104 protein-coding genes, 2 tRNA genes and 2 pseudogenes (1 of these 108 running past the window's edge) are annotated in these 114,566 nt (G+C 58.5%); 71 read left to right on the forward strand and 37 right to left on the reverse strand.

Annotated features, from left to right (window positions below; genetic code table 11):
• Positions 1 to 429: 429 nt before the first annotated feature.
• From ACFOTD_RS23510 to ACFOTD_RS23575, 14 genes and pseudogenes are all read left to right on the forward strand, one after another.
• A complete protein-coding gene (locus ACFOTD_RS23510) occupies positions 430 to 777 on the forward strand; it encodes a hypothetical protein (RefSeq protein ID WP_378122377.1) in 348 nt (115 codons plus the stop codon).
• An 11-nt stretch (positions 778 to 788) separates the two neighbouring features.
• Positions 789 to 971 (forward strand): hypothetical protein, encoded by a 183-nt coding sequence (locus ACFOTD_RS23515; RefSeq protein ID WP_378122494.1) that lies wholly within the window; start codon positions 789 to 791, stop codon positions 969 to 971.
• Positions 972 to 991: 20 nt separating this feature from the next.
• Positions 992 to 1,147 carry a small acid-soluble spore protein P gene (locus ACFOTD_RS23520; protein WP_378122378.1) on the forward strand — a complete coding sequence of 52 codons (156 nt, stop codon included), beginning with the start codon at positions 992 to 994 and terminating at the stop codon, positions 1,145 to 1,147.
• 243 nt (positions 1,148 to 1,390) lie between these two features.
• A complete protein-coding gene (locus tag ACFOTD_RS23525; protein ID WP_378122379.1) occupies positions 1,391 to 2,329 on the forward strand; it encodes a YitT family protein in 939 nt (312 codons plus the stop codon).
• A gap of 137 nt (positions 2,330 to 2,466) precedes the next feature.
• Positions 2,467 to 3,546 carry a hypothetical protein gene (locus tag ACFOTD_RS23530; RefSeq protein ID WP_378122380.1) on the forward strand — a complete coding sequence of 360 codons (1,080 nt, stop codon included), beginning with the start codon at positions 2,467 to 2,469 and terminating at the stop codon, positions 3,544 to 3,546.
• A gap of 104 nt (positions 3,547 to 3,650) precedes the next feature.
• Entirely contained in the window at positions 3,651 to 4,262 is a 612-nt protein-coding gene (locus tag ACFOTD_RS23535) for an MFS transporter (protein ID WP_378122381.1), read from the forward strand.
• A gap of 72 nt (positions 4,263 to 4,334) precedes the next feature.
• Positions 4,335 to 5,858, forward strand: coding sequence for a WG repeat-containing protein (locus ACFOTD_RS23540; protein ID WP_378122382.1), 1,524 nt, complete (start codon positions 4,335 to 4,337; stop codon positions 5,856 to 5,858).
• Positions 5,859 to 6,236: 378 nt separating this feature from the next.
• The gene (locus ACFOTD_RS23545) at positions 6,237 to 7,388 is read left to right on the forward strand and encodes an amidohydrolase/deacetylase family metallohydrolase (RefSeq protein ID WP_378122383.1); all 1,152 of its coding nucleotides are present in this window, start codon (positions 6,237 to 6,239) and stop codon (positions 7,386 to 7,388) included.
• Positions 7,354 to 8,457: a DgaE family pyridoxal phosphate-dependent ammonia lyase gene (locus tag ACFOTD_RS23550; protein WP_378122384.1), complete on the forward strand. Its 1,104-nt coding sequence runs from the start codon at positions 7,354 to 7,356 to the stop codon at positions 8,455 to 8,457. Before ACFOTD_RS23545 ends, ACFOTD_RS23550 begins: the two co-directional genes overlap by 35 nt.
• Before the next feature lies 1 nt (position 8,458).
• Entirely contained in the window at positions 8,459 to 9,217 is a 759-nt protein-coding gene (dagF, locus tag ACFOTD_RS23555) for a 2-dehydro-3-deoxy-phosphogluconate aldolase (protein WP_378122385.1), read from the forward strand.
• Positions 9,210 to 10,226, forward strand: coding sequence for a sugar kinase (locus ACFOTD_RS23560; protein WP_378122386.1), 1,017 nt, complete (start codon positions 9,210 to 9,212; stop codon positions 10,224 to 10,226). The genes dagF and ACFOTD_RS23560 overlap by 8 nt, the downstream gene beginning before the upstream one ends.
• A gap of 44 nt (positions 10,227 to 10,270) precedes the next feature.
• Positions 10,271 to 10,951: a GntR family transcriptional regulator gene (locus ACFOTD_RS23565; protein ID WP_378122492.1), complete on the forward strand. Its 681-nt coding sequence runs from the start codon at positions 10,271 to 10,273 to the stop codon at positions 10,949 to 10,951.
• 702 nt (positions 10,952 to 11,653) lie between these two features.
• Positions 11,654 to 12,495: pseudogene (locus ACFOTD_RS23570) on the forward strand (Rpn family recombination-promoting nuclease/putative transposase).
• A gap of 12 nt (positions 12,496 to 12,507) precedes the next feature.
• Positions 12,508 to 12,777 (forward strand): hypothetical protein, encoded by a 270-nt coding sequence (locus ACFOTD_RS23575; RefSeq protein ID WP_378122387.1) that lies wholly within the window; start codon positions 12,508 to 12,510, stop codon positions 12,775 to 12,777.
• A gap of 52 nt (positions 12,778 to 12,829) precedes the next feature.
• Here ACFOTD_RS23575 and ACFOTD_RS23580 read toward each other — a convergent pair whose 3' ends face one another.
• From ACFOTD_RS23580 to ACFOTD_RS23605, 6 genes are all read right to left on the reverse strand, one after another.
• Positions 12,830 to 13,888 (reverse strand): hypothetical protein, encoded by a 1,059-nt coding sequence (locus tag ACFOTD_RS23580; RefSeq protein WP_378122388.1) that lies wholly within the window; start codon positions 13,886 to 13,888, stop codon positions 12,830 to 12,832.
• Positions 13,885 to 15,669 (reverse strand): HSP90 family protein, encoded by a 1,785-nt coding sequence (locus ACFOTD_RS23585; protein ID WP_378122389.1) that lies wholly within the window; start codon positions 15,667 to 15,669, stop codon positions 13,885 to 13,887. The genes ACFOTD_RS23580 and ACFOTD_RS23585 overlap by 4 nt, the downstream gene beginning before the upstream one ends.
• Before the next feature lie 236 nt (positions 15,670 to 15,905).
• Positions 15,906 to 18,989 (reverse strand): efflux RND transporter permease subunit, encoded by a 3,084-nt coding sequence (locus ACFOTD_RS23590; protein ID WP_378122390.1) that lies wholly within the window; start codon positions 18,987 to 18,989, stop codon positions 15,906 to 15,908.
• 69 nt (positions 18,990 to 19,058) lie between these two features.
• Complete coding sequence (locus ACFOTD_RS23595) at positions 19,059 to 20,423, reverse strand: sensor histidine kinase (protein WP_378122391.1); 1,365 nt, start codon at positions 20,421 to 20,423, stop codon at positions 19,059 to 19,061.
• Positions 20,416 to 21,099 carry a response regulator transcription factor gene (locus ACFOTD_RS23600; RefSeq protein ID WP_378122392.1) on the reverse strand — a complete coding sequence of 228 codons (684 nt, stop codon included), beginning with the start codon at positions 21,097 to 21,099 and terminating at the stop codon, positions 20,416 to 20,418. Before ACFOTD_RS23600 ends, ACFOTD_RS23595 begins: the two co-directional genes overlap by 8 nt.
• A gap of 145 nt (positions 21,100 to 21,244) precedes the next feature.
• Positions 21,245 to 21,321, reverse strand: a tRNA-Pro gene (locus ACFOTD_RS23605).
• Positions 21,322 to 21,472: 151 nt separating this feature from the next.
• Here ACFOTD_RS23605 and ACFOTD_RS23610 point away from each other — a divergent pair.
• Together ACFOTD_RS23610 and ACFOTD_RS23615 are read left to right on the forward strand one after the other, a co-directional pair.
• The gene (locus ACFOTD_RS23610; protein WP_378122393.1) at positions 21,473 to 21,871 is read left to right on the forward strand and encodes a GntR family transcriptional regulator; all 399 of its coding nucleotides are present in this window, start codon (positions 21,473 to 21,475) and stop codon (positions 21,869 to 21,871) included.
• Complete coding sequence (locus ACFOTD_RS23615; RefSeq protein ID WP_378122394.1) at positions 21,868 to 22,974, forward strand: DUF1648 domain-containing protein; 1,107 nt, start codon at positions 21,868 to 21,870, stop codon at positions 22,972 to 22,974. The genes ACFOTD_RS23610 and ACFOTD_RS23615 overlap by 4 nt, the downstream gene beginning before the upstream one ends.
• 34 nt (positions 22,975 to 23,008) lie before the next feature.
• On the opposite strand, the gene ACFOTD_RS23620 is transcribed toward ACFOTD_RS23615, so the two are convergent.
• The 5 genes from ACFOTD_RS23620 to ACFOTD_RS23640 form a co-directional block, all read right to left on the reverse strand.
• A complete protein-coding gene (locus ACFOTD_RS23620) occupies positions 23,009 to 23,740 on the reverse strand; it encodes a L,D-transpeptidase family protein (protein ID WP_378122395.1) in 732 nt (243 codons plus the stop codon).
• A gap of 385 nt (positions 23,741 to 24,125) precedes the next feature.
• On the reverse strand, positions 24,126 to 24,461 hold the full coding sequence (locus ACFOTD_RS23625) for a hypothetical protein (RefSeq protein WP_378122396.1): 336 nt from the start codon (positions 24,459 to 24,461) through the stop codon (positions 24,126 to 24,128).
• A 106-nt stretch (positions 24,462 to 24,567) separates the two neighbouring features.
• Positions 24,568 to 25,320 (reverse strand): cupin domain-containing protein, encoded by a 753-nt coding sequence (locus ACFOTD_RS23630; protein ID WP_378122397.1) that lies wholly within the window; start codon positions 25,318 to 25,320, stop codon positions 24,568 to 24,570.
• 83 nt (positions 25,321 to 25,403) lie between these two features.
• Positions 25,404 to 26,186 (reverse strand): APH(3') family aminoglycoside O-phosphotransferase, encoded by a 783-nt coding sequence (locus ACFOTD_RS23635; protein WP_378122398.1) that lies wholly within the window; start codon positions 26,184 to 26,186, stop codon positions 25,404 to 25,406.
• Complete coding sequence (locus ACFOTD_RS23640; RefSeq protein WP_378122399.1) at positions 26,183 to 27,001, reverse strand: inositol monophosphatase family protein; 819 nt, start codon at positions 26,999 to 27,001, stop codon at positions 26,183 to 26,185. Before ACFOTD_RS23640 ends, ACFOTD_RS23635 begins: the two co-directional genes overlap by 4 nt.
• A 100-nt stretch (positions 27,002 to 27,101) precedes the next feature.
• Between ACFOTD_RS23640 and ACFOTD_RS23645 the strand changes: the two genes are divergently transcribed.
• Positions 27,102 to 27,584, forward strand: a complete 483-nt coding sequence (locus ACFOTD_RS23645) for a DinB family protein (protein ID WP_378122400.1) — start codon at positions 27,102 to 27,104, stop codon at positions 27,582 to 27,584.
• Positions 27,585 to 27,975: 391 nt separating this feature from the next.
• On the opposite strand, the gene lepB is transcribed toward ACFOTD_RS23645, so the two are convergent.
• Entirely contained in the window at positions 27,976 to 28,449 is a 474-nt protein-coding gene (lepB, locus tag ACFOTD_RS23650) for a signal peptidase I (RefSeq protein ID WP_378122401.1), read from the reverse strand.
• A 21-nt stretch (positions 28,450 to 28,470) separates the two neighbouring features.
• Positions 28,471 to 28,680, reverse strand: a complete 210-nt coding sequence (locus ACFOTD_RS23655) for a hypothetical protein (protein ID WP_378122402.1) — start codon at positions 28,678 to 28,680, stop codon at positions 28,471 to 28,473.
• Between the two features lie 518 nt (positions 28,681 to 29,198).
• Between ACFOTD_RS23655 and ACFOTD_RS23660 the strand changes: the two genes are divergently transcribed.
• The 5 genes from ACFOTD_RS23660 (at position 29,199) to ACFOTD_RS23680 (ending at position 35,375) form a co-directional block, all read left to right on the forward strand.
• Positions 29,199 to 31,871 carry an NPCBM/NEW2 domain-containing protein gene (locus tag ACFOTD_RS23660; protein WP_378122403.1) on the forward strand — a complete coding sequence of 891 codons (2,673 nt, stop codon included), beginning with the start codon at positions 29,199 to 29,201 and terminating at the stop codon, positions 31,869 to 31,871.
• A 194-nt stretch (positions 31,872 to 32,065) separates the two neighbouring features.
• On the forward strand, positions 32,066 to 33,346 hold the full coding sequence (locus ACFOTD_RS23665; RefSeq protein ID WP_378122405.1) for an ArsB/NhaD family transporter: 1,281 nt from the start codon (positions 32,066 to 32,068) through the stop codon (positions 33,344 to 33,346).
• Between the two features lie 18 nt (positions 33,347 to 33,364).
• Entirely contained in the window at positions 33,365 to 33,652 is a 288-nt protein-coding gene (locus ACFOTD_RS23670) for a hypothetical protein (RefSeq protein WP_378122406.1), read from the forward strand.
• 40 nt (positions 33,653 to 33,692) lie between these two features.
• A complete protein-coding gene (locus ACFOTD_RS23675; RefSeq protein WP_378122407.1) occupies positions 33,693 to 34,973 on the forward strand; it encodes an ArsB/NhaD family transporter in 1,281 nt (426 codons plus the stop codon).
• Positions 34,974 to 34,991: 18 nt separating this feature from the next.
• Positions 34,992 to 35,375, forward strand: a complete 384-nt coding sequence (locus ACFOTD_RS23680; protein ID WP_378122408.1) for a hypothetical protein — start codon at positions 34,992 to 34,994, stop codon at positions 35,373 to 35,375.
• Positions 35,376 to 35,405: 30 nt separating this feature from the next.
• On the opposite strand, the gene ACFOTD_RS23685 is transcribed toward ACFOTD_RS23680, so the two are convergent.
• The 5 genes from ACFOTD_RS23685 to ACFOTD_RS23705 all read right to left on the reverse strand — a co-directional run bounded on the left by ACFOTD_RS23685 (position 35,406) and on the right by ACFOTD_RS23705 (position 37,730).
• Positions 35,406 to 35,972, reverse strand: coding sequence for a histidine phosphatase family protein (locus ACFOTD_RS23685; protein ID WP_378122409.1), 567 nt, complete (start codon positions 35,970 to 35,972; stop codon positions 35,406 to 35,408).
• 30 nt (positions 35,973 to 36,002) lie between these two features.
• Positions 36,003 to 36,425: a hypothetical protein gene (locus ACFOTD_RS23690; RefSeq protein WP_378122410.1), complete on the reverse strand. Its 423-nt coding sequence runs from the start codon at positions 36,423 to 36,425 to the stop codon at positions 36,003 to 36,005.
• Between the two features lie 42 nt (positions 36,426 to 36,467).
• Entirely contained in the window at positions 36,468 to 36,716 is a 249-nt protein-coding gene (locus tag ACFOTD_RS23695; RefSeq protein WP_378122411.1) for a hypothetical protein, read from the reverse strand.
• Positions 36,713 to 37,522 carry a phosphotransferase family protein gene (locus ACFOTD_RS23700; RefSeq protein WP_378122412.1) on the reverse strand — a complete coding sequence of 270 codons (810 nt, stop codon included), beginning with the start codon at positions 37,520 to 37,522 and terminating at the stop codon, positions 36,713 to 36,715. Before ACFOTD_RS23700 ends, ACFOTD_RS23695 begins: the two co-directional genes overlap by 4 nt.
• A 132-nt stretch (positions 37,523 to 37,654) precedes the next feature.
• Positions 37,655 to 37,730: transfer RNA gene (locus tag ACFOTD_RS23705), tRNA-Arg, on the reverse strand.
• 164 nt (positions 37,731 to 37,894) lie between these two features.
• Between ACFOTD_RS23705 and ACFOTD_RS23710 the strand changes: the two genes are divergently transcribed.
• The 10 genes from ACFOTD_RS23710 to ACFOTD_RS23755 all read left to right on the forward strand — a co-directional run bounded on the left by ACFOTD_RS23710 (position 37,895) and on the right by ACFOTD_RS23755 (position 49,749).
• Positions 37,895 to 38,746 carry a helix-turn-helix domain-containing protein gene (locus ACFOTD_RS23710; protein WP_378122413.1) on the forward strand — a complete coding sequence of 284 codons (852 nt, stop codon included), beginning with the start codon at positions 37,895 to 37,897 and terminating at the stop codon, positions 38,744 to 38,746.
• Between the two features lie 98 nt (positions 38,747 to 38,844).
• Positions 38,845 to 39,831: an N-acetylglucosamine kinase gene (locus ACFOTD_RS23715; protein ID WP_378122414.1), complete on the forward strand. Its 987-nt coding sequence runs from the start codon at positions 38,845 to 38,847 to the stop codon at positions 39,829 to 39,831.
• A gap of 44 nt (positions 39,832 to 39,875) precedes the next feature.
• On the forward strand, positions 39,876 to 41,180 hold the full coding sequence (locus ACFOTD_RS23720) for a family 4 glycosyl hydrolase (protein ID WP_378122415.1): 1,305 nt from the start codon (positions 39,876 to 39,878) through the stop codon (positions 41,178 to 41,180).
• Positions 41,181 to 41,193: 13 nt separating this feature from the next.
• Positions 41,194 to 41,928 carry a 6-phosphogluconolactonase gene (locus ACFOTD_RS23725; protein ID WP_378122416.1) on the forward strand — a complete coding sequence of 245 codons (735 nt, stop codon included), beginning with the start codon at positions 41,194 to 41,196 and terminating at the stop codon, positions 41,926 to 41,928.
• 108 nt (positions 41,929 to 42,036) lie between these two features.
• Positions 42,037 to 43,908 carry a sensor histidine kinase gene (locus tag ACFOTD_RS23730; RefSeq protein WP_378122417.1) on the forward strand — a complete coding sequence of 624 codons (1,872 nt, stop codon included), beginning with the start codon at positions 42,037 to 42,039 and terminating at the stop codon, positions 43,906 to 43,908.
• The gene (locus ACFOTD_RS23735; RefSeq protein ID WP_378122418.1) at positions 43,905 to 44,999 is read left to right on the forward strand and encodes a response regulator transcription factor; all 1,095 of its coding nucleotides are present in this window, start codon (positions 43,905 to 43,907) and stop codon (positions 44,997 to 44,999) included. Before ACFOTD_RS23730 ends, ACFOTD_RS23735 begins: the two co-directional genes overlap by 4 nt.
• Before the next feature lie 107 nt (positions 45,000 to 45,106).
• Positions 45,107 to 46,399, forward strand: a complete 1,293-nt coding sequence (locus ACFOTD_RS23740; RefSeq protein ID WP_378122419.1) for an ABC transporter substrate-binding protein — start codon at positions 45,107 to 45,109, stop codon at positions 46,397 to 46,399.
• A 66-nt stretch (positions 46,400 to 46,465) separates the two neighbouring features.
• Positions 46,466 to 47,344, forward strand: coding sequence for a carbohydrate ABC transporter permease (locus ACFOTD_RS23745; RefSeq protein WP_378122420.1), 879 nt, complete (start codon positions 46,466 to 46,468; stop codon positions 47,342 to 47,344).
• Positions 47,341 to 48,174, forward strand: coding sequence for a carbohydrate ABC transporter permease (locus ACFOTD_RS23750; protein WP_378122421.1), 834 nt, complete (start codon positions 47,341 to 47,343; stop codon positions 48,172 to 48,174). Before ACFOTD_RS23745 ends, ACFOTD_RS23750 begins: the two co-directional genes overlap by 4 nt.
• Positions 48,175 to 48,735: 561 nt before the next feature.
• The gene (locus ACFOTD_RS23755) at positions 48,736 to 49,749 is read left to right on the forward strand and encodes a LacI family DNA-binding transcriptional regulator (RefSeq protein ID WP_378122422.1); all 1,014 of its coding nucleotides are present in this window, start codon (positions 48,736 to 48,738) and stop codon (positions 49,747 to 49,749) included.
• A gap of 276 nt (positions 49,750 to 50,025) precedes the next feature.
• On the opposite strand, the gene ACFOTD_RS23760 is transcribed toward ACFOTD_RS23755, so the two are convergent.
• Complete coding sequence (locus ACFOTD_RS23760; RefSeq protein ID WP_378122423.1) at positions 50,026 to 51,201, reverse strand: helix-turn-helix domain-containing protein; 1,176 nt, start codon at positions 51,199 to 51,201, stop codon at positions 50,026 to 50,028.
• 143 nt (positions 51,202 to 51,344) lie between these two features.
• On the opposite strand from ACFOTD_RS23760, the gene ACFOTD_RS23765 reads away from it, so the two are divergent.
• The 9 genes from ACFOTD_RS23765 to ACFOTD_RS23805 all read left to right on the forward strand — a co-directional run bounded on the left by ACFOTD_RS23765 (position 51,345) and on the right by ACFOTD_RS23805 (position 66,067).
• Positions 51,345 to 52,115: a phytanoyl-CoA dioxygenase family protein gene (locus tag ACFOTD_RS23765; RefSeq protein WP_378122424.1), complete on the forward strand. Its 771-nt coding sequence runs from the start codon at positions 51,345 to 51,347 to the stop codon at positions 52,113 to 52,115.
• Positions 52,116 to 52,210: 95 nt separating this feature from the next.
• Positions 52,211 to 53,128 carry a response regulator transcription factor gene (locus ACFOTD_RS23770; RefSeq protein ID WP_378122425.1) on the forward strand — a complete coding sequence of 306 codons (918 nt, stop codon included), beginning with the start codon at positions 52,211 to 52,213 and terminating at the stop codon, positions 53,126 to 53,128.
• Positions 53,129 to 53,133: 5 nt separating this feature from the next.
• Positions 53,134 to 54,945, forward strand: a complete 1,812-nt coding sequence (locus ACFOTD_RS23775; protein WP_378122426.1) for a cache domain-containing sensor histidine kinase — start codon at positions 53,134 to 53,136, stop codon at positions 54,943 to 54,945.
• A 94-nt stretch (positions 54,946 to 55,039) separates the two neighbouring features.
• Positions 55,040 to 55,951, forward strand: coding sequence for an ABC transporter permease (locus tag ACFOTD_RS23780; protein WP_378122427.1), 912 nt, complete (start codon positions 55,040 to 55,042; stop codon positions 55,949 to 55,951).
• Between the two features lie 19 nt (positions 55,952 to 55,970).
• Complete coding sequence (locus tag ACFOTD_RS23785) at positions 55,971 to 56,843, forward strand: carbohydrate ABC transporter permease (protein WP_378122428.1); 873 nt, start codon at positions 55,971 to 55,973, stop codon at positions 56,841 to 56,843.
• Between the two features lie 33 nt (positions 56,844 to 56,876).
• Positions 56,877 to 58,439 carry an extracellular solute-binding protein gene (locus ACFOTD_RS23790; RefSeq protein WP_378122429.1) on the forward strand — a complete coding sequence of 521 codons (1,563 nt, stop codon included), beginning with the start codon at positions 56,877 to 56,879 and terminating at the stop codon, positions 58,437 to 58,439.
• Between the two features lie 680 nt (positions 58,440 to 59,119).
• A complete protein-coding gene (locus tag ACFOTD_RS23795) occupies positions 59,120 to 63,946 on the forward strand; it encodes a golvesin C-terminal-like domain-containing protein (RefSeq protein ID WP_378122430.1) in 4,827 nt (1,608 codons plus the stop codon).
• 153 nt (positions 63,947 to 64,099) lie between these two features.
• On the forward strand, positions 64,100 to 65,110 hold the full coding sequence (locus ACFOTD_RS23800; protein ID WP_378122431.1) for a zinc-dependent alcohol dehydrogenase: 1,011 nt from the start codon (positions 64,100 to 64,102) through the stop codon (positions 65,108 to 65,110).
• A gap of 42 nt (positions 65,111 to 65,152) precedes the next feature.
• On the forward strand, positions 65,153 to 66,067 hold the full coding sequence (locus tag ACFOTD_RS23805) for an AraC family transcriptional regulator (protein WP_378122432.1): 915 nt from the start codon (positions 65,153 to 65,155) through the stop codon (positions 66,065 to 66,067).
• A 95-nt stretch (positions 66,068 to 66,162) separates the two neighbouring features.
• Here the strand turns inward: ACFOTD_RS23805 and ACFOTD_RS23810 are convergent, their stop codons facing one another.
• From ACFOTD_RS23810 to ACFOTD_RS23825, 4 genes are all read right to left on the reverse strand, one after another.
• Complete coding sequence (locus tag ACFOTD_RS23810) at positions 66,163 to 68,736, reverse strand: ABC transporter permease (protein ID WP_378122433.1); 2,574 nt, start codon at positions 68,734 to 68,736, stop codon at positions 66,163 to 66,165.
• Positions 68,733 to 69,422, reverse strand: a complete 690-nt coding sequence (locus ACFOTD_RS23815) for an ABC transporter ATP-binding protein (protein ID WP_378122434.1) — start codon at positions 69,420 to 69,422, stop codon at positions 68,733 to 68,735. Before ACFOTD_RS23815 ends, ACFOTD_RS23810 begins: the two co-directional genes overlap by 4 nt.
• A gap of 109 nt (positions 69,423 to 69,531) precedes the next feature.
• The gene (locus ACFOTD_RS23820) at positions 69,532 to 70,944 is read right to left on the reverse strand and encodes a sensor histidine kinase (RefSeq protein ID WP_378122435.1); all 1,413 of its coding nucleotides are present in this window, start codon (positions 70,942 to 70,944) and stop codon (positions 69,532 to 69,534) included.
• Entirely contained in the window at positions 70,932 to 71,636 is a 705-nt protein-coding gene (locus ACFOTD_RS23825; RefSeq protein WP_378122436.1) for a response regulator transcription factor, read from the reverse strand. Before ACFOTD_RS23825 ends, ACFOTD_RS23820 begins: the two co-directional genes overlap by 13 nt.
• Before the next feature lie 204 nt (positions 71,637 to 71,840).
• Here ACFOTD_RS23825 and ACFOTD_RS23830 point away from each other — a divergent pair, with 204 nt between their 5' ends.
• On the forward strand, positions 71,841 to 72,059 hold the full coding sequence (locus tag ACFOTD_RS23830) for a Spo0E family sporulation regulatory protein-aspartic acid phosphatase (protein ID WP_378122437.1): 219 nt from the start codon (positions 71,841 to 71,843) through the stop codon (positions 72,057 to 72,059).
• On the opposite strand, the gene tadA is transcribed toward ACFOTD_RS23830, so the two are convergent.
• Positions 72,048 to 72,506, reverse strand: a complete 459-nt coding sequence (tadA, locus tag ACFOTD_RS23835) for a tRNA adenosine(34) deaminase TadA (RefSeq protein ID WP_378122438.1) — start codon at positions 72,504 to 72,506, stop codon at positions 72,048 to 72,050. The genes ACFOTD_RS23830 and tadA overlap by 12 nt on opposite strands.
• A gap of 242 nt (positions 72,507 to 72,748) precedes the next feature.
• Here tadA and ACFOTD_RS23840 point away from each other — a divergent pair, with 242 nt between their 5' ends.
• Entirely contained in the window at positions 72,749 to 73,591 is an 843-nt protein-coding gene (locus ACFOTD_RS23840; protein WP_378122439.1) for a hypothetical protein, read from the forward strand.
• A gap of 660 nt (positions 73,592 to 74,251) precedes the next feature.
• On the opposite strand, the gene ACFOTD_RS23845 is transcribed toward ACFOTD_RS23840, so the two are convergent.
• Both ACFOTD_RS23845 and motA read right to left on the reverse strand, forming a co-directional pair.
• On the reverse strand, positions 74,252 to 75,112 hold the full coding sequence (locus ACFOTD_RS23845) for a flagellar motor protein MotB (protein WP_378122440.1): 861 nt from the start codon (positions 75,110 to 75,112) through the stop codon (positions 74,252 to 74,254).
• Complete coding sequence (gene motA, locus ACFOTD_RS23850; protein ID WP_378122442.1) at positions 75,090 to 75,899, reverse strand: flagellar motor stator protein MotA; 810 nt, start codon at positions 75,897 to 75,899, stop codon at positions 75,090 to 75,092. Before motA ends, ACFOTD_RS23845 begins: the two co-directional genes overlap by 23 nt.
• 212 nt (positions 75,900 to 76,111) lie before the next feature.
• Between motA and ACFOTD_RS23855 the strand changes: the two genes are divergently transcribed.
• Positions 76,112 to 76,447, forward strand: a complete 336-nt coding sequence (locus tag ACFOTD_RS23855; protein WP_378122443.1) for a TFIIB-type zinc ribbon-containing protein — start codon at positions 76,112 to 76,114, stop codon at positions 76,445 to 76,447.
• A 53-nt stretch (positions 76,448 to 76,500) separates the two neighbouring features.
• Here the strand turns inward: ACFOTD_RS23855 and ACFOTD_RS23860 are convergent, their stop codons facing one another.
• Positions 76,501 to 76,980 (reverse strand): GNAT family N-acetyltransferase, encoded by a 480-nt coding sequence (locus ACFOTD_RS23860; RefSeq protein ID WP_378122444.1) that lies wholly within the window; start codon positions 76,978 to 76,980, stop codon positions 76,501 to 76,503.
• A gap of 226 nt (positions 76,981 to 77,206) precedes the next feature.
• Between ACFOTD_RS23860 and ACFOTD_RS23865 the strand changes: the two genes are divergently transcribed.
• The 15 genes from ACFOTD_RS23865 to ACFOTD_RS23935 all read left to right on the forward strand — a co-directional run bounded on the left by ACFOTD_RS23865 (position 77,207) and on the right by ACFOTD_RS23935 (position 91,279).
• On the forward strand, positions 77,207 to 78,421 hold the full coding sequence (locus tag ACFOTD_RS23865; protein WP_378122445.1) for an MFS transporter: 1,215 nt from the start codon (positions 77,207 to 77,209) through the stop codon (positions 78,419 to 78,421).
• Positions 78,422 to 78,603: 182 nt separating this feature from the next.
• The gene (locus ACFOTD_RS23870) at positions 78,604 to 79,455 is read left to right on the forward strand and encodes a sulfurtransferase (protein WP_378122446.1); all 852 of its coding nucleotides are present in this window, start codon (positions 78,604 to 78,606) and stop codon (positions 79,453 to 79,455) included.
• 132 nt (positions 79,456 to 79,587) lie between these two features.
• Positions 79,588 to 80,373: an ankyrin repeat domain-containing protein gene (locus ACFOTD_RS23875; protein WP_378122447.1), complete on the forward strand. Its 786-nt coding sequence runs from the start codon at positions 79,588 to 79,590 to the stop codon at positions 80,371 to 80,373.
• A gap of 165 nt (positions 80,374 to 80,538) precedes the next feature.
• Positions 80,539 to 81,609, forward strand: a complete 1,071-nt coding sequence (locus ACFOTD_RS23880) for a BMP family lipoprotein (protein ID WP_378122448.1) — start codon at positions 80,539 to 80,541, stop codon at positions 81,607 to 81,609.
• 87 nt (positions 81,610 to 81,696) lie between these two features.
• Positions 81,697 to 83,196, forward strand: coding sequence for an ABC transporter ATP-binding protein (locus tag ACFOTD_RS23885; RefSeq protein ID WP_378122449.1), 1,500 nt, complete (start codon positions 81,697 to 81,699; stop codon positions 83,194 to 83,196).
• Complete coding sequence (locus ACFOTD_RS23890) at positions 83,189 to 84,256, forward strand: ABC transporter permease (protein WP_378122450.1); 1,068 nt, start codon at positions 83,189 to 83,191, stop codon at positions 84,254 to 84,256. Before ACFOTD_RS23885 ends, ACFOTD_RS23890 begins: the two co-directional genes overlap by 8 nt.
• Positions 84,240 to 85,163: an ABC transporter permease gene (locus ACFOTD_RS23895; RefSeq protein WP_378122451.1), complete on the forward strand. Its 924-nt coding sequence runs from the start codon at positions 84,240 to 84,242 to the stop codon at positions 85,161 to 85,163. Before ACFOTD_RS23890 ends, ACFOTD_RS23895 begins: the two co-directional genes overlap by 17 nt.
• 29 nt (positions 85,164 to 85,192) lie before the next feature.
• Entirely contained in the window at positions 85,193 to 85,870 is a 678-nt protein-coding gene (locus tag ACFOTD_RS23900) for a sulfite oxidase-like oxidoreductase (RefSeq protein ID WP_378122453.1), read from the forward strand.
• Positions 85,871 to 85,872: 2 nt separating this feature from the next.
• Positions 85,873 to 86,610, forward strand: coding sequence for a nucleoside phosphorylase (locus ACFOTD_RS23905; RefSeq protein ID WP_378122454.1), 738 nt, complete (start codon positions 85,873 to 85,875; stop codon positions 86,608 to 86,610).
• 546 nt (positions 86,611 to 87,156) lie between these two features.
• A complete protein-coding gene (locus ACFOTD_RS23910) occupies positions 87,157 to 88,473 on the forward strand; it encodes a TcaA NTF2-like domain-containing protein (protein WP_378122455.1) in 1,317 nt (438 codons plus the stop codon).
• 242 nt (positions 88,474 to 88,715) lie between these two features.
• Positions 88,716 to 89,024 (forward strand): PadR family transcriptional regulator, encoded by a 309-nt coding sequence (locus ACFOTD_RS23915; protein WP_378122493.1) that lies wholly within the window; start codon positions 88,716 to 88,718, stop codon positions 89,022 to 89,024.
• Positions 89,021 to 89,368 (forward strand): DUF1048 domain-containing protein, encoded by a 348-nt coding sequence (locus ACFOTD_RS23920; RefSeq protein WP_378122456.1) that lies wholly within the window; start codon positions 89,021 to 89,023, stop codon positions 89,366 to 89,368. Before ACFOTD_RS23915 ends, ACFOTD_RS23920 begins: the two co-directional genes overlap by 4 nt.
• Before the next feature lie 12 nt (positions 89,369 to 89,380).
• Positions 89,381 to 89,728, forward strand: a complete 348-nt coding sequence (locus ACFOTD_RS23925; RefSeq protein ID WP_378122457.1) for a DUF1048 domain-containing protein — start codon at positions 89,381 to 89,383, stop codon at positions 89,726 to 89,728.
• 18 nt (positions 89,729 to 89,746) lie between these two features.
• Entirely contained in the window at positions 89,747 to 90,505 is a 759-nt protein-coding gene (locus ACFOTD_RS23930; protein WP_378122458.1) for an ABC transporter ATP-binding protein, read from the forward strand.
• Positions 90,506 to 91,279, forward strand: coding sequence for an ABC transporter permease (locus tag ACFOTD_RS23935; protein WP_378122459.1), 774 nt, complete (start codon positions 90,506 to 90,508; stop codon positions 91,277 to 91,279).
• Between the two features lie 43 nt (positions 91,280 to 91,322).
• Here ACFOTD_RS23935 and ACFOTD_RS23940 read toward each other — a convergent pair whose 3' ends face one another.
• Positions 91,323 to 93,053 carry a GGDEF domain-containing protein gene (locus ACFOTD_RS23940; RefSeq protein ID WP_378122461.1) on the reverse strand — a complete coding sequence of 577 codons (1,731 nt, stop codon included), beginning with the start codon at positions 93,051 to 93,053 and terminating at the stop codon, positions 91,323 to 91,325.
• 160 nt (positions 93,054 to 93,213) lie between these two features.
• Here ACFOTD_RS23940 and ACFOTD_RS23945 point away from each other — a divergent pair, with 160 nt between their 5' ends.
• The 3 genes from ACFOTD_RS23945 (at position 93,214) to ACFOTD_RS23955 (ending at position 102,194) form a co-directional block, all read left to right on the forward strand.
• Positions 93,214 to 94,020, forward strand: coding sequence for a TIM barrel protein (locus ACFOTD_RS23945; protein WP_378122462.1), 807 nt, complete (start codon positions 93,214 to 93,216; stop codon positions 94,018 to 94,020).
• 189 nt (positions 94,021 to 94,209) lie between these two features.
• Positions 94,210 to 100,743: an S-layer homology domain-containing protein gene (locus ACFOTD_RS23950; protein ID WP_378122463.1), complete on the forward strand. Its 6,534-nt coding sequence runs from the start codon at positions 94,210 to 94,212 to the stop codon at positions 100,741 to 100,743.
• Between the two features lie 179 nt (positions 100,744 to 100,922).
• Positions 100,923 to 102,194: a mechanosensitive ion channel family protein gene (locus ACFOTD_RS23955; protein WP_378122464.1), complete on the forward strand. Its 1,272-nt coding sequence runs from the start codon at positions 100,923 to 100,925 to the stop codon at positions 102,192 to 102,194.
• 53 nt (positions 102,195 to 102,247) lie between these two features.
• On the opposite strand, the gene ACFOTD_RS23960 is transcribed toward ACFOTD_RS23955, so the two are convergent.
• Positions 102,248 to 102,607 (reverse strand): MerR family transcriptional regulator, encoded by a 360-nt coding sequence (locus ACFOTD_RS23960; protein ID WP_378122465.1) that lies wholly within the window; start codon positions 102,605 to 102,607, stop codon positions 102,248 to 102,250.
• 103 nt (positions 102,608 to 102,710) lie between these two features.
• On the opposite strand from ACFOTD_RS23960, the gene ACFOTD_RS23965 reads away from it, so the two are divergent.
• Positions 102,711 to 103,421: an SDR family NAD(P)-dependent oxidoreductase gene (locus ACFOTD_RS23965; protein WP_378122466.1), complete on the forward strand. Its 711-nt coding sequence runs from the start codon at positions 102,711 to 102,713 to the stop codon at positions 103,419 to 103,421.
• Positions 103,422 to 104,345: 924 nt separating this feature from the next.
• Here ACFOTD_RS23965 and ACFOTD_RS23970 read toward each other — a convergent pair.
• The 3 genes from ACFOTD_RS23970 to ACFOTD_RS23980 all read right to left on the reverse strand — a co-directional run bounded on the left by ACFOTD_RS23970 (position 104,346) and on the right by ACFOTD_RS23980 (position 106,666).
• The gene (locus ACFOTD_RS23970; protein WP_378122467.1) at positions 104,346 to 104,930 is read right to left on the reverse strand and encodes an RDD family protein; all 585 of its coding nucleotides are present in this window, start codon (positions 104,928 to 104,930) and stop codon (positions 104,346 to 104,348) included.
• Positions 104,931 to 104,976: 46 nt separating this feature from the next.
• Complete coding sequence (locus tag ACFOTD_RS23975; protein WP_378122468.1) at positions 104,977 to 105,495, reverse strand: hypothetical protein; 519 nt, start codon at positions 105,493 to 105,495, stop codon at positions 104,977 to 104,979.
• 331 nt (positions 105,496 to 105,826) lie between these two features.
• Complete coding sequence (locus ACFOTD_RS23980; protein WP_378122469.1) at positions 105,827 to 106,666, reverse strand: helix-turn-helix transcriptional regulator; 840 nt, start codon at positions 106,664 to 106,666, stop codon at positions 105,827 to 105,829.
• Between the two features lie 268 nt (positions 106,667 to 106,934).
• Between ACFOTD_RS23980 and ACFOTD_RS23985 the strand changes: the two are divergent.
• The 3 genes and pseudogenes from ACFOTD_RS23985 to ACFOTD_RS23995 form a co-directional block, all read left to right on the forward strand.
• Positions 106,935 to 107,027: pseudogene (locus tag ACFOTD_RS23985) on the forward strand (hypothetical protein); the annotation flags it as partial.
• A 23-nt stretch (positions 107,028 to 107,050) separates the two neighbouring features.
• The gene (locus tag ACFOTD_RS23990; RefSeq protein ID WP_378122470.1) at positions 107,051 to 107,854 is read left to right on the forward strand and encodes an SDR family oxidoreductase; all 804 of its coding nucleotides are present in this window, start codon (positions 107,051 to 107,053) and stop codon (positions 107,852 to 107,854) included.
• 15 nt (positions 107,855 to 107,869) lie between these two features.
• Positions 107,870 to 108,568 (forward strand): nuclear transport factor 2 family protein, encoded by a 699-nt coding sequence (locus tag ACFOTD_RS23995; protein WP_378122471.1) that lies wholly within the window; start codon positions 107,870 to 107,872, stop codon positions 108,566 to 108,568.
• A 363-nt stretch (positions 108,569 to 108,931) separates the two neighbouring features.
• Here ACFOTD_RS23995 and ACFOTD_RS24000 read toward each other — a convergent pair whose 3' ends face one another.
• Positions 108,932 to 109,078, reverse strand: coding sequence for a hypothetical protein (locus ACFOTD_RS24000; RefSeq protein ID WP_378122472.1), 147 nt, complete (start codon positions 109,076 to 109,078; stop codon positions 108,932 to 108,934).
• Between the two features lie 142 nt (positions 109,079 to 109,220).
• Between ACFOTD_RS24000 and ACFOTD_RS24005 the strand changes: the two genes are divergently transcribed.
• Entirely contained in the window at positions 109,221 to 109,448 is a 228-nt protein-coding gene (locus ACFOTD_RS24005) for a helix-turn-helix domain-containing protein (protein WP_378122473.1), read from the forward strand.
• 77 nt (positions 109,449 to 109,525) lie between these two features.
• On the opposite strand, the gene ACFOTD_RS24010 is transcribed toward ACFOTD_RS24005, so the two are convergent.
• Positions 109,526 to 110,332, reverse strand: a complete 807-nt coding sequence (locus ACFOTD_RS24010) for a helix-turn-helix domain-containing protein (protein ID WP_378122474.1) — start codon at positions 110,330 to 110,332, stop codon at positions 109,526 to 109,528.
• Positions 110,333 to 110,459: 127 nt separating this feature from the next.
• Between ACFOTD_RS24010 and ACFOTD_RS24015 the strand changes: the two genes are divergently transcribed.
• Positions 110,460 to 111,281 (forward strand): phytanoyl-CoA dioxygenase family protein, encoded by an 822-nt coding sequence (locus ACFOTD_RS24015; protein ID WP_378122475.1) that lies wholly within the window; start codon positions 110,460 to 110,462, stop codon positions 111,279 to 111,281.
• 26 nt (positions 111,282 to 111,307) lie between these two features.
• The gene (locus tag ACFOTD_RS24020) at positions 111,308 to 111,826 is read left to right on the forward strand and encodes a GrpB family protein (protein ID WP_378122476.1); all 519 of its coding nucleotides are present in this window, start codon (positions 111,308 to 111,310) and stop codon (positions 111,824 to 111,826) included.
• Between the two features lie 67 nt (positions 111,827 to 111,893).
• Here the strand turns inward: ACFOTD_RS24020 and ACFOTD_RS24025 are convergent, their stop codons facing one another.
• Positions 111,894 to 112,730, reverse strand: coding sequence for a helix-turn-helix transcriptional regulator (locus tag ACFOTD_RS24025; protein WP_378122477.1), 837 nt, complete (start codon positions 112,728 to 112,730; stop codon positions 111,894 to 111,896).
• A 116-nt stretch (positions 112,731 to 112,846) separates the two neighbouring features.
• On the opposite strand from ACFOTD_RS24025, the gene ACFOTD_RS24030 reads away from it, so the two are divergent.
• Positions 112,847 to 113,689, forward strand: a complete 843-nt coding sequence (locus tag ACFOTD_RS24030; protein ID WP_378122478.1) for an NAD-dependent epimerase/dehydratase family protein — start codon at positions 112,847 to 112,849, stop codon at positions 113,687 to 113,689.
• Positions 113,690 to 113,835: 146 nt separating this feature from the next.
• Here the strand turns inward: ACFOTD_RS24030 and ACFOTD_RS24035 are convergent, their stop codons facing one another.
• Positions 113,836 to 113,973: a hypothetical protein gene (locus tag ACFOTD_RS24035; protein WP_378122479.1), complete on the reverse strand. Its 138-nt coding sequence runs from the start codon at positions 113,971 to 113,973 to the stop codon at positions 113,836 to 113,838.
• Positions 113,974 to 114,086: 113 nt separating this feature from the next.
• On the opposite strand from ACFOTD_RS24035, the gene ACFOTD_RS24040 reads away from it, so the two are divergent.
• Positions 114,087 to 114,332, forward strand: a complete 246-nt coding sequence (locus ACFOTD_RS24040) for a hypothetical protein (RefSeq protein WP_378122480.1) — start codon at positions 114,087 to 114,089, stop codon at positions 114,330 to 114,332.
• Positions 114,333 to 114,342: 10 nt separating this feature from the next.
• On the opposite strand, the gene ACFOTD_RS24045 is transcribed toward ACFOTD_RS24040, so the two are convergent.
• Positions 114,343 to 114,566, reverse strand: the 3' portion of a protein-coding gene (locus tag ACFOTD_RS24045) for a winged helix-turn-helix transcriptional regulator (RefSeq protein WP_378122481.1). 121 nt of this gene lie beyond the right edge of the window; 224 of the gene's 345 nt are visible here — the last part of the coding sequence; its start codon lies beyond the right edge, outside the window; it ends in the stop codon at positions 114,343 to 114,345.

Raw genomic sequence — 114,566 nt, forward strand, 5'->3', positions numbered from 1 at the left:
AGGTTTTCGGGTATAGTACTCATCGAGTAGGGTTCCTCCTTGGTGATATCGCAGTCCCGAGGATACCCTACTTTTTTGTTGCCTGACTAGGCTCCAAAACATGGTACACAAACTACTATACGTCATCCCAAGAGGGTCGAGAACACCAAAATTAGATGTAAATTTGCAGGCTTTGCGGCGAAGGAACGATTATGAGCGACGACCGTCCGCGCCCCATCTGAACGATTGGCGGATGAGCCATCGTTAGGCGTTCGCACCCATCAAGTTTCGGATATCCGCAAAAGTGAAACCGTCAGGGCGATCCTCCCTGACGTTTCCTTCTTGCACAGCGTGCCCATTTTCACCCGATGCCCAGACATATCCGCCCTCCCTTTCTTGCATGAACTTTGCCGTCCCAGGCCAATCTAACGGGGCGGAGGTGCAATAGCCATGTCAACCGAAGATAAACTGACGATTCCTCAATCCGAGCTTGTGCAAAGATGGCAGAGCGAGCTCCAGCAGCATCTGCACGGCGGCGACCAGGCCGAGGTGCGCGCGGACGAAGCGAACCCGGACGGACTGCTGGTTCAGATCCGCAGCGCCGGGCGGCAGAATCTTGAATTCGACTTCTCCGTTCGATACGTGGACAGCCGCGAGATCGAGGTCGGCCTCTCCGACGTCGAACGCGACGGACAAGCCGTGGACGAGCGCAGCGACGTGCTGCAAGAGCTGATCGTAGACTACCGCAGGCATCTGCATGAATGCGCGCAGACGCTGCAGCCATACACGCATGCTTAGGGGTGAACGAAGTGGCCAATGACAACGGAATGGCGGACAAAAACCTGAGCAACGTCGCGGAAGACCTCGCCGAGATAAAAGTAAACGCGCACCACGCCCAGCAGCTTAATCAGCAGCATAACGACCGTCGCCATCAGGATTCGATGAATCACGACGAGCCGGTCAACGACAAAACGCTGAAGCACCACGACTAACGAGCGGAGGGATCGTCCCCATGAGCAAGCCCAAGTCGCAGCCGGTGCCTGAAGCAAATCCGCAACAAGAGCGGGACGAGCGCAGTCCGGGACACCGCGGGGGCCAGGAGCCGTTGTCCGGCTCCAAAAAGGTCAAAAACCGCAATCATGTAAGCCACCATAATCCCCAAGGCTGAGAGATTCTGTGACGGCCGGAGACGGGGGCAAAATGGAGACTTCATTCCCCTGTACGCGGTCGTAAAGGCTCCTCTTGCGCACATTGAGCGATTTAAGCCGCCGTCAGGCGGCCTGAATCGCTTATTTGCGTCGAATTCGGCTGTTTTCGCTGAAAAATGCCCAAATTCTTTAATACTGTGTCTTTTCTCCGCATACTTTAAACTGTTATAATATAATCAGAAACTGCCTATCAGGAGGTGCTTATGACCAGTTCGAAGAAATCCAATTCCAAGTCTCCCCATGCTCAAGGCCAAGCGGCGGTCCAAGCGCCCATCAAGAAAACGCAGCATAGCGGCCTATCGTTGTTCGAGGTTGCCAAGCGCGTCATTGCCATTATCGTCGGCGCAGTGCTCGTCGGCGCAGCGCTTGAAGTATTCCTGGTTCCGAACTCCATCATCGACGGCGGCATCACCGGCATATCCATCATGGTGGCCTATCTAACGCATTGGCCGATCGGTATTTTCCTGTTCCTCTTCAACCTGCCTTTCCTCATCATCGGTTACAAGCAAATCGGCAAAACCTTTGCGCTGTCTACCTTGCTCGGCGTCGTTACGCTGGCCATCACGACGCAGGCGCTTCATCACGTAGAACCCTTTACAGATCAAACTCTGCTGGCCGCCATCTTCGGAGGCATCTTCCTCGGCGTCGGCGTCGGCATCGTCATCCGCTTCGGCGGCACGACGGACGGGACGGAGATCGTCGCGATCCTGTTCAGCAAGCGCAGTCCTTTTTCAGTCGGCCAAATGGTCATGTTCATCAACGTATTTATCTTAGGAAGCGCAGGCCTGGTATTCGGTTGGGACAACGCCATGTTCTCACTGATCGCCTATTATATAGCGTTCAAGGTCATCGATCTGACGATCGAAGGCTTCGACGAGTCCAAGTCCGTGTGGATCATCAGCGACAACTATCGCGATATCGGCGATGCCATCGTGAGCCGTCTCGGCCGGGGCGTCACGTATCTCAACGGAGAAGGCGGCTATTCGGGCAATGCCAAGCAAGTCATCTTCTGCGTCATCTCCCGTCTGGAGGAAGCGAAGCTCAAACTCATCGTCAACGAGCTCGACCCCGTCGCCTTCCTCGCCGTCGGCAATATTCATGACGTCAAGGGCGGTCGTTTCCGCAAAAAGGACATCCATTAAAAGGGAACCGGTTACAATCCGGCTTAATCGACTCTTTAACAAAAAGAGCTTCCATCTTGGTCCCTTATGGACTAAAATGGAGGCTGCTTCTATTTCTAGAAGCTATCATCCAGAATTTGAAGGGGGATTTCGTTATTTTGCTTAACCAAAAGAGAGTACTGGCCGCCATCGCAGCGCTCCTCGTGCTCATCCTGTTAGCAGGCTGCACAGGCTCCAAGTCGGCGCAAGAGACACTTCAAGACGCTCTGAAGAAATCATCTCAAATCACTTCCTATAGCATGAAAGGGAGCCTCCAGATCTCCGATCTGAAGCTGCCCGAATCCGCAGATGACGAGGACGGGTACGCTAGTATGGCGAGCGGCTTCCTGAGCAATGCCGAGCTGTCCTGGACAGGCGGCTATCGCAAGGATCCGATGCTCGCAGAGATCAATCTGCAGATCAATATTAAAGGCGACCTCGCGATGACCATCACTGTGCCGATCCTCATGAACAAGGAAAAGTTATGGGTCAAGGTGCCGAACATCCCGATGCTGGGCCTGCCCGCAGAGATCGTCGGCAAGTATATCGAAGTCGACCTGAAGAAGCTGGCCGAGCAGGAGGGCCAAGATATCCAGTCGCTCGACATCGGCACGACGCAAAAGCTCTTGAACGACGTGTCCGCAATCGTATTCAAGCATATCGACGAGGATACCTACCTGAAGGATGTCTCCGCCAAGGATGCGGGCATTACGACGGACGGCATAGATAAGGTCGTGCAGACGCACGTTACGAAGGACCAGGTAGAGCCGCTCATCCAGACGATCACGAACGATATCGGGCCGGAAGTCATTGACCTGCTCTCCAAGAACGAAGAGTATCGCAAGATGCTGAAGCTCGAACAATCCGACCTGGACGAAGCCAAGAAGAGCCTGGCCGAATCCAAGGACAACGATATTTCGAAGGACCTTGAGGAATTCAAAAAGAGCGTGCAGACGCTCGATATCCTCTCGAACATCGGTATCGACGGCAAGGGCTATGCCAGCTATACCGATGCCAAGATCGCGTTCGCGGGCACGGAGGAAGGCCAGTCCGCCAGCGGCACGATCAAGATCGTCCAGGAGCTGACCGACATCAACGGCGACGTGAAGCTGTCGGGCGAGCCGAAGGCCGAAGACGTGCTGACCGACGATCAACTGAGCCAGCTGGGTCTCCCGGGACTTGGCGGCGGCAGCCTCTAATCGGATACGAGCAAACGGATAAGTAATCATGCAGGCGGCCCTCGGGCCGCCTTTTGCGTTGCTTCGGCGCGTTTATTTGTGCAAGGACGATTGAATCGGCAGCGATGGCGGTCAGCATCGTCCGGCAGGTACGGGCGCTTGCGCAGCCGAAGCTGCTGTTGCTCCTGCTCACCGGCGCGCTTGGGTGCAGCAGCTTGTTCGGCGTGTTCACCTACATTGCGCCGCTGCTCCAGGATGTGACCGGAATTCCCGAGGCGAGCGTGCCGTGGGTGCTCGTCCTGTTCGGCTTTGGCGTAACGGCCGGCAACATCCTCGGCGGCAAGCTCGCCGATTGGAAGCTTATGCCCACGATGATCGGCAGCTTTCTGGTGCTGGCGCTTATCCTCGCGCTGCTGGCGGCCGACCTTCGTTTCCCCGTCGCGGTCGTTATCACCGTATTCCTCTGGGGCATCGCCTCCTTCGGCCTGCTGCCGGGGCTGCAGATCCGCATCATGACGCTGGCCAAGGACGCGCCGGCGCTTGCCTCGACCTCGAACCACTCGGCGCTTAACCTTGGCAATGCGGGAGGCGCATGGCTCGGCGGCTTGGTCATCACGCATATCGGGCTCGCGCATCTGCCCTGGTTTGGCGTCGTCATGTCGCTGATCGGGCTCGGCCTGACATTAATCTTGTATGCGTGGGATCGCCGCTCGCCAGGGGCATCGGTTACGTCTTAGCAACTTTTTCGCAGGATTATCGTCCTATTATAGGAAATATTTACTTAGTGTCCTATAAAGGAGATGCGAGCCATGAAGCTGCATTATATCCGTATCGCCAGGCAGGCCGCAACGGTCGCGTTGCTCTCCTCCCTGCTGGCGGGAGCCGCCTGGACGGCCGGACCTGTGGCCCGCGCAAGCGCGGCGAACTGGGAAATCTATGATCAAGGCCAGCATCTGCTGCTGCCCGAGGGACCGATCAACGAGAACGGCGTACTGATGGTCCCGCTGCGTCCGATCGCGGAGCGGTTCGGCTATACGATCGCCAAGTCGACGGCGTCCGAGGTCGTGTTGAAGGGCGGCGTCATCGGGCAGGTCAGTCTGAAGCCAGGCAGCACAAAGGCCGTGCTGAACGGTACCGTCGCGAGGACAATCGAACCCGCGCCGCGTGTGGTGAACGGGACGCTGTTCATTCCCTTAAGCTTCGCGGGCGAGCTCTCAGATATCGGTTATAGCGTCGTGCCGGGCACAAACCTGATTCAGCTGCGTCCGGCGGAGGTCCTGGCGGGCGGCAGCACCACGGAAAGCCTACTTGAAGCGCAATACTGGCATGCGTTTAATACATCGGATGGGACGGTCTACGTCGACAATCAAGGCAAGGAACGGCTCCGCAAGCCGGGCCTCTTCGGCATGGGCTTCGGCTACGAGGACGTGGCGCCGGTGAAGGGTACTTACGGCGGGTATGGGCTCATCGACCGTTCAGGCAAGACGGTTATGAAAGTGAACGCCAAGTATTACAGCATCGACTCCTTCAGTGAAGGGCTTGCGACCTTCAAGACGCTGACCGAAGGCAGCGTAGTCAAGATGGGCGCGCTGAACCGCCAAGGACGCGAGGTGCTGCCTGCGGTGTATGACAGGCTTTACGCTTTCTCCGAAGGTCTGGCCAAAGTGGTGAAGGACGACAAAACCTACTATATCGACCATTCGGGCCGCACCGTCATCCCGCCGATCGCGGGCACGCTTCATACGGGTTCGTTCTCGGAGGGGCTGGCACCGGTCAGCAAGCTGGTCAAGGTCGGAGGCAAGAACGTTGAGCGGACGGGGTATATCGACCGCAAGGGCAAGTTCGCGATCGCGCCGCAGTTCGAGACGGCTACGGCCTTTTCCGAAGGGCTCGCGATCGCCGTTCAAAACGGCAAGACCGGCTATATCGACCGCCAGGGCGAGTGGGTCATCAAGCCGGCTTACGCGCCAGGCTGGACGGGCGACTTCCACGAGGGATACGCGCGCGCGATGGTGCAGGAGAACGGCGGCTACCGGAGCTTTTTGATCGACAAGACCGGCAAGGCCGTCAGCCTGGGCGCAGTGCGGGATATCGGCGACGTTGGGGACGGATTGGTTTCTTTTTACGCAGGCGAGCTCGTCGGCTTCAAGAACCTCAAGGGAGAGACGGTTATCGCGCCGCAATTCACGTCGGCTTGGACGTTCGCACACGGCGTCGCGAATTTCTCCAATTGGAAGGGCGGCAACGACTACGTCTACGGACTCGTCGATCGCACCGGCAAGGTGCTGTGGTCCAGCGATAAGGCTTCGAAGAGTAAGGCTTCGGAGAGTTGAAGGGCGGCAGATGGATTCGGCCCAAAGGCTGCTAATACACGGAACGGGATGAAGCGGAGGCAACACTCTCCTTCATCCTATTTGCGTTGGACTATTGCGAGGCCGCGCTGCCGCCGATCGAGGCTATGAGGTTCCAAGTGGAGCTACTTGGCGGGTCTGTGGTAACAACTGAGGCATTGAAGCTCTACATAGAGCCACATCGCGAGACTGCGAAACTCAACTTCAATACCGCTAAGGCAAATCAACCTTCTATAAACTTTCGATTTTCAATTTCCTCCTTAAACATTATAACGATATATTGTATTTATCGTTTTCTATGCTATCTTAAAGAGTAGAGGTTAGAAAAAAATCGTAATTCCACAATAAGCGGGTGAAAGTATGGACAATCGCTTCTTGCTGCGCAATCTGAAGCTGTTGGATGGACGGCCGGTGAACATTGAGATCGCATCGGGCCGCATCGTTAGCGTGGACGAGGCGGAAGCTGGTATGACATCGGGTACGCCGGCTAGCGTCCCCGTTTCAGACGCGGACATTCGCACAATCGAATGCGGCGGAGCTTATGTATCGAGCGGCTGGATCGACATGCACGTGCATGCCTTCCCGGCATTCGACCCCTATGGGGACGAGATCGACGAGATCGGCGTAAAACAGGGCGTGGCGACGATCGTCGACGCGGGCAGCTGCGGGGCGGACCGGATCGGGGAGCTGGCGGCGAGCGGCGGGAGCGCGAAGACGAACCTGCTGGCGTTTCTGAACATCTCGCGCATCGGATTGAGCCGGGTCGACGAGCTGTCGCAGCTCGCATGGCTCGACGGGGAGCGGGTAGGCGATGCCGTTGCCCGTTATCCCGACTTGATCGTCGGACTCAAGGCGCGCATCAGCCGCAGCGTCGTCGGCGACAGCGGCATTGCGCCGCTGCGCATCGCCCGGGAATTGTCGTCCGCGACCGGATTGCCGCTCATGGTCCATATCGGCTCCGCGCCGCCGGCGATCGAGGAGGTGCTCTCCCACCTGAGGGAAGGGGATATCGTCACGCACTATCTCAACGGCAAGCCCAACAATCTGTTTGACGCTGAGGGCCGGCCGATCCTTGCGCTGTTGGAAGCGCTCGAGCGCGGCGTGCGGTTGGATGTCGGGCATGGTACGGCCAGCTTCTCGTTTAGGGTCGCCGAGGCGGCGAAGGCGCATGGCATCGGGCTGCATACGATCAGCTCCGACATCTATCGGGGCAATCGCCTGAACGGTCCGGTGTACAGCCTGGCGAACGTAATGAGCAAGTTCCTTTATCTAGGCTATCCCTTGGAGGAGGTCGTCGCGGCGGTCACTTCCAGTGCGGCGCAGTGGCTCAAACGGCCCGAGCTCGGACGCATACAAGTCGGGGACCGCGCGCATCTGACAATATTTAACGTCCTGGAAGAACCGGTGTCGCTCTTGGATTCCGAGGGGATCGAACGCAAGGCCAATCAACGAATCATACCGAGAGGAGTCTTGGCGAATGGCGAGTTCATGGAATGCGAAGTACGGGCTTAAGCGCGTCATCAATGCAAGCGGAAGGATGAGCATCCTCGGCGTGTCCGCGCCGACGGACACCGTCATGGAAGCGATGAAGCAGGGCGGGCAGCAGTATGTAGAGATCGCGGATCTCGTTGACAAGGCGGGCGACCGGATCGCGGGCATTTTGGGTTCGGAGGCGGCAGTCGTGGTCAACTCCGCGTCGAGCGGTATCGCGCTGTCGGTGGCTGCCATCGTCACGAGGGGCAACCGGCGTCTCAGCGAGCGTCTGCATCAGGAGCCTATCGTGCGGAACGAGATCATCATGCTGAAAGGACATAACGTGCAGTACGGCGCGCCCGTGGAGACGATGGTATATCTGGGGGGCGGCAAGGTCGTGGAGGCCGGCTATGCCAACGAGGGCAAGGCGGCGCATATCGAGGACGCGATCGGCGAGCGGACCGCAGCCATTTTGTACGTAAAGTCGCACCATGCCGTTCAGAAAAACATGATCTCCGTCGAGGAAGCGTGGGAAATCGCGCAGCGGCGCGGGGTTCCGCTCATCGTTGACGCCGCGGCCGAAGAGGATATCCGGAAGTACGTGAAATGCGCGGACCTGGCGATCTACAGCGGCTCCAAAGCAATCGAAGGCCCCACTTCGGGCATCGTCGGCGGCAAGCGGGCGTATGTCGAATGGCTGAAGGTGCAGCTGCACGGCATCGGGCGCAGCATGAAGGTGGGCAAGGAGACGACGTTCGGCTTGCTTCAGGCGCTTGATGAGTATATGGTCAAGGAAGATACGAGCGAACGGGAAAAGGAAGCGCTGCAGGCGCTCGCGCCCCTGAACGATCTGGCGGGCGTGCAGGTGGCGATCGTGCAGGACGAAGCGGGCCGTGCCATTTACCGCGGACGCATTAAGATCGATCCCGAGCTGACGAAGACGACGGCCGTGCGCCTCGCGAAGGAGCTGCAGGAGGGCGATATCGCCATCTACACCCGGGATTACGGCGTCCGCCAAGGCTACTTCGATATCGACCCGCGCCCTCTACAGGGCGACGACATTCACATGATCGCATCGCGAATTCGCGAGCTGGCAGGAGGACAATGAGATGACGAGCGGTGTGACGAAGAGACTGTACAAAGAGCGGGCAGCGTTAAACGTCCTGGCGAACAGCGTGGAGAACGCGAAGGAAGTATTCGATGCGGCCGAAGGGCATGTGCTGGTGGGCGTGCTGTCCAAGGATTACCCGACCGTCCCGGCCGCGGTGGAGGCGATGAAGGAATACGGGCGCGCGATCGACGACGCGGTATCGATCGGGCTCGGCGCCGGCGACAATCGGCAGGCGGCCGTCGTGGCGCAGATCGTCAGGCATTATCCCGGCAGCCATATCAATCAGGTGTTCCCGGCAGTCGGCGCGACGCGCGCGAGCCTCGGCGGACAGGACAGCTGGATCAACAGCTTGGTCTCCCCGACAGGCCGGATCGGCTATGTCAACGTGTCGACGGGACCGGTCAGCGCGGCCGCGGCCGAGCACGCGATCCTGCCCGTCCGCGCAGCCATCGCGCTCGTGCGCGACATGGGCGGCAACGCGCTGAAGTATTTTCCGATGAACGGGCTGAGCCGCGAAGACGAGTACAAGGCGGTCGTGGAGGCTTGCGCAGCGGAAGGCTTCGCGCTCGAGCCGACGGGGGGCATCGACCTGGACAACTTCGAACCGATCGTCCGAATGGCGCTCGAAGCGGGCGTACCGCAGGTGATTCCGCATGTCTACTCCTCGATCGTCGATAAAGCTACGGGCAAGACGAAGACCGACGACGTGCGCCGCCTGCTGGCAACGATGAAGGAACTGGTCGACCGGTATGCCTAAAAAAATTGCCGCCTTCGGCGAAGTTATGATGCGTCTGCAGGTGCCGGGCTACGAGTTGCTCACCCAGGCGGATACGCTCAAATACTCTTTTTCCGGCACCGGGGTTAACATCGTATCGGCGCTCGCGCGGTTCGGTCATGCCGGCTATCTCGTCACGACGCTGCCGGTGAGCCCGCTCGGCGACGCCGCCGTCGCATATCTGCGCAGGCTGGGCGTAGCGCAGGACTTCGTCCGGCGGGACGGGAAGTATGTCGGTCTCTACTTCCTCGAGAACGGCTTTGGCGCGAGGCCGAGCCGCGTTACGTACACGAACCGGCTGGAGAGCAGCTTCAACACGGCGCCTGCGGGCGCCTATGATTGGGAAGCGATCGCGGAGGAGCTGGACGCCGTGCACTTCTGCGGCATTACGCTCGCCATGAACGATACGGTGCGCGGCCACATGGCGGAGCTGGCGCGTGCGGTCAAACGCAAGGGCGGGCTCGTTGTTTTCGACTGCAATTACCGTCCGACGCTCTGGGGCGAAGACGGCTACGCGAAGGCGAAACCGCACTATATCGAGATGTTGAGCCTTGCGGACCTCGTGCTGATGAACGAGAAGGACGCCATTCACATCCTCGGTATGGAGACGGACCGGACGGGAAGCAGGGACCAGCTGGTCGAGCTGATTCCGGGCGTGGCCGATACCTACGGCATCGCCGCAATCGCGGGTACCCATCGTGCCATCATCGGAGACGGGACGCACACCCTGCAAGGTTTTTTATACAAAAACCGGAAAATTTCTTTTTCTAAAACGCTAACGTTCGCTGTCTATGATAGAATTGGAGCAGGAGACGCGTACGCGAGCGGTATCCTGCACGGCGCGCTGACGGGAATGCCGTCCGGGCGAACCGTCGAGTTCGCGGCTGCCGCGGCGATGCTGGCCCATACGGTACAGGGCGACACGCCGATGTCGTCGGAGGCGGAGATCGTCCGCGCCATGACGGAGGCGGCAGGCGACATAGAAAGGTAGAGATCGAGACCGTGAATCTGTCCCGCAACAAGCGGCCGTTATATATGCAGATTAAAAATATATTGAAGGACCGGATTCTGCACGGGCAGTATCCGCTCGACACCAATATTCCTCCCGAGCCGCGGCTCGAGGAGGAGTTTGGCGTGAGCAAGATCACGATTCGGGGCGCCATTAAGGAGCTCGTGCAAGAGGGCTACCTGGAGCCGAGCAGCGGCCGGGGGACGCGGGTTATCCGCAACACGAAGGCGGCTAAGCGATCGACGTGGAAGAGCTTCACCGAGCTGCTCGTCGAGGAAGGCCATGCGATGCAAAAACGGCTGCTGGGTGCCGCAACCGTCCGGCACGAGACGGGGTCCGAGCAGCACCGTCTGTTGGGGGACGGGGGCCTGCGGATCGAACGGCTCTACCTGTTGGACGGGGCGCCTTATATCCATTATGCGCACTATCTGCCGGAGAGGCTGGAAAAGGCGGACTTGTCGGGGCTGGCGGAGCAGTCGTTGTACGGATTTCTGGAGGAGAACGGCATCGTGCTGGCGCGGTTCCGGGATGCGTTCGCAGTGACGTCGGCGCCTGCCGGCATCGCCGAGCAGTTGAACCTTGCGGCAGGCGCGCCGCTGCTCAAGCGGCAGCGCTACGCCTATGACGAGGCGGGCGGCGTGGTCGAGTACAGCGAGGGATACTATAATACGGCGCTGCAGCATTATGTGGTGAATTACGACGTGTGAGCGCGGGCGACTGGGCGTTGTCTTGAAGCGTGGTGATAGGAGAAAATCGCCGCTGCATGCAAGCAACGTTACAGGTGAAGCGGGACTTCGCTGTATGCGAAATGAAAGGACCGTCAGGGCGAGCTACCCCGACTAAATTCGGCGGCGATTCGTGACAGGTAAGCGCGCTTTCGGCTTGCCGGCGCTTTACGATGTTATGCGGGTCGAAAACCTGCATATATACAGGCATTTTTTGTCGGCCAACGACACTTGATAAAAAACCTGCAAATGTGCAGGTAAATTCGAAGCACGAGTCGAAAATGGGACGGGTGGAGGAAAATACCTGCACATTTGCAGTTATCCTGTTCAAAAGGGCCGAAATCGGCGGAAAAAGATGTATATTTGTAGGCATTACGACGAAAGAACAGCGTGACGACGAAAGAACAGCGTGACGACGAAAGACCAGCGTGACGACGAAAGACCAGCGTGACGACGAAACATCTGCGCGGGCGACGATCACCAACCTGTCGGAACGATAGGCGGATGAGCCACCGACAGGCGTTTCGCAACCGATCAACTTTCGGGCATCCGTCAACGTTTAAAAGAGACCGTCAGGGCGAATTTTCCTGGCGGTTTCTTATTGTTCTGACGCGATTCCCGCTTTTTTGACGAGCGTGGGTTAATCGCCGCTTCTAACGAGGAATCGACGGAAATTTTGGTATAATGAGACTAACAAACCGAGTTGGAGTTGGTCGAGTGGAACTGCTTGATCCCCGGGTGGATTTTGTATTCAAGCGCATTTTCGGCAGCGAGAATAACAAGGATGTGCTGCTGGCGTTCCTGAACCAGATATTTACTGAAGCAGGAGAGCCGCCATTGACGGAGATTATCCTGATGAATCCTTATACCGACAAGGACGATCCGCTCGACAAGCAGTCGATCTTCGACGTTTACGCCAGGACGACGGAGGGCAAGCTGATTGACATTGAAATGCAGCTTTTTAACAAATACGATATTGAAAAGCGAACGTTGTTCTATTGGAGCAAGCGATATGCCGGCCAGCTTAAGGAAGGCAAGCGGTATCAAAAGCTGAAAAAGTGCGTCACCATTAATATATTGAACTATGCCTTTTTGCCGAATGGCGAATACCATAATGTATTTCATTTACGTGAAGATAGGACGTTAATTCCGCTAAGCGACGATATTGAAGTTCATTTTCTGGAATTGACCAAGCTGGAAGACGTGATACCGACGCAAGGCGGCTTGGAAACTGGCTGCTCTTTCTGAAAGGCGTGGACACAACCTACTGGGAGGCGCTGAAGATGAATGAACCGGGATTAGAAAAAGCGATGGACACGCTGCAATACTTGAGTCAAGACTCGGAGGCCCGCCGTTTGTATGAAGCTCGCCAGAAGTATCTGCATGATGAAGCGTCGATGATCGAAGGCGCGAAGCAGGCAGGCATCAAGGAGGTCGCTAAGAACATGCTGCGATTAAACGTAGATATCTCGATCATCGCTCAAGCGACGGGATTGTCAGAGCAGGAGATTCTTGCGTTGAAATAAGAGGTGCTGAAGATGAACGAACCAGACTCGGAGGCCCGCCGTTTGTATGAAGCCCGTCAGAAGTACCTGCATGATGAAGCGTCGATGATTGAAGGCGTTAAGCAGGCAGGCATGGAGGCAGGTATGAAGGCAGGTATGGAGGCAGGCATGCAGGCAGGCATGGAAGCAGGCATGAAGGAAGCCGCCAGGAACATGCTGCGATTGAACCTGGATATCCCCACCATTGCCCAAGCAACCGGATTGTCGGAGCAAGATATACTTGCGCTGAAGAAAACCCAATGACCTAAACGACAAAAAAGCGGCCCGCGAGCCGCTTTTTTCTTACATACAAGCGCTACTGCGCCGCCGCATATTCGCGAAGCAGCTTGCCCGCCATCATGTCGTTCTCCGCGACGATATGGTCCGCATAGTCGTTGCCGTTTCTGCGATTGAAGGCTGCGGTTAACGAGGCGATCTCGTCGTCCAGCCAATCGGGCGTCACGACTTCGGAGGCGGCCAGCTTTTTTCTGCGCCGTTTCCGGTGCCACTCGCGCAGGAACTGCCGGACCGCCATCCAATAATGGAGCCGATGCCAACCATTCCTGCTCTCCAGGGCGAGATGCACCGTACGATTGTACAGCTTCTCCGCCTTGGCCAGATCCGTCACCGTGTAAAAGGCCAGGAACTGGCCGAACTCCTCCAGATACATCGGCCCGTCCAACAGGTGAACGGACTTTTTTGCGGCAGCAATCGCCTGCTCGTATTCTTTGACCTTCAAGAGCGGCAAAATGATCTGCGCGTACGTATTTTGCGGGATCGACCGGCACCGCATCCGGCCGTCGAGAATCGGCTTCAGCGCCTGCAGCCCTTTTTTGGGATAGCCGACCTGGAAGTGATACTTGCCGAACAGGTTCTGCTCGCAAGCCTTGCAGTCGGCCAGCGAATCCCGCGGCGCGGCGCGCCATTTCTTATAATACGCCGCTGCCTCCGACTGACGGCCCTGCGACAACAGCAGGTTGATCTTTTGCTGATAATAAGGTCGCAGACTGTAGCCGAACTGCAGGCACTTTGCCTTGAAGTCCGCATAGATCCGCTCGATCTGCTCCAAGCTGAACTCGGGCATCTGCCAGAGCTCGTTCAGCACCCATTTGTAACACCAGATCAGCATATGATGGCCGTAGGCCCCGGGATTCTTCTCAAACTTTGAGACGCACCAGGAAAAGACGACGAGCATCTTTTCCGGCCGGCCGGCCTCGATCGCCGCAGATAGGTAATCCATCCGGATGTCGTACGCATCTTCTTCGGTCATGTACCGGTCCGCGATGAGGATCATTTCCTCCATGACCGCCAGCTTCTGCTTGCCGTCCGGCAGACTCCAGGTCGCCCGCCTCAGCTCGTCGTATCGGTTTTTCATCGGCTCGCCTCCGTCTCCCCGTCGAGGCCTCTGTTCATGAACTTCAGCAGGGAATCGTTCATCATTCTCAGCTCGTCCGCGTTCATCGGATGGTTGCCCAGCAGCAGGGCCTGCGTGTAGAAAAGCTCGATGCTCGCCTTACGCAGCGCGGGATCTCGCGTTTGTGCAGCTTTTCGTACCATCGGATTGTTGTAGTTGAAGCAGAGCCTCGCGTAGGGCTGCTCGTACATGTCATTTTTGACCACCTGCACGACTTCTCCGAACAGCGGATTCGCTTCCTTCTCGCTCTCCTCGACCAGCTTGAAGAAGTTGGCCTCCTGGTTCGTATTGTAGAGCACCGGGATGTCCGCAGGCTCGAACCACCGGGCGAGGGAGCGGCAGTTAAAGCGTTCGAGGAGCAGGTCGCTGTCTTCCAACATAGGCTGTACGTCGCGCTTGTCCTCTACGTCCAGCTGCTCGAACCGTTCGGCAAACGTCAGACTGTCGAGGATGCTGACGGTGACGTCTTCTGTCACTGCCGGCAGTCGCCGGATCAAGTCCATGTCGTGCACATAGCCGCCGTTCACGACCATCAGCTCCTGCGCTCTGGCCACGCGGGACACCTGACGAAACTCGTCTACCGAGGCAGTGACCGCGATGGTCGCGCGTCCCTCGAGAATCTGCGCCATCTTCATGTCGCCGTAAGAGGTCTCAAAGGTCAGGTGCCGGATAAAAAGCGCGTACAGCTCCTCGTCCTCGACGGCCATCGTCTTGATCGAAGCGCGGTGAATGAGGACGATGCGCTGGAACAGCTCGGGATCGCGCTCGCTCAGCTCGATCAGATATTGCTTGATGCACGCGCCCAGTTCGTCCCGAACGGCGAAGAACAGGTCGTTCTCCTGAAAGGCCTCGCGCGAAGCCGTGGGCCGCAGATTCTCCGTGTTGATGATGCCGTTCACGAAGAACGCCCATGCGGGCAATATATTGCTCATTTTGTCCGACAGCAGCATGTTTTTCAGGTAAACCCGATGCTTCTTCTCGTCCTGCAGGCTGACCGCATAAGGAAGCACATGCGCGATGCCGGTGACGCCGCCGATGGCCGAATGCAGCGGGATGATATCCATGGGCTTGGTATACGTCGTCTGCTCGATATAGCCCATCGCATCCGGCTTGCTCAGCTTCCACGGCTGGACCGCGTCGTTGATTCTGCGCTCGTACTTGTCTTCCCGCAGCAGGATCGGCGTCGGCAGATACGCGCCGTACTTCTCCAGCAGCTCGCTTACCCGGTAATACTCGAAAAACTCCTCGTAATCCGGTTTTGCCTGGAGATACACCGTGGTTCCCACGGGTACCTGCCGCTTCAGCTTCTTGATCGTGTAGGTGCCGTCCGGCTTACCCCGCCACTCCAGCGGATCCCCGTCAAGTGCAGACCGCGTGATCAGCACGATCTCCGCGCTTACGACAAAGCAGGCCAGCAGGCCGACGCCGAATTGGCCGATGAAGTCGTCCGCCGCATCTTGATCCTCCCGCTTGGTCGAGCTGCCGATGCGCGCCAGGAATTGCTCGATCTCCGCTTCCGTCAGACCGCAGCCGTTGTCGGAAAAAGACAGCGTGTTCGAAGCGGGGAACACCTCGACCTTTACGGATTCCTCAAAGGCATGCCCCAGGCGCTTGCGTGCGGTGACCGCGTCTACGCCGTTCTGGAGAAGTTCGCGCACGAATACGCCGGGATCCGAGTACAGGTGGTTGGACAGCAGATCGATGACGCCTTGCAGGTTGACTTGGAAGTTCATATTTTTCATTTTATACCTCGCTATGATCGTAAATAGGTTAACCCGATTTTCCCAGAAAGCGGGTTGTGTGAACAGGGCGGATGTATGGCAAAGGTAAGGAGCGAGCGCATAACAAGCAAGGAACGAACGCATGACAAGTAAATCGGCATAAAAAAGACTGCCGAGTTTTCTCGACAGCCTGAGACTTACCTATTCGTTATTTTAGTAATTCTCTGTCTTGATTTTAGAAATCCTTTGCCTTGTTTTTAGAAATTCTCTATCTCGCGAACCTTTCGTTTCTTCCAAGCCAGCTCGTAAATGACCGGAACGACGATGAGCGTGAGCAAGGTGGACGTGAACAATCCGCCGATGACGGTCACGGCCAAGCCGCCGGAGATGAGACTGGTCGAGGAGCCGGACAAGGCGAGCGGCAAGAGCGCCAGCATCGTCGCGAACGCGGTCATCAGAATCGGTCTGAGGCGCGTTTTGCACGCTTCGACGATCGATTCGGTGACGGCCATGCCCGACTTGCGATTTTTCTCGACGCGGTCGAGGAGCACGACGGCGTTCGTTACGACGATCCCCACGAGCATGAGCATCCCGATCATCGCGCTCATGGACAGGGCCTGGCCGGTCACCAGCAGGGCGCCGAGCGAGCCGACCGGAATGAAGATCAGCGACGACAGGATGATCAGCGGCGTCACGATGCCGCCGAACGTCATGCTCATGACGAGGAAGACGAGTCCTACCGCCGCGACCATGGCAATGCCGATGCTGGTGAAGCCTTCGCTGATCATGGCGAGCCCGCCGCCGAAGCTGAGCTCTACATCGGAAGGCAAGGCCAGACTGCGGACGTCATCCTCCACTTTCTTGGTGATGGACGCGGTGTCGCCGCCGTCCTTGATGCTCGCGCTGATCGTCGCGTACGTCTTGCCGTCGTCGTGATTGATCGTCGCCAGCGCATTTTGAACGTCGACATTGGCGACATCCTGCAGCTTCATCGTACCGGACAGGGTCGGAATCGCGATTTGTTCGAGCTGCTCGCGGGAGCCGATCTGCCGGTCGTACGAGAGGACGACGTCCCGGCTCTGACCGTCGAGCTGATAAGTGCCGGCATCGATCGGCTTCAACTGCTCGTTCACGGCCTGCATCACGGCCATCGCGCTGACGCCTGCGTCGAGACCCTTTTGGTTTAACGTCAGCACCCACTTGGGCGAGACGTCGTTCATATTGTTGCCGGCATCCTTCAGGTCCGAGTTCGCGAGCATTAACTGCTCCACTTGCTTGGCCGCTTGAGACAGATGGTCGACATTGTCGGAATAAAGCGTGACATCGATGCCGCTGCCGTCGGGCAAGCCTTGCTGTTGGCCTTCCTGAACCTTGGCGGATGCACCCTCAACCTCTGCGGCCACCATTGCGGGCAGTTCGGCGTTTGCTTGCTCCACAATCTTCTCTACATTTGCTTTTTTGGCAAATTGAACGGTTACCGTGGCTTTGTTGTTCTGCGAGAGGCCGCCGCCGAACGGATTGCCGGAGCCGCCGCCGATGCTGACCTGGTAGTTCTCCACATCCTTCAAGCTTTGAATGTAGGATTCGACCTTCTCCGCCGCTTTGTTGGTCTGCTCCAGCTGGCTCTTCGCCGGCAGCGACACTTCGATCGAGGCGGTAGGCAGCGAATCGGCCGGCAGGAAGGCGACGCCGAGAATCGGAATCGTGCCTAGCGATGCGGCGAGCAGCAGCACGGATGCGCCCAGGACGAGCGCTTTGCGCTTGAGCGCGCCTTGAATCAGCTTTTCGTACCGGCGCGCCAGCGCGCCCTTGCCTTCCTTGTGCGGCTTGACGTTCTTGAAAAACTTCGCGCCCAGCACCGGGATCAGCATGACCGCCACGAGCAAGGAAGACAGGATCGAGACGACGACCGCGATGGAGAACGGACGGAAGAACTCGCCGATGATCCCGCTCACGAAGGCCAGCGGCGCGAAGACGACGACGGTCGCGATGGTCGAGGATCCGACCGCGCCGATGACTTCCTTAGTCGCTTTGTAGGCAAGCTCCTTGCCTTTCAGCTCGCTGCCTTTTTCCTGCCGCCACCTGAATATATTCTCGATAACGACGATGCTGTCGTCCACGATGCGCCCGATGGAGACGGCGATGCCGCCCAGCGTCATGATGTTCAGCGTATAATCCATCTGGTTCAGAATCGTGATGGTGGCGAAAATCGATATCGGCAAGGATACGATGGAGATCAGCGTCGCCCGGATGTTGCGCAGGAACAAGAAGATGATGATGACGCAGAACAACGCGCCGAACGCGCCTTCGCGAACCAGCGACGATACCGATTCCTCGATCGCTTTGCCCTGGTCCTCGATCACGTGAATGTCCAGCTCGCCTTTATCTTGGTAAGCGTTCAGAACGTCTTTGACTTCGTTCGCCACGTCCGCCGTGTTGGCCTCCTGGCTCTTCACGACGCCGATCACGAAGCTCGGCTTGCCGTTATATCTAGTAATCGAATCCTGGGAAGCGACCGTGGAGATCGTCGCGATATCCGACAGCTTGACCTTGGCAGGTGCAGAAGCGCCGCCTGGCGCCGCTTGTCCAGCCGCAGCGCCGCCGCCGAGCTCCAGAGAGCGGATCTGCTCGAGCGAATCGACGCCGCCCACGAGGCGGACCGGGATCGTCTGCTCGTCTTCGCTCACGTTACCGAGCGGGAGCGCGTATTGGAGCGACTGGAGCGCGCTCTGAATGGCGCCGAGCGTAATGCCGTGTTGGCCCGCCTTGTCTTTGTCGACGACGATATTGAGCTTCTCCGTCTGGGTTCCGGTCAGCGTGACCGAGTTGACGCCGTCCAGCTTCTGAAGCTTCGGCACGACCTCGGTCGCCAGCTTGGCCGCCAGCGCGTCGGACTCGGCTCCTTCTCCGTCGGAGAAGACCGCCGCCTGATAGACCGGTACGGCGCCCGCGGACAGCCGCTGGACCGTGACGTTGGCGCTGCTCGGCAGCGACAGCTTGGCCAGCGCCGTTTCCACGTCGGCGGACATCTTCTCCATATCCGTACCGAACGGGAACTGGATAAAGAGACTTGCCGCGTTCTCCCCCGTGGAGCTCGTGAGGGAATCGTAACCCTTGAAGCCTTTTAACGTATCCTCGATCGGCCTGGTGATCTCCGATTCGATCTCTTCCGACGAAGCGCCGGGATTGATCGCCTGGATCGACACGGCCGGCAGCTCGAGGTCCGGGAACGTCTGCTGCTTGATTTGTGTCGTTGAGTAGAAGCCGTACCCCAGTACGAGTATGCACAGGATAATGACGGCAGCCCCGTTTTTGAGACTGATGCGGCTAAGAAAATTCATCCCTATTTCTCTCCTCTCCTATATGAGAGGAGTATAACGGCCTAATTTGTCGTCTATGTGAAGCACCGGTTACATTTTGCTGGAAGGCGGATCCAGCGGGAGCGTAATTCGGAACGTCGTTCCTTCTCCCGGCGCGCTCGTCACTTGAATGTCGCCATGATGAAGACCGACGATCCGCTTGACGATCGACAGGCCGATGCCGTTGCCCGGGACGGCGCTCGTGCGGGACGGATCCACCTTGTAGAACGGCTGAAAAATCGCGTCCAGCTGGCCTTCGGGGATCCCGGTGCCGGTATCTTGAACCGATACGACCGCAGTATCGCCTTGCTGCCCTGCCACCAGCCGGATCTCTCCGTTCGGGCCCGTGAATTTGATCGCGTTGCCGAGCAGGTTGATCCACAGCTGGTAAATGCGATCTTCGTCGGCGACGATGTCCAGCGAGGCCAGCTCAAGCTCAAGGCGAAGACCCTTCTGCGTCCATTGGGGCTCCAGGGCGATGACCGCCTTGCGCAATTGCTCGTCCAGCCGGTAAGCGCGGAGATTAAGCTCCAGATGCTCGTATTCCAAGGAAGACAGCTGGAGCAGATCCTCGCCAAGACGAGACAGGCGCTCGGTCTCCTCTTCGATGATGGACAGCAGCTGCAGCCGCTTTTCCTCGTCCATCTTCTTGTGCTTGAGCGCCTTGGTGAACCCCTTAATTGAAGTGAGCGGAGATTGAATCTCGTGCGAAACGTTGGACACGAACTGCTGCCGGGTTTTCTCCAGCGCTCCGAGCTCCTGGGCCATCAGATTGAAGCTGCGCGTCAATTGCCCGAGCTCGTCCTTGCGCTTCGACCGGATGACGACGCCGAAGTCGCCTTTGCTCATCCGGCGGGTCGCATCGGTCAATCGCTTGAGCGGCCTGACGATAAATCGCGCCGCGACGAGAATCAACACACTGCCGATGAGCAGGACGAACAGCAATTCGAACCGAAAGAAATTGCCGATCAAGTGCATGAACGGACCGATGGCGGGCTCTGTGAATAAGGCGAACCGTTCGCTGCCGATTTGAAAAGGAAGCCCTACGACAAAGGCATCGGCGGGTGCCTTGCCGCGATAGACGCCTCCGCCCAGCACAAAGTCGATCTTCTCGGCGTCGACCGCAATCCGCTTGTCCGCCGGCAAGACGTCCTTATGCAGCAATTGACCGTCCGATCCGTAAAAATTGACGGTGGCGACAACAGTGATACCTTTCGCCAGCATCTCCGAATGCTCGGGGTATGACTCGACATAGGATTCAATGATGTCCTTGCCGTTTGCGATCATCTCGTTTTGGACATAATCGGTGATCTGGGTCTCGAACATGCGCACGATTAACCACAGAGACAAGAACAGGCTCACGACCACCGCGGCCAGAAAGGTAAGTACGATGCGGACGTATAACGATTTAATCATGATAAGCCTCGAGCCGGTAACCGAGCCCGCGCAGCGTCACGATCTTGAAGTCGGCGGCGTAATCGGCGAATCGTTCCCGGAGCCGCTTGATATGCGTGTCCACCGTCCGCTCGTCCCCGTCGTAGTCCATTCCCCATATTTTTTGTATCAGCATATCTCGGGTGAATAGCTGTCCGGGGTAGCTGGCCAGCATATACAGGAGCTCGAACTCCTTCATAGGCAGGGTTGCGGTCTGTCCGGTGTTTTCAAACGCCACCAGATAGCTTTTTTTATCGAGCAGGACGCTTCCAAGGCGAATGTTTTGCGAAGTCGATATTCGATAGCGCTTCAGCAAGGCTTTTACCCGCATCACCATCTCCATGGGATCGAAAGGCTTGACCAGATAATCGTCCGTTCCTAACCGGAAGCCCTTGATCCGCTCGGCAGGCTCACCCTTGGCCGTCACCATCAGGATCGGCGTATCGCCATTCTCTCTGATCAACTGGCACAGCTCCCAGCCGTCCATCTGCGGCATCATGACGTCGAGCACGACGAGGTCGACCGATTGCTTCAGCATGTACGCCCAAGCCGCCGCGCCGTTCGATTGCTCCACGACCTCCATGCCCTCGTCCTCCAGGTACAGCCGGACCAGCTCCCGGATATGCGCTTCGTCGTCCACGACCAACACGGTTGTCATAAGGCAAGCTCCTTTCCGTCAGCGGATGACTGCATTCGTCCTATTATCGTATCGTTTCCATTTGTACCGTATATGTACGGGGGATTACAAGTTGGCGAAAATAAAAAAGAAGCCCTGAAATCAGGGCTTCTGTCATTGTATTGGATGGTCGAGACGACAGGATTTGAACCTGCGACCTCTTGCTCCCGAAGCAAGCGCTCTACCAAGCTGAGCCACGTCTCGAAAATGCCGAATTTTAGCGGCAAGTGAAAGTATAGCACAGCCTAGCGCAAAAGCAAAGAACGGATTTAGGCCTATTTAAGAGTTTTGGACTGTTATTGTTTAATTATCTGTTATATAATGAGTATAACAGAAAGGCGGAGGAGGATGCGCCATGTGGATGGAGATCGATCTGCAATCGGAAGTCCCCATATACACGCAGCTAGTCGATCAACTGATCGAAGGCATCGCCTCGGAGCAGTTGAAGCCCGGGGATCCGCTGCCGTCCGTACGAAGCCTCGCGGCAGACTTGGGCATTAATTTGCATACCGTGAACAAGGCTTATCAGATTCTCAAGCAAGACGGCTTCCTCCAGGTGCACCGCAAGCAAGGGGTTGTCGTACAGCCGGGCGGAATGCCGGGTACGGATGCCGCATTCCGCGCCAAGCTGGCGAGAGGCATTCGGTCGCTCGCCGCAGAAGCGGCGGTACGCGGGATGTCGGAGGCGGAATTTGCTGAGCAGAGCGCTGCCGTCTACAGGCAGTTGACGACGAAGGGAGAGGATGCGAAGTGAACGCGACGCAGACGGAATGGCTGGTTATGGGCATCCTGGACGTCTTGATCTCGCTGACGATGATCGGGGCTGTGTTCCTGTCGCCGAAGCATTTGCTGTTCGGCCTGTACGTACCCGCAGCGGATCGCGGCAGCGCGGAGGTCGGGCGCATCCGCAGCCGGCACTATAGTGCGATGTTCGCAGTTTGGGTGCTGGGCACTGTGGTTGGCGCCGTCGTCGGTCTTTGGAGCGGCAGCGGAACGGGCGGGAGCCCCGAGACGGCGATCGGGACGGCGCTGATCATCCAGATCGGCGGCCTGATCCCTGTCTGGCGCTCGGGGCGGCGGCAGGCGATGCGCTTGAAGAAGGCTAGGAACTGGAGCGCGGAGAAGCCGTCCAAGATCGTCATCGACTTGTTGTTCCGCCAGCGTCAGCGGCTTGTGGGCAACGGCTGGTTCCTGATCCAGCTGGCGATCGTTCTTGCGTGCGTCGTCTCGGTCTTGCTGCATTGGGACGTCATCCCGGACCCTGTGCCGACGCACTTCGGAATTGCCGGAGAGGCGGATGCGTATTCTCCCAAAAGCTTTGGCGCCGTGTTCATGCTGAATATCGTCCAACTCGGGTTGATCGGCGTATTCATGTTGGTTAATATGACCATTCGCCAAGCGCGGCAGCAGCTTGATCCCGCGCGCCCGGAAGCCTCGAGAGAGAAGCAATTGCAATTCAGAAAGGCGAACTCGGTGTTCATTTACGCGCTCTCGCTGTTCGTCGTTGTGATGCTGGGCCTGGGCCAAGCCGTGACGCTATACGGCTGGCCGGTCAGCCATCTGAGTCCTGCGATGCTGTTGCTGCCTGCTTTGCTCATCCTGGCGGTGTTCGGCTTCGTCTGGTACGTGACGAGGCATGGCCTGGACGAGGCGACGAATACGCCGCGCGTTCAGGAGGACGAAGCGTGGCGCGGCGGATTTTTCTACTACAATAAGGCGGACCCGGCCCTGATGGTGGAAAAAAGGTATGGCGTCGGCTGGACGATCAACTTCGCCCATCCGATCGGCGCCCTCATTTTCGTGGGGATCCTGATCGTGCCGATCGCGATCGTCGTGCTGGTGGCGAGCTTCGCCTGATTATGAACTTCACCGGACGAAAGCCCGGCTCCAGCTAGCCGGCCAGGCCGATGGCGATGGCCGGCGACTTTGCGGGATCGAGCGCGGCCATCAGCTTGAGCAAGTTGGATTCGGACATGGCGATGCAGCCGGCTGTCGGCTTATCCGCTCCCCGCCACAGATGAAGAAAGATGGCGCTGCCGCGGCCGGGGACGATCGGAGCGTCGTTGTAGCGCACGACGACCGCGTACTTGTAGAGCGGCTGGTTGAGGCGCTCGAAGGAGTGCCATTTGCGGTCCGGGTTGCCGCTGTAGGTAACCCAGTGATTGTAATCGGCCGACGCCGGGTCGTCGACCCAATAGTCCTGCTTGGTCGTCTGCCTATATTGGAGCTTGAGCCCCTTCGGCTTGCTCGCGGTGCCGAACGCCTCGCCCAGCGGGTACACGCCGGAGGGCGTACGGCCGTCGCCTTCCTTCGTCTTCGCGATGCCGTTCTTGCCGAGCGCGACGGGAATGCCTGACAGGACGACGGTCCATCTGCCGTCCGGCTGCTTCTCGCGGAGCGACAGGACGCCGGTCTGCGCTCGCAGGGACTTGGCCTCGACGACGACGACTTGCTCCGCGCCGAGTAGGCCGGCCTTGTAGGGCCAGGAGGCCATAAAGCTGGCGGCGGCAGCATGACTGGGAACCAGGGCCAGCGCAGGGATCAGCGCGAGGAAGATCCACGCGGCGACCATGGCATGGGTCAGCGGGTATGTATGACGGCCGTGCGGTCTACGCCTATTCATGAAGCATTCCCCCTTTTCTATAAGCGTACCTCGGGAAGCCGTTCGCGAATCGCGGAGCGTCTCGGTAGTATGCCGCTGGGGGGAGGTTTGAAGGCATGAGCGCGCGGGCACTTTTGCAGCTTCCACTGGTGATCTCGTTGATGTGCTTTCCCACGATAGTACTTTCGTGATTCCGCGTTCATTCCCGCGAATGTGCTTTCCCACGACAGTACTTTCGCGGTTCCCACTGGTGATCACGCGAATGTGCTTTCCCACGACAGTACTTTCGCGGTTCCCACTGGTGATCACGCGAATGTGCTTTCCCACGACAGTACTTTCGCGGTTCCCACTGGTGATCACGCGAATGTGCTTTCCTGCGACAGTACTCTCGCGGTCCCGCGGGTTATCACGTGAATGTGCTTTCCTGCGACAGCACATTCGCGGTCCCACGGGTGATCACGCGAATGTGCTTTCCCACGGCAGTACTTTCGTGGTTCCCACGGGTGATCACGCGAATGTGCTTTCCTGCGACAGTACTTTCGCGGTTCTCACTGGTGATCACGCGAATGTACTTTCCTGCGACAGTACTTTCGAGGTTCCCGCGGATGATCACGCGAATGTGCTTTCGTGCGATAGTACTTTCTCGGTTCTCACTGGTGATCACGCGAATGTGCTTTCCTGCGATAGTACTTTCTCGGCTTCCATCACCTTCGGCCTCGCGTTTTATCTCACCCGTTTCCAAGATCCGTACCGGCCGTTCACACTATAGATTAAAAAAGCCTGCGGCATCCGCCGCAGGCTTCGTGCTGTTGCTATGATTCCTATGATTCCTATGCCTCTTCCAAGGCTTACCTCCAGCCTGATCCAGGGGGATAGGGCATCGCCGCCGCTCCCTGCTGCTGCGGCATGACGCTCTGCGGCATCACGCCCGGCATTGTGCCGGGATACATCGGGCCCGGCGAGGCCGCTCCTTGCACTGCACCATGCGGGTACCCCGCTCCCTGCTGAGCAGATACGCCCTGCACCGCGCCGGCCGGGGAGCAGCCCGGAGGCGGTCCGAGGATGACCGGCTTCTGGATCGGGGCTACCGCTTGCGCATAGGCGGCGGGATTTACGCAGTAAGCGCGGGCCGCAACTTCCGGCGGCAGCGTCCGCAAGAAGTCTCCCGCGTACACGATATCGGGCGTCGGGACGTCGAAGATCGTCAGCAGGTGCGTATGGTCGGTCAGGGCAACGAGCCAGTGGAACCAGCCCAGCGGGAACTGCGAGACTTGGCCGGGCTTGAGCCGGTAGGTCATGAGTTGCTGGGTAAACGGATTGAAGACGGACGTCTGGATCTCGCCGCTGATCAAGAAAACGAGCTCAGTGGCGTTGGTATGCCAGTGCGGGGAGACCACGACGCCTTGGCTCATATAGATATTGAAGAACCCGGTTCTGACGGCGGGCAGTTGATCGGCGAACAGCTGCGTGATGACGTTTTGATCGTTCTTGGCATAATTGACCTTCTGGGTCGAGTCGGCCGACAGGTTCAGCGACGGCGATTGAAGCACCGGCGTCTGAAGCGCCGACGTCTGGAGCGTTGTCGATTCTGTATAAGACATCCTTTCATACCTCCTGCATAGGCGATTCAAATCGCATCGCAGAAGTATATGAGGCAGGCGCGCACGGCAGTCCGACATTTTATCTAGAAAAACTCGTCCAGCAATCGATAAAATTCGAGCTTGTCCCGATCAGGCTCAGAGAGGCCGTAGGCGCTCAAAAAGACCTCCGCTGAAGAAGAGCCGTAATCGCCGGCGAGACTCCTCGCGGCCAGCGCGATATCCTGATAGCGGTCGCCGATGCCTGAACGCCCCCAATCGATGAATCCGGTTCCGAGCTCCTCATCCAGCATGACGTTGGGCAGCGTATAGTCGCCATGCGTGAACACCAGGTCTTCATCGGGCGGCACGGTCGCCAGCAGCTGCGCATACAGCTCATCCGCGCTGCAGCCTGCGCGTTCGGAATCGAAGTCGTCTGCATCGACGAATCCCGCCGCGAGGCGCCTTCCGGCCTCCCGGACGCGGATCTGGACGCGTTGGTCGAAAGGACAATCCACGATGTCCAAGGCATGCACATGCCTCAGGCCGGCAGCCATAGCGCGAGCTACGTCGTGCGGTCGATCCGTCCAACTCGCGTCGGCAGCATGGATGCCCGGAACCCCGGACATCCACAGCGTCTCGCGGCCGGCCTGCTGCCGATAATCCAACAGCCCCGGTACGGGCAGTTTCCCTTGGAGCCAGGTTAGCCGATCGGCTTCCGCCCGGAGTGTATCGGGACAACCGATATCCGCAATTTTCATAAAGGTGCTCGGCCCCTCCGCGTGCTCAAGCCGGTAAGTCCGCGCTCCGGATTGTCCGATCGCGATACGATGCCACACGACGGACCCGATCCGCTTAAGCAGGTCTTGCGGCAGCTGCTCGGGCGTCATGCCGTCCCCGCCGCTTCGACCAATCCCGCCCGGACCATCCGCAGCAGCTCATCCTGGTTATCCGGATGGCAGGCGATCAGGTACGGCTCCGCCCGCATGCCCGTAAACGGCCTTCCCTCGAAGTCTACGACGACGCCCCCGGCCTCTTTTACCATTAAGATGCCCGAGTAGAGATCGTCGCCTTCGGAATTGTACAGCACGATGGCATCGATATCGCCTTTGGCGAGCATGCACCATTGCAGCGCCGGCGCCCACAGCCGCATCATGCGCTTGAAGCTGACGTCGAGATGATGGCGCAGCCGGACCGCGCTTGGGTCGTTGCGCACGGCGTGGCCCTGGATCCAGCCGATATTGGCCTTGGCGAGCCGGGCGGATGGCTTGACCTGCATCGGTTTCCCGTTAACGGAGGCGCCTTCGCCGGCGGCGGAGACGAACAGCCTGTCGGTGAGCGGCTCGTAGACGACGCCGAGCACGGGCTCGCGCTTGTACATAAGCGTGATCGACGTCGTGAAGACCGGCAAGCCGATCGCGAAGTTGTTCGTGCCGTCCAGCGGGTCGATGAGCCATAGCCAATCGCTGTCGCCGCCAACACTCCCCGCTTCCTCGCTATGGATGGCATGGTCCGGGAATGCCGCTTGAATCCCCGCAAGGATGACCGCTTCCGCCAAATGATCGACTTCGGTGACGACGTCCCCGTGTTCGTCCTTGTCCGTCAGTTCCGCGACGTTGTCGAATCGCTCCAGCGCGATGGCTCCCGCTTGCCGGATGAGTTGTTCTGCCAGCGTTCTCGCTTGTTGAATGACGTTTTGATCCATGAGGCACCCCGATTAGAATGGATATAGTAGAATAAGATCGTTGCTAAATAGAAGGTCAGTGCTAAATGGCCGAGATAATCACTCCTGCAGGAGGTAAGCGATGCAAACCTTTTTCCGATACAACTGGATCGTTCGCGAGCAATGGTACCAATGGTGCGAAGACGTACCCCACGAGGAACTGCTAAAGGCACGAACGGGCGGCGTCGGCAGCATCCTGAAGACCTTGTTCCACATCGCGGACGTGGAGTACAGCTGGATTCAATTCATGCTGGGCGGGCCGGACTTCGAGGACCCGTATGAAAAGTACGACTCGCTCGATCTAGTCCGGGCGCTGGACCGCAGGCTGAGGCCCGACGTAGAAGCGTTCGTGGCGGCTTGGGAGCCGTCCATGGAGACGCGGCCGCTGCGCGACGAACGTCCGGACGGCACGTCGGAGGTGCACGCCTGGGGCGAAGTGATGCGCCACGTGATCGCGCACGAGATTCACCATATCGGCCAGCTGTCCGTATGGGCCAGGGAGATCGGCCGCGCGCCGGTGTCGGCTAATCTGATCCGCAAGGGATTGATAGAGCCGTCGGTGTGAGGGAACGAGGCACACAACCGGAAGGCGCCAGCAACGGCGGTTCGTCGACTGATAAAGACGAGCCGCCGGTTGCGACATTCGAACATAGTATCGCCCCCTCGCCCAGAACAGCCTATAACACGGACCCAGAAGCCGCTATTTTACGCCAGACTGGAGGTTTAAGCTTGTTTCGGACTGCAGGTACGTTATTCCTCGCATCTTGTCTCTCAATAGCTCCAAGTGCGGCTAATAACGGACCGTATGTCCAAGAGCTAAGAAAAATAGCCATATTAGCGAAAATAGCGTATCCTGGGTCCGCAGCACATGCCGTTTAGCCGTTTCGGATCGGGTCCGCAGCAGTTTGCCGCATAATCGCGTCGGATAAAGGTGCTTTTTATTGTGCGCCTCACCTTCATTTTTTCGGCTTAATTTTCGTTACGCGCCCGATGACCTGATCTCTTTCGATCGGCCCGTACATTCTACTATCCAGACTGTTGTCGATATTATCGCCTAGCATGTACAACTCGTTCTCGCCGAGCGTGATCTCCGGCTTGACGATATCGTCCGGCATGAAATCCGTTTTATAAAGCAACCGGTCGTTGACGTATACGCCGCCCTCTTTGGCTTCGATCCGGTCGCCCGCCACGCCGATTACGCGTTTGCAATATTCCTTCCCGTTAACCTTGATAATGAGAAGATCGTCCACCTTGATCTCCTTGGATATATCCGTGTTGACGAGCATCTTGTCCCCATCGTTTAAGGTGGGGGACATGGAGTTGCCGTCCGCCACGTAGGACTTCAGAGATAGCGGCGAGGCACACCCGCCAACAGCCGCCGCAAGCACCAACACCAGTACCAGTACCGGGAGATACAACCGCTTTTTCATATCCAAGCTCCTCTCAGCAGCCTACTGGATATTGAAGCTGTCCAGAATCTTGTCGAGCTCCTTCATATCCGCCGCGGTGTATCTAGTCTCGTCCACAAAAAAATCGAGGGTGATGAAGTCGTCACCATTCCGGACGATCGCCAGCCGGCCGACGGAATCGCGCATCGTATAGTCGTAGAGCAGCGCATCGGCCCCGTCGAGCTCAGTGGCGCGCGCATTGCCTGCTTTCAAATATTTGAACTGATTCTTCAGCGCTTTCTTGGCTTACGCCTCCAGCGTGGTATCCTTCGCTGTCTCAAGCGCGAACTCGATTCCCATATAGTACTTGCTGTACACCTGCCGCGTTTCCGTGATGACGGAAGGATGCCAGCGCAAAGCGCTGGTGAAGGCTCAGCTAGCGCGGGCCGCCCATCTTGAGCGTGTTGGTGTTCTTGTCGTACGCGAAGGCTTCGTTCAATCCGATTGGAACGACAATTTTTTTCTTCATGGCCTCGCTTCCTCTCTCGATAGCGTTTGAGTATGTCATCACAAATTTACCTTTTTATGCAAATGTAAAACTAGCATATCGCATTCCCTTGCGCGTGGGAACGGATCGGATTCAATTAAATCACAACAATTCCCAAAAGGAACAGCCGCACGCGCGGGTATTTCGAACAATTTGCAGTAACGGCGCGTACGCGCTTCCCGCATGATAGATACGACGGCTCCCTTGGAGCCGTACATATCGCGCGAAGGAGAGGAATTAAGAAATGAAGCTTCATCCTTCCACCAAACATGCGTCAAGAAAAGCATCCCAAAGAACGGCAATCGGGCTCGGCTTGTCGTTGGTACTGGCTTGGACGGCGATTCCGCTGTCCGCGGGCGCGGCGGGTCCGGCGACGCTGTCGGTCGCGAGTTACGGGGCAAGCGGCGCGGACACGCTTGACGACCGTGCCGGCATTCAGGCGGCGGTCGATGCGGCTTCGGCCGGGGATACGGTGCTGATTCCGAACGGGACGTATTATCTCGGGGGCACGGTGCGGGGCAAGTCGGGCGTAACGATCCGCGGCCAGTCTCAGAGCGGCACGGTCGTGAAGTACGTGGACAGCGCGGATACTTACATGTTTTATCTGAACAACGTGACGGGCGCATCGGTGAAAAATATGACGCTCGACGGCAATAACAGCACGATCGCGATGTCGGCTGCGGTGTCCGAGGGGGGCAGCGGCAACGAGCTGAGCGGTCTGGTCGTCAAGGACTTCGCGGCGACCGACGGCTTCGGGCCGCATGCGCTGTATGCGGTGGGCTCGCCGAAGGTTCGCATCGCGGACAACAAGATTTCGAACATCGGCACCGGTTCCATCTGGGGCGCCGGCGTGCGCGCGGGCTGGGGTTCGTCGGACGCCCTCATCGAGCGCAACGTCATCGCAAATACCGGCCGCGGCGGTATCTTCGTGAACGATGGCAGCCCAGGCGCAGTCATCCGCGGCAACAAGATCGCGGGATCGGGGCTTAAGGAGCATGGCCTGTCCATCGAGCTGCACACCGATGTGAACAATTCAATCATCGAGGACAACCAGGTGGACTTCTGGATCAGCGCCGTCCGCTCCAAGACGATCGCCGTCCGGCGCAACGTCGTGCACCCGACGGACGGCCGCGTCGGCTCCATCGGTCTCGAGATCATGGCCGATAACGCGGTCACGACCGACAACGTCGTCGACGGCGGCCAGCAGGTCGGCATCCAGCAGTCGCCGGGTACAGGGCATCAGCTATGGGGCTACAACGTCGTCAAAAACATGGTCATGTGGGGCATGCAGCTGCAGGGTGCGGGCTCGGGCGAGACCGAGCAGTATCAATACTTTTACCGCAACAGCTTCATCGACACGCAGCTTGGCAATCCGAAGGCCGCCTACCCTGGCTACGAGGGCAACGGCGTCCGGATTCACGGCAACGCGCAAAATCTGACGTTCGACAGCAACCTGATCGCGAACAACGGCCGTAAGGCGATTGAGATTACGGACGCGCCGGGCGTCGACCGGCTCAGCTTCACGAACAACATCATCTACGGAAACAAGGACGTGGCGATCGACCCGTATCCGGTGGCCGCCCAGCATCTGGAGTGGAAAAACAATGTCGTGTACGGCAACAAGAGCAACGCGCAGCCGGCCTCGCGCGGCTTTGCCAACCCCAAGCCGACCGCCGACTTCGACAGCCCGCTGCTGGTGCGCGTAGGCGAACCGGCCACCTTCGTCAGCAAATCGAAGGACAACGGATCGATCGCAACCTATCTGTGGGACTTCGGCACGGGATTGCCAAGCGCCTCGTCCCGGCCGACCTTCGTTTACGAACAGCCAGGCGCGTACCGGGTGACGCTCGTCGTTTGGGACAACGAAGGACGCGCTAACCTGAAGGAAAAAGTCATCCTCGTCCGTCCGGGCCTGCCCGACACGAAAAAGCCGAACGTGCCCGCGAACTTGGCCGTAGCTTCCAAAACCGATGAAGCCGTCAGCCTGACTTGGAGCGCCGCATCCGACAATGTCGGCGTCGTCGCTTACGACGTCTACCGCAACGGCACGCTGGCCGGCTCGACGGCGCCTGGCGAGATTGCCTACACCGTGACGGGCCTCGAACCGGCCACGGCTTACAGCTTCACTGTCCGCGCGCGCGACGCCGCAGGCAACGTCTCCGACGCGAGTACGCCGCTCGCCGTAACGACGGAGCTGCCGGACGCCGAGCCGCCGACGGCGCCGACCGGCCTTGCGGTGACCGCAGTCACCGGCACGAGCGCAAGCCTCTCCTGGGCCGCGTCGACGGACAACAAGGCGGTCACGGGCTATGAAGTTTACCGCGGCACCGCATTAGTCGGCACGACGACGGGCGCGTCAGCGACCTCGTACACCGCGGAAGGCCTTCTCCCAGGCACGTCGCAGACCTTCACCGTCAAGGCGAAGGATGCCGCTGGCAACCGCTCGGCTGCCAGCGATCCGGTTGTCGCCACGTTGACGCCGCCTGCGTCTGCGGCCGTCTATCTCAGCGACTATGCCTGGGATTCGGGCACTGCGGGCTGGGGCAATATCCAGCGCGACAAGTCCTCCGACGGCAAGCCGATCACGCTGAACGACGTCGTCTACGCCAAGGGACTTGGCACGCATGCCGCTTCCGAGATCGTCTATACGCTCGGCGGTGCCTACGCCCGGTTCCAGGCGGCGGTCGGCGTGGACGACGAGACCTACGGCAACGGCGACGTCAGCTTCGAGGTATGGCTGGACGGCGTAAAGGCGTTCGACAGCGGCGTTATGACAGCGACCTCCGAGACGCAGCTGATCGACCTCGACATCAGCGGCGCAAGGGAGATGAAGCTTGTCGTCACGAACGGCGTCGCCGGCGGCGATTGGGATCACGCGGATTGGGGCGACGCGCGGATCGTCTATTCCGGAGCCTAAGAACAAGCCTGCCGGGTTTACAACCACCGCGCGATCATATAAGATAAAAAGTAACTGCATATCGGGATTTACCGGAGGAGCCTGCCATTTGGTGGGCTTCTCTTTGCTTTTTTCGGCCTTTCCAGATGGAGTGCGGGCATATGCCGGACGGTTGCGGACATCCTATTTCCATCATTTGTATAAGGGAGGGCCTTATGGAGCAGCAAGCGATTTGGGCAATCGGCATTTTTCTGGTCATCTACGCGCTAATTATCTCGGAAAAGATTCACCGGACCATCGTGGCCATGATCGGGGGACTGCTCATGGTCTTCCTCGGGATCGTCGATCAGGAGTCGGCGCTACATCACATCGACTTCAACACGCTGGGCCTATTGATCGGCATGATGATTATCGTGAGCACGACAGCCGAGACGGGGGTATTCAAGTATATTGCGGTGCTGGCGGCAAAAAAGGCAAAGGGCGAGCCTGTACGCATCCTCGTGCTGTTGGCACTCATTACCGCGGTCGGCTCCGCCTTCCTCGACAATGTGACGACGGTATTGCTCATGGTTCCCGTGACTTTCAGCATCACGCGTCAACTGCGCGTCAATCCGGTGCCTTTTCTGGTGACGCAGATTATCGCGTCCAACGTCGGGGGGACGGCGACCCTGATCGGCGACCCGCCGAATATCATGATCGGCAGCGCCGTCAAGGAGCTGACATTCATGGCGTTTATTAACAATCTAGCACCTGTCGCCGTCGTCGTCATGGCCGTCTATATCCCGCTCTTCGTGTGGATGTTCCGCAAAAAGATCCAAACGACGGAGGAGCTTAAGCGCAGCGTCATGGAGATGAACGAGAAGGCGCTCATCTCCGATCCGAAGCTGCTTCGCAAGTGTGTGGCCGTTTTGGGACTGACGCTGGTCGGCTTTTTCACCCATCAGCTGTTCCATCTCGAGTCCGCAACCGTCGCCTTGGCGGGCGCCTTCCTGCTTCTGTTGCTCACGGGCGAGCATATGATGGAGCAGGCGTTTACCAAGGTCGAATGGATGACCATCTTCTTTTTCGTCGGCTTGTTCGTGCTCGTGTCGGGCTTGATTGAGACGGGCGTCATCGCCGAGCTGGCGAAGAAAGCGATCGATCTCACGGGCGGCGATCTGGTCGCGACGTCTCTACTTATCCTGTGGCTGAGCGCGATCGCTTCCGCGTTCCTCGACAATATTCCGTTCGTCGCCACGATGATCCCGATGATCCAGGAGATGGGCAGCATGGGCGTCAGCAACCTCGAGCCGCTCTGGTGGAGCCTTGCGCTGGGCGCTTGCCTGGGCGGCAACGGCTCGCTCATCGGCGCGAGCGCGAATCTGATCGTCGCCGGGATGTCGGGGAAGGAAGGATATCCGATCCGGTTCGTCCAATTCCTTAAGATCGGCTTTCCGCTCATGCTGCTGTCCATCGTCGTTTCCAGCGCGTACGTTTATTTTCGATATCTCATCTGATGCAAGGGAGGAAGCCGCATGCTCAGCTATCGATTCGATGAATCCATATTGCGCATTAGCGAATCTGCTAACGAGAACGACGTAGAGTTCCGTATTGACCTCGTGACCGACGAACCGTCGGCGCTGGCGGGCTTACAGCGGGTGCGTCAAGCGTTTGACGAAAATCGCGTGTACACGGACGTGCTCTTCTATCACTATCCGGACCGCGAATACAAGGTTATCGTTCGCAAGGATTACTATACGGACTTCGTGCTTGAGCTCATGAAACAGCGATTGCTGCAAAGCGTGGAGTGGACGAACGGCTAATAGACATTATAAGTCCCCGCATAATTGATGGAGGTTCTAGATGGAACAGCAAGCGATTTGGGCAATCGGAATTTTTCTAGTCATTTATGCGCTAATTATCTCAGAGAAAATCCACCGGACAATCGTGGCCATGATCGGGGGGCTGCTCCTGGTCGCCCTCGGCATCGTCGATCAGGAGACGGCGATCCATCATATCGACTTCAACACGCTGGGGCTGCTGATCGGCATGATGATCATCGTGAGCACGACGGCCGACACGGGCATGTTCAAGTATATCGCGGTTATGGCTGCCAAAAAGGCGAAGGGCGAGCCGATCCGTATTCTCATCCTGCTGTCGTTGATCACGGCGGCATGCTCCGCGTTTCTGGACAACGTGACGACGGTGCTGCTCATCGTGCCCGTGACCTTTAGCATCACGCGGCAGCTGCGCGTCAACCCGGCGCCGTTCCTGCTCACGCAGATTATCGCATCCAATGTCGGGGGCACGGCGACCCTGATCGGCGACCCGCCGAATATTATGATCGGCAGCGCCGTCCCGGAGCTGACGTTCATGGCGTTTATCGAGAATCTGGCGCCCGTCGCCATCTTGGTCATGGCCGCTTACGTGCCGCTCTTCATCTGGATGTTCCGCAAAAAAATCCGGACGACCGAAGAGCTGAAGCGCGGCATCATGGAGATGAGCGAGAAGGAACTCCTCACCGATCCGAAGCTGCTGCGCAAATGCCTGGCTATCCTCGGGCTGACGCTGCTGGGGTTTTTCACCCATCAGGCGCTTCATCTCGAATCCGCGACCGTCGCCCTGGCCGGCGCCTTCCTCCTGCTGCTGCTCACAGGCGAGCACAAGCTGGAAGCGGCGCTTACCAAGGTCGAATGGATGACCATCTTTTTCTTCGTCGGCTTGTTCGTGCTCGTATCGGGGCTCGTCGAGACGGGCGTTATCGCCGAGCTTGCGAAGAAAGCGATCGAGCTGACAGGGGGCGACTTGGTCGCGACTTCGATGCTTATCCTGTGGCTGAGCGCGATCGCATCCGCCTTTATCGACAACATCCCGTTCGTAGCCACCATGATCCCGATGATTCAGGAGATGGGCAGCATGGGCGTCAGCAATCTCGAACCGCTCTGGTGGAGCCTGGCGCTGGGCGCATGTCTCGGCGGCAACGGCACGCTCATCGGCGCGAGCGCCAACCTGATCGTCGCCGGCATGGCCGGCAAGGAAGGACATCCGATCCGGTTCGTCCAATATCTTAAAGTCGGCTTGCCGCTCATGCTGCTGTCCATCGTTCTTTCCAGCGTTTATGTGTATCTAAGATATCTCATCTAGGCTCGAGGGAGGCATAAGATGCAGCGTACGGACCGATACGTCTTATATCTGCTCTATCTCTTTTTGTTCGGCGTTCCAATGATAGCGACGTTTTACGCGGCGGACGGGGAGGACCATCTGTACGTGTCTATGATCGTGATCCTGACGAGCATCGGATTCCGGTACCGCCGGGACATACATCGAGAGGATTACGCAGCGCAAAAAATGTCCGGACGGATGTGGAATAAAGGCTTAATCTGGGAGCTGGTCCTGGCTCCCGTCGTCTTAGGACTGCTGCTTGGCGTGCTGGAAGGGGGAGCAATGGGGCAGCGAGGCGCGGTTCTTGGCTTATCCATATCGGCGGGGCGGTTGCTGTTAGAGATTGGAGAACGGCTCTACCTTCGCAGGGCGATGAATCATTGAAGCTTACTCGCCGGCCTGGCTGCTGTGCCCTTATTCGACTTGCCAAAGCCGGTTTATTTGGATGAAGCGCTCGCCCTGGAACGCAAGCCTGTAAATATCGGGCATCGACGTCGACTGCCAGAATTCGAAGTTATGCGCGGGGTCGAAGTAGTTAAAGATAAGCGTCATGATATCGCCGTGGGTGCCGATCAGCAGGTTCTGGCCTTGTCTGGCGCGGAGTATATCGACAATGACGGCGACCGCCCGCTGCTGCGCCGACTGCGAGGACTCTCCTTTTGGAAACGACAGGCCGAAGTCTTGATAAACCTGCTGCTTAGCCGCATAAAACGGCGTACCGGAGATCTCACCGATCTCGCGCTCCCTTAAATCTTCGAACTCCAAAATAGGCTGGCCCCCGGCGAGCGGCCGGATAGTCTGGATCGCTCTCTCATAAGGGCTGGATAGGAAGGCATCGAAGCGAATCTCCCCGAGCGTCAGGCTCACGCGCAGCGCATCCGAATGTCCGCGTTCGGACAGCCCTCTGGCGCGTTCCTCGCCGGGGATGTAGGGAGAATCCGCATGCCGGACAAAGTATAGAGAGGTAGCTGCGGTAGTCATGCCGGATCTCCCTTTCTGGTGCAAGCTATACTAAGCAACCTTCTGCATCTTGAACGTAAACTTCCAGGTCGCCGTATTGCCGGAGTAGCGCCCCCTATTTTCCGTTACAGTGACGCTCAGCGCCTTGTTTGTCGTCTTTGCGATCGACGATGCTTTGACGGAGACCGTGGCCTCGCCTTCATCGGGAATCTTGTCTTGTTCTTGCGCATAGGCCTGTAATTTAACCGCCGCGGACGGCTTGAGCGTCAGCGTGACGGACGAGCCCTCGGCGACCGTCTTGCCGTTGACCGAAGCTTCGGTATACCACTCGTTTCCCACATGGTTGTTTTCCACCAACGCGATGCTCGTGACCGTAATCTTGATCTTGACGGACTTCTCCGCGGCATACATGGGCTGCGCGAGCACGAGGAGCATGAGTGCCAGGGACACAATAACTCTTAAAGACTTCGGCATAGAGAGTGCTTCCCTCCATTGATTCGTGTGATTTAACCTCGTTCATCTGAATCTGGATCTGAATGCTCTTACGACTCCACGTGTCAAGACGTACACGATCAATGCTGCGAGACCAAGCGCGATATTCCCGGGCCAACCGATGCGGTAAACGATAAACGTCGTATCATGGTAGGCAAAATCGGCGGGATCGCCGGCGTCCGACCATTGCGCGTAAGCTGCGAGCAGCAAGTGAACCAGCAGGGGAAATGCAATCGCAATTCCTGCGCCAAGAAGCCATGCGCGCCGGGTCATCCGAGGTGCTCCTGTCCGATAGACCGTCGGATAAATGCCGCCAGCGCTTCCTTCTCCGCCTCAGGGATCCATTCGCACAGACGGGCCGCGGCGACGGGAGGCAGCCATCGCTCGATCTGCTCGCGCGTCGTCCCGGTCTGCTTCGCATAAGCGAGCAGGTATCCGTCAAGCAGCTCGGCGCGCATGTCGGCCAGCCATGCGACCACCTCGTCCGGCGCTTCATCGGGGACGCTGCCGTATTGCAGCAGCAGCGCGGTCCGGGCGGCATCGCCAGCCGGATGGCCGCTCATTCCCGTCATCCAGTCGATGATCCATTCCCCGTCGCCGAGCATGATGTTGTCCGGATGATAGTCTCCGTGGCAGAGGCGGTCGCCGTCGGGCAGCTCCCGCAGCAGCAGGGCCAGGCGACTTTTTTCCTCATCGGTTAGCAGGGGAGCGTGCACGATCCGCTCCTGTAGGCTGCTTCTCTGGCTAGGCAGTCCCGGCACAGATATGCGGTGAATCTGGCTGTGAAGCAGCGCCATTCGTGAGGCCTCCTGCGCCACCGTACCGTTCCGGCGCGCCAGCGAGGCGAGCATCGTGACGCCGGCGACTCTCTCGAGCACGATGCCATGCCTGCCGTCATGCTGCACGCGCTCCAGTGGCATAGGCGTCTGAATGCCGGCGCGCCAGGCGGCCTGACCGATCCGATATTCCGCTTCCACCTGTTCCTCGGTCAATCCCGGGTAATACAGCTTGAGGACGCGCTGCTCGCCATATTCGTAGATCTCGGCCGTTCTTCCGGCGCCGATACGTATTCCGTACATGCAGAGTCTCCTTTTGGTGCATATATTTGGATAATATTTTTAAAACGCACGTTCGTCAATAACAAAAAAAGAAGCCGTTCCGGGAGTCGCAATACGACTTAGGATGGCTTCTTTGTATTTGAGGGTATGAACTGGCGGCCCCGAGATGAATCGAACATCCGACACCACGTTTAGGAAACGTGTGCTCTATCCGCTGAGCTACGGGGCCACAGTGATCAATAGTATAACACATATCGATTCGCAAAAAAAAGCGGTAAGCGGCGTTTGGTTCCGCACGGGCCTCAGGATGTTTCGATTTTGCGAAACGATAGTGCTATGATGGTCCCAAAGACGATCCCGGATCGAACACACACGCATACGGAGGTCATCGCGATGGGTGCGGTAGCGCGCGACTTGCTGGATTTGGCCAAAGCATTTCCTTTCGACATCGGCGATACGAAGGGCGTTTTCCCGTATTTTAACCGATTACACTGGCACGATAGCCTGGAGATCAACTACGTGAAGCACGGCGAGGGCATGTATCTCATCAACGGCACGACTTACCCGATCCGGCAGGGCGATATTGTCCTGCTCAGTCCGAGCGATCTGCACCGGGCATTCGAGACGCGGGACCTGGTCCTGCAGGTGACGGTGTTCGACCCCGCCCTCTTGGCCGCGGATCAGCGCTATGACCCCGAGCTGCTGGCGCCGTTCGTGGAGATGGGCCTGCGCTTCGGCAACGTGCTCGATCGCGACCATCCCAGGATGAACGAGCTGCGCGCCATCCTGACGGACATGCAGGAGGAGCACGAGACGCAGTCCTCCTCTTACCGGACGATCATTCGGGCGCAGATGGCCCGTTTCCTCGCTTACGTGAACCGCCACTTTTCCAGATCGGCAACCCCGGCTTCGATCGAAACCCGCAGCAAGCAGCCGCTCGTGCGCAGCGTGCTCGAGGCCGTCCACCAGGATCCGGCCCGGCCGTGGTCGCTGCGGGAGATGGCCGACCTCATTCATCTGAGCCCTTCGCGCTTCAGCGCGATTTTTAAGCAGATCGTGGGCATGTCGCCCCTGAACTATTGCATCGAGATTCGTCTGGGACAGGCCGTCCACCTTCTGGAGACGACCGACCGCAAGATCATCGACATCGCGGCGGAGTGCGGGTTCCGCAATCTGTCGAACTTTAACCGCGTATTCGTGCAGCACGTCGGCAAGACGCCAAGCCAGGTGAGAGGCCAGCAGTAAGATTGCATTAGTCCTCAGTCGTATTGAGGGAGAGCGCGGCATGCGGTCGGTGTACGATAAGTACACGGCAAGCCAATACGACTTAGTAGGTGTCACATATGAAATACAAGCTGGGGCTCGACCAAGGAGGCACGAAGACGATCGCCGCGCTCGCCGACCGGTCCGGACGCATCTTGGCCGCAGGTTACGCGGGCGGGAGCTGTCACAGCACACAAGGCATGGCGCACAGCATGGAACGCGTGAAGGAAGCCGTGACTGACGCACTGCGCCGGGCGGAGGCAGAGGCTTGCGATATCGAGAGCGTTCACGCCGGCATGACGGGCGCGGATTTTCCCTATGAATATGCCTTGCTGCGCGAAGCGCTCAAGGGCGCGACGGGCGTCGCGGACGTGACGGTCGTGAACGATTGCATCATCGCTTACCGCGGCGGCACGTCGTCGCCCGCCGGCGCGGTGCTCTGCATCGGAACCGGTACGAACGTCGCCATCCTGCGACCCGGCCAGTCGCCGTTCATATACGGCTATCATGTCCGCGACGACGACTCGGGCGGCGAGTCCCTCGGCAGCCTCGCGCTGCGGGCGGCGCTCGATTCCGACGTCGGGCTCGGGCCGCAGACGCAGCTCAAGCCGCGAATCCTCGCTCACTACGGGCTGGCGGACGCGGATACGCTGATGGAGCACTGGATTCAAGGCAAGCTCGGCTCCAAGAAGCATCTGGCGCCGCTCGTCTTCGAAGCGGCAGGCGCCGGGGACGATGAGGCCGCACAGCTCGTCCGGGCGTTCGGACGGCGCAACGCGCGCTACGTCGAGGCGGGTCTCGCCAATTTCGGCATCCAGGCAAGCGAGGCGGTCGTCATTCTGTCGGGCAGCCTGTTCAAGGCGCGTCCTGCGATATTGACCGAGGCGGTGACGGACAGCCTGACGGCTGCGTATCCCGGCCTTCGCATCGCGGAAGCCGCCTACGAGCCGGTCGTCGGCGCGGTGCTGATGGCGCTCGACCGCGATCTGGGACAGCCTTTCCCGATGTACGACCAGACGTTGAAGACGTCCGTCGCCGAGCTGGGCTTATTTCGTACGGCCGAATAACATGCAACCTCTAATATTACGCAACCTCTAAGGAGAGATCAGCCATGGCAGCGATCAAAATGGTATATATCGGCGGCGGCAGCACCCGCGCCGCAGGAACGGTAGCGAGCTTCATCCATCAAGGCGAAGGCGCCAACTTCAAAGGCTCGGAGGTCGTGCTCGTCGACCTGAACGAGGAGCGGCTCGAGATCGTGCGCAAGATGTCGCAGCAGATGTCGGACAACCTCGGCGCCGACATCAAGATCACGACGACGACGGACCGCCGTGCAGCGCTGCAAGGCGCGGACGCCGTGCTGACGAGCTTTCGTCCGGGCGGCTTTGAGGCTCGTTACCTCGACGAGAGCATCCCGCTGAAGCATGGCTTCATCGGACAGGAGACGCAAGGGCCCGGCGGTTTCTTCATGGCGATGCGCTCCCTTCATGTCATCAAGGAGATCGTGGCCGACATGGAGGAGATTTGCCCGAACGCGTGGCTGTTCAACTACACGAACCCCGTCAACATCGTGTCCGAAGCGATCACGCATCACAGCCCGATCAAGGTCGTGTCGCTGTGCGAGGGTCCGATTATTTTCCCGCAGTGGATCGCCGAGACCGCCGGGCTCGATCCAAGCGAGATCGACGTCACGATGATCGGACTCAACCACAACTGCTGGTCCAACCGCCATCTGTACAAAGGGCAGGACATGATGCCGCTGCTCGCCGAAGCTTACGAACGCCTGAAGGACGATCCTTCCGTCAGCCGCCACCAGCTGCGCATGTTGAAGCTCGCGGTGACGATGGGCGCTATCCCGGCGGATTACTTTCAATATTTCTACTACAAGGAAGAAGTGCTGGAGCAGCTGCAGGCGAAGTCGACGACCCGCGCGCAGGATATTCTTGCTAAGGTGCCGGATTACTGGAAACATTATACGGAGCAAGCCGAGAGCGCCGCTCCCGTACTCGATCCGAACCGCAGCCGCGGGGGCATCCACGAGCTGGAGCTGGCCTTCGACGTGATGGACGCCGTCTTCAACGACCGCAAGGAAGTATGGCATTGCAATGTGCGCAACAACGGCGCCATCGCCGATTTCCCGGCGGACCGCGTCGTCGAGGTGCCATGCTTCGTCGACCGCAACGGCATCGCGCCGATCGCGCAAGGCTTCATGCCGAAGCAAGTATCCGGCCTCGTGAAGATGCTCGGCGAATACCAGGCGCTGACGGCCGAAGCCGGCTGGAGCGGCTCGCGGATCGACGGCATCCGGGCGCTGGCGAGCCATCCGCTCGTCTACTCGATCGATCGCGCGGAGAAGCTGTACGACGAAATGGCGCAAGCGCACCGGGCTTACCTGCCCGAGCGCCTGCTGAAGTAAGGAGGGCGCGTTCATGATAAACCTAATCGTTGCCGAAAACTATGAAGAGATGAGCCGCGAAGCGGCCAAGTGGCTGCAGGCCATCGTGAAGGACAAGCCGGGCGCCTCCGTCGTGCTGGCCATGGGCAATACGCCGATGGGCATGTACGAGGAGCTATCGGCGATGCAGGAACGGGGCGAAGTCGGCTTCTCCGATATCCGGGCGTTCCAACTGGACGGCTACCTCGGCATTACCCGCGAGGATCCCCGCTCTCTCGAAGGTTGGCTTCGCCGCTCGGTCGCCGAACCGTGGGGGCTGCGCGAGGACCAGCTCGTGCTGCTCGACGAGAATACGTCCGATCCGGAAGCGACCGCGAGGGAATATGACGCTAAGGTACGCGAGGCCGGCGGCTTTGATGCGACGATCCTGGGCCTCGGACCGAACGGGCACCTCGGCTTCAACGAGCCGCCGTCGCCGGCGGACGCGCCGACCCGCGCCGTGCCGCTGACCGAGAAGAGCCTGCACAGCAACGCCGTCTACTGGGGCGGTCTCGACCGTGTCCCGCGCCACAGCCTCACGGCAGGCATGGACGTGCTGCTCGGCTCGAAAAAAGTGCTGCTGCTCGCTTCCGGCGATGGCAAGCGCGACATTCTGCACCGGACGCTCCGCGGCGAGGTGACGGCGCTCGTGCCGTCGAGCTACCTCCAGGAGCACGCCGACGTGACGGTTATCGCCGACAAGGCGGCATGGCCGGGAGACGAAGGCTAAGAAGAGATTTTATCCGCGCACTTATATCAGGTTCGACAGGCATCCTCCGATCGCGAGACCGGGGGATGCCTCTCGTCATTCTCGACGACAAGGAGGCTTGATCGCCGTATGGCTGCCTCATCTTCCGCTGCCGGCGCGCGCCGCCGTCAGCCCCCGGGGAACCGCCCGCCTGGCGGCCGCGGCGGCTGGCGTGCCCGCGTGCTCGATCCGTTTCGCAGCCGGCTCCGCAACAAGCTGCTTCTGTTCATGCTGCTGCTCTCCATCCTGCCCATCACGGCCGTCACGGCGATGGCGATCGCGAGGTCGTCTCATGCGATGGAGCGGGAGATGATCCAATTCAACGGCTCCCAGCTCTCCACCGTCAGCGAGTACATGTCGGAGAAGCTCAGCCAGCTCGACGAGCTGCTGAACGCCATCATCATCGACGACAAGATCTCGGACCGGATGGGCAAGCTGGACAACGACGACATCACGCAATTTTACCGGGCCAACGATTATATCAACAACAAGCTCTCCTCGATCTACTATGCCAACCAGAGCGTGCTGAACAGGGTCATGCTCGACGTGGACAATATCGGCAAGACGTATGTCGTCAGCGGTTACGAGGAGAGCATCAAGAACGCCTCACCGCTGGCCTCGGTTCGCTGGATGTCCTTCGACCTGGAGCACAGCAAGCTGAACTACGCGAACGATACGGTCAAGAAGAGCTTTATGCTCATGCGTCCCATCAACCGGTTCGAGGACCGCAAGCCGCTCGGCGCGGCGGCGCTCGACGTGAAGTGGAGCCTGATGGATCGCATGCTGAGCGCGCTGCGCAAGGACGAGGGCGCCCGCGTCTATCTCGTGGATGCCGACGGCAACATCCTGTATTCGCCTCAGGCCGAAGCGCCGGCGTCCGAATCGGAAGGGCTCCTGCGCTCTTTAAAGCCGCAACCTGGCAGCCTGGCGTCTTTTGAAAAGATCGGGGACACGTATCTTTTTCGCAGCGAGGTGCCTTATACGTTCTTCTCTGTCGTGAAGCTCGTGCCGGGCGACTTGATCTCCCGCAGCAGCGAGGACATCATCCGCAGCAGCTTCTGGATCGGAGCGGGCGTCGTCTGCGTCTGCATCGCGCTGTCGGTCCTGTTGGCCTATATGATGACCAAGCCGATCACCAATCTGGTGCGCTACATGCGCAAGCTCGATTGGATTAAGACGGACTTCGTCGCAAGCCGCAACCGCCAGGACGAGATCGGGCTCTTGGAGAACAGCTTCGAGCTCATGGTCAACAATATCAAAGGCCTGATCCAGTTCGAATACGAGGCGACGATCGCGAAGCGCACCGCGGAGGTCAAGGCGCTGCAGGCGCAGATCAACCCGCATTTCCTGCATAATACGCTGCAGCTCATCAGCGGCATGGCGTTGGAGAAGAACGTGCCGGAGATCCACAAGATCGTCAAGGCGATCGGAGGCATGTTCCGTTACAGCATCCGCAGCCTGCCCGACGCAGCGACGCTCCGCGAGGATTGGCAGCACATGCGCAACTACCTGTATATCCAGGAAATGCGATTCCCGAACAAGGTGAAGGTGGACGAGCGGCTGCCGGAGGCATTCGAGACGCTGCCGATCCCGCTGCTGACGCTGCAGCCTATCGTGGAGAACGCCTTCGAGCACGGCTTCCGGCGCAAGCTGGACGACTGGCATATCGCGATCGGCGCCGAGCTGCGGGGCGACGTCGCCGTCATCCGCATCGCGGACAACGGGGAGGGCATCGAGCCGCAGCGGCTGGCGGAGCTTCGCCGGGCGCTGGACGCCAACGGCGCGTTGTACAGAGAGTCGGAGAGCCTGGGCCTCCGCAATGTAGACGCGCGGATCAAGCTGCGCTTCGGCGCGGCCTATGGCCTACGCATCGACAGCTTGGAAGGGGCCGGCACCGCGATCGAGATTCATCTTCCCGCCGGGCCGGAGCTGACGGGAGAGAGGGAGGGGGAAGGCGGATGAAGGCCGTCATCATCGACGACGAGGTATGGAGCCGGCGGATGATCCGGAGCCTCGGACGCTGGGAAGCGCTCGGCATCGATATCGCAGGGGAAGCCGAGAACGGCTACGAGGGACTGTCGCTGATCGCGAAGACGCACCCGGATATCGTATTGCTCGATATGCGGATGCCGGGGATGGAAGGGACCGAGCTCATCCGCAAGCTGAACGAGCAGGGCAACGAGGCCAAGGTTATCGTCATCAGCGGGCACGCGGACTTTCAATATACGAAGCATGCGATCGACTACAAGGCGTCGACGTATATTCTCAAGCCGATCGACGAGGACGAGCTGAACGGCGCGCTGGAGAAATGCGTGCGCGAGCTCCGCTTGGCGGACACGCAGCGCGAACGGGAGCTGAGCTCCGTCCATTATACGGATGAGGCGCTGCAGGCGCTGACGTCGGAGACCAAGCGCGAGCTGGCCCGGTACTTGAACGGTCTTGACCTTCAGGGGACCCGGCAGGCGTTCGGCCGCCTGGACGCGGAACTGGCGAAGCGGGCTTATGCGAACGAAGCCGGCCTGCGTAAATTGTATATGGAACTCTATCTGCTGCTGGAGGACTTCGTCGTCCGGTCGGACGGTTCCATGCAGGAGATCGCGGCGCGCGGCGATCTCCCCGAGCCGTCCCCGCGTCCGCGCGGGGCGGCGTCTCCCGAAGCGCTGGTCGACGGCTTGTCCGGGCTGTACGGGGCGGCCATCGGTCATATCGCCGCCAAGCGCAAGAAAAAGGACAAGCTCGACATGGGCGAGATTAAAAGCTATATCGACCGCAACTACGAGCGCCAGATCAGCCTGGAATCCATGGCGGAGGCTTTTTACGTAACCAAGGAATATCTCAGCAAGGCGTTCAAGGCGCAGACCGGCGTCAATCTGACCGAATACGTCATCCGGCTGCGTATGCACAAAGCCCGAAGCCTGGTGTGCGGCAGCGAGCTGAAGATCAAGGACATCGCCTTGTCCGTCGGCTACGAGGACGTGACGTACTTCAACCGCCTGTTCAAGAGCCAGTTCGGCGAGACGCCGGGGCGGATCCGGGAAGGCCGGGCACCTTAATATTGTCCTATTCGTGGAGCCAATATCGTCTGATCCCGGTCGCGGCAGCGCTTGCTATACTGAGTGCAGACGATCGATCGACATCCACCAGGAGAGGATTGGCCCTTATGAACAAGAAAATTCCTGCATTGTTGACCTTGACGCTGCTGGGCGGCACGCTTGCCGCCTGCGGATCCGATAACGATACGGCGGGCGAGAACGGGAACGCCTCCGGCGCGGCCGCGAGAACCGTCAACCTCAAAGTGTTCGTCAGCCTGCCGCGCTTCAAAACCCAGTTCGAGAACTACTTCGAGCAGTTCAAAAAGAAAGAGCTGGCGGAAAAAAACATCAAGGTGAACATCAGCCTCGAGATGCCGAGCTCCGACACGGCCGACCAGATCCTCAAGTCGCGCATGGCCAGCGGGGACAGCCCCGACGTCTTCACGCTGCATGCCGTCAACGACATCCCGAGCTTTTACCGCGCCGGCTACCTGACCGACCTTAGCGACCAGCCGTTCGTCTCGGAGCTGCTGGACGGCGTCAAGTCCGGCGTCACTTATGACGACAAGATCGTCGCGGTGCCGCTCGAGAGCCTCGGCTGGGGCATGCTGTACAACAAGAAGATCTTCCGCGAAAACAACCTGAAGCTGCCGGAGACGGTGTCGGAGATGAAGCAGCTGGGTGAAACGCTGAAGGCGAAAAACATCCAGCCGTTCATGATCGCGCTGAAGGAATCGTGGATGGCCGAGAGCTTCCCGACGCTGGCCGTAGGCGCCCTGAACAGCTCGGCCAACAAAGGCTTCGTCGAAAGAATGGACGAGGGCAAGGCGTCCTACGCGGAGCTGAACGGCGTGACGGATGCGATGGACATGCTTCGCGAGTTCGGGGACAAGAAAGTATTCGAGCTGGACGGCGACCAGTCGACCGCGCAGTTCGCGGAAGGCAACATCGCCATGTGGCCGGCCCAAGGCCCTTGGTTCGCGGAGGCAATCCTGAAGAACGACCCCGAGTTCGAGCTCGGCGTCGCGGCTATGCCGATCAATGACGACCCGGCCTCTACGCTGCTCAATCTGTCGACCTCGACGTCGATCGCGGTCTCTCCGGATTCCAAGGAGAAGGAAGTGTCCCTCGATCTCGTCAACTATCTGCTCGACGCCAAGGATTCGAGCGCATTTTACGAGAGCATGATGTTCAACCCCGTCGCCAAAAGCCATACCTTCACCCCATATCCGTGGGTCTCGGACGTGACGGAATACGTGAAGGCGGGCAAGGCTTACGATGATCCCCGCATCCCTTCGGGCGTCAAGAACGTATCCGAGACGCTGTTCCAGGGCTACTATGCCAAGGACTCGTCCAAGGAAGACGTCATCAAAGCGATGGACAAGGCTTGGACCGACGCGAACGCGCTCAACAAGCAATAGTCCGCAGCACGACAGGAGGCAGCTTCGATCCGAAGCTGCCTTCGAATGGAAGGGAGGGTGATTCAGATGCCTCGCGCGCTTCGCCGTTACACCATGTTCACGATCTTCGTCGCCCCGGCGCTGCTGTTCTTCGCCGTGTTCACCCTGCTCCCCATGCTCGGAGGCGCGGCCTACAGTTTCACGAATTGGAACGGACTCGCCCGTACCTATTCGTTTATCGGCTTCTCCAACTATACGGAGGCGCTTCGGGACCATGCGTTCATGCAGGCCATTTTGTTCACGCTCAAATATGTCGTCCTGATGGTCCTGCTCCAGAACGCCATCGCCCTCGGACTGGCGCTGCTCATCGAGTCGCGCAGAAAGGCGAAGGGCGCCTACCGGACGGTCTTCTTCATGCCCAATCTCATGAGCATGATCATCGGCGCCTTCATGTGGACGTTTATCTTCACGAAGCTGCTCCCGGAGCTCGCCGAGAAGGCTTCGCTGCCCTTCCTCGACCAGGCATGGACGAGCGATCCGAAGATCTCCTTCTTCTCCATCGTCATCGTCTCGCTCTGGCAGGGCGCCGGCTACATGATGATCATCTATGTCGCCGCTCTCCAGGGCGTCCCCCAGGATCTGAAGGAAGCCGCCCGCATCGACGGGGCGAACGGCTGGCAGATGTTCCGTTCGATCACGCTGCCGATGATCACGCAAGCGCTGACGATTTGCATTTTCCTGACGCTGAATGCGGCGTTCAACACGTTCGACGTCGTCTACGGACTTACCGGCGGCGGTCCGGGACGCAAGACCGAGGTCGTGGCGATGCATATTTTCCAGGAAGCGTTCAACTATAACTACCGCTTCGGCTTCGCCAACGCGAAGGCCATGATCCTGTTCCTGATCGTGCTGATCTTCACGCTGATTCAGGTCAAGGTCATGAAGAGGAGGGAGATCGAAGCATGATCGCGCGCAGATCCGTTCCCCGGTCCGTCCTGTCCAATCTCGTCCTGCTCGTCATGGCGGTTTTTTTCGCCCTGCCGATCTATATGGCGGTCGTCAATTCGTTCAAAAGCCAGAAGGAAATCTTCCATTCCGTACTGTCGTGGCCGACGAGCTTCAGCTTCAAGAACTACGACTACGTGATCCACAACGTCGACATCGTCCAGAGCTTCTTCAACTCGCTTGTCGTGACGGCCGTAGGGCTGGCAGGGATGCTGCTGCTCGGCGCCATGGCCGGCTACAAGCTGTCGAGGACGCCGGGCAAGCTCAGCGGGGGCCTGTTCTTCTTGTTCCTCGCTTCGATGATGATCCCGTTCAACGTCATCATGATCACCTTGACGCAGCTGGTCAAGCATCTGTCGCTGCAGGGCTCGACGCTGGGTCTCGGCCTGATTTACGTCGGCATGGGGCTGAACATGGTCGTCTTTTTCTACCACGGCTTCGTCAAAGGCATTCCGAGGGAGATGGAGGAGGCGGCGACGATCGACGGAGCGGGGGAGATACACACGTTCTTCCGCATCATTCTGCCGCTGCTCAAGCCGATCACGGTCACGCTCGCCATCATCAATATCCTGTGGATGTGGAACGACTTCCTGCTGCCGCTCCTCGTGCTGACGGACGTGAACAAGTACACGCTAATCCTGACGACCAACAGCTTCTTCGGCCAGTACACCAAGGACTGGGGCAGCATTCTCGCCTCGCTCGTCCTGACGGCGCTGCCGGTCGTCGCCTTTTTCATCGCATTCCAACGCTTTATTTTGCAGGGGCTTGCGGATGGCGCGCTGAAGGGTTGATAGGGAAGGTTGCAAGAGGCATAGAACGCGGGACGCCGCGGGCTATGCCTCTTTTGGCAGGGCAGGCAGAGTCAATTTGGGGGCGGCTCGTGACAGGCAAGGGCGCTGTTGGCGTGCCGACGCTTTTCGGAGGGTTGGCGGGCTGAAAAGCCTGCATTTGTACATGTATTTTCTGCCGACGCGCGACACTTGATGAAATACCTGCAAATGTGCAGGTAAATTCAAAGCGCAAGCCGGAAATGGGGCTGATGAAGGAAAATACCTGCATATCTGCATCTTTTCTTCTCGAAAGGATAGCGATCGGCGAAATTAGATGTATATTTGCAGGCATTGCGGCGAAAAAACGAAGCGGCGACGTTAGTCAAGCTCATCGGAACGGATGTCGGATGAACCTGCCTATCGTCGATGGAGGGCAAAGGAGAGGGGAACAGGGCGGTGGGCAGATAGGTCCCTGCGGTGGTCCTTCTTCTCTCGCATTGCATTACTGCCTCGCTTCGCGTTATGGTAGGAACAACATAGCGCCGGTATCCAAGTCCGGACAGACGGAGGCGGGAACCCGCGATGACAGTGACAATACGCGATATCGCAAAGGCGGCCGGCCTGTCGGTCGCGACCGTGTCCAAGGTGCTCAACGGCTACACGACGGTCAGCCGTGCGACGCGGGAGAAGGTGCTCGCGCTTGTCGCCGAGATGCAGTTCCGCCCCAACGAGGCGGCCCGCTCGCTCGTCGGCAGGCGGTCGATGACGATCGGCATTCTGCTGACGGCCGGCTTGTCCAATCCCTTTTTCGTGCATCTGCTCGGCGGCATCGACGAGGCGCTCAAGGAGCGGGGCTACGACCTGATCTATCTGGCACAGCTGTCCGCGCATCCCGAGTACAACTTCGTGCAGCACTGCCGCAGCCGCAACGTCGAAGGCGTGCTCGCCTTCGGCTTCCAGCTCGGCGAGCTGGATGCGGACAAGCTGGTAGCGTCGGGCATCCCGACGCTGTTCATCGACCTGAACCTGACGGGCAAGCGGGCCGGCTATATCTCCTCGGATAACAAGGAGGCAGTGGAGGGCACGGTGCGTTACCTGCACGAGCTCGGGCATCGCAGAATCGCCTACATCGCGGGCCTGCCCGGCTCGTACGTGGGCGAGCGACGGCTCGCGGGCTATCATGAGGCGATGGCCGCCGTGGGCTTGTCCGTGCGCCCGGAAGATGTCGTCGTCGGCGACTTCGCGCAGGAGACGGGCTATCGCGGGATGCGACAGCTGCTGGCGCTGCCGCAGCGTCCGACCGCCGTCGTCTGCGGCTCCGACAAAGGCGCGATCGGCGCCCTGCAAGCGGCCCGCGAGGCGGGCGTCGCGGTGCCGGCCGAGCTGTCGATCGTCGGTTTCGACGATATCGACGAGGCGCGGGTCGTGCACCCGTCGCTGACGACGGTGCGGCAGGACATGCCGACGCTCGGCCGCCGCGCGATCGAGCTGCTCGACCGGCTGATCGTCGAGCCCGAGTCGACGCCGCCCGCGATGATTATGCCGACGCAGCTCATCGTGCGAGAGACGACGGCGCCCCCGGCGCGAGCGGACTAGTGCCGCCGCGGATCTCTGTGCGGGCTCGCCAAGCTCTCTTACTCATCTCACCCCATGCGCGAATAACTGCCAAAAGGCAACTATTTTGCCCGACACACGGACAAGCCCTTTGAATAAGTGTCAATACGCATCTAATTGCAGGTTTTCGGCCGGAATTGGAAGAAGTGAAGCCGATTAACTGCCTTTTAACAGCTATTTGTTTGCTATTGCAAAAAATCGGCCATATAACTGTCTTCTGACAGCTATTTGTTGTCGAGTCCTAAAAAACGCCGAAGCTCACACCCGATTGGCCCTTCTGAACAAGGAAGGGCTTATTTTCATTTGTTTGGAGAAGACGCGGCTAAAGTAAAACGCGTTCTGGTAGCCGCAGCGCTCGGCGACGTCGTCTAGCGTCAAGTCCGTCTCGACGAGCAGCTTAGCGGCCTTGGCCAGGCGGACGGAGGTGGCGAAACGGATCGGCGACATGCCGTAGGCGGCCTGGAATCGCGTGCTGAGCTGCGAGGCTCGCAATCCGCATTGCCCGGCGATGCGCTGGAGGGAAAATTCGGGCTCGCAGGCGCCGCGCTCCATCAGCGCGGCGGCGTGATGCATGAGCGGCTCGGTCGTCTCGCGCCGCGAGGCGGCGGCGTAGGCCTGCTCTCGCCGCACGAGAAACAGCAGGTCGCGGATCAAATGGGCGACCTCCTCTATATAGCCGCTGGCCTGCTCCGCGCGCAGCCGGACCAGGTAATCGAAGGTCGAGCCGAGCCGATGCACGTCGCGAATGCGCACCTTGCCCGGGGGCAGCTCCAGTCCGCCCAAGCTCGACAGCTCGACAAAGTGGAAGGCGGTCGGCTCCAGCATGGACCGCTTCAGCACGAAGCCGGGCGGGCATAGCACGAGCTCGCCGAACGCTGCCTCGCCGCAGTACGCGTCAGCCGCCGTCTCATCGGCTGACGCTTTGCCAGCCCCAGATCTGCCAGTTCCGGACCGCTCGGCGCTAGCCCCGATCTCGCCAGCCCCAGCTCTGCCAGCCCCGGACCGCTCGGAGCTAGTCCCGGTCTCGCCAACCCCAGCCCCGCCAGCTCCGGACCGCTCGGCGCTAGCCCCGATCTCGCCAACCCCAGCCCCGCCAGCTCCGGTCCGCTCGGCCCCAGCCCCGCCAGCTCCGGTCCGCTCGGCGCTAGCCCCGATCTCGCCAACCCCAGCCCCGCCAGCTCCGGTCCGCTCGGCCCCAGCCCCGCCAGCTCCGGTCCGCTCGGCCCCAGCCCCGCCAGCTCCGGTCCACTCGGCCCCAGCCCCGCCCCCGCTAGCTCCAGTCCGCCCGCCCCCGTCAGCCGCGGCGCCATCATAAATAGCGAACGAAAACCGGCCGGATTGGGGCGCCAGAACGACCCATCCCTCGTACGCAGCCTCCGGATAACGGAACTGCGTCATGCCGCCCGCATTGTAATAATAGGCTTTGACCTCCACCGGTTTGCCCCTTCCCGTAAGAGAAAAAAAGTATATGAAATAGGTGAATCCAATGCATGGAGATACGTCAATCCAAGGCATATCATAACATTGTAGAAAGCGATCAGAAAATAACCGTGAGAAAAAAATGGAGGCTGGCCGCAATGAGACAAACGCTTAACTTTCTGAACAGCACGCAGCTGGAAGATTACAATCGCCAAGGCTACCTGGTCCTGCGGAACGTATTCACCGAAGCCGAGGCCAAGGTATTGCAGATCGAATGCGACAAGCTGCTCACGCTCCCCGATTACACCGATCCCAAAAATATTCGCGCCGGGTACAAGAGCTATGCGAATGGGGAGACCAAGATCGAGCGCTTCGATCCGGTTCACGATATTTCTCCGGTGTTCGCCAGTCTCGTGCAGGACGATCGGCTGCTGGCGCCGCTGCGGGACATTTATCTCGACGAGCCGAAGCTCTTCAAGGATAAGCTGATCTTCAAGCTGCCGGGGGCGAACGGTTACTCGATGCACCAGGATGCCTCCTGGTGGCAAGGCTTCCCGATCGAGGGACTGATCTCCGTCATGGTAGCGATCGACGGCGCCACCGCGGAGAACGGCGGACTGGAGCTGTTCTCCGGTTACCACGACAGGCTGCGCTCGACGGCGGGCGAGCTGCGCAACATGAACGCGGTGGAGATCGCCGAGATCGATCCCGCCACCGGCCGCATCGTCGCGACTAACCCGGGCGACGTGATTATTTTTCACTCCTTCACGCCGCATCAGAGCGGGCTGAACCTGTCGGAACACAGCCGCAAGCAGCTTTTCCTGACCTATTCGCCGGCCAAGGACGGCGAGCTGTACAAAGCGCACTACCAGCATTACCAGCGCTACTCGCTGATCGGCAAGGACTCGGACGAATATTATCTGTTCTAAAAGCTAGCGGCCTTCCCCGGACGGGGAAGGTCTTTGCGCCGTTCGAGACGGGACAGGGACGGCATGACAAGCGGACCGGACAGGCGGTATATTAAGTGGAGAAAGCAGCGGGAAGGGGAGCGGCCATGTACACCTGCATGATCGTCGAAGACGAGGAGGTCATCCGCGAGGGAATGAGGTTCGGCATCGACTGGGCGTCCTACCGGCTGGATCTGGCGGCGGCCGCTTCGGACGGCAAGGAAGCGCTGGAGCTCGCGGGCCGGATCCGGCCGGACATCGTGATCATGGACGTCGTGATGAAGGAGATGGACGGCATCGAGCTCGCGCGCCGGCTGCAGTCCGACATCCCGGGCAAGGCGATCAAGGTCATCATGATCAGCGGCCACGAGAACGTCGATTATATCCGCTCGGCGCTGAAGCTGCAGGTGGTGGACTATTTGCTCAAGCCCTTTCACGAGGAGGAGTTCGCGGAGGTCGTCCGCAAGGTCGTGGCCGATCTCGACGAGGAACGGAGCCGGCAGGAGCGTCTGCGCAGCCTGGAGCGCAGGAACGAGCTGTCGCAGGCGTGGGTCCGGGATCGACTGGTCGAAAACTTGAGCGCGGGACCGGCGAAGCACACGGGCCTGGACGCTTATGCGGAGCTGGACGACCTGCTTGCAGGGGCCGAGAATGCCTCGCTGAGCGGCTCCGACCAACGCAAGGCGGTGCGGGCCGTGAAGGATTACATCCAATCCGCGTTCCGGCAGGAACTGACGCTGGCGCAGGTGGCCGAAGCGGTGCATCTGTCGCCCAACTATCTAGCCAACCTTTTCAAGAAAAACGCAGGAATTACTGTAAACGATTACATCACGCAAATCCGACTGGCCGAGGCGAAGCGGCTCCTTCGGGAAGAGCCGGGCTTGCTCGTGCAGCACGTAGCCGAGCGTATCGGGTACAAGGACGGCAAATACTTCACGAAGCTGTTCAAGCGCGAGATCGGCATGAATCCGAGCGAGTTCAGGGATCGGGCGTGAAGCGGATGTGGCGATGGATCGGCCGGTTCGACTCCCGCGCGAGTCTTCGCAGCAAGCTGCTCGCGGCGTTTGCGCTGCTCGTGCTCGTGCCGACGGTGGCGATCGGCTTCTTTTCCTACCGCAAATCGTCCTCGATCATACAGGAGCAGACCAGCCGCGCCTATCTGGAGGCGCTGCGCCAGACGTCGATCAACCTGTCCTACCGCATGACTGAGGTGGAGAACATCTCATATATCGTGTACACGAACGACAATCTGCAGCAGATGCTTAGACGCGCCCGCACGTCCGAGCTGACGACCGGGCAGGTCATGGACGACTACAAGGACATTAAGGAAATCCTGCATAACCTCGAGACGAGCCGCAACATTTTCCGTATCCGTCTGCTCGTGCCCAGCACGGCGCTGTATACGACCGAGAACATCAGCCTGTTCGGCTTAAGCGACAGCGAATTCGACGGTTACCGGCGGGAGCTGAGCGAGGCGAAGAACATGATGGCCTGGAAATATCTCGGGCCGACCTCTTATCTGGACGCCGGGACGAAAAACATTATCTCGCTGCAGCGGCTGATGAAGGACTTCAACAACGTCACCACCTCGCTCGGCGTTATCGCGATCGACGTGGAGGAGCGAACGTTCGCCGACGTGCTGCAAAACATGAATCTCGCGCTGCCGTACAAGGCGATGCTGATCAAGGATCAGTCCGTCATCACCTCCTATGCCCACGAGCCGGAGCGGCTCGGCATCGACAAGGCGCCGCTGGCGGACATTGTCCGACTGGGCGGAGGGACGGATGGGGAAGCGAGGACGATCCGATACGACGGCAAGACGTATCTGTACCTGGTCCAGCAGCTGGACAACGTGGACTGGAAGATCGTCGCGCTCATCCCGACGGTGAATATCGCCGATCAGAGCGATATGCTCGGCGTCTACATCCTGCTGCTGTCGGTCGGCTTGATCGCGCTGGCTACGGCGCTTGCCTTTCTGCTGTCGGGCCGAATCACGCGGCGCTTGTCCGTTCTGGCGGACAAGATGAAGGGCATCGAGCACGGGCACTTCGGGGAGACGGTGAAGATCGAAGGCCGCGACGAGATCTCCTTGCTGCAGCGGCGATTCAACAAGATGTCCGGGCAGATCGAGAATCTGATCGGCGAAGTGTACCGCGTCACGCAGCACAAGCAGCAGGAAGAGATGAAGGTGCTGGAGGGGCGGATCAACTCCCACTTCCTCTACAATACGCTCGACTCGGTCAAGTGGATGGCGCTCAAGTCGCGCGCGCCGGACATTGCCAGGGTCGTGACGGACTTGTCCAAGTTTTTTCGCATCGGTCTCAATCGCGGCAAGGACAAGATCCCCTTCGAAAAGGAGATCGAGCACGTCCGGGCTTACGTAGACATCCAGAACGTCCGGTTCGGCGGCGCCCTGCGCACGGAATTCGCATTCGATCCCGGCTTGCAGCACATCGAGATGATCAAGCTGATCCTGCAGCCGATCGTGGAGAACGCGATCATCCACGGCATCAACAAAGCGAGCGGCCGGGACGGCCTGATCCTGCTGCGCGGCAGGCTGGTCGGCGACGAGATCGTCCTGTTGGTCGCGGACAACGGTGCGGGCATGGACCGGGAGACGGCGGCGGGCGTGCTGGACGGCACGGTCGGCGGGTACGGTCTCAGCAACGTGCACCGGAGAATCCAGCTGTATTACGGCCCGGAATGCGGGGTCTCCATTCGCAGCAAACCGGGGGCCGGCACGGTCGTGCGCCTGAAGCTGAAGACCGCCTCCGTCGACCCGCTGCGCAACGGCGTAAGATCCGCCACCTAATCGTAGAGCTGTCCCGTTTAAGGGGCGGCTCTCTTTTTTTATACTGAAACCACAGAGTTGAAAGCGATTCCATCAAGGAGAAGGATGTGTGTAAATGAGCAAGCGAAGCCGACTGCGCGCCGCGCTTCGGGATTACGACCTGTACTTGCTGCTCTTGCCCGGCGTCGCGGCGCTGCTGATCTTCAAGTACGTCCCGATGTTCGGCGCGATCATCGCGTTCAAGGATTACCGGCTCGGAGACGGGATCTGGGGGAGTCCATGGGTCGGCCTGCAAAACTTCGAGGCGCTGCTGCACGACGACAAATTTTATCAGGTGCTGCGCAATACGGTGCTGATCAATTTGTACAAACTCATCTTCCAGTTCCCGCTGCCGATCATGCTGGCGCTCATGATCAGCGAGGTGCGCAACGTCGCGTTCAAGCGGGCCGCGCAGACGATTACCTACCTGCCTCATTTTCTCTCGTGGGTCATCATCAGCACGATTTTCATTAATCTCTTGTCCCCGCAGACGGGTATTCTGAAGGATCTGTTCCACCTGCTGGGGATGCAGGACACGATGATGATCGCCGACGAACGCTTCTTCCGGAGCGTGCTCGTCATGTCGGCGGCCTGGAAGGAGACGGGGTGGTCCTCGATCATCTACCTGTCCGCCATCCTTTCCATCGACACGCAGCAATACGAAGCCGCCCGGATGGATGGCGCCGGCCGCTTCCGGCAGATCTGGCACGTCACGCTGCCGGGCATCCGGTCGGTCATCTTCTTCGTCGTCATCCTGCGGGTCGGCAGCGCGCTCGGCAACGACGTCGAGCAGGTGCTGATGTTCTACAATCCGCTCGTCGCCAATGTCGGCGAGGTCATCGGCACGTTCGTCTACCGGATGGGCCTCGGCAACCTGCAGTACAGCTACACGACGGCGATCGGATTGTTCCAGTCGGTCGTCGGCATGGGGCTGATCTTCACGGCGAACTACTTCAGCAAAAAGTACGGGGAGCGAAGCCTCTGGTAGGCAGAAAGGAAGTGGCCGCATGAGGCTCAGAACCAAAGGGGAAGTCGTCTACGAAATTTGCGTCTATGCCGGTCTCGTCCTGGGCATTCTCGTCTGTCTCATTCCCGTGCTTAATATAGTCGCCAAGTCGTTCAGCGGCGAGAGCTACGTCGTAGCCGGCGACGTCGGCATCTGGCCGGTCCACTTTACGACGGATGCGTATAACATCGTGCTCGGCAGCCCAAAGTTCCTCAGCTCGTTCCGCAACTCGGTCCTGATCACGGTCGTCGGCACGCTGATCAACGTCACGCTGACCGTCTTCACCGGCTACGCCTTATCCCGCAGCCGATTGGCGGGGCAGAAGCTGATCATGATGCTGTTCGTCTTCACGATGCTGTTCCAGGCAGGCATCATGCCCACTTATCTAGTGATCAAGAATCTGGGGCTTATCAACTCGCTCTGGTCGCTCATGCTTCCGGGGCTGGTCAGTCCGTTCAATATGATCATCGTGCGTCTGTATTTCTTCAACATTCCCGACAGTCTGGAGGAATCGGGGAAAATGGACGGCGCGAGCAATATCCGGATTCTGTTCAGCATCATGATGCCGATGGCCGCGCCCGTCATCGCCACCACCGCTCTCTTCTGCGCGGTCGAATATTGGAACAGCTACTTCGATGCGCTGATGTACATCAGCGACGCGAAGCGGCTTCCGCTGCAAGTGTTCCTCCGCGAAGTCATCATGAGCGTATCGGACGCGAGCAGCAACATCGAGATGATGGCCCAGACGCAGGTGGCTCAGGAATCGATTCGCGGCGCAGTCGTCGTGGCGGCTACCCTGCCGATCGTGCTCGTTTACCCGTTCCTCCAGCGGTTTTTTGTCAAAGGGATCGTGCTTGGCGCCGTAAAAGGCTAATATAGCAACTATAAGCAAAGGGGAGACAGGAACATGAGATTCAACCGTGTAATGCGTTCGGCAGCAGGGCTTGCGGCAATACCGTTAATGGCTTCGGCGCTTGCCGCCTGCGGAGGGAACGATTCGGATTCGTCGGCAAGCAAGGCTGCATCGTCTTCGGCGGCTTCGTCCTCCGGCACTTCGTCTACGACGGCTCCCGACAGTTCGAAGGCAAGCGGGCAGAAGGTCACGCTCAAGATTCTGGTGCCGAACAATATCGCCGAGTTCCCGAGCGGGAAGGACGTCAACCACAATGAGATCGCGGACGGCATCCGCGAGAAGACCGGCTTCGACGTTCAGTGGGAGCTCATGCCGAAGGATGCGGAAGCGCTTCACCAGAAGCTGAACGTGCTCATGGCCTCCGGCGACACGCCGGACTTGATCATCATGGGCAACTCCGAGAAGGCGCAATTCGGCAACTTCGCGCAGCAGGGACTGCTCACGCCGCTCGATGCGCTGCTCGACGAGGACGGGCAAAATATCAAGTCGCTGCTCACGCCGGAGCAGTGGAAGTCGGCCATGTGGGACGGCCAGATCTACGCCATCCGGACGTTTAGCTACAGCAACGCATCCTATGGCCTGGCGGCGCGCAAGGACGTGTTGACGGAGCTGGGTCTCGGCGTGCCCGCGACGCAGGATGAATTTTACAATGCGCTCAAGACGATCAAAGAGAAGAAGCCGGATATGGCGCCATACACGGCCAATCTGTCGGAAGGGCTAACCGGGCTCGATGCGATCGCGAGCATGTTCTATCCGCCCGTAGACTACGTACAGAAGGACGGCAAGATCGTCTACACGGCTGCGCAGCCGGAAGCGAAGGAGTTCCTGGCGTTTGCCTCCAAGCTGTTCGCGGAAGGCTTGATCGACAAGGAGTCCGTCGTCAACAAGACGGATAACGTGAAGGAGAAGCTGTCGAACGGCAAGGCGGCGCTGGCCACGCTCGGCTGGTGGGAAGGTCCGGCGATCGTTACCGCTTCGAAGGAGAAGAACGCGAACAGCGATCTGGCGTACATCGATCCGCCGACGGGCAGCAACGGATCGTTCGGGATGGGCGCGTCGTCCACTGTCTCCAAGTACTTCATCATCCCCAAGGCGAGCAAGCACGCGAAGGAAGTCGTTCAGTTCCTGAACAAGGCATCCGATCCGGCCGTCATCGACTTTATCTCCTTCGGGATCGAAGGCACGCACTTTAAAAAGGAAAACGGAAAGAACGTGGCGCTCCCTGAGATGAGCAACATCGCCTACAAGGTGTATTACAACATGTTCGACACCGTCGACCTGGGCTTGCAGCGTATGGAAAATGCCGGTCTCAGCCCCTATTTTACGCCGGTTTCCAAAGTCGCCAAGTACGTGAACGTCGTCGATCTCGTCGCCCCGATCCCGCTGGTCGATCAGAAGAGCACGGAGCTGAAGGACCTGCGCGACCAATACTTCCTGAAGATCATCACGGGTGCGCTGCCGCTGACTGCGTACGACCAATTCCTCGAGAAGTGGAAGCAAGCGGGCGGAGAAGACGTCGAGAAGGCTTTGAACGACGCTTATAACAACGCGAAGTAGGCTGCGATATAAAAGGATACAAAGTAAAGGTTGCGAAGTGAAGGTCGCGAAGTAAAGGCTGCGAAGTAAAGGCTGCGAAGTAAAGGCTGCGAAGTAATAGCAGCAATCCCGGTTGCCCTCCGAGCGAGGGGGCCGGGATTTTTTTGTGCGGTTTCAGTGCCGTCGGCTGAGGCGGCAGGAAGGCCGCAGGCGCCGGGAGCGGCGAGTTAGCCGGAAAAACCGTGTAACTGGGGCGGTTGGACGCCGCGAGCTGCGAGTTAGCCGGAAAAACCGTGTAACCGGGGTGGATGGGCGCCGGGAACGGCGAGTTAGCCGGAAAAACCGTGTAACTGGGGCGTATGGGCGCCGGGATTGTCGAGTTAGCCGGAAAAACCGTGTAACTGGAGCAGTTGGGCGCCGGGAGCGGCGAGTTAGCCGGAAAAACCGTGTAACTGTGGCGGTTGGACGCCGGGAGCGGCGAGTTAGCCGGAAAAACCGTGTAACTGTGGCGGTTGGGTTCCGGGAGCGGCGAGTTAGCGGGAAAAACCGTGTAACTGGGGCAAGGACGATAACTTTCGCCACCTAATCGTAGCTTTATCCCGTTTCCGCAGGCTCCGCCGTTGCTTATAGTGGGAGTGTCCGAATGGAAGCGATTACATCCCTGCGGGCAACACATCCGAACGAAGCGGAGGAAAATGAAGATGGAGAAAAAAGCTTTGCGGCCAGCGAGAGGCAAGGATAAAATCGCCCGGCTGGCGGTCTGCCTGCTCTTGCTGCTGGCAATCGCCTCGCCGGCCGCGGGGGCGCAGGGGACGGAGGCGCCGGAGGCAACGCCTGCGCTCAACACAAGTGTCCCGAACCCATCGGACTATTTTATCCCGAACGAGACATGGTACCGCGATTTTGCGCCGGGCATCCTCAACCCGAGTGAAGGCACGGTCGAGATGACAGTGCGCCTCGACAAGCCTTACGAAGAATTCGGCAACTGGTACGATTTCTTATTCCGCGTCATCCCGGCGCAGGAGGGGCCGGGCAATACGCTGATCAGCGCCCACGTTCCTCCGCCGACGGCCAAGCCGACGGGCTCGACCTACGAGCAGCCGCTGACGTTCTTCGTCCGCAACGGCTCGGGCACGACCGGCGCCTACGCCTATGCGCAGCCGAGCGATCTCGGCTACACGGTCGGTCAGCCGTTTAACCTCGCGCTTGCATGGAAGCTGGGACCGAACGGATACGTAGCGATCTACAAGGACGGTGTGCAGCTTGCCAGGCAGCCGTACGCCATCGATCCGGTGCAGGAGAAGTTCATGCCCTATGAATTTACTGTGGAGCGGGGCGCGCCCTACAACGTGAGCAATCTGAAAATCTCGACGCGGGCGCTGGCGGCCAGCGAGCTCGAGACGAGCACCGCTGCGTTCAATCAAAGTTCGGATACTTCTCTGCTCGGCAATATTACGCTGGGTCAGCCCGTGCAAACGGAGAAATTCCAGACGCCCTGGCACGCTTCCTCCGGTTATAGCGTCGTCAAGCCTGCCTTCCGCAACGACAAGCAAGTGTTCGCAAGGCAGGACGAGGCGGTTTACCCCGTGATGACGGTCAATTACGGCGCCTCGGACCGTACGTACAACGTCTCGGTCAAGGCGACCGATCCGGAAGGCGCCGTGGCATTCACGGAGACGCAGACCGTGGTGGTTCCCGCGGACGGCCAGTACAGAGTCGAGGAACTGCCGCTGCCCGACCTGGCCGGCAAGGTAGGTTTCTGGTATTTGGAAACGACGGTCGGCTCCGGCGCTAGTGAGGCGATTGTGTACAAGAGCGCGATCTCCAAATTGCCGGACAACGACGTTTCCGTTGCCGACGGCGTGTACGCGGACTACTACGGCACGCATTCCGACTACAAGGACAGCATGGCGCCTTGGGCGCAGATCAATACAAGCGCGACACGGGCCTGGGAAGATTCGCGCGTATTCCTGTGGCAGGCAGTCGAGCCGGAGCAAGGGCAGTATACTTGGGAGCATGCGGATCAATATGTGAACGCGGCAAACGAGGCCGGCATGGACGTGCTGGCCGTGCTCGGCAATCCGCCGGCATGGGCCTCTACGCGGCCGCCCGTCAGCGCGATCCCGGCACAAGGTTACCCGTCCTCGTATCAATACATCGCCGATCGCTACGTTTCCCAGGACATTCTGTCCCAGAACGGCGTTCCCGGCGCGGGCGACGATTGGGCGGATTATGTCTACCGGACGATGAAACGTTACGCGGGCAAGGTCAAATACTTCGAGATCGGCAACGAAGCGAACTTCCATCCGCCCTATCTGGCGGCCAGCTTTTCGGGCACGGAGGCCGAGTATTTCCGGATGCTCCAGCTCGCCCACGAGCAGGCGGAGCGAGTGAAGTCCGAGTACGAGGGGGATACGGGCGAGGCCCTCGAATTGTACGTCTCGACCAGTGGATTCACGCCCGTGGCGGGTGCTTCAGCCGACCGTCAGATGACGATCCACGCGCTGCAGGAACCGTACGTCGGCTACTACGACATTTTCAATATTCACGGTTATAACGGCACGAGCGCCATCAAGAACGACGTGCTCGCGGCTTACCAAGCCGCCAAGGTCAATCATCCCGGCCTGAAGCTGTGGCAGGGCGAATTTTTCCCGTTGAACGAAACGTATTCCACCGTGCCCGCGAAACTGTTCGGGACCGTCGACAAGTATATGGATTTTCTGGCGAACGGCTTCGATAAATACTTCACGATGGGCGATCCCGGCGAGAATACGTACGTAAACCGCTTCAGCTTGTCCCCGACGGAAGTGTTCCAGACGACCGCCGTGCTGAATAATGAGATTCGCAAGGTCGACGCGTACGCCGGTTCCTATACCGGCTTCGCGAATGAATCGCTGCTGCCCGTCAAGCGCTACATGCATCGGACGGACGGCCTTTACCTGAGCGTGCTGTCGGCGGATCGCCAGCCGATGAGCGTCGCGATCGGCAACGCGGACCGAATTATCCGGGCGGTAGATAACTACGGGAACGACGTGCCCGTGGAGGCCGACGGCTCGGTGTACAAGAAGGATACGCTGTTCATCGTCAGCGACGAGCCGCTTGAGATCGACGGCGTCGACAGCAACGGTTCGCCGGTGACGCTCCGCAACGGCGGCTTCGAGCAGCTATCGGGCGATCCGATGGGCGGTCCGGCGGCCGTCACGGCCGACAACTGGCATATGGTCACAGGGATCTACGGGACGAACGCCTACGTGAACAAGACCGGCCCGCACGAAGGCACGAATGCGATGGCCTTCGACTCCGCGGGCGTTGCGTCCGGCCGTGTCTTCATGAGCCAATCGTTTGCCGTCACGGAGCCGGGCACCTATGTGCTGTCCGCGTACATTCGGAAGACGTCCGGCGGGGCGGACGTCCAGCCCGAGCTGAACGTCTGGGACGGGACGAACGACCATCAGTTGGCGCCGGTCGCGCTGACGGGCCAGTATGCGTATTATGCCAAGCCGTTCGCGGTCGAAGGTCCGATGAATCTGACGGTCAACATCGGCATCCTGTCCGGCAGCGGACAGATCCTCTTCGACGACGTGTCGTTCGAGCGCGTACCGGACGACACGGAGATCCTGATGGACAATTCGGATCCGTCGGGCGTGACGTTCGCCAGCACCGTGCCAGGCAGCGCGTGGGACAACACGAAGACGAACGCAGGCGCTAACAAGGGCAACTTCGCGCTGAACACCAGCCATGACGGCAATGCCAGCGCGACATATACGCCGAACATCCCGCTTTCAGGCATGTACGACGTGTACGAATGGCATCACGCGACGAGCGGCTCGACTGCCGCCCCCTTCACGATCCATCATGCGAACGGAACGGCCCAGACGACCGTGAACCAAACGGGAACCACCGGCGGCAAGTGGAATCTCATCGGCAGTTATCCGTTCGAGGCAGGCTCGACGGGCAGCATCGTCGTTACGAATAACTTCGCCGTCTCTACCGGCAACTTTATTCTGGCGGACGGGATCAAGCTCGTCCGGACGGGCGAATTGCTTCCGCAATTCGCCAACGGAGACTTCGAGTCCCTATCGGGCGATCCCGCCGGGAGCCCCGCCTCCGCTCTCTTGAGCGGTTGGCAGATGGGCGAGGGCGTCTACGGCACAAACGCGTATGTGAACGCGACGAGTCCGTTCCAGGGCGCAAATGCGCTGACGTTCGACTCGGCGGGGGCGCCGGGCGGACGGACCGACATGACGCAGTCGTTTACCGCGCTCGAACCGGGCACCTACGCGCTGTCGGCCTACGTCAAACAACTCGACGGCGGCGCAGGCGTTCGTCCCGCGCTGGACGTAACGGACGGGAGCGGCTTGCACCTGCTTCCTTCGGTGACGCTGACCGGCCAATACGCGTATTACGCGCAGACCGTCGTCGTGCCTGCAAAGACGGACATCTCCGTCCGGATCGGGATTCGGGCCGGCAGCGGCAAGGTATCGTTCGACAATGTCTCCTTCGCGCGCGTTCCGGATAACGTAGCGATCGAGATGGACAACAAGGACGCCGCCGGCGTCGTTTTCTCCGATGCCTCCTGGCGGAATACGGGCGTCAACGCGGGAGCCTTCAAGGGAGAATTCGCGCTGAACACGACAAGAGGCGGAGGCGCCACGGCTACGTATACGCCGTCTATTCCGGAAGCTGGCCTGTATGACGTGTACGAATGGCATCATACGACCGCCGGCCCGACGGACGCGCCGTTCACGATCCGCGACGCGGAGGGAACGACCAATATTCTCGTCGATCAATCGAAAAACGGAGCGAAGTGGAACAAAATCGGCACCTTCGCGTTTCTGCCGGGCGCTACGGGCAGCGTGTCCATCGCCAACGGCAACCTCACCAGCAACTTCATATTGGCCGACGGCATCAAATTCGTGCGCACGGGGCCGTATACGCCGGCCGTGCTGGCGAGCGCAAAGCCCGGGAAGCCGGTGTTGTCCGATACAAGCGGCTACAGCGGCCTGCGCGACGGCAACTATGCCGTCACCATGAATATGTGGTGGGGCGCCAACGGCTCGCAGTACACGCTGTACGAGAATAGCGTCCCGATCGACAGCACGACGCTTAAGGACGCATCGCCCGCCGCTCAGCAGGCGACGATCGAGCTGACGGGCAAGCCGAACGGCACCTACGTATATACCTGCAAGCTGGCCAATGCGCTCGGCGCTACCGCCTGCGATCCGCATACAGTCGTCGTCAGCGACGCCAATCCAGGCAAGCCGGCGCTGTCGAACGACAATTGGGACGGCGACGGCTCGTACAAGGTCACGATGAACATGTGGTGGGGAACCAATGCGACCACGTACAGGCTCTACGAGAACGGACAGCTGATCGACGAGCAGAAGCTGAACGGCCGTACGCCGGACGCGCAGACAGCGTATACCGCAGTATCCGGAAGGGCGCCCGGCGTCTACCATTACCGCGCAGAGCTGATTAACGCGGCAGGCAAGGCCGAGAGCGCGGTCATGGACGTGACGATCTTTTGAATGGGAAGACGGCTTGCGGGTTTGTTTTTTGAACCCGGAGGTCGTCCCTTACTTTTTGATAAAAGATCGGGGTTTATCTTAAAGACTTCCCTGTCCAAAATGGTTACATTGAAAGGAAAACGAGTTAAAGTAAACGAAAGGGCGTGCGCAACCATGATCAACCAAAGCGTCGTGTTCACGAAGCCGTGGCAAGTCGAGGTCGAAGAAGGAACGTTCGCCGCGCCGGCCTTGGCGGCCGACGAGGTCGTCGTCAAGAAGCTGTATACGCTGATTAGCCCCGGCACGGAGCTGGCCTGCTTGTCCGGCGGCGAGAGCTGGTTCGGGATGCCGGGAACGCCGGGCTACGCATCGGTCAGCGAGATCGTCGAGACGGGTGCGGCAGAAGAGCGTTGGCGCAAAGGCGATATCGTCTTCCATTACGGGGACCATTCCCGTTACCAGGTGGTCTCGACGCGCGGCACGTTCCTGGAGGTTCCTGCGGGCCTGGATCTGCGGTGGGTGCCGTTCACGCGAATGGCGACCGTCGCGGCCACCTCGATTCGCGTATCCGGCATCGAGCTCGGCGATTGCGTGAGCGTCACCGGGCTCGGACTGATCGGGAACATGGCGGCACAGCTGGCCCAATTGCAGGGCGCCGACGTCATCGGGATGGACTTGTCTGCCGAACGCCGGCGCATCGCCGAAACCTGCGGCCTGTTCCGGACCTACGACAGCGGCTTGGGCGACGCCAAGGCGAAGGTGGCCGAGCTGACGGACGGGGTCGGCGTCTCGACGCATATCGAGGCGACGGGGCTGTCCAAGGTCGCGGCGGAGAGTCTGGGCTGGATTGCCAAGTCGGGAGAGCTCATCCTGCTCGGGAGCCCGCGGGGCGAGTACAACGCGGATCTGACGGACGTGCTCAATTATTGCCACCTGAACGATCGCGGCTGCATCACGTTCAAGGGCGCGCACGAGTGGCGCTTCCCGGTCGAGCCGGATCCGTTCGTCAAGCATTCCATGGTGCGCAATTCCCGCATCGTGTTCAGCCTCATGCAGCGCGGCAAGCTGAAGATCGAGCCGTTGATCAGCCATGTGCTGAGGCCGGAGGAAGCGCCGTCGGCGTATGAAGGGCTGCGGTTCGACAAGGATCGTTATCACGGCGTCCTGTTCGATTGGCGCGAATAGCAATCGGGACCAGATGGCGCCGTTCAATGGGAGGGGCGGGCGATGGAAGCTTGGATGCATACCGTCTCTCCTTTCGTACGGGCGGTCAGAGTGTCGGAGTCTACTTCCCTGTACGGGGAGTGGATCGATTACGATCATGTGTTTACGTATGTCGAGCAGGGGGAGGCCGACTTCATCCTGAACGGGGTGAAGTATGCGGTCAAGGAGGGAGACCTGCTGCTGATGCCGTCCTTCATGCCCCATATTATCCGCTCGGCCTCCGCGATTCCCTTGATCCAGTGGGTGTGCCACTTCGATCTTTACTATGACGAAGAGCGCAGTACGTGGAGAGAGCTCGGCACGATGACGGACAGGCAGCGGGCGATTGCGGAAAAAGAGACGGCGTTGGCGTCGATCGTGCCGATCGCCCATGTGCGGCCGCAGGACCGGCTCGAGCTGAAGCGCAAGCTCGCGGCGATGCTTCAGGTTCATGCCGACGGCGGCCCGCACGGCTCGCTGCTGCTGAAGGCGCTCTGTACGGAGCTGTTGTACGCGTTCTTCAAGTGCCAGGCCGAGGGGCAGGGCCGCGAGGGGAAGATGACCAGAAGCTGGGTATCTATCGAGAAAAGCTTGGCCTATATCAACAAGCGCTACGGGGACCCGCAGCTGGACAATGCCGGCATCGGCGCGCAAGCGGGCATCTCGGCCAATCATTTGTGCGCGCTGTTCAAGGATCAATTAAAGACGACCGTCCACAAGTACGTGACGCACGTCCGGATCGAACAGGCGAAGCTGCGGATGCTCGAGAGCGATCTGACGCTGACCCGGATCGCCGAGGACGTGGGGTTTTCGGGCATTCATCCGTTCAGCCGGGCCTTCAAAGCCGGCGTAGGCATGACGCCCAGCGAGTTCCGGGCTTCCGGCGCGAAGCGGCGGGGCACCGATATCGCTTCCTCGCATTTTCGGGACGAAGCATAGCAAGGCGTGACATAGCGGATGTACGAAAAGCGAAAAGGCAGCGCCACGGGGGCGCTGCCTTATTTGTGCGTTCAAGCGGTTATGCGGTTATGCGGTTATGCCTCTTCCCGAAGCTCCTCCACGACGCTCGCTTTGGCGATCTTGCGCAGCGGGCCTTGCACGGACAGCAGTCCGACGCCCAGCGCGAAGACGCAGGAGATGACCGCGCCCGTCACGGGAAAGGAGAACGGGATGCCCTCCACGTTATTCAGCTGGCGGTATAGCAGGAGACAAATGCCGACGCCCAGCAGCAGGCCCCAGAAGGAGCCGATGACGCCGAACCAGACGCCCTCGAGCGTCGCCATGCGGCGCAGCTGCTTCATCGTCATGCCGACTGCTTGCAGCAAGCCGAACTCCCTGCGGCGGAGCATCAGATTCGTCTGCACCGTGTTGATGATGTTCAGGCTGCCGATCAGGCCGATGACGGCGAGGAAGCCGTAGATGAAAATTTTCATCTGCACGTTGAACTGCCGCGTCTGCCGCTGCTCTTCGATGAAGTCGACAAGGCGGATGGACGGGTCCTGGTTGGCCATCGCCTGCAGCGCTTGCTTGACCGGACCGCCGTCCGCACCGTCGGCCAGCGCGATGTCGAGGCCGCGCAGAGCGGTGCCGTAAGGCGCCATGTCGGCAGGTACGTCCTTGAGCAGGGAGGCGTACGTCTCTTTGGTGCCGATGACATACAGGCTGTTGTCCAGCAGCGTCGGGTTAAACGGCGCCTGGCTCAGGATGCCGCCGACCTTGACCTGGCGCATCAGAGGATTCTTCTGGTCGCCGAAGTTCAGGGAGATCGTGTCCCCGACCTTCAGATCGGAGAGGTCCAGGTTGATCTTTTTGTTTTCCGCGATGACAAACGGCTTCACACGCTGGACGATCAGGACGGCGCCGTCCTCCGACAGCTTCGCCGGATCGGCGGTGCCCGAGACGAGATACGGAGCAGCCTGCTCGAGGCGCGCCTCGTCGTATAGCGTCGTATAGGCGGGCACGAAGCGTACTTCCTCGCCGTCGAGCGTCCATTTGCCGAATACGTCATCGCCCATTTTGTCGAGAAACGCCCCGTTCAGCCTCGATGCCGGCAGATAGACGAGCGCGTCCGGCATGCTGTAGCGGCCGTAGACGTGCTCCACGCCCGGGAGCGCCGCGATGTCCGCTACCGTCTTTGCGTCGAACGCGTCTTCCATTGTCTGTGAGACGCTGCCGGACTGATCGCTGTCCGCCGTCTGCGTCTGCGTGAAGGAGGACAGCATTTGAAAGGCAACCTGATCGTCCCGCGAGTCGTTGACGGCCACCTTAAACGCTTCCTGGGCGAAATAGTGGAACACGATAAACAGCGTAATGCTGACGACGATCGAGAACGCGGTGATCCGGAACTTGGAGCGGTTGCGCCGGATGTTTTTGGACGCCATGTCGCCTTCGATGCCGAGCAGGCGCAGGACGGACGGCAGCCGGACGCGTCTGTACGTCTCGCGCACGATATTGCCCGTGCCCCGGACGGCGTCGACCGGCGACACGCGGCTCGCTTTGCGGGCGGGGAGCCAGGCCGCGAGCAGCACCGCCAGCAGGCCGACGATCGCGCTGCCGGCGATGATCCAGGCGTGCAGCGTCAGCTTGAAGCCCTCGAAAGTAAGGATGTCCGCGCCAGCAGCGGTCATTAGCTCAAGGACGAGCCACAACCCGCCGTAGCCTACGACAAGACCGGCGGGGATGCCGACCGCGGCCAGCAGGCCGGCCTCGCGGAACACGATGCCGCGCAGCTGCGCCGGCGTCGCGCCGATCGTGCGGAGCAGCCCGAAGTGCCGCATGCGCTCGAGCACGGCGATGTTGAAGGCGTTGTAGATCACCGCGATCGTCGACAGGACGACAAGGCCGATGAGCACGCCGAATATGACGAGCAGCGTCATGTTCAGGCCCCTGTCCGCGGTTTCGCCCTTTAAGGCAAGCAGCTGCGTATTCGTGCCGAATGTCGCAGGGCTGAGCTGCTCGAACTCGGACAGATGCGCGCTGATGTTGACGCCCTTCTTGAAAACGGCTGCGGCGGACAGGTTCGTACCGGGCACGGGCGCGAGCGCGGCATCGTCGCTCATCCAGGTATAGGCGCCGCCGGTGCCGTAGGTCATATTGTTCCGCTGATTGTTGAGCACGCCGACGATGTCGTACGTCTGCTTGGTACCGTCGGGCTTCGCGAGCTCGGCCTTGCCGCCGAGTCCCGGCGTGCCCGGAAGCTGGGCGAGCGCCCACTCCTCGACGACGGCTTCGTTATTCGCGGAGGGGAACCGCCCCTTTAGCAGATGGATCGGCGCCAGCTCGATGCCGGCGGTCGTCGCCTCGGAGAGCTGGAGCTTGTAACCCTTCGCCAGCTCCGTGAGCTCGCCTTTGCGTATCGCGCCGGCCTTCTTGATGAGCGCATGATGCTGCAGCGTCTCCAGCAGCTCGGGCGTGGCTTCGCCGTAGCCGATCTCGTAGGCGCCGTAGTCGTAGACCGTCTTGTCGACCATGTTGTCCTTCATGCTCTGCCCCATCGTGCCGAGCGCGCTGATGAGCGCGACGGAGAGCAGGATGCCGACGATCGTCAGGACGGTTCGTCTTTTTTGCTGCTTCAGATATTTGCCTGCGAGCGCGCCGTAGCCGTTCATTGGACCACGCCCCCGCGGCTGTCGCCGACAAGCCGGCCGTCCTGCATGCGCAGCACGCGGTCCGCTTCGGCGGCGACGTTCATATCGTGCGAGATGATGACGACGGTCTGGTGAAATTGGCGCACGGCCAGCTTCAGCAGCTCCAGCACCTCGCGTCCGTTCGCGCTGTCGAGATTGCCCGTCGGTTCGTCGGCGAGCACGATGGCAGGGCGGTAGGCGAGAGCCCGGCCGATCGCGACGCGCTGCTGCTGTCCGCCCGACAGCTCGGAGGGCAGATGCTTGCGGCGCTGTCCGAGCCCGAGCGTGTCGATCAGCTCGCGGATATAAGCCTTGTCGGGCTGGCGGTGGTCGAGCAGGAGCGGGAGCATGATGTTCTCTTCGACGTTCAGGACGGGGATCAGGTTGTACGATTGGAAAATGAAGCCGATCTTGCGCCGGCGGAATACCGCGCGCTGCGACTCCTTCAAGGCATAGAGATCCTCGCCGTCGATGCGGACGGTGCCGTCGGTCGGGCGGTCGAGACCGCCGAGCAGGTGCAGCAGCGTGCTTTTGCCGGAGCCGCTGGCGCCGACGATGGCGACGAGCTCGCCTTGCGGGATGGAGAACGAGACGTTGCGCAGCGCTTCGACGAGCGTGCTGTCTTTGCCGTAGGACTTGCTTAAGCCGGCAGCTTCAATGACGTTCATGGGACGGATCATCCTTTCCTCGCGATTGCGGTCTATCCATTCACGAGGTTCAGTATAGCGGCTCAACCTTACAGGGGAAGGCGCCGCCGCTTACAGATCTGTAAGGAAGCTAAGATCCGGGCAGCTGCACAAGTGGCAGCGTCAGGGTAAACGCAGTGCCGCCTTCCTCTGTCCTGCCGGCAGCGAGCATCCCGCCGTGGCGCTCCGCGATCGTCTTGGCGAGGGGGAGGCCGAGGCCGACGCCGCTGCCGCCTCCCAGTCCCGAAGCGGCGCGATAAAATTTCTTGAATATGTGCGGCTCGTCCCGCGCGTCGATCCCGGGGCCTTGATCGGTCACCCGCAGGCGGACGAAAATCGGCGTGGTCTCCCATGCGATCTTGACCAAGCCCTGTTGCGGGCTGTGCTCGACCGCGTTCTTGACGAGATTGGCGATCGCCTCAGCCAGCCACCTCGGGTCGTGCGGCACGTGGACCGGCGCCGCCGGCCCTTCGAGGCTTATGTGGACTTGGCGCTCCCCGGCAAGGCGGCTGATCGCATGCGTCGCCGCCCGTATCGTCTCCGCGATCGGCATCCGCTCGAGCTGCATCGGGAGACTGCCGGCCTCCAGCCGGGCAAGCTTGAGCAGCATCTGGATGAGCCACTCCATGCGTTCCAGCTCGCGGGCGCACGTCCGCAGAAATTCCTCCTGCTCCGCCGGTCCGATCCCGCCGCCCTGGAGCAGCTCGACATAGACGGTGAGGGAGGCGAGCGGCGTCTTGAGCTGATGGGAGATGTCCGCGATCGTGTCGCGGAGGAAGTCCTTGTCCCGGTTCAGCTGCGAGATCGTCTCCTGCAGGCGCAGCGACAGCTCCTGTACCTGATGCGCCAGGAGCCCCAGCTCGCCTTCGGCGTAGATGCGGAACTTCATCGGCCGGTTCTCCTTGACGGCCGCCTCCAGCGAGCCGGCGAGGCTGCGCACTTCGGCCAGCTGCAGCCGCGATTCGCGCAGCAGGGCGAGCAGCAGCGCGGCGAGCAGTCCGAAGACGCCGGCGGCGAGCAGCGGCCACTCTCGCGCGCGCCGCCGCTCGGCCAGCGGGACCAGCGCGGCGTCCAGCTCGGCGTCGATGCCGTAGCGGGCGGCGAGCTCGCGCCCGAGCGCAGCCTCCGCTGGCGTGGCTTCGACCGCGCCCAACTGCTTGGCCCAGGCTTCGGCGAGCGCCGGATCGCGCGCCGCGAGCGCCCCGAGGGCGGCCGTCTCCCGGGCGATCCAATCCTTGCTCAACCGATCGGCACTATACGCCGAGTAGGCCCACAACAGTAACGCCGCCGCACCAAAGGCCAGCAGGAAGATGACGGCCAGACGCCGCACGCCCGCGCTTCGCCACATGCGCCGCCAGCCGGGCTTATAAGCGCGGCCAGGCTTGTGCAGCGACTGCGGCTGCGCCGGCGCGGCGATTTCGCCCGTCAAACGCCCATCGTCAGCCAACCGCTCATCGCCCGTCTCCAGCCCATCGTCAGCCTGGCTGCCCGCTAACCGTTCCATTTGTACCCCGCGCCGCGCACGGTCAGTATTTTTTGCGGCTGCTGGGGATCGTCCTCGATCTTCTCCCGCAGTCTGCGGACGTTGACGGCAACCGTGTTGTCGTCGATGAACGCGCCGTCGTGCTGCCAGAGCTGCCGCAGGATCTGCTCCTTGGACAGCACGGCTCGCGGGTGGGCCATAAGCAGCGACAGCAGCCTGAACTCCGTCACGCTAAGCGTCACCTCGCTGCCGTCCTTGAGCAGCCGCATCTCGGCGGGGTGCAGCCTCAGGTTACCGGACGACAGCACCGGTTCGTCCGCCGCTCTCGCATCGGTCCCCGGTCCCCGCCTTCTGAGCACCGCATGAATCCGCGACAGAAACTCTCGCAGCCGGAAAGGCTTCGTAATATAGTCGTCTCCGCCCAGATCAAGTCCCCGCACGACGTCCAGCTCCGTATCGCTCGCGGTCAGGAAGACGATCGGCGTCTCGTTCCGGCTCGCGCGGAGCTCCGCGCAGAAGTCGAAGCCGCTCCCGTCGGGCAGCTGGACGTCCAGCACGATCAGGTCGAACGCTCGCTCGCCTCCGGCAACCGCGGACCTGGCCTCCGCCAGCTTATAGACGCCGGTCACGTCGAAGCCCTCCTGCTTCAGCGTGAATTCGATGCCGCGATGCAGGGCGGCGTCGTCCTCCACCAGCAAAAGATGTCGATTCACGCGCGACGCTCCTCTCTCCATTCCGCATGGGCTGCGAAATTTGAAAGAAAATGGTTGTCAAAAAATGAGAGAAATTAACTCGTTTTGCTCGACATTATTCAACATTAATCGAAAACTTCTTCATTTATAATAAGTATACTCATTCGCACGGTTGCAAGGCTGCTCATGCATCTTAGCGATTACCACAGAAAGGGGGCTGAACCATTGGATCCCCACCCGTTAATCAATCGTCTCGAGCAGCTCCAGCGCAGGCTGTGCGAGATGGCCGCCCAGTTGGACAAGCTGACCGACCCGGAGATCGTCGCAGTCAGCGAAGAGGCGGACCGCCTCATCGTCCAGCTGCAGCGCATGCATATGGAAGGACAGAGCCTGAAGAAGATCGAAGCCAAGTCCGACGGGGAGCCGCCGCCTTCACTTTCTTGATCGCAGCCGCCTGAAAAAATGCCTGAGCAAGTCTGCGCACGGCTCCTGAAGCACGCCGGAGGTCCATTCGGCCCGATGATTGAAGCGAGCGTCCTGCAGCAGATCCATCAGCGTGCCTACGCAGCCCGCCTTCGGATCCGGAGCGCCGTACACGACCCGCTCGACGCGGGATTGGAGAATCGCGCCGGCGCACATCGGGCACGGCTCGAGCGTCACGTACAGCGTGCAGCCCAGCAGGCGCCAGGCGCCCAGCGAGTCGCTTGCTTGCCGTATGGCGACCATCTCCGCATGCGACGTCGGATCCAGGCTCGTCTCCCGCAGGTTGTACCCCGCTCCTACGATACGCCCTTCCTTGACGACGACCGCGCCGATGGGCACTTCGCCCAGTTCTTCCGCCCTCTCCGCTTGCTTGATCGCTTCCAGCATCCACTTCTCGTCTTCCGTCACGTACCGTGTTCTCCTCTCAATCATCCCGCGAACATGCATTCGTTGTTAACATGGTGTGTATAGTTATGTGGATAACTTCGGGCTTTTCCACAGAGTTATTCACATATTGTACAAGGGTGTGGGTATAACTGATTTTTATTGTAACAGAGTGCAAAAGAAGTTCAAATGAGCGGTTGGACGCGAATATACATAACATGTAGACGAGCCCGCCCTGGCAGGGAGCGGAGGAGGAGGCATGCAAATTGAGGAAACGGGGATGGACGGAGCGATTCCGGCAGGCGACCGATCTGACGCCGGCGGGCAAGACGCCGATACTCGGCGTTGCGCGCTGCACGGCTGAGGAGATGCATGGCTATGTCGCGCGGCGCAATCCCGAGGCGCCGGACCTGGCCGAGCGTTATCTTGCGGCGGGCGAGCGGCATGGCTTGCGCGGGGATCTGGCGTTCTGCCACGCCGTGCAGGAGACGAATGCCTGGCGGGGGAGAGGCGTAGAAGGCCTGGGTTGGGGGACCGGCGGCGCTGGCCTGGAGTGGGCGGGAGGGAGCCGTGCGGCGGGCTCCCAGGCAGATGCGATTGAGCAGGCCGTAGAGGCGCATATGCTGCGGCTTGCGCGATACGCCTCTCCCGAGCGGTTCGTTCACGGTGATGAGCCGGCCGAGAGCGTCGATGGGCGACCCGCCATCTATCGGAAGTGGACGTATTGGGAGGATCTGGACGGCGTCATCCACCCGGCGCGCAGGGACGGCAGCGGCACGGTCGCGATCTGGCGGCGAATGCTGGAGTGGGCAGGCAAAGGAGGAGAGAGCCGGATGAATATGAGTGCGAATGGCGTCGGCGGTATGGAAAAAAGAGCTGGCGGCGGAGCGCAGGATGAGCTTCGTACGGGAGGGAGCGCGGCGGACGGGACCGAGCTGCAGTGGCTGCTCGCGCGCGGATTGGTGCAGGCACCGGCGCCGGCTGCCGGCAGGGCGGTGACCTGGGCGGAGCTGGCGGGCCTGCTGCGGAGATGGGAGGAGAGCGCAGGGCTGCAGCGCTCGGGGGCCGCGGCAGTGCCCGAGGCGGAAGCCAAGGCGCAAGCGGACTGAGCGCCTCGGAGAAGGGCGGCGCAGTCAGCGTCACCGCCTCCATGAGGCGATGGCGCTCGTGCCCGGCTGTAGCTGCATCGCCTTCTGTACAGAAGTAGTTGACGCACGATCGGCTGCGTATCGCCACATCGCCTTCTGTACAGAAGTAGTTGACGCACGATCGGCTGCGTATCGCCACATCGCCTTCTGTACAGAAGTAGTTGACGCACGATCGGCCGCATACCGCCTCATCGCCTTCTGTACAGAAGTAGTTGGCCGCGAATCGGCTGCGTATCGCCACATCGCCTTCTGTACAGAAGTAGTTGACGCACGATCGGCTGCGTATCGCCCCATCGCCTTCTGTACAGAAGTAGTTGGCCGCAAATCGGCTCCATACTGCCTCATCGCCTTCTGTACAGAAGTAGTTGGCCGCAAATCGGCTGCGTTCCGCCGCATCGCCTTCTGTACAGAAGTAGTTGGCCGCGAATCGGCCGTGTTCCGCCTCATCGCCTTCTCTCCAGCACCGGCTGCCCGGTTGATCGACCCCGCCGCGCCCAATCGGCTGCTTCATAGCGCGGGTTATCCTCATGCTGCTGCCAATCCCGCGTCACCCGGGCGGCCCATCTACTTCGCATACATAAAAAACCCCTTCCGTCCGAAGACTGAAGGGGTCTTAAGCAGTTAGTTGACGTTGATGGCGGAGGCTTCGTGCGCGATAGCGTCCAGCTTCATGCTCTCCGTCGTGTTGTCGGTGTATTTGCGGAGGATCGAGACTTCGACGCGGCGGTTTTTGGATCGGCCGGCATCGGTGTCGTTCGAGTCGAGCGGCCGGTATTCGCCATAGCCGATCGCGCTGAACTTGCGCGGGTCGAACGCCTGGTTCTCCAGCAAGATCTTCATAAAGTTGATCGCGCGCTTGGAGCTGAGCTCCCAGTTGGAGGCGAACTCGAACGTGTTGATCGGCTGGTTGTCGGTATGTCCCGATACGATGATCTCGTAGTCGGGATAAGCCTTCAGCATGTTGCCGATCGCGACGGCCAGCTTGCGGGATTCAGGCTTCACGTTGGCGGTGCCGGACGGGAAAAGCGCGTTGTCCCGGATCGTGATCATGAGCTGGGATTGGTTCAGATTCGTCTCGAGCTGGCTCGACAAGCCGCCCTTTTTAATATATTGGTCGAGCTGCTTTTTCAGCTTCTCGAGATTCTCCTGCTCCTGCTTGGCTAGCGTCTGGCGTGCGCTCTGCTCCGTACGGGTCAGCGCTTCGCGTTCCTTGTTCGTGTCGGCTGGTTGATCGCGCTGCCGCTTGCCCATGTCATCCGTATCGCTATCGATGGCGGCGGACTTGTCCAGGATGCTGATACCGGAGGAGAAAGCGGTCTTGAACGCCTGGCTAAGCTCCTCGAGCTTGGACACGTTGACCGAGCTCGCCGCGTACAGCACGATGAACAGCGCGAGCAGCAGCGTCATGAGATCCGAATAAGGGAGGAGCCAGGATTCGTCCGCGTGCTCCTCGTGTTCTTCATGCCGATGCTTTTTGCTCACGGTCCGAATCCTCCTTCTCGGCCATGGCCAGACGTTCGGTCGGCGTCAGGAAGACGGACAGCTTTTGCTGGATCGCCGTCGTCGATACGCCGGATTGGATGGAGAGCAAGCCTTCGACCATCATCAGCTTGAGCTGCACTTCACGCTTGGATAAGCGCTTGAGCTTGTTGGCGATCGGATGCCAGAGGACGTAACCGGTAAAAATACCAAGAACGGTCGCGACGAACGCGCCGGCGACGGCGTGAGCGAGCTCGCCCATATCCTCAAGGTGACCGAGTGCGGCGATGAGGCCGACGACGGCCCCGAGTACGCCGAGCGTCGGCGCGTACATGCCCGCCTGGGAGAAGATCAGGGCGCCGGATTTATGACGATCCTCGGTAGCCGCGATGTCCTCGAGCAGCACGTCATGCACGAAGTCTTGATCGTTGCCGTCGATGATCATGCGCATCCCGCTTTTGAGGAAGGGGTCTTCGATCTCTTCGACGCGGGCTTCGAGCGCCAGGAGGCCTTCGCGGCGGGTGATCGAGGCCCAATCGACGAACATGCCGATGACTTCCTGGCGGGAGAGAAGTTGGGGCTCGGAGAAAATGAGCTTGAACAGCTTGGGGACCTTCGCGAGGTCGCGCATCGGGAAAGCCATGCAGACGGAAGCGATCGTGCCTGCGACGATAATAACGTATGCAGCGGGATTGCTAATCAGCGATCCCAGCGGCGCGCCCTTCAGGATCATACCGATGATCAATGAGGCGAAGCCGAGCACAAGTCCGATTAGCGTAGAGTTTTTCATATGGTTCGCACCCCGAATGTTCTATAGATTTCTAGTCCTGGCGGAAGAGGGCCCTTCAGCGACATGGTAATAGGTTTATCGACAATCTCCAACCAAACTGTTAGAGGTTGAAGACATGTTTTTGTGAATAAAAAAAGGCGGCGCACAGCGATCTGCAACCGGCAGCGCATTCATCCGTAGTAGTTGAAAACAGGCAAAGGAGGCAGATCAAATTGAATTGTCCGATTTGCGAGGATTCGCGCATGCGCGAAGTGGAGAAAAACGGGATTATGATCGATGTTTGCCCAAGCTGTAAAGGGGTCTGGCTGGACCGAGGAGAGTTGGACAAGCTGATGACCGACGTACGGGAAGTGCGCAAGGAGTATAACGAATGGCACTACAGGGACGACGACGATGACGACCGCAAGCGTTACGCCCAGCAGTCGAATTACCCGCCTCAGCAGTCCTACGATTCGCACCAGCAGCCTTATGGCAAGCACAACAGCGATTACTATAAGAAAAAGAAGAAAAAAAGCGTGCTGGACGTCTTCGGCGACCTGTTCGACTAGAACGAAAAAAACCCGCGGCATCGGTGGATGCGCGGGTTTTTCTATGCGACGGCTTATCCGCCGAAAACCATGCAGTAGACGTTGACCTCTCCTTGGGTCGATTGGCGCGAATATCGATCCGTACATTTGAAGCCCGCTTTTTCATAGGCCCGCACCGCCCTCGTATTCCAAGTCTCGACCTCCAGGTCGATCTGCGCGCCGGGATAACGGCGTCCGGCTTCCAACGCGATCGCGCGGGCAAAATCGGCGCCGCCGCCTTGTCCGCACCGGTCGGGGCGCATGCCCATCCCGAGACGCACGACACCCTCCATCGGAAAAAACTGTGCATACCCCACGAGCGCGCTGTTTTCGTCGCATATAGAAACGTACTGCCGCCTGCGGATCTCCGGGTCTCCGAACTCCTTGCCGCTGCGGGTCATGGCGTGCCAGGACGGCCAGCGGAACTGTTCGTAAGGCGCGGGGTAGCGCCATTCGCATATGGCTGCGGCGTCCGTCTCGGACATAGGCCAAATATGGAATTGCGGCTTGCTCATCGTCAGCGGTCCCCCTAGCTGTCTGATCGTTGCTCCGAGAAGCTGTCCGGTCTCTATTATAAGGGGCAATGCTTGGACGGGACAGGGTTTGAAGACGCATCGGCGATCAAAATCGGCGACAGGAACAGCCAAATGCGTCATGACCTTCGCGCGGACGCCGTGCTATGATGGAGGGGCTCGACGGAGAGGATCCGCCGGACGGCGGGTCGGAAGGAGTTTGTTTTTCATGATTCGGCTTATTTGGTTAGGATGTCTGGCTTATCTGACGGTCGGCCTCGGCCAGCTCGTAGTCGGCGCGGTGATGGAACCGATGGTCGGCGCGTACGGCGTGCGCTATGGGGACGGCGGTCAGCTCGTCATGAATCAATTTCTCGGCGGCCTCGCGGGGACGCTCTTCGCGCCTTGGCTCATGCGCAAGTTGGGCAGGCGTACGCTGCTGCTGGGCGCGATTGCGATGAGCGCTGCGGCAGAAATCGTATATACGCTGGCGCCGCCCTGGGGCGCGATGCTTGTCCTGGGACCGGTCGCGGGCTTTGGATTCGGAATTACGGAGGCGGTCGTAGGTTCGTTTATTATCGCTTCCGCAGGCGAGCGGGCGAACGTGGCGATGAGCCGCGTGGAGGTGTCGTTCGGCCTGGGCGCGCAGATCATGCCGCTCGTCGGGGCGCTGCTCATCGATATCGACCGGTGGCGGCTCGCGTTCGGCGTCGTCGGCGCGCTGGCGGCGGCGACCGTCATCCTGTGGGCCATCTTCTGGCCGACGATCCTGGATGCTGCGCCAGTTGGCGCTGCGCAGGCCGGAACGCACGGCAAACGGCAGCCGGCGCCCGTCCGGCTCCCGCTGCTCGGCACGGGACCGGCGCGCTGGGTGCTGATCGCGAGCACCGCGTTTTTCTTCCTATATGTGGGCTTCGAGATGAGCTACGCCCACTACCTGCCGACGCTGCTCGTCCAGGAGGGCGGCATCACGGAGGCGACCGCGGCGCTGGCGCTCGGCGTGTTCTGGGGCGCCATGACGATCGGCCGGCTGTTCGCCGGACATCTGGCCGACAGGATCGGCAACACTTCTTATCTGCTGTCGATGTGCGGCATTGCCGCCCTTGCCTTCATCATGATGGGCTTTTTCGGCGGCGCCGCGCCGATGTTCGTGCTGGCGGCCGTCGCGGGCCTCGCGATGAGCGGCATGTTCGCGATCGCGCTCGTCTTCGCGAACCGCTATGCGCCCGGCATGACGGAGCGCACGACCAGCCTGCTCATCGCATGCGGCCTTCTTGGCGGCGCGGTGCTGCCGAAGCTCGTCGGCTGGAGCCTGGACGCGCTGGGCGGCGACGAGTCGCGGTGGGTGCTGGCAGGCTTCGCGCTGCTGCTGCTCGCTGTGGCGGCCGCCGCTGCGGCGGCAAGCCGCAAGGCTGCAAGCGCTGCGGCGCGGCTCGCGGCTTAGGCTGAACGAAGCAGGCTGCGCCTGACGTTGCCTTCGCGGAGGGATCGCGCGTCACCTAATCGCGAACGCGTCGTCCGTCCAAGCGTCCTGGCGGCATGCGCGCCCTGGGCTCGCCCTTTCTGCGGCCCCGCCCGATCCGGTATAATGCCTGTATACCCCTATCGGAAAGAAGGCGTTGTTCCTTGAATCATATCGTATCGCTCAAATGGCTGCTGGCCCGTCTCTACGAACCGGACCTGGTCATCGTCGACTGCCGTTTCCAGATGGGCAAGGGCCAGGAGAACGCCGGCCGCGAGGCTTACGAGGCGTCCCATATCCCAGGAGCGGTCTACCTCGATCTCGAAAAGGATCTGTCCGCGCCGGTCGAAGCCGACGGACAAGGCGGACGCCATCCGCTACCGGACGCCGCGCAGCTAACCGGCACCTTCAGCCGCGTCGGCATCGGCAACGCGTCGCGCGTCATCGCCTATGACGATCAGGGCGGCGCGATGGCTTCGCGGCTGTGGTGGCTGCTGAAGTATCTCGGGCACGACCAGGTCTTCGTGCTTGATCAAGGCTTCACGGCCTGGCGCGAGGCCGGCTTTCCGGTGAATGCGGAGCAGCAGGTGCGCATTCCCGCGTCGTTCCTGGCCGAGGTGCGGCACAGCATGCTCGCCGAGGTGGACGACGTGCGCGAGCTGCTCGGCACGGACCAGGCGACGCTGATCGATTCGCGGGAGCCGGCGCGCTACCGCGGCGAGGTCGAGCCGCTCGACAAGGCCGCAGGCCATATTCCGGGCGCGATCAACCGCTTCTGGAAAGACGCGCTGGACGAGCAGGGCGGCTGGCGCGACGAGAACGCCCAAGCCGCGCGATTCGCAGGGCTGGCGCCGGACGCGCGGCTCATCGTCTACTGCGGCTCCGGCGTCACCGCCACGCCGAACGTGCTGGCGCTGCAGGAGGCGGGCTACACGAACGTGAGGCTGTACGCTGGGAGCTGGAGCGATTGGATTTCGTACAGCGAGAATCCGATCGCGACAGGGGAAGAGGAGTAGGCGTAAGGCCGTGTCGAAGCACGTGGGGTTGAGGGCCGTGACAGATTGCCGTTGAGCAGGCTGTTGCGACCCTCTTTAATTTCCCGTTCAAGGCTTGCGATTCTTAATCCGGTAGGAGGAGGAGGTTGGGATATGGAATTCATTTACGAAGATGAAACACTGGCAAAAACCGTCGTCCAAGCGATCCAAGCCGGCGATATCTTGTATTTGAAGCAACTGCTGATCGAGAATCCGGGGTTGGCAAGAACAAGAATTGCCGAAAGAGACCATACGGGCGAGTCCGACAGCGGCAGTAAATCCCGGACACTGCTGCATGTGGTTGCCGACTGGCCCGGTCATTTCCCGAACGGCTCGGCTGCCGTTGGCGTGCTAATCGAGTTCGGTGCGGAGGTGAACGCTCGTTTCACGGGTTCGAACACCGAGACGCCGCTGCATTGGGCTGCGAGCTCCGATGACATAGCATTGCTTGACGCGCTTCTTGATGCCGGCGCCGATATCGAGGCGTCAGGCGCAGTGATTGCCGGCGGCACGCCGCTGGACGATGCAGTCGCGTTTGCGCAATGGCATGCAGCCCGGAGACTTGTCGAACGCGGAGCGGCGATGGCGCTCTGGCACGCGGCCGCGCTTGGAAAAATGGATGCGATAAAAGCCGACTTCACTGGAAACGCGCTTTCTGAGAAGTATCCTTGGGGAGCGAGCAGCGCATCTCCTCCGGACAAGGTTACCGTTGCCTTCTGGTGCGCATGCCATGGCGGGCAGCGGCAGTCGGCGGAATACCTTTTCGAACAAGGCGCCGAACTGAATTGGCTATCCGTGTGGGACGGACTAACCCCGTTGGATGCGGCGCATCGCAGTTCTGCTGCCGATCTTGTTCATTGGCTGCGTAGTAAAGGCGCCAAGTTCGCCCGCGAATTGTAAAAGAGCGATTATGATTTTAATCGGATGGCTTCGCTCGTTCAGTACATGAATTGTGCGAAAATTGTCGAACATAGTTTGGAAATAGGGTTTGACAAATCCCCAGTGATCTTCTAGGATATTAACATGTGAAATTAAAAAGCGCCTATTTTCGGGGGAGAGAAAAAGATGAAGAAAACATTATCGCTCATGCTGATGTTCGTACTGATCGCAGGTGTGCTCGCGGCATGCGGATCGAATAAAAACAACAGCAACAACGCTGGCAGCAGCGCCAGCAGCAGCGCTCCGGCAAGCGGAAGCGCGTCCGCTCCTGCGGCATCCGACGGCAAACCGAAAAAAATCGCGCTGATCACGCCCGAGCCGATCGGCGTCAACGCGTTTTTCGTACTGATGGACGAGGGCTTCAAGAAAGCGGGCGAGGACTTCGGCGTAACAGTAAAAACGCTTGAGTCCACGGATCCGGCTTCCATCGAGCAAAACATCCGTACGGCGGCGGCAGGCGACTACGACCTGATCATCACGGCGACGTACCAGGTCGAAGACGCTCTGAAGAAGATCGCGCCGGAATACCCGGACAAGGCATTCGCCGTCATCGATACGGTCGTCGATCTGCCTAACGTTCGTTCCATCGCGTTCCGCGAGTACGAAGCTTCGTACCTGCTCGGCGCCGCTTCCGCTCTCGTTTCCAAGTCCGGCACGGTCGGCAACGTCGTCGCCATGGACATCCCGCTCCTTTCCAAGTACACGAGCGGATTCGAGCAAGGCGCCAAGTCGATCAACCCGAACATCAAGATCCTGGTCGGCTACGTAGGCGGATATACCGACCCTGCGAAGGCGAAGGAGCTGGCTCTGCAGCAAAACGCGCAAGGCGCGGACTTCATCGCCGGCATGTCGGCCGCAGGCGACCTCGGCGTGTTCGAAGCCGCAGGCGAAAAGGGCTTCTACACGTCCGGTCAAGATACGGACAACACCGACGGCAAGCAAGTCATCCTCTCGCAGCTCAAAGGCACGGACGCCGTTGCCTACGAGACGGTCAAGGACTTCGTTGAAGGCAACTTCTCCTACGGCGTTCGCGACTACGGCCTCAAGGAAGGCGGCGTCGGCCTGACGAACGTCACCAAAGAAGGCAAGTTCCCGCTGAGCGACGCGATCGGTCAAGAAAATGTTGACAAGCTCAAGAAGATTTCCGATGATATTATTGCAGGCACGATCGTCGTCAAAAATCCTTTGCAACAATAAATGTCACTTACAAATAACCATTAATAACCGGCTGCCTCGAGCAGCCGGTTTCCTATGCTTATAAGGACCGCAGACAGGAGGGCTCGCATGCTGCTCGAGATGGAGCGAATCACGAAGAGCTACGGCAGCGTCATCGCGAACAAGGGAATCGACTTTAACTTGAAGGCCGGAGAAGTGCATGCCGTCGTCGGAGAGAACGGCGCGGGCAAGACGACGCTCATGCGCATTTTGTACGGCATGGAGCAGGCGACTTCCGGCACGATCAAGCTGAATGGGCGCGAAGCGCGCTTCGCCGATCCGAAGGATGCGATCGGCAGCGGCATCGGCATGGTGCACCAGCACTTCATGCTGTTCCCTGACTTCACGGTGGCGGAAAACATCGTGATCGGCCGCGAGCCCGGCGCCGTTCGGTTCGATCGCAAAAACGCGATCGCGCAGGTGGAGGAGCTGTCGAAGACATACGGCATCCGCGTCGATCCTCGGGCCAAGGTCGGCGAATGCCCGCTCGGCGTGCAGCAGCGGGTGGAGATTCTGAAGGTTCTCCATCAAGGCGCGGAGATTATCATCCTCGATGAGCCCACCGGCGTGCTGACCCCGCTGGAGGTCGGCGAACTGCTCGAAGCGATCAAAAAGCTGGCGGGCATGGGGAAGAGCTTTATTTTGATTACGCACAAGCTGAACGAAGTGATGAGCGTCGCCGACCGGATCACGGTACTGCGCGACGGCGAAGTGACGGGCACGCTGAGCGCTTCCGATACCAACGTGGAAGAGTTGTCCAAGCTGATGGTCGGCCGCGAGCTTGCGCCTTCTGCGAAGAAGCCTGCGAACCCCAAGGCGAACGTGCTCGAGCTCCGGGACGTCTCCCTCGGCGGACGCGGTTCCAAGCCGCTGCTAAGCCAAGTTGACCTGACGGTGCGGGAAGGCGAGATCGTCGGCGTGGCGGGCATCTCCGGCAACGGTCAATCGGAGCTGATCCAGTCGATCGCGGGTCTCATGAAGCCGGATTCGGGCACGATCTCGCTGCTGGGCAAAGACGTGACGGGCAGCAGCGCGCGGGCGCTTCGCGATGCGGGGCTGGCGCATATTCCCGAGGACCGGTATATCTGGGGCGCCAGCAAAGCCGCGACCGTCGCCGAGACGGGCATCATGGGCCACCAGAATCGGCTTGGGCGTTATGGCATGCTGCGCGGCAAGGGAATGAAGACGCTCGTCTCGGATTGGGTCAAGCGCTTCGCGATCAAGGCCGGTTCGCTCGACAACAAGACGCAGAACTTGTCCGGCGGCAACCTGCAGAAGCTGATCGTCGCGCGCGAGCTCGCGCAGAATACGCCCTTTCTGATCGCGGCGGAGCCGACGCGCGGCGTGGACATCGGCGCGATGGAGACGATTCACGAGGAGCTGCTGCGCAAGCGGGCGGAGGGCGGGGCGATTCTGCTCGTCTCGTCGGAGCTGTCGGAAATCCTGAAGCTGTCGGACCGGATCGTCGTCATGTACGAAGGAAGCATCGCGGGAGAGCTGCGCGTCGACGAGGCGAGCGAGGACAAGCTCAGCTTGCTGATGGCGGGAGGAGGAGTGCGTCATGAATAAACTCGGAGCATGGCTGCTTCCGCTTCGCGGTCCGCTGGTCGCTATCATTATCGGCCTGCTCGCGGGCTCGATCGCCATTCTCGTCGCCGGCGGCTCGATCGCGGAGACGTATAGGGAAATGTGGAAGGGCGCATTCGGCAGCTTTTACTTTTTCACGAGCACGTTGTCCCGCGCGACGCCGCTCATCCTCGTCGCCATGGGGGCTGCGGTCGCTTTCCGCTCGGGCTTTTTTAACCTCGGCGCGGAGGGGCAGATGGCGTTCGGCGGCTTAAGCGCTGCGCTTATCGGCCTACACGTGCCCGGACCGGGCTGGTTGGTCTGCATCGTCGCGATGCTTGGCGGCATTGTCGCGGGCGGGCTTTGGTCGGCGATGGCGGGTTACTTCGACGTCCGTTTCCGCGTGAATCTGCTCATTACGACGATGCTGCTCAATTATATCGCTTCGTTGTTCGCAGGCTATCTGGTCACCTATCCGTTCAAAGACAAGACGGGCGCCGGCGCGATGGCCCAGACGCAGATGCTCGAACACGCGGTCTGGCTGCCGAAGCTGTTCAAGGGCATGACGGTGCACGCCGGCTTCATCATCGCGATCGCGGCCGTCGTCATCCTGTACGTCTATCTGGCCAAGTCGGTCAAAGGGTACGAGGCGCGCATGCTGGGCGGCAACCCGTTGTTTGCCGTTTACGGCGGCGTGCGGCGGACCTCGCTGATGCTGACGACGATGTTCGCGAGCGGCGGACTCGCCGGGCTTGCAGGCGCAGCCGAGGTGCTGGGCTCGCAATATCGCTATATCGACGGCTCGTTCGCTTCGGCGGATTACGCCTGGACGGGCATTATGGCGGCGCTGCTCGCGAACGGGAACCCGATCGGCTCGGCCATCGGCGCCTTTTTCCTCGCGGCGCTTCAGACGGGCGGCATGGGCGTAGAGCTCAATACCGATGTGCCGCTCGAGATCGGCTCGGTTATTCAAGCGGTGCTCATTTTGTTCATTACCGTCAAATTCAGCTGGGGCTTTATGCGGCGCAAGAAAGGAGCGGTCGTCGATGGATCAGCTGTTTGACCTGGCCTTGTTCAACTCGGCGCTTCGCATCCTGACGCCGATCCTGCTCGCGGCGCTCGGCGGCGCGCTCTGCGCGCGCGTCGGCCTGTTTAACGTCGGTCTCGAAGGCCTCATGCTGATCGGCTCGTTCACCGCCATTGTCGGCAACCATTACTTTCAAAATACATTTCTGGCCATCCTGTTTGCCATCGTCTGCGTATGCGCGTTCTCGCTGCTCTTCGCCTATCTCAGCATTCATTTGCAGGCGAACGTCATCGTCGTCGGCATCGCGATAAACTTCCTGGCGCTCGGATTGACGACGTTCAGCTTGCGGACGCTCTTCCATGTGAAGGGCGCATACTACGATAAGGAAATGGTCGGTCTGCCGAAGTGGAACATACCGCTCATCAAGGACATTCCGGTCGTGGGGGACATTTTCTCCGGGCATTCTCCGCTCGTCTACTTGTCGATCTTGCTGGCGGGACTGCTGTGGTACTACTTCTATCGCACGGTAAACGGCTTCCGGTTCCTGGCCGCGGGCAGCAACCCGCTTGCCGCGAGAACGATAGGCATCCACGTCCGCCGTTACCAATACGGCGCGATGATCGCCTGCGGCGTGCTGTGCGCGCTCGCCGGCGCACAGCTGTCGCTCGGCCAGGTGACGATGTTCACCGAAGGGATGACGTCGGGCCGCGGCTTCATCGCGCTCGTCGCGACGATGCTCGGCCAATCCGGGCCGCTCGGCGTGCTCGGCGCAAGCGCCCTGTTCGGCTTCATGGACGCGTTCAGCATCCGGCTGCAGGGCGTGTCGTGGCCGTCTCATTTTACGCAAATGGTTCCTTATGTCGTTACGATTGTCGCGATGTTCTTTTTCCGGGACAAGGGATTCATCAAAGACGCTCAAAATGCCGGCTCGAGCTCCAGATAAGCCGGACGCGAGAGGAGATCACACCGAAGATGCACAACAAAGCGGACCGTCTGAAAAAAGCGAAGGTGCCGGCCGCGGCGTCCAAGATCGATCCGGCGCTGCGCGATCGCGTGCCCCCGGGGCAGACCGTCACGGAGAAGTTTCCGATCCTGCACGAAGGCGACGTGCCTGTCTATGATATGAACGAGTGGCGGCTGACGGTGTGCGGCGAGGTGGAGGAGGAGCGCTCCTTCACGTTCGACGAGATCATGCGGATGCCCGCGACCAAGGTCGTGCGGGATATCCACTGCGTGACGCGTTGGTCCAAGCTCGACACCGAGTGGGAGGGCGTGCTGTTCCGGGACTTGCTGCCGCAGCTCGGCGTGAAGCCGGAAGCGAAGTTCGTCATGTTCCATGCCGACCCGGACTACGAGACGAACGTGCCGCTGGAGGACCTGCTGAAGGACGATGTCATGCTCGCTTACCGCTTTGCGGGGGAGCCGCTGACCGACAAGCACGGCTGGCCGCTGCGCACGCTCGTACCGCACCGCTACTTCTGGAAAAGCGCGAAGTGGATCCGCCGCATCGAGTTTATGAGCGAGGACCGGCCGGGCTTCTGGGAACGCAACGGGTTCCATAACGAAGCCGATCCGTTCGCGGAAGAGCGGTTTTCCGGCGAGTCGATACCGATTCCCGAGGACGAATGGACGAAGAAGGAGTTCGATTAACGATGTACTTGCCGATATTGCAGATCCAATCCGAAGACATTCCCGAATACGCGATCGTATGCGGCGATCCTCGCCGGGCCGAGGTCATCTCGCGCAAGCTGGAAGGCGCTCGGGAGCTGGCGTTCGCCCGCGAGTACCGCACATTCGTCGGCGACTATCAAGGCGTGCGCCTCGCGGTCGTCAGCCATGGCGTCGGTTCGCCGGGCGCGGCCATCTGCTTTGAGGAGCTGATCCGCGCGGGCGTGAAGACGCTGATCCGCGTCGGCACCGCCGGCTCCTACTCGGAGCAGACGCCGGCGGGCAGCCTGATCGTCAGCACGGCGGCCGTCCGGGCCGATGGGCTGACCCGGTCGATCGTGCCGGACGGGTTCCCGGCCGTCGCGGACAGCCGCATCGTCGAGGCGCTCGACGCCTCGGCGCGGGAGCTTGGCGGCGTCGTGGGCCGGGGCATCACCGTGACGGTCGACGCCTTTTTCGAGGGCGCGCTGGATATTCCGCACAAGACGTACAAGAAGGCGGGCGCCATCGGCGTCGAGATGGAGATCGCCGCGTTGTACGTCGTCGCGAGCTTGCGCGGCGCGCGGGCGGGCGCGATCCTGGCCGTCGACGGCTACGCGGACGCGGACCTCGCGGCCGAATACGACCCGCACACCGATGCCGTCGCGCAGGCGGTCGAGCGGGAGATTGAGGCGGCGCTGCGCGCCGTCGCGAGGCTGGCTGAGCAGGATACGAAGGCTTAGGCGGAACTTGGGCGGAACGATTTATAGTAGCCATTATAGATAAGGCAGTGCGCTCCGAGCGGGACTCGGGGCGCTTTTTTATTTGGGCCGGCGGGCCGAGGCCTGTTTGATGCGATGGGTCGTGGCGGATGTGAAGAGGCGAGGCGAGGACTATCGGATGTGGCGGACGTGACTTGGCGAGGCGAGGCGTGGCGTGGCGAGGCGAGGCGAATACCTGCATTTATACATGTATTTTTTGCCGACCGGCGACGCTTAATGAAATGCCTGCAAATGTGCAGGTATTTGCCCAGTATAGACCGGAATTTCGACTGACTGAAGGAATTAGATGTATATCTGCATCAATTTTCTCTGAAACGGTCGATGGTGACGGAAAAGGATGTATATTTGCAGGCATTACGGCTTTTAGAGTCACTTGGTCGACGTATAGATCAATCTAACGGAACAGCTCTTGGACGAGCAGTCGGTAGGTGTCGTGGTCGGAACTTCCCCCCATTCCATCTAAGATTTATCCCGTGTACAAGGGAGCTGGGTTATGGGAGAATCAATATGAAAATCATTCCTATTACTGGAAGGTCGGAAACGATGAAAGCAAAGTTCATATTTATGTTTATACTGATGCTCATTGCGAGCGTGGTGCCCAATACGTATTCAAACTCTTTTGCCGCGTCAGCCACGAAGCAGGCAGACAGATGCTCGATTGATTCGGATAGCGGTGCCAAGTTAGTGATAGGCGATCCTTATTTGGGCGATGCCTTTTTTTCTGTAAATTGCGGTTATCTCTCCGATGATGGTGACTTAGCGAGTCAGGCCATTTTTAAGATCGATTCTGCGTACCTGACAATAACCGAACATAGTGCCGTAGGAATAGCGGTCACTGCTAAAAAGGCAGGTATTGTTAACGTGCAAGCGACCATGCCGGATAAGAGCGTAGTTTCTTTGAGGGTCACAATCATGACGAAGCAGCAGTATGATGCCAGCCGGGATCCCGATATACTGACCATCGATGAAGCGCTGGCGCTGGTGCGAATGAAGGTCAATGACGTTCATGGCGAGTACGGGTATTCCTTTATGTATTCGGATGGCGGCTACGTATTCAAAAATATGAACAGGGGAGAAGCCCTCGGCGAGAGCGAGATCTTCAGGGTCGATCCGGAGTCGGGTAACGTATATGGCTATCTGGACGATCAATACATCGATAATTTGATGGTCGATAAGCATGATCCGCCTTTTACCCCCGAACAGTGCGCACAACTGCTAAAGGAACGTTACTTGAAGACGTTGCCGGACACTCAGACGGTCGAAGCTACCGGCAATTATTCGAAGGGACGTATCGAGATCGGCGTGTTCTCGCTGATTAAATCGGGGAAGACTGGCAAGATGGTAGCGAATTACAACTCAAATTACACAACGTACCTGGTGGATCCGGCAACCGGGGACGTATTTAACGCGCTCTCCTTTGCCTACAAAGGGTCCATTTCTTCCGTCAAAATTACTCGGACCAAGAATCGGACGATCTATGTCAATGACTTGCTGCAGGATTACTATCGGAAGCTTTCTGCGGCAGTGAACGAAAACCGCTCAAGCGCGCTTGACGATATTCTGAAACCGGGAAGTACGATCGATAAGCAGCAGCGCCAATTTGCCAAAAGCATGTACCGTGCAGGTACGAAAGAGCAGTTCGGCAAAACTTATAGGATCGACCATACGGAGCAGGTTTCGCCTAAAATGATGAGGATTTACGTATCGGAGCAAACCTCGGTTACGCCTAAGAATGGAAAAACGCGAATCGTTGAGGAAAAGTGGATGTATCAGGCCGAGAAAGAAACCTATGCATGGCGATTTACGGAGATGAAAAGATGGTAATCAGTGTACGGTCTGCGGAGCAGGGGACTTATCCCTTGCTCCTTTTTTATGGCTCGATGCCGGGTGACAAAGCGATCGTTTTTGCATAACCAATCCGCGCACACTATAAATGGGCAGTAACATGAAACAAAGACTGTTGACAGCACTAGCTACTACGTGTTACTTTATAGCAGTAGTAAGTAATACTGCATACCAGTCGTACAGAATAGTGAAGGGTGATTGCATTGGAAAACTTAACGGAAATGCTCAAAGGCGTGCTTGAGGGCTGTGTCCTTGAAATTATTAGCCGCAATGAAACGTACGGCTACGAAATTACGCGGCAGCTGAATGCCCTCGGCTTCGCGGACGTCGTGGAAGGAACGGTATACACCATCCTGATCCGGCTTGAAAAAAACAAGCTGGTGGAGATCACCAAGAAGCCCTCCGAACTGGGGCCGCCGCGCAAGTTTTTCGCCATCAACGACGACGGCCGAGCGGAGCTCCGGAAGTTCTGGGAAAAGTGGGAGTTCGTATCATCCAAAATGAACGAGTTAAAGGAGAAATCGCAATGAACTTTTGGGAAAAGATCACCGGAAGCGACATGACAAAGGAAATGAAAGCTTTTGAAGCGCGGGCCAAAAAGCTGCCGGCCGATTATCAAGCGGCATGGGGAGAATTGAACGCCAATCTGTGGTCGTACGCGAGCTTCAGCGGCCGCAACCTGATGCCCATTTTGGACGGCGCACTTGGCTTGCTCGAAGAGTCGGCTGCGGAAGGCCAGCGCGTTCAAGAGGTGCTGGGCGACGATATCAAAGGCTTCTGCGCGGCACTGGCCGGCGAAGAAGGGGCAAAGTCTTATCGCGACAAGTGGCGCGAGCAGCTCAACCAAACCGTAGCCAAAAAATTAGGCAAATAGGAGGAAAACAAAATGAACATTCGCGATATCATCGAGGGCAAAAAAGAATGGCGGGCGCACGTGGCGCGCGTCAAGGCGCTCCCGCAGGATTATCAGATCGTTTACAAAGAGATTCAAAAATACCTCTTTAAAGTTGGCCCGGTCGAGCTGACCGAGGGGACGGGATTGCTGTCGGGCATCGTCGATCTATTCGAAGAGGGCGCGGCGTCAGGCAAGGGCGTGCTTGAAGTGACGGGCAGCGACGTGGCGGCCTTCTGCGACGAGCTGATCAAAGACTCGAAAACGTACGCCGACATCGCTCAGGAATCCGCGAATAAGGCCGTCAACAAGGCCATGAAAAAGATGACGAATAAGAAATAGTAAAGGAGGAGAGCGACGATGGAAAAGGCGATCGAAGTGAAAGCCCTAAAGAAATCCTTCAAAGGCAAGGAAGTTCTGAGGGGCGTCGATCTGGAGGTGAAGAGGGGTGAGATCTTCGCCCTGCTCGGCGCGAACGGCGCGGGCAAGACGACGATGGTCCGCATCCTCGCCACGCTGCTTAAGCCGGACGGAGGCGACGCCTTCGTGAACGGATTCGAGGTCGCTTCTGAGCCCGAGCGTGTGCGGCATGCAATCAGCCTGACCGGGCAGTTCGCTGCGGTAGACGAGGTGCTCACCGGGCGGGAAAACCTGATCATGATCGCCAAGCTGCGGCATCTCGATCGTCCGCGCCAGGTGGCGGACGACCTGCTGAAGCGCTTCGGCCTGACGGACGCCGCCGACCGGAAGCCGTCCACGTATTCGGGCGGCATGCGCCGCCGGCTCGACATCGCCTTGAGCCTGGTCGGCAAGCCGAAGATCGTTTTCCTCGACGAGCCGACTACAGGGCTCGATCCGGAAGCGCGCATCGAGGTATGGAAGATCGTCAAGGAGCTTGCAGACAGCGGCACGACGATCTTCCTGACGACGCAGTATCTGGAGGAAGCGGAGCAGCTTGCCGACCGGATCGCCATTTTGCACGAGGGTCGGATCATTGCCGGCGGCACGCTGGCAGAGCTCAAGAAGCGTTTTCCCCAAGCTAAGGTCGAGTATGTGGAAAAGCAGCCGACGCTGGAAGAAATCTTCCTCGCGATCATCGGCAAAAAGGAGGCCATCTAAATGGAAACGGCAAAAAGCCACTTTTTTAGCGATATGAGCGTGATGCTCGGACGTTCCATGCGCCATATTTTCCGCAGCGTGGACACGATCTTCACGGTCTGCGTCACGCCGATCGCGATGATGCTGCTATTCGTCTATGTGTTCGGCGGCGCCATTGAGACCGGTACGGACAACTACGTGAACTACCTGCTGCCCGGCATCCTGCTGATGGCGATTGCCAGCGGGGTCGCTTATGTCGCCTACCGCCTGTTCTTGGATAAACAACGCGGCATTATCGAACGGTTCAACTCCATGCCGATCGCGCGTTCGACGATGCTGTGGGGGCATGTGCTAACCTCGGTCGTATCCAACGTCATTTCGATTGCCGTTATCATTCTCGTAGCGCTCGCGATGGGATTTCGCTCTTCGGCAGGGATCCTGTCCTGGCTCGCCGTAGCGGGCATCCTCGTGCTGTTCACGCTGGCGCTCACTTGGATCGCGGCCATCGCCGGACTGTCCGCCAAGACGGTCGAAGGTGCAAGCGCCTTTTCCTACCCGCTGATCTTCCTGCCCTTCATCAGCTCCGCGTTCGTGCCGACCGAGTCGATGCCCGCCGTCGTTCGCGCCTTCGCCGAGAACCAGCCGGTGACCTCCATCGTAGAAACGATCCGCGCGCTCCTGTCGAACCAACCGGTAGGCCACGATATCTGGGTTGCGCTGGCTTGGTGCTTGGGCATATTGATCGTCGCCTACGCCTTCGCGGTGCGGGCCTATAATCGGCATTCCTCGCAATAACGCAATCTTGCGGTTCATCGATCCATCCGTCCAGGCGATGCTCTCACGCGGACGCCATCGTCTTGTTCCGTCCGGACCGCTTCGCTTCGTAGAGCGCCTCGTCCGCCCGCAGGAACGTAGACTCGAAGTCTTTGCCCTGATCGGGAAAACTGGCGATGCCGATCGACACCGTAATCGGCCGGCCGGTCGGACTGAGGGTGTTTTCCACGCTACCCCTGATCCTCTCCGCCATCCTGGATCCGCCTTCGAGCTTTTCTCCCGGCAGGACTGCCACGAATTCTTCGCCTCCAAATCGACAGACCAGATCCGTTTCTCTGCATTCGGAATTCAGGATGTTGGCCAGATGAACGAGCGTGTCATCTCCGGTCTGATGCCCATACCTGTCATTGATGTTCTTAAAATGGTCGATGTCGATCACCAAAAGCGAATATCCGGTACCGGAGTCGACGACTGCGCTTGCCTTCAGCCGCTCGTCCAGCCCCGCGCGGTTGAGCAGTCCGGTCAGATGATCGGTTCGCGCCTGCAAGCCGAGCTCGTCCGCTTGTCGTTGAAGCCCTTGCATGGCGGTGATCATCGCTCGAGCCAAGTGGTGCGCCTCATAGTTCCAGTGGCTCTCGAACGGAGGCCTGCCTAAGCGATTGCCCGCCGCGATGTTGAGTGCGGCAGCGGTCAGCTTCGCGAACGGCTCGGTCAGCATGCGCGACATCCATAGGCTGAGCAGCAGAAACGCCGCGATGAGCGGCACGCTCCATTTCAGCTGCGCCATAAGCAACTCGCGCTTCGCTTCGTTCACAATGGAGACGGGGGACTGAACGACCATCCCCCAATCCAGCTCGCCAACGCGCAAGAAGCCGACGAAGCTGACGACGCCACGCCCGTCGGCCATAACGGCGGTCCTAGGCGCGGCCGCGTCGTTGGCGCCCGAGGCCGTTCCAGGCGGTCCGCCCGGTCCGCCCGGTCCGCCCGGTCCGCCCGGCGCATTGGACCCGGGCAATGCCGGCGGCGGCCCCGGCCGGCCGCGGACAATCGTGTCTGCGCTCCGGCTCCGGAACGTCGCGAGAAGCGCCTCCGCCTGCACGGCTTCCCCTGTCCGGTCCGCTTGCGCATTCATCATCATCTCGCCGGATCCGTCGACCAGATATGCGTAAGTCCCCGGATCGCTCTTAATTGTATGCGCGAACATATCGGAGAACACGTTACTGCGCTGCAGATCGATGAGCCCCGCGATATAGACGGCCGTCCGCAGGGAGCCTGCCGTCACTGGATAGACAGCCAGCGCGACCCGATGCCCGCCGGGCGCGACGAACGGCGCCGACATCGCGGGATCCGTCTCGCGTCCCGTAAACGTCAGCTTCGCCGAATCCTCTATCCGATCGCCAACCGCGAAGCCCGACCCGGGCGTCGCGGCAAGCACCTCCTTTTCCCCGTCGATCAGCATGGCCCCGTTGAACATACCGCTGCCGAGGAGCAGCGCGCCGAGCAGTCGCGAGCTTTCCCCGCCGGTCGTCAGTCGTTCGTCGTTCATGTACTGCGCGGTGCTGCCGAGCTCTCTGAACATAAGGTTCTTAATCGTATTGGCCGAGATTGCGAGATTGCGCGCCGCCTCAAAGTTTTTACGCAGCGTCGCCTTCGTTAACGTCTCGTTCTGGCGATGAAGCGATACCATCGTCAGCGTCGCTGTCGATCCCACCAGCGTAAGGGAGAGGAGTCCCAGGAGCAAGATTTGTATCTTAAACCTTCCTTGGCGCATGCGATGCTCCGATTGGCGTCTCATCAGGCACTTCCTTTTTGCCGATTCTCCTACGAATGAACATGACTTTGTGCCTGCGTTCATTTTTTATTATCGGATTTTACAGGGTTACTTGAAGAGAGGCGTCCGAGATAACGTCCCTTTAACACGGGTGTGATAAGATGGGGGCGGAGGTGGTATTCTGGTGAAGTTTATACGCTTGAAAGGGAATCTCGAGCAGAGCAACCTGGACAACCGGCTTTCTTACGACCCGGATATTATCGAGTTCTACCTGAGTGAACGGGATCTCAAGGATCAGGAGCTCATCCGGGACCGAATCCGTCAGCTTCACGATCGGGGCGTCAAAGCTTTTCTGCATCATCCGCCGATGTATCAGGGAGAGTACTTGGACATTTTAAGCGGAAACCCGCAGGTGCTCCGGTTTTATCATGAATCCTGCGAAGCGCTCGCCCGCATCTGCGTGGAGGAACGGGCCAAGTGCGTCGTGCATGCTCACTACGTCCATACAGCCAGCTGCGGCAACGTCACCCGGGAGCGTACCGAGCTCCTGCGCGAAGAGATTCGCAAAGTGATGGCGTATTCGCGTGAGGTGTTCGTCTGGGAGGATTCGACGGAGGGGCTGTTCTCCTACGGCTGCAATCCTTATCTCATAAAAGACGTAATCGAGCCGCTTGCGCTCCCGCTGACGGTCGACGTTAGCCACACGTTTATCTCGTTTCGCGGGGACAACGAGCGGCTGCGGGACATCCTCAATCGAACCGCGCCTTACGCCCAGTATTATCATCTCGTCGACAGCATGGGGCTGGAGCATGACTCGCTGCAGCTTGGCCGAGGGAAGATCGATTGGCGAATGGTGAAGCCGCTTGTGCAGAACAAGGACTTTATCTTCGAAATCACGCTCAGCGGAGATCACTCCGACTGCACGCCTATGGTGGACAGCGCGCATTATTTTGCGGATATCGTGGCGGAAGAACGTGTGGGTACAAAATAAATATAAAAATAGGCATCGCCAAGCAGAGAGTATGCTTGGCGATGTATTTTTTATGCAGAAAGCAATTACATTGTAAATAGATCCCGCACAAGTTAATATTCGGAAAACACTGAATGAACATGTAGATAATCTTATGTTAATAGACTTGGTAAGTATATAAATAGCAGCTAGAGAAGGAGAATCGACAGCATGACGATCAGGGTTAGAAAATGGGTGAACTGGGTCGTTCTGAGCGCGATGGCGTTCGGACTTTTCCCTTATTCGCCGGCTTTTGCGGCAACGATCGATTACACGCAGGTTCCGAAGCTTTTAATTACGGAACTGGTGCCGGATACGAATAATATAGTCGGTACGGATAGCAAGCAGTACGACGCCTATGAGGCAATCGAAATTTATAACAACACGAGCCAGCCTGTTGATTATGGCCAATATTCGCTTGTTTACACGGCGGGGAATACAAACACGGACTGGCCGCTTCTTGCTCCGGGTACTGCAGTCATTCCTGCCGGACAAGCCATTGTACTCTGGGTCATCAACTCCGCAAACGGCGGAGAGTCGGCCGACAACTTTAACGCGAACTATTCGCTCGCCGGCGATTCCAGGCTTGTCGAAGGAACGAACCTTTTTCGCATTAACGGCAATAATGGCATGGCCAACACAGGCGATCGTACCTTGACGATTAAAGGGCCGGACAATTCGGTCGTCGTGAAGGCCGCATATAGCGTAGGAACTTCAAACATTAACAAAGGCATCGTCTACAACTATCCGGTCGGCAGCACGGATATGGTGCTCTCTACGCTCGAGACGACGGCGGCTACGCCAGGAACCGTGCTCCCGACGCAGGTTCCGGACCAGCCGTCCGACTACGTGGCCCCTCTGCCTGCCGTCGATCTGAAAATCGCGCATACGCCGGCCGCATCCGCCCCTGAGGATCAGGATCTGCCGATCTCCGCCTCTATTACGGATAACAAGCACTCGGTAACGGCAGCCGTCTACTACCAGACGAACCTGGTTCCGAGCTATGCTTCCCTGGCGATGAACGCTACGCAGGATGGCGCCTATGCCGCGTCGATTCCGCATCAGGCCCTGACCGGCGCGTCGTCGCTTCAGTACTACATCGAAGCGGCGGACGGCACGGACGGCTCGGTCGCATCGTCCGTATATAACGTGAATATTCAAGCGGCGAACGAGCCGGCCGAACGTTCGCTGCTCATTACCGAGCTCTTGCCCGACTCGGCGAATATCTCGGGCTCGGACGCGTACGAGTTCATCGAGGTCTATAACAACACGGACGCCACCGTCGACTTTAATGACCAATATTCGCTCGTCTACCGCAATGGCGGGACCGATACGGTCTGGGCGCCTCTGACGACGGGCGCGATCAATATCCCGTCGCACCAGGCAATCGTATTCTGGGTGATGAATGCGGCCAACACGGCGCTGACGGAAACGCAATTTAACGCCAACTTCTCGACTTCTCTGGTTGAAAATACGAACCTGTTCCGTGTAAATGGCGGAGGCGGCATGGCCAACGCGGGACCGCGCGATCTGCTCATTAAGAGCAAGCGCGGCAAGGAGATCGTCAAAGCTTCCTACCAGGACGACGCCCAGACGCAGCCGGACAAAGGAATCTTCTACAGCCTGCCGGCCGGCGCGGGCATTGAGATGGAAATGATGAAAAACCCCGGCACGATCGCGGCGACGCCCGGCACGATCGATCCCGCTCAAGTTACGCCGCCTGTTCTGAACGCGGCGCCGGTCATCGCGCATACGCCGGTGACGCAGGCGGCCAAAGGCTCGGATGTCGTGCTGACGGCGAATGTGACGAACGCGGAGAGCGCCGACGTCGACCCGCTGACGGTCACGATTCATTACAAGACGACTTCCCAGGAGTACTTTACCTCCGTCGACATGAAGGCGAGCGGGAGCACGTATCAAGGCGCGATTCCCAAGAGCGCATTGATCGAGCCGGGCCTTCAATATTACATCGAGGCCCAGGACAAAGCCAACACGGTGAAGACCGATACGTATGAAGCCGCGGTCGACTTCGTGCCGGACCTGTCCCAGGCGCCGCCGATTCTGATCACAGAGGTGCTCCCGGACAGCGTCAACGTGAAGTCCTCGGACGATGGGGAATTCATCGAGCTGTACAACAATTCGGACAAGCCTTTTGCGTTCAAGGATTACAAGCTGTATTACCGCTACCCGGATTCCGGCAGGGATGCCGACGTCATCTGGCCGTCCAGCAAGGACGACATCGTCATCCAGCCGGGCAAGACGCTCGTCCTCTGGGTGATCAACAGCGGAAACGCGACGCAGACGGTCGCCGACTTCAATGCGGCCTTCAAGACCTCTCTGATCGAGAATGTAGACATCATCAAGTTATACAGCGACGGCATGTCGAATTCGGCCAAGCGGGGCCTCGTCGTCGGCACCAACGCCCACGAAGACATCGTGGCCGCTTACTACGACGGCACGGTGAAGGGCGAAGTCGCGGCGGGCATGGGCATTCAATACCTTTATCCGCACGACGGCTCGCTGAATATGCTCAAATACAGCGTGGGTACCAAGACTGCAACGCCTGGCACGCTGGAGGCGAAGCAAATTCCGGCGCAGCCGGTTCACGTCGAGGACGATACGGCCGAGCCGACGATCGACGACAGGACCGGCAAGACCGAGATTAGCCAGAAGGTCGATCTCGACCTGGTCGCGGACGTAGCGGACGACAAGCATGTGCTGTCCGTAGCGGTTTATTTCAAGTCGAATCTTGACGCGGGCTATACGAAAAAGTATTTGACGCAGGACTTTAACGATACGATGTACCATCAGCTGCTGACCTCGCCGGACCTGCTGGGCAGGAAGTACGTCGAGTATTACTTCGAAGCGTCCGACGGCCAGAACGTCGCGGCCTCGAAGGTGACGCGCGTGAACATTAAAGAAGGACAGGACCGCGCGCCGCTCCGCCTGAACCTGGAAGCCGGCGATATCGTCTCCGGCAAGACGACGCTCAAGGGTACGTCGGAGACGGCAAGTCCCGATACGCTGACGCTCAAGATCGACGGCCAGACGATTGCAGGCACGTATCATGCGCTCGAGGATGACGCCGTCTTCGCGTTCGACGTTAAAAACGTCAACTATTACTTCAAGAACGCGGTCACGATGGGGCAGGAGATTCTGTACACGTTCCTGGATCCGATCACGGCGTACACGACGCTCTCTTACCCGATCGAGGCGACCCGCCTCAAGGAAGATTCGAATCTCATCGCGATCCGTGCGGGCACCAAGTCGGGGCCGTTCGACGACCGTCCGGAGGAGAACAAGGACGACTTTGAGATCCGTAACGTACGGCTCGTCATGCCGGACGGTACCGTCCTGTACGATCCGGCCTATGCGACGCCGGGCAAGGAACTGAAGATGGGGGATTCGGCGGGCAAGTTCCCGGCGATCGAATTCAACTTCGGGATCCCGGTCGAGCAGCTGCGTTCCAAGGCTTATGACTGGGATACGACCAAGCTGGCCGACGGCGTGCATACGATCGAGGTCGTCGGCGCAGACGATTCTAGTGCGCTGAGGGCGATACAGATCGACAACACGGCGCCTGTGATTACGCCGAGCGTAGCCGACGGCCAAACGTATCGCGGCGCGTTCACGCTGGACGCGACGATCTCGGATGTGCTGGCCGGCGTGGCTTCCACGGAGACGACGCTGGACGGCAACGCGATCTCGCTGCCGCTCGGGACGTCCTCCGGCCTGTTGGCCGCAGGCGAGCACGTGCTCTTCATCAAGGCGACGGACAAGGTCGGTAACGTCTCGGAGAAGACGATCCGCTTCAGCGTGCCGGACGAGAACCCGGCGCAGCCGGAGCTGGTGTCGCCGGCGAACGGCGGTGCCCTGACGACTTCGAGCGCTGAGCTCACAGTCAAAGTCACGGATCCGACGGACGATCCGATGAAGGTGTCCTTCTATAAGGGCTTCAAGTACGACGCCAACAGCAAGGCCGGATTCAACGGTTATCAAGGCGCAGCCGACGTCGAGCCGCCGAAGACCGTAGCGCCTGCCGGCGAAACGGCGATGACGGCGGAGGCGTACGCGAAGATCGGCGCGGCGGACGGACAATACTTGACGAACGATGCGACTGACGCTTTCCCGTACCACCGCTTTAACATCAAGCTGGACGAGTCGGTGAAGGCGACGGATCGTGTCGATATCAACTGGCAGGGCAAGTCGCTGGAAGGCCGCAAGGTCAGCCTGTACGCGTGGCAGCCGATCAAGCGGCAGTGGATCATGCTCGACACCAAAGTCGCGGGCGCGGAAGACTTCGCGCTGGGCGCGACGGTGCAGGCGGGCGAATACAATGACGGCGGCAATATTGCGGTCATGGTGCAGGACGAGCTGCCGGTGAAGCAGGATCAGTACGATTTCTCGTTCGTCTGGATGTCCGACACGCAGTATTACTCGGCCAGCTATCCGTGGATTTACGAAGGCAATACGCAGTGGATCGTCGATCATCAGCAGGACATGAATATCAAATATGTCATTCACACCGGCGATATCGTCGATAATGCCGAGCAGGCATACCAATGGGACAACGCGGAGAAGGCGATGAAGACGCTCGACGACGCCAAGATTCCTTACGGCGTGCTGGCGGGCAATCACGACGTCAGCCATCAGAGCGGTGATTACTCGCACTATTACGCGCATTACGGCGAAGATCGCTTCACGGCGCAACCGACGTACGGCGGCTCCTACAAGAACAACCGGGGCCACTACGACCTGATCTCCGCCGGCGGCGTGGATTTCATCATCGTGTATATCGGATGGGGCGTGACCGACGAGGACATCGACTGGATGAACCAGGTCGTGGCCGACCATCCGGACCGCAAGGCGATCCTGGCTTTCCACGAGTATATGCTCGTGTCCAACAACCGGGCGCCGATTGCGGACAAGGTGTTCGAGCGCGTCGTCGTGCCGAACAAGAACGTCATCATGACGCTGAGCGGTCACTACCACGACTCCGAGACGCTGATCGACAAGATCGACGACGACGGCGACGGCGTGGCGGACCGCGAGGTGTACCAGATCCTCGCCGACTATCAGGGCGCTGCGGAGGGCGGTCTGGGCTACATCCGGCTGATGCAGTTCGATATTCAGAACAACCAGGTTCATATGAAGTCGTACTCGCCGTATCTGGACGACTACAACTACTATGATCCGACCGAGTATCCGGGCAAGGACGAGTACGATATGAACGTCGATCTGGGCGCGATGAACAAGGAAGTCGCAACCGACTACTTCGGCGTCAAGGTGTACACCGACGAGCTGATCGGGCAAGTGAGCAATGCGGCTAGCGGGAAAACGGCTTCCGTCGCGTGGAACGGCCTCGCTTCGGACCGCTATTATCAGTGGTATGTGAAGGCTGAGGATGCGAATAGCGGCAGCGTGCTGTCCGATATTTGGGGCTTCGCGACGGGCACGGTCATCCCGGAAAATCCCGGTACGATGAACCCTGGGACATCGAACCCGGGCACGAGCAATCCGGGCGGATCGACCGGTCAGAACGGCAGCGTATTGACTGTAACGGCCGATAAAGACGGCGCATTCGTGCTGAGCGGCGACGCCTTGAAGGCAGCGATTGCCCAGGCAGCGGGCGGCATCGTCGAGATCAAGCTGGATGCCTCCGCGGCAGGCGGCGGCAGCGCGTTCTCGCTGAAGCTTGACGGCGCGGGCTTGAAGCAAGGACAGCAGGCAGGCGTCACGCTGAAAGTCTCGACGCCCCAAGGCACGATCGAAGTGCCGGCAGGCGCGATTCCGGACAGCGCGGTGCAAGGTGCCGACGCCGTCACGCTGAGCTTCGAGTTGAAGAGCGACCGTCAAGAACAAGGCGCGCTGCTGCAGACGATGGGTGCAGACGCAGCGTACCAGGCGGCCGGCCAGACGTTTGAGCTGAATCTGACTGCAACGAGCGGTGCAGGCTCGACCGCGATCCATGAATTCGGACAGCCGATCACCGTGCGCAGGACGCTGACGGCCAATCAGCTTGCAGGCGTAAATAAAGAACTCGCGGGCGTTTACTACGTGAACGCCAGCAAGCTCGCGTACGTCGGCGGCGAGATCGAAGGCAATGAACTGGTCTTCACGACCAACCATTTCTCGTCCTTCGCGCTGCTCGAGTACCGCAAGCAATTCGCCGACATGACCGGCAACTGGGCGAACGACTACGTGCAGAAGCTGGCGGCCAAGCACATCGTGACCGGCATGACCGACACGACGTACGCGCCGAGCCTGTCCGTGACGCGCGCCGACTTCGCGACGATGATCGTCCGGGCGCTGGGCTATGGGGAGCCGCAAGGCACCTCCGCGTTTACGGATGTCGCCTCCGGCGCTTACTACGCAGGTTATGTCTCCAAGGCGGCCGAGCTGGGCCTGATCCAGGGCGACGGCGCTCGCTTCCGTCCGCAGGACAAGATCAGCCGCGAGGAAGCGGTCGTCATCCTCGTGCGTGCCTACGAGAACGCGTCGAAGACGACTGTCACGCCATCTGCGGGCGCTCAGCCGTTCGCCGATCTGGACCAAGCCGCCTCATGGTCGGCCGCATCCATCGGCAAGGGCCAAGTTCTCGGCCTCGTCAGCGGCAAGAGCGGCAATCTCTTCGATCCGAAGGGCCGGCTCACGCGCGCCGAGATCGCGAAGATGGTGTATCAGTTGTTGAATACGAAAGCTTAAGGCGAAAAGGCGACAGCTTTCTCGAGACGAACGCTCCGGTACCGCAATAGACGCGGCGCCGGAGCGTTCGTTCCGAAAGTTGACGTATCGGCCGACTTCCGGTAACATCGGACGAAAAGCTCTCTGGCGCACGGGTATTTGCGTCAGGCGAGCCTTTCTTTATTTCCGGGGAGGAAGGCATGAATTCAATCCAACAGCTACTTGACGATCTGGGCGTCACTTCCGGCCTATCCGCGGATCTGGCGAACGCCATCCTGATTGTCGGTATCGCAGCGATCAGCATCCTGGCTCATTATGTCACCAAGAAGGTCGTGCTCCACATCGCTACACGCTACATCCGGGGCAATCGGTTCAAATGGGACGACTACATTCTCAAACGAAAGGTGTTCCAGAGACTGTGTCACATCGTTCCCGCCATTATCATATATTCCTTCTCGCACAGCTTCTCCGACTATCGCGGCCTCATCGTGCAGGGGGTCGCCGTCTATCTGACGATCGTGGCGATGGCGGTAGTCGACGCAGTGCTGAACGCCCTTAACGATATCTATACCACTTACGAAATCTCCAAGAGCCGCCCGATCAAAAGCTACATTCAGATGATCAAAATATTCCTGTTCGTCATCGGCGGCATTCTGGTCGTCTCCAACCTGATCGGACAGAGCCCGCTCATTCTGCTCAGCGGGATCGGCGCACTGTCGGCAGTCATGCTGCTGATCTTCAAAGATTCGCTGCTGGGCCTCGTCGCAGGCGTCCAGCTGTCGTCCAACGACATGGTACAGGTCGGCGACTGGATCGAAATGCCCAAGTACGGCGCCGACGGAGACGTGATCGATATTTCGCTGCACACCGTCAAGGTGCAGAACTTCGACAAGACGATTACGACGATACCTTCGTACGCCCTGATTTCGGATTCGTTCAAAAACTGGCGGGGGATGCAGCGCTCGGGAGGCCGGCGCATCAAGCGATCTCTCTACTTCGACATGAACAGCGTCGGCTTCTGTACGCAAGAGATGATCGAGAGATTCGAACGCATTCAATATTTACGCGACTACATTCGGGAAAAAGCAGTGGATATCGAGCTGCACAACAGGGAGCGCGAGATCGACCGCACCGTCGCGGTGAACGGTCGGGCGATGACGAATATCGGCGTTTTCCGCGCTTACGTTGAACGTTATCTGGAGCGGCATCCAAGAATTCATCCGGACATGACGCGTCTCGTTCGCCAGCTGGCGCCCGGCGAGAATGGTCTGCCGCTGGAGATCTACGCCTTTACGGATACGATCATATGGAAAGAGTACGAAGGGATACAGTCCGATATCTTCGATCATCTGCTCGCGGTCGCGTCGGAGTTCGGACTCGTCGTCTTTCAGAATCCGACCGGCCACGACATGCGGCGCATGCTGAAGCAGGAGACGGAGCGCGAGGCGGTGGGCGCTTCGCGGGGGTATTGATTTTTTATGCGAAAAAAACCGCCGATACCGCGTCAAACGCGGCGTCGGCGGTTTCAGTAATTTTCCCCGCGATAGTACCGCTCCAGCTTTTCCTCCAGGCGAACGAGCTGGGCGTTCTTCTCCTCGATATCCTGCAGCAGCTTAAGCTTTTGCGCTTGAATCATATCGATTCGCTCCGGCAGGGTGGAGGTGCCTTCCTTTACCTTGTCGTAATACGTCTTAATGTCCTCCACGCTCATCCCGGTTTCGCGGAGGCACTTGATGAACAGTAGCCAGTTCCGGTCATGCTCCGTATAAAGCCGGTTATTTTGCTCGCTGCGTGCGGCCGGCTCCAGCAGTCCCTTTCTCTCGTAAAAACGGATGGCTCCGATATTGATCCCGACGTCCTTCGCCACTTCTCCGATCGTCAGCATGCGCGCCCTCGCTTATCTCAAATTCGTGGTTGACCTACACTAAGTGTAGCATAGTAACTTATAAATCATTAAAGACAATCAACTTACGGAAAGAGGGATTTGCTTGAAAAAGACTGCATTCGTCACCGGCGCAAATAAAGGAATCGGATATGAGGTCGTGAAGCAATTGGCCGAGGCAGGCTGGAAAGTCCTCCTTGGCGCACGGAGCGCCGAGCGGGGTGAAGCGGCTGTCGCAGAGCTCGCTGCACAGGGATTGGACGTTGAGTTGGTGGCGATCGACATGAGCGACTTGCAGTCCATCGAACAGGCGGCCGATACGATCATCAAGAACTACTCGGAGCTGGCGCTTCTCATCAACAATGCCGGCATGCCGGGCGCGTTCTCCCGCTCGTTTACCGATACCAAAGAAGAAGATCTGCGCAACGCCTTCGAAGTCAACTTCTTCGGCACCTTTCGCCTGAACCAGCGCCTGTTCCCTTTGATTAAGGCGAACGAAGGCACCGTCGTCAACGTCTCGACCGACATGGCTTCCCTGGATCACATGCAAAATGCAGCGTTCACGTTGAACGCGTTCGACTACAACTCCTCCAAGACGGCCAACAACGCCATGACGCTGGCGATGGCTTATGAAGTCCGCGACAGCGGCGCGCAGGTGTTTGCGGTGACGCCGGGATTCACGACCACCGATCTGAACGGCAATGCAGCAGGCGGGAAGTCGAAGGAGGCCGCTGCTGCGATAATTATGGGGTACGCGACGGACGGGCAGCACCATAATGGCGAGTTTTTGGATGAGAAGGGCGTTTTTGCTTGGTGATCGTTGAAAGTATGAGTAAGAACGCTTGTCCTGCATGCAGGCAAGCGTTTTTGCGTTATACAAAAAACACCATGTCTCTTCGAGTCATGGTCAGCCATCCCGTTGGGACATGGAGATGTTCTTCTCACGGTACCTTCTACTGGCGTGAAAACATCGGTTGAGGAAAAAATGGTATACTGATCCAGTACAACTCGCCTAGTCGGGGTAGTCCGCCTCCAGAACGGAGGTGAGGCTATGACATTTTCTTTTCAGGAAGTAATGATGCTTGGTATGTTTATCCTGGCGTTGCTTACTTACCTGAACAAAAGAAAATGACCCGCCCTAGGTTGCACGCCACGGGATAACGGGTCATTTCTTCGGTCAATCGACGGGAGGCACCCCGCCGAAGCAGTTGTGCGGGAAGTCAGTGCTGGCGGCACTGGCTTCTTATTTATCTTATACTTATTATACACGTATTATACTGTTATACCACCTGTAATTGGCAGTGGTATTTTAATCACGGACGCCATGCAACCTTCTGATGAGCCAGTCGATCCTTGCCGCATCTGCAACGGACTAAACTTAAAATTATGGGAATCAGTAGTAAATTAATAAATACGATTATGCCCAAGTACATATTTCCAATTCACAATCCCAAACTCTAAATGTCTACTTATCATACGATTTAAATGGTGGCAAACAACAGATCTATAAGGGAACCGTTAGCGCAAATAGAAGTTTGACTATTAATGTTACTCACGCAAGTGGACACGTTTTTGATGTGGATTATAATACAGCTAATGGTACAGTGAGTGGAAAAATTAGCGTACGAGCATCTGACGTACCTCTTTAATTCCTGGTAACTCCGGCGGATCGCTACTTAATGATAAGGCGAAAGTGATCGGAGTGAACGCCCGCCCTTGGTTTTTTAAAATACAGTGCCCGCTAGCTCTTTATCTCTCCAAAGGCATATTCCCGCCCACCGCTTAACGGTCGTTTTTTCGACGAAGCGCGATCCTTTTTTTGAGAGAATGGCTGCTTGATAACCACGCTGCCTGCAATATAATCATGCAACGCTTTCTTCCTGCGATTAAATAAAACAACCAAGTCCGATAATATCGTTACGACTCCTATGAGATCAGCGATGACGTCAAATGGCGCATTTATAGGTTTGAAGTTCGAGCTGCTGAATGCAAAAATCATGGTTACCGCATATAAAATATAAAATACGCTTCTGAGTAGCGATTTATAAACGGATAGTTTATTCCCTGAATGATCTACGACCTTGGCCTTCAAAATTAACTTTCCCGGGGTTCCTCCAAAGATTGAAAGGGTCAAGACATAATATGCGGATGTAACGATCCACATCAGGATAAACGGTAGGATAGAGTTCATTTGAACGGATTCATAAACTGCAAAACGGTATAAGAGGCCCAGTGGAATGAAGATGATTCCAAAATCGATTATTCTCATTAATACGCGTTTCCAAAAGCCGAAGTAAATAAAATCGTTTTCCTGGGTTCTTTCCATAAGTCGTTCCTCGTTTAACATCAAGACCACCTCTTTGAGACTAACACTATTCTACGAGGATTAATTCTCTCTCTTCCAGCTCATCGTCACTGTTTATATAGTCTGCCGATAGCCATTCATAGTGAATTAACCCGATTTTCTCAGCTAATTGATAGGCCGGTGGATGTTCGAAATCAGGCTCATGCATATCAAAGATCTCTTTTAAGTTACTCGTTTCATGGCCCTGAGATGAGATCATTTCTTTAATCACATCTAAATCAAACCTATTTTTTTCGATATGGATCTCATCGCTCCAATCGCAGGTGTACTCAAAAACGTTACGATCCTTTTCAAACACTCTAAACTCCCATCCATGATCCTCTGCGTAAATATAATGAATGAGCAGTCCGGGATTACATTGAATGACGGATTCACTGAGATCAAAAACCTGTCCTTTTATGAGGAAAGTAACCCATCCATTCGTTTCGTTAAATACAAATCCCTGATGACCAGCGTCCTTAATGAGCTTTACCGCTTGTTCCCTATCCTTAGCTTTTAAATGATAGCTTGCACTAAACTCACTCATTTGGAGCACCTCGTCATATTATATCCTTCCAAAAAGTATCAATATTTTACATATTCGTTGAATGCGGAAAGAATCCTGCATGAAAAAGGGGTGTGCCTTATGTGGAGCTTTTGTAACAAAGAAATTTTTACAGTTATTAGTCCTATTATGGATTCTGATTAATTTGTGCCGCAAAGCCGAAAAACCTTTCGCCCGGTTAGCAAAAGGTTTTTGCCTTTATTCTCTTCTTTCCACCCTAATACCTTTTACTTTTCAGAAACAATCGTTCGATTCAAATTTCCCATCATTACCTCTATCTTGCTCATAACAGCATCCCGTAGACTTTGAGGCTCTATCGCTTCGATAACCGGCCATAAGAGAGAAAGTAATTTGAAAGCCAATCTCCTTCAGGCATAGATGCGATAACTGTAAAAGATCCATCTTCATGTCTTGTTATTTCTTTTTCACTAAAGTCATCGTATATTCTATACGCTCCCTCTTGAGAGATTTTCAACTGAATATCGATAGTTTTCTTAAATTGATTATCTGTCGCTTCGGCCGCAGATTCTACTAAAGTCCCTTGCTCAAAAACATCTTCAGTGATTTTGATATTAGCCATACGAGATATTTTGAATGTTCTATATGTTCTTTTATCATAGCAATATGCTTTCAGATACCATGCCTTATCCTTAAAAATCAACTTGATCGGCTCAACCCTGCGCAAGCTTTTCACACCCGAGGCATTAAAATATTCGAATATAATAATTTGTTTGCTTATAATTGCCATTTTTAGTGCATTAATATTTTCTTTGTTTCTTTCATTACTTCCCCAGGGTGAGAAGTCCAATTCAATCCAATTAACATCACTCTTTTTGAAAAGGCTGCTTAATCGTGAAAGAATAGTCTCAATATCCGGATACCGCGCTGCTGATAGATTCTGCAAGGCGAGCAGTATTTCATCCTGCTCTTTTTCAGAAAGTACCGACTTATTAAGTATAAAATTGTCAAGAATGACGATTCCGCCGCCTTTGCCTTGATTCGTATAGATAGGTATACCAGCGCTACTTAAAGTCTCAATATCGCGATATATTGTTCTTACCGATACTGCAAAACGAGCGGCAAGTTCTTTCCCCGTAGTTTCTTTTTTCTCAAGTAAATAATAAACAATGCCGAAAAGTCTGCTGATCTGCATCAAAATCACCTCAATTCAAGTACAGTATATTAGTTTAATCATGACACCAGTGTGTCATGTTATGACTTATACATTATATTAAACTTCTGCTGGTGATGAAGAATTGGCTTAATATTGTGATAAATATTTATTCATACAAAACCTGACGCACTGTCGTCAGGTTTTGTCCTTTATAGTACTAATTGTAATTGAGATTTTGAACAACATTAATATGAAAAGGAGGAAAACGATGATTTCAACAATGTATACAGACTGAAAAAATGTACGTCCTGAGGATGATGCTTATGATGTACTTTTCATCACGAAATTTGCATCTATGAAGGACTTGGATGCATATCTGGAACCATATCATCCTGAATAAAACTATAATAGGAGGTTTCATGAATGGAAGAAATCAACCATTTATTTGTTGATCCCAAAGAGTTAGAAGGTAAAAATATCCTTGTTACCGGTGGTACCCACGGAGGAATAGGGGAAGCAATTGTAAAGCGCCTTGCGAAAGCCGGCGCTACGGTCATCACAACAGCTCGAACCACCCCAGATCAATTAAAGGGATCGGATTTATTTATCGAAGCTGATATCAGCACGCCCGATGGCACCACAAAGGTTGTGAATCATATACTTGAACGCTTTGGCGGTGTCGATATTCTCGTCAACAATGTCGGAAGCTCTACAACCCCGATCGGCGGCGTTCTTAAGCAATCCGATGCAGACTGGCAGCAGACGTTTGATACTAATTTATTCGCTGCTGTCCGGCTGGACCGCGGGTTGCTGCCGCCAATGATTAAGCAAGGCTATGGTGTTATCATTCATGTCACATCCATACGGCGGCGCTTCCCAGGAGAAGATACCATGGTATACTCAGCAGCCAAAGCTGCGCTTGGAAATTACAGCAAATTGCTTGCGACGGAACTTGCACCCAAAGGCATCCGTGTTAACAGCGTTGCCCCCGGTTTCACCGAAACAAAGTCTGCTGAAAAACTCCTCAAGCAGATGGCAGAGGAACGCGGATGCGACTATAACGACGCCCGGCAGGCCTTGATGGATTCCCTAGGCGGTATCCCAATAGGACGAACTGCGCGTCCGGAGGAAGTAGCAGAACTCGTTGCTTTTTTAGTATCTGACCGCGCTTCCTACATTGTCGGCGCCGAGCATACAATCGATGGCGGCATTGTCCGCACATTATAAAGGAGAATGAGGACTGTGATAAACAACATAATTCAATTACCCCAACCGGTTGAGAAACATTTTCATGCGATAAATACAGATGATCCCGCTACCTTTCTTTCGACCTTTGCCGAGGATGCCGTTGTTTTTGATGCCGGCAAAGAATATCACGGAAAAACCGCTATCAAAGAGTGGAGCGACCACGACTATTTCGAAGCACGTTTGAGACTGAAAATCACAAATGTCGTTCAGAATGCCAAAGAGATCGTTGTTACCGCAAAAGCAGACGGAAATTACGACAAGACTGGACTACCGGACCCCCTCTACCTTGATTTTCATTTTACGGTGGATGGAGATAAAATTACATGCCTGCGCAATGTTCTTTCCTCTAACAGTAGGGCAGTTCCTTTGCCGCAGCCTATTGCAACCTATTATCATGCCTCAGATATTTTTGATGAAGACCTTCTCGCTAGTTGTTTTGCAGAGGATGCCATATTAGTGGACGTGGGAAAAGAATTTCTTGGTCCCGAAGTTATCAGCAAGTTTATTCTGAAGGCAAACAGGGACGCTGCGTGTAAGACTGAAATCACCAATTGTATGGAGGAAAATGACCAAATGGTTGTCACCGCTACTATTTCAGGTAATTTCAATGGTAGTCCACTTCCGCTGGATTTCCACTTCACGCTTAATAACGGGAAAATCAAAGCCTTAAACATCGTATTGGCAGGTCAATAAAAATGATGGCGGAGAAATAAATACAGGTAAATCAAAATCAATGCAGAAAGTGAGGTCTTTGCGTGCAGGTCTGCCGGGGTACTCTCGGTATGGAAGCGCAGTAAGCGTAAAATAGCCCCCACCTATCCGCTGGAGCGAGTAAGGCATTTAAGACAGCGCGACGATCTACAGCGTGATCGAGACTGCGAAGAAAAACGTTATCTGAGCCGGGCTTGAGTGTAATGTTTTCGTAATACACGAAGAACCCTTCCTCTCGGATGGGCTTCTTTGTGTATTACAATCCCTTCTCAACGTAACGAAGAAAGATAGAATCTGTTCGATTGGCAGTGTAACATTCAAATACTATCACTTTCCTCTTCAGCGTCAGCTAGATATTGATTCAATTATTAAAGAAGCGCCAAGCTGAAACCCATATTCAAACGAAGCGAGCATGTCCAGCGTCTCAAGTCGAGAGCGCAGATTAAGTGGATTGAGTTGTCCGCCGTATAGCTTCTCAAGCAGTTTTCGCATGGCTTTCCCTCCCCGGCTTCTACATCATTGCGAGGTGTACAGCTGATCTCCGGTATTCTTCCATCCTTATTTTAGCGATATTCTCGCTAAAAATGCATAGTGAATTTTCCGCTAAATATACTTCTTCTGAGGTGTAGCAGAGATGTATGCACGTATTCGGAATTTGCGCGAAGATAAGGATATGACGCAAACGCAAGTGGCGGCCTATTTGGGCTGCAGTCAACGGATTTACAGCAATTATGAGCGGGGTGACGTCGATATTCCGACAGCTATTCTGATCAAGCTGGCCCGCCTGCTTGCGACCAGTACGGACTATCTCTTAGGACTTACTGATGTTAAAAAGCCATATCCATCGAACCGGTCCGTATAGGCTGACGACCTTTTTAATCCATAAATCACCACAACAAAACCCGCCGCAGCTCCCCGGCCCCGGCGGGTTTCCTCACTCTACAATCCTCGCCGATAAGCACTCGGCGCCAACCCATACCTTCTCTTAAACAGCCGCGAAAAATGAAACTCATCATAAAAGCAAAGCGAAGCTGCAATCTCTTTTACCGTAGCATTTGTAGTCTCCAACGCAGCCTTAGCCGAGGCCAACTTCAACTCTTGCACGTACTGCGTCGGCGACATGCCGGTCCGCTCGCGGAACCTAACGTAGAAGGCCGTGCGCGACAGGCCGCTCAGCCGGACGTACTCGTCCACCGGGACCGATGTGCCGATCTGCTTGTGTATCCGGTACAGGATGTCGTCGAGCTCGGGATGGCGGCTGCGGCCGTAGGCGGCGCGTTCCTGCGCGAACAAGTGCAGCAGCTCCTGCGCGGTCAGGTGCACGGCCATGCCGTAGCCGGCAGGCTGGAGAATCAAGCTATCGATTAGGCGCTCGCACAATCGGACGGCATCGGAGATGCGCCCGGTCGATATCGGCCGCCAAGCGGCGATCCCGAGCAACTCGGCTACATCCAGCGGATCGAAGTGAAGGAAGTAGAATTTCCAATCGCCGTCCAGGCAGCGGTACGAACAGGGCACGTCGCCGGAGACGAGGAGGTAGGTACCCGCCTCCATGACTTCGCTTGTATCCCCGTACATGATGCGCCCTTTGCCTTCGTAGGTGACGAAGAGGCCGGCGCTCGTGAAGCCGTGCGGCTGGGATGCTTGGTACGTGTCGTTCGCCCCCACCTTCCAGATCGACTGGAAGCGGAAAGCCGGAGCAACAAACCCCTCGTCCGAATAGTAAGGAATATCCGTCGTGACCATGATCCCGCCGCCTCTCGCCACCTCAATATTTTGTACGATTATACATGCATTTGCGACGGCCTTCAATGGAAGGAAGCTCGGTCTCTCCCTATACTGGAGCTACAACCGACGACAGGAGTGAGCGTGCATGCTGGTAAAGGTAGGGAGCCGGGAGCTGGAGCTAGGCGGGGAGCATCTGACGGAACTGAGGGATTCGAACGATATTATCCATGACTTTGACGCCCTGCGCGCCAGGATCGCAGAGGACGGCTATTTGCTGCTGCGCGACTTCCACGATCGGGAGGAAGTGCTGAACGCCAGGCGCGCGGTGCTGCGCAAGATGGAGAAGATGGGCAAGCTCGACAGGGATACCCTGCTCGAGGACGGCGTTATGGCGGACGGCAGCAGAACGCTGTTTTTTGGCGGGACGAACGAGGATCTGCCGGAGCTGCTGGACGTGCTGAACGGGCCGCGGATCATGGGTTTCTTTGATGAGCTGTTTGGCGAGAAGTCGCTGACCTATAATTACAAATGGCTGCGCGCGGTCGGCAAGGGCGACTATACGGGCGCGCACTATGATATCGTGTATATGGGCCGTGGCACGCACAATCTGTATACTGTCTGGTCCCCGATCGGCGAAATCGACTACGCGATGGGCGGTCTGGCGATGTGCCTGGGCTCGAATCGGTTTGAGGAGCTCAAGCGCACCTACGGCACGAAGGATTCGGACTGGGACAAAGTGAACAACTACACGGACGATCCGCTCGTTATTACGGGCAAGTACGGCGGCAAGTGGGCGACGACCGAGTATCGGGCGGGGGACGTGATGATTTTCGGGATGTTCCTCATGCACTGCTCGCTGGAGAACACGACGAACCAGTACCGGCTAAGCGTGGACACCCGGTATCAATCCTCCCTGGAGAAGGTCGACGAACGCTGGGCCGGGAAAAAACCGCGCGGGCACCTCTAAGCCCAAGCTTGCAAGGAGCGTGTCGGATGAAGGTTAGGTTGAGCGATTACAGCAAGGAATGGGTGCGGCTTTACGAGGACGAAGTCGCATTTCTAAGCGGGATATTCGGGGATGAGATCGTGCGCTTCGAGCACTTTGGCAGCACGTCGGTGCCGGGCATGAAGGCGAAGCCCGTCATCGATATGATGGGTGTGGTGCGGAACATCGATCGGATCGACGCATATAACGACCGGATGCGCCTGCTCGGATACGAGGTCGCCGGAGAGTGGGGCATTCCCGGCAGGCGGCTGCTGCGCAAAGGGGGCGAGGAACGGACGCATCACATTCATTTTTATGAGACGGATAACCCCCAGATTGAACGTCACCTCGTCTTCAGAGATTATTTGCGGTGTCATCCGGCGGAAGCTGCGAGGTACAGCCGGTTCAAGGAGAAGCTCGCCGAGCGCTACGCGCGTACGAACGAATACAGCCCGGCCAAGAAGGCGTTCGTCAGCGACATGGAGCGGCTGGCGCTAGCGTGGTTTGCCGAGAGGCAAGAGCGTTAGTGCCAGCCTGCACTTTCGACCGTCTTAAAGCCGTTTGGCGCAAAGAATCATGATTGCATTCCTCGGTTCAACCTTGCGATGCATCCAACAAATGCTGCAATCGCGCCGCCGTATCCGCCGAAGCGGTAAAGATCATGACCTTCAGATCCGGATGGGTCGGCGGCTGCAAGGTCACGTGCTCGAACGCCATCTCTCCGATCCGCGGATCGTACTTCTGCTTGCGGTGATCGGTCGCAGTCTCGACATCGTGCATCGGCCAGAGCTCGCCGAATAGCGGGCTGATGCGCATGAATTCCTCGATCAGCACTTTAAACCGCTCATCATTTGGAAAGCGTGCGTAATCCGCGCGAAAACGTGCGATCAAAAGGCGCGTTCGGGACGCTTCGTCCATCCGCTCGGGTCCCGGCTTGTCACTCGTCAGCAGATGCCGCATCCAGTTGAAGTTGTGCATCGTATCGTCGGGTTGGGCAGGGATATGAAAAACAAGCTCAGCCGCCTTGTTCCAGAGCAGCAGGTCCCAGTATCTGCCGAGCACGAACGCCGGGTGCGGGTCCAGCGCCTGGATCATCCGTTCCAAGCCCGTGGCGATATCGCGGTCTTCTTCCTCCGGCTCCTGTTGATCCGATCTGGCCAGAAGGTGAAGATGGCGACGCTCGTCCTCGGTCAATCGCAGCGCCTTGGCGATATTGTTCAGCACATCCTCGGACGGGTTAACGCTGCGCCCCTGCTCCAGGGAGGTGTACCAGGACGTGCCGATATGGGCGAGCTGGGCGACCTCTTCCCGCCGAAGACCCGAGGTCCGCCGCCGTCCATAAGAGACCAGTCCGACCTCTTCCGGCGTCAGCCGCTCCCGGCGGATGCGCAGAAATTCGCCCAACGACCTTCTGGAAGCAACTACTTCCATCTCTATTCCCCCCGTATCCTGACACTCCCAAACCTACGATAAACGCAGGAAGGAAGTCGATTGCTCCTTCTATTATACTGCCCGTATAGCAACTAAAAAACGTAGGAGGGCTTAAAATGAACGCTTTTATAACGGGGGCTACAGGTAAAGTGGGAAGCCGGTTTGCGCAGCGTATGCTGCAGCGCGGTCATCGCGTGACACTGTTGGTGAGGAACGCCGAAAAGGCGGACGGGCTTCGCCGGCAAGGGGCGGATATCGTGGAAGGCGATCTGCTGCAGCCGGACGGCTATATCGACGCGCTGCGGGGGAAGGATGCGGTGATTCACTTGGCGGCGCAATTCCGCGGCGTGGACGAGGAGACGACCAGAAAAGCCAACCTTGACGGCACGATCGCGCTGGCTCATGCGGCCTTGCAGGCGGAAGTGCCAAGGTTTGTTTTTACCAGCACGAACAATGTCTACGGTTCGGTGGTCCGGACGCGGCCTAGCCGTGAAGACGACGAGCTGAGCCCGACCCAGGCTTATCCGCAAAGCAAAGTGGAGGCCGAGGCGGTGCTGCTGCGGCTTCATCAAGAGCAGGGCTTGGGCGTTCGGATCGTCAGGCTGCCCTTCGTCTATGGCGAAGGCGATCCGCATATCGTGGAGATACTCCCGTACATTCGAAGCTGGCATCCGGCCAAACGCATGCATATGGCGCATCATGCCGATGTCGGCCAAGCCCTGCTGCTCGCAGCGACCACGCCGGGCATTGATGGCCGAATCTACAATGTGGGCGACGATGCGCCGATCACGGCCGAGGAGCTTCGGCAGCTCCATGGCGGCGAGGGCGCACCGGAGGCGCAGCAGCAGCCTTTCGATCCGTGGGATATGATCGTCAATACGACGCGCATTCGGGAAGAGCTGAATTTCCGTCCGATCTACCCGTCCTTCTATACGGCAAGAGATGCCGGGGCGATCTAACCGAGCGTCGATAGGCTTGCATTGAAAAAAAGGAAATGTTAAAGGCGACCTCGCGCGAGGCCGCCTTTCTCTTTTGCGCAAATCCGATTGTCCCGCCCGAACCTTACGTGCGTTCGGCCAGTAAGCCGCTAGACGTTTTCCGTCGCTTAGCACCAGCCGACTTCAGGCCAGTCGCTGCCGTAGATGATCGGGAAAAGGTAGGCCATCGCGATGCCGCCATACACGACCTTCATGCGAGTATCGGTAGCGAGCTTCTTCATTTTCGCCCAAGTGCCGTTGTTCATCAATATCCCGTCCTTCTGAAGTGATGTGGTCTGATACGAGGAATAATTTACCACAGAACAGGGGATCATGAAACCTTGTCATTAAAGGGATGATCGGAGGACTGAGATGGCGGATGAGCGCTGAGCTGGAACGGCTGTTGAAGATGATGGGCCAAGTGGTATCGATGGAGCTGCGGGTGGGGAATACGGACGTTCAAAGCGCGATCGACATGATGGACGGGTACGGGCTGAGATACAAAAACTCTTGGGCATCCATGGAACTGGCGGACCATACCGTCGTGGAATTCTGGCGCAAGGATCTGTTTAAGTCCGCTGCCGCTCCCCTGACGAACGACGCGAGCCGCGACGATCGGGACTAACGCGCGCAGATCATTCCGCGGAGCGTTCTTCCCCGTACAACTCATTCAAATGCACGATATGCCCGACGCCCCAATCGTTCATGGCCTGCAGAATCGGGGTTAAGCGCTGGCCGTAAGCCGTGATCGAGTATTCCACCTTGGGCGGAATCGACGGGTAGACCTCTCTGTGAACGATATCGTGATACTCCAGCTCCTTCAGCTGCTGGGAGAGCATCTTCTTGGTGATGTCTGGGA

It is taken from the genome of Cohnella sp. GCM10012308, assembly GCF_042649185.1.
Taxonomy (GTDB): Bacteria; Bacillota; Bacilli; order Paenibacillales; family Paenibacillaceae; genus Cohnella.

Excerpts from the sequence above, each read along its gene's own strand:
- ACFOTD_RS23820 (WP_378122435.1), bottom strand. The coding sequence starts at position 70,944 with ATGGAACGGTTAGCGGGCAGCCAGGCTGACGATGGGCTGGAGACGGGC.
- ACFOTD_RS23710 (WP_378122413.1), top strand. The coding sequence starts at position 37,895 with ATGGGTGCGGTAGCGCGCGACTTGCTGGATTTGGCCAAAGCATTTCCT.
- ACFOTD_RS23660 (WP_378122403.1), top strand. The coding sequence starts at position 29,199 with ATGAAGCTTCATCCTTCCACCAAACATGCGTCAAGAAAAGCATCCCAA.
- ACFOTD_RS23975 (WP_378122468.1), bottom strand. The coding sequence starts at position 105,495 with ATGAGTGAGTTTAGTGCAAGCTATCATTTAAAAGCTAAGGATAGGGAA.
- ACFOTD_RS23580 (WP_378122388.1), bottom strand. The coding sequence starts at position 13,888 with ATGAAAAACCGATACGACGAGCTGAGGCGGGCGACCTGGAGTCTGCCG.
- ACFOTD_RS23925 (WP_378122457.1), top strand. The coding sequence starts at position 89,381 with ATGAACATTCGCGATATCATCGAGGGCAAAAAAGAATGGCGGGCGCAC.
- ACFOTD_RS23630 (WP_378122397.1), bottom strand. The coding sequence starts at position 25,320 with ATGTCTTATACAGAATCGACAACGCTCCAGACGTCGGCGCTTCAGACG.
- ACFOTD_RS23940 (WP_378122461.1), bottom strand. The coding sequence starts at position 93,053 with ATGAGACGCCAATCGGAGCATCGCATGCGCCAAGGAAGGTTTAAGATA.
- ACFOTD_RS23990 (WP_378122470.1), top strand. The coding sequence starts at position 107,051 with ATGGAAGAAATCAACCATTTATTTGTTGATCCCAAAGAGTTAGAAGGT.
- ACFOTD_RS23635 (WP_378122398.1), bottom strand. The coding sequence starts at position 26,186 with ATGACGCCCGAGCAGCTGCCGCAAGACCTGCTTAAGCGGATCGGGTCC.
- ACFOTD_RS23575 (WP_378122387.1), top strand. The coding sequence starts at position 12,508 with ATGAACGAACCAGACTCGGAGGCCCGCCGTTTGTATGAAGCCCGTCAG.
- ACFOTD_RS23960 (WP_378122465.1), bottom strand. The coding sequence starts at position 102,607 with ATGCTGACGATCGGAGAAGTGGCGAAGGACGTCGGGATCAATATCGGA.
- ACFOTD_RS23795 (WP_378122430.1), top strand. The coding sequence starts at position 59,120 with ATGGAGAAAAAAGCTTTGCGGCCAGCGAGAGGCAAGGATAAAATCGCC.
- ACFOTD_RS23805 (WP_378122432.1), top strand. The coding sequence starts at position 65,153 with ATGGAAGCTTGGATGCATACCGTCTCTCCTTTCGTACGGGCGGTCAGA.
- ACFOTD_RS23510 (WP_378122377.1), top strand. The coding sequence starts at position 430 with ATGTCAACCGAAGATAAACTGACGATTCCTCAATCCGAGCTTGTGCAA.
- ACFOTD_RS23750 (WP_378122421.1), top strand. The coding sequence starts at position 47,341 with ATGATCGCGCGCAGATCCGTTCCCCGGTCCGTCCTGTCCAATCTCGTC.
- ACFOTD_RS23980 (WP_378122469.1), bottom strand. The coding sequence starts at position 106,666 with ATGCAGATCAGCAGACTTTTCGGCATTGTTTATTATTTACTTGAGAAA.
- ACFOTD_RS23880 (WP_378122448.1), top strand. The coding sequence starts at position 80,539 with ATGAAGAAAACATTATCGCTCATGCTGATGTTCGTACTGATCGCAGGT.
- ACFOTD_RS23790 (WP_378122429.1), top strand. The coding sequence starts at position 56,877 with ATGAGATTCAACCGTGTAATGCGTTCGGCAGCAGGGCTTGCGGCAATA.
- ACFOTD_RS23645 (WP_378122400.1), top strand. The coding sequence starts at position 27,102 with ATGCAAACCTTTTTCCGATACAACTGGATCGTTCGCGAGCAATGGTAC.
- ACFOTD_RS23730 (WP_378122417.1), top strand. The coding sequence starts at position 42,037 with ATGGCTGCCTCATCTTCCGCTGCCGGCGCGCGCCGCCGTCAGCCCCCG.
- ACFOTD_RS23675 (WP_378122407.1), top strand. The coding sequence starts at position 33,693 with ATGGAACAGCAAGCGATTTGGGCAATCGGAATTTTTCTAGTCATTTAT.
- ACFOTD_RS23920 (WP_378122456.1), top strand. The coding sequence starts at position 89,021 with ATGAACTTTTGGGAAAAGATCACCGGAAGCGACATGACAAAGGAAATG.
- ACFOTD_RS23545 (WP_378122383.1), top strand. The coding sequence starts at position 6,237 with ATGGACAATCGCTTCTTGCTGCGCAATCTGAAGCTGTTGGATGGACGG.
- ACFOTD_RS23810 (WP_378122433.1), bottom strand. The coding sequence starts at position 68,736 with ATGAACGGCTACGGCGCGCTCGCAGGCAAATATCTGAAGCAGCAAAAA.
- ACFOTD_RS23700 (WP_378122412.1), bottom strand. The coding sequence starts at position 37,522 with ATGTACGGAATACGTATCGGCGCCGGAAGAACGGCCGAGATCTACGAA.
- ACFOTD_RS24025 (WP_378122477.1), bottom strand. The coding sequence starts at position 112,730 with ATGGAAGTAGTTGCTTCCAGAAGGTCGTTGGGCGAATTTCTGCGCATC.
- ACFOTD_RS23725 (WP_378122416.1), top strand. The coding sequence starts at position 41,194 with ATGATAAACCTAATCGTTGCCGAAAACTATGAAGAGATGAGCCGCGAA.
- ACFOTD_RS23815 (WP_378122434.1), bottom strand. The coding sequence starts at position 69,422 with ATGAACGTCATTGAAGCTGCCGGCTTAAGCAAGTCCTACGGCAAAGAC.
- ACFOTD_RS23680 (WP_378122408.1), top strand. The coding sequence starts at position 34,992 with ATGCAGCGTACGGACCGATACGTCTTATATCTGCTCTATCTCTTTTTG.
- ACFOTD_RS24000 (WP_378122472.1), bottom strand. The coding sequence starts at position 109,078 with ATGCGAAAACTGCTTGAGAAGCTATACGGCGGACAACTCAATCCACTT.
- ACFOTD_RS24015 (WP_378122475.1), top strand. The coding sequence starts at position 110,460 with ATGCTGGTAAAGGTAGGGAGCCGGGAGCTGGAGCTAGGCGGGGAGCAT.
- ACFOTD_RS23610 (WP_378122393.1), top strand. The coding sequence starts at position 21,473 with ATGTGGATGGAGATCGATCTGCAATCGGAAGTCCCCATATACACGCAG.
- ACFOTD_RS23970 (WP_378122467.1), bottom strand. The coding sequence starts at position 104,930 with ATGGAAAGAACCCAGGAAAACGATTTTATTTACTTCGGCTTTTGGAAA.
- motA (WP_378122442.1), bottom strand. The coding sequence starts at position 75,899 with ATGAAAAACTCTACGCTAATCGGACTTGTGCTCGGCTTCGCCTCATTG.
- ACFOTD_RS23540 (WP_378122382.1), top strand. The coding sequence starts at position 4,335 with ATGAAGCTGCATTATATCCGTATCGCCAGGCAGGCCGCAACGGTCGCG.
- ACFOTD_RS23930 (WP_378122458.1), top strand. The coding sequence starts at position 89,747 with ATGGAAAAGGCGATCGAAGTGAAAGCCCTAAAGAAATCCTTCAAAGGC.
- ACFOTD_RS23780 (WP_378122427.1), top strand. The coding sequence starts at position 55,040 with ATGAGCAAGCGAAGCCGACTGCGCGCCGCGCTTCGGGATTACGACCTG.
- ACFOTD_RS23785 (WP_378122428.1), top strand. The coding sequence starts at position 55,971 with ATGAGGCTCAGAACCAAAGGGGAAGTCGTCTACGAAATTTGCGTCTAT.
- ACFOTD_RS23560 (WP_378122386.1), top strand. The coding sequence starts at position 9,210 with ATGCCTAAAAAAATTGCCGCCTTCGGCGAAGTTATGATGCGTCTGCAG.
- ACFOTD_RS23885 (WP_378122449.1), top strand. The coding sequence starts at position 81,697 with ATGCTGCTCGAGATGGAGCGAATCACGAAGAGCTACGGCAGCGTCATC.
- ACFOTD_RS23875 (WP_378122447.1), top strand. The coding sequence starts at position 79,588 with ATGGAATTCATTTACGAAGATGAAACACTGGCAAAAACCGTCGTCCAA.
- ACFOTD_RS23525 (WP_378122379.1), top strand. The coding sequence starts at position 1,391 with ATGACCAGTTCGAAGAAATCCAATTCCAAGTCTCCCCATGCTCAAGGC.
- ACFOTD_RS23595 (WP_378122391.1), bottom strand. The coding sequence starts at position 20,423 with ATGATTAAATCGTTATACGTCCGCATCGTACTTACCTTTCTGGCCGCG.
- ACFOTD_RS23915 (WP_378122493.1), top strand. The coding sequence starts at position 88,716 with ATGCTCAAAGGCGTGCTTGAGGGCTGTGTCCTTGAAATTATTAGCCGC.
- ACFOTD_RS23565 (WP_378122492.1), top strand. The coding sequence starts at position 10,271 with ATGCAGATTAAAAATATATTGAAGGACCGGATTCTGCACGGGCAGTAT.
- ACFOTD_RS23740 (WP_378122419.1), top strand. The coding sequence starts at position 45,107 with ATGAACAAGAAAATTCCTGCATTGTTGACCTTGACGCTGCTGGGCGGC.
- ACFOTD_RS23775 (WP_378122426.1), top strand. The coding sequence starts at position 53,134 with ATGTGGCGATGGATCGGCCGGTTCGACTCCCGCGCGAGTCTTCGCAGC.
- lepB (WP_378122401.1), bottom strand. The coding sequence starts at position 28,449 with ATGAAAAAGCGGTTGTATCTCCCGGTACTGGTACTGGTGTTGGTGCTT.
- dagF (WP_378122385.1), top strand. The coding sequence starts at position 8,459 with ATGACGAGCGGTGTGACGAAGAGACTGTACAAAGAGCGGGCAGCGTTA.
- ACFOTD_RS23720 (WP_378122415.1), top strand. The coding sequence starts at position 39,876 with ATGGCAGCGATCAAAATGGTATATATCGGCGGCGGCAGCACCCGCGCC.
- ACFOTD_RS23900 (WP_378122453.1), top strand. The coding sequence starts at position 85,193 with ATGCACAACAAAGCGGACCGTCTGAAAAAAGCGAAGGTGCCGGCCGCG.
- ACFOTD_RS23755 (WP_378122422.1), top strand. The coding sequence starts at position 48,736 with ATGACAGTGACAATACGCGATATCGCAAAGGCGGCCGGCCTGTCGGTC.
- ACFOTD_RS23695 (WP_378122411.1), bottom strand. The coding sequence starts at position 36,716 with ATGACCCGGCGCGCATGGCTTCTTGGCGCAGGAATTGCGATTGCATTT.
- ACFOTD_RS23535 (WP_378122381.1), top strand. The coding sequence starts at position 3,651 with ATGGCGGTCAGCATCGTCCGGCAGGTACGGGCGCTTGCGCAGCCGAAG.
- ACFOTD_RS24010 (WP_378122474.1), bottom strand. The coding sequence starts at position 110,332 with ATGGTCACGACGGATATTCCTTACTATTCGGACGAGGGGTTTGTTGCT.
- ACFOTD_RS23905 (WP_378122454.1), top strand. The coding sequence starts at position 85,873 with ATGTACTTGCCGATATTGCAGATCCAATCCGAAGACATTCCCGAATAC.
- ACFOTD_RS24005 (WP_378122473.1), top strand. The coding sequence starts at position 109,221 with ATGTATGCACGTATTCGGAATTTGCGCGAAGATAAGGATATGACGCAA.
- ACFOTD_RS23935 (WP_378122459.1), top strand. The coding sequence starts at position 90,506 with ATGGAAACGGCAAAAAGCCACTTTTTTAGCGATATGAGCGTGATGCTC.
- ACFOTD_RS23715 (WP_378122414.1), top strand. The coding sequence starts at position 38,845 with ATGAAATACAAGCTGGGGCTCGACCAAGGAGGCACGAAGACGATCGCC.
- ACFOTD_RS23955 (WP_378122464.1), top strand. The coding sequence starts at position 100,923 with ATGAATTCAATCCAACAGCTACTTGACGATCTGGGCGTCACTTCCGGC.
- ACFOTD_RS24020 (WP_378122476.1), top strand. The coding sequence starts at position 111,308 with ATGAAGGTTAGGTTGAGCGATTACAGCAAGGAATGGGTGCGGCTTTAC.
- ACFOTD_RS23890 (WP_378122450.1), top strand. The coding sequence starts at position 83,189 with ATGAATAAACTCGGAGCATGGCTGCTTCCGCTTCGCGGTCCGCTGGTC.
- ACFOTD_RS23640 (WP_378122399.1), bottom strand. The coding sequence starts at position 27,001 with ATGGATCAAAACGTCATTCAACAAGCGAGAACGCTGGCAGAACAACTC.
- ACFOTD_RS23600 (WP_378122392.1), bottom strand. The coding sequence starts at position 21,099 with ATGACAACCGTGTTGGTCGTGGACGACGAAGCGCATATCCGGGAGCTG.
- ACFOTD_RS23665 (WP_378122405.1), top strand. The coding sequence starts at position 32,066 with ATGGAGCAGCAAGCGATTTGGGCAATCGGCATTTTTCTGGTCATCTAC.
- ACFOTD_RS23685 (WP_378122409.1), bottom strand. The coding sequence starts at position 35,972 with ATGACTACCGCAGCTACCTCTCTATACTTTGTCCGGCATGCGGATTCT.
- ACFOTD_RS23745 (WP_378122420.1), top strand. The coding sequence starts at position 46,466 with ATGCCTCGCGCGCTTCGCCGTTACACCATGTTCACGATCTTCGTCGCC.
- ACFOTD_RS23550 (WP_378122384.1), top strand. The coding sequence starts at position 7,354 with ATGGCGAGTTCATGGAATGCGAAGTACGGGCTTAAGCGCGTCATCAAT.
- ACFOTD_RS23585 (WP_378122389.1), bottom strand. The coding sequence starts at position 15,669 with ATGAAAAATATGAACTTCCAAGTCAACCTGCAAGGCGTCATCGATCTG.
- ACFOTD_RS23865 (WP_378122445.1), top strand. The coding sequence starts at position 77,207 with ATGATTCGGCTTATTTGGTTAGGATGTCTGGCTTATCTGACGGTCGGC.
- ACFOTD_RS23620 (WP_378122395.1), bottom strand. The coding sequence starts at position 23,740 with ATGAATAGGCGTAGACCGCACGGCCGTCATACATACCCGCTGACCCAT.
- ACFOTD_RS23895 (WP_378122451.1), top strand. The coding sequence starts at position 84,240 with ATGGATCAGCTGTTTGACCTGGCCTTGTTCAACTCGGCGCTTCGCATC.
- ACFOTD_RS23800 (WP_378122431.1), top strand. The coding sequence starts at position 64,100 with ATGATCAACCAAAGCGTCGTGTTCACGAAGCCGTGGCAAGTCGAGGTC.
- ACFOTD_RS23670 (WP_378122406.1), top strand. The coding sequence starts at position 33,365 with ATGCTCAGCTATCGATTCGATGAATCCATATTGCGCATTAGCGAATCT.
- ACFOTD_RS23950 (WP_378122463.1), top strand. The coding sequence starts at position 94,210 with ATGACGATCAGGGTTAGAAAATGGGTGAACTGGGTCGTTCTGAGCGCG.
- ACFOTD_RS23690 (WP_378122410.1), bottom strand. The coding sequence starts at position 36,425 with ATGCCGAAGTCTTTAAGAGTTATTGTGTCCCTGGCACTCATGCTCCTC.
- ACFOTD_RS24030 (WP_378122478.1), top strand. The coding sequence starts at position 112,847 with ATGAACGCTTTTATAACGGGGGCTACAGGTAAAGTGGGAAGCCGGTTT.
- ACFOTD_RS23520 (WP_378122378.1), top strand. The coding sequence starts at position 992 with ATGAGCAAGCCCAAGTCGCAGCCGGTGCCTGAAGCAAATCCGCAACAA.
- ACFOTD_RS23765 (WP_378122424.1), top strand. The coding sequence starts at position 51,345 with ATGAGACAAACGCTTAACTTTCTGAACAGCACGCAGCTGGAAGATTAC.
- ACFOTD_RS23735 (WP_378122418.1), top strand. The coding sequence starts at position 43,905 with ATGAAGGCCGTCATCATCGACGACGAGGTATGGAGCCGGCGGATGATC.
- ACFOTD_RS24035 (WP_378122479.1), bottom strand. The coding sequence starts at position 113,973 with ATGAACAACGGCACTTGGGCGAAAATGAAGAAGCTCGCTACCGATACT.
- ACFOTD_RS23910 (WP_378122455.1), top strand. The coding sequence starts at position 87,157 with ATGAAAATCATTCCTATTACTGGAAGGTCGGAAACGATGAAAGCAAAG.
- ACFOTD_RS23590 (WP_378122390.1), bottom strand. The coding sequence starts at position 18,989 with ATGAATTTTCTTAGCCGCATCAGTCTCAAAAACGGGGCTGCCGTCATT.
- ACFOTD_RS24040 (WP_378122480.1), top strand. The coding sequence starts at position 114,087 with ATGAGCGCTGAGCTGGAACGGCTGTTGAAGATGATGGGCCAAGTGGTA.
- ACFOTD_RS23860 (WP_378122444.1), bottom strand. The coding sequence starts at position 76,980 with ATGAGCAAGCCGCAATTCCATATTTGGCCTATGTCCGAGACGGACGCC.